Genomic DNA, 83,865 nt, shown 5'->3' on the forward strand with positions numbered 1-83,865 from the left:
TTTGGTTCAATTGGCTAGTGTGATTAGGGTGGTTAATTTGGGTTTGGTGGTGTTTGCAGCCACTTAGCTTAGCGTTAAATTTCAAAGATACTTCCGAGTATCCAGTAATTCAAAACAGCTGTTTTACTTATAGTCATTTGGTTTAGTATGATCATTTTGTTTTAAACGAATGAGGTTGATAATGGATAATAAAAAGCAATCTGCTAGGTCTTTAGGGGTACAATCTCTTTACAAGTACAGGGCATTCGACCCTGACAATACTAAATACATAGAACCAATTTTCAAAAATAGCGAAATTTACTTTCCTTTTCCCAGTGAGTTAAATGATCCTTTCGAGTGTCAATTCCAACTTTCCGTTGGGGACTTGAACGATTTAGAGTATAAAGCTCGTCATCGACACTGGGCATACGAAGTTCAAAAGAATCTAAGCCCTAAGGTTACGGCGGAAGAATATTTTAAATACTACAATACAATATCACTTGATGGACATTTAGCTCGTACGAAAGCTATTAGAGATGAGACTTATAAAATTATCGATTCAAAATGGGGAATTTACAGTTTATCCAGTAAACCTCTGAGTGTGTTGATGTGGGCTCATTACGCTAATAACCATCGAGGTTTCTGTTTAGAGTTTTCTACAAATAATGACTATTTTGGAAGGGCATGGGAAGTGGATTATGTATCACAAATCAAGTATTTAGATATTTTAGATGGTATTGATGAGTCCTCAGCTTTTAATGCACTTCTTACTAAAACTGACGATTGGAGCTACGAAAGTGAATATAGGCTATTGTCCAATGCAAAAGGAGAGGTTGTAGGTTTACCAGCTCAAAGTAGTCATAAAGTATCAAATTTCCCTGTTAAGGCTCTTAAAAGCATAATTTTTGGCGCCCGTATGTCTGCCGACGACATTGATACCGTTTGCGGTTGGTTAAGGGACGATCACAAACATATTAAACTAAAACAAGTATTCCTAATTGGGGATGGTCGATTGGCAATAAAAGAAATTTAACAAACAGTTCAAGAGGGATTCAGCACGCATGGCATTTTTACTATGCGTTGACTTCGGTGTTGAAGTGCAATGCAGACGCTTAGTTATAGCGTGCTTCACCCCTTAACTGGGCGTTATGTCGCTATTTGTCTCAAGCTACTACGAGGTCATATGAGTAAAAATCAGGGGATTATAGAGTTTCTTGCGATGTCAGGCATTTTACCACTAGCTATATTCCTAATAATTATTTTGGGTGGTATAGGTTTCTTATTGCTAGCTGTGTTCTCTATGTCAAAAGATAAGTCTGCAAGTTGTGCTCAGCAAGATGGTAGTGAGTGCAAGAGGCTTGATACTTACTATGATCCTAGTTTGCCCGAACGATCGTGCCCTAATTGCTCAGGGAATATTAGCAAGGGTAAAGTCGTGTGCAGTACGTGTGGCGAATTAGATAGTAATGTGATCTCAACATAACAAACGGCTCAAGAGGGATTCCCAACGCGTGGTATTATTACTATGCGTTGGTTTTAGTGGTTAAGGTTGTATGCATATGCTTACTTATTGAGTGCATAACACCTTAACAAGGTTTTATGTTACTTGAAGAAGGATTGTACTATGTTACATACAGGAAGTTGTCATTGTGGAGCAGTATCGTTTGAATTTGATGCTCCAGCAATAACTAAAGGGTTACGTTGTAATTGCTCTATTTGCATTCGAAAAGGAGCAACTATGACAGGTTTTGCGATCTCTTCAGAACAAATACGTATTAAGGCAAAAGATGGAGCATTATCAACATATACATTTGGTAGCGGAGTAGCTAAACATCACTTTTGCAACAAATGTGGCATCTATACGTTTCATCAAACACTTCGCCAACCAGGTTACTACCGTATAAATATCGGTTGCATTGATGGTGTTGATGCTTCATCAATACCGTTTGAGGTGTTTAATGGGGCAGCGATTAAGTCGTAATATAACAAGTCCCTTAGCTTAACGTTATGTGTAAGAGATGTTCCCACTAAAATGGAGTGTAATGCCATGCGATTTATATATGTTATGGATCCTATGTGTGCTTGGTGTTTTGCTTTTCAACCTGAGTTGGAACAGTTCTTGGAACAGCATCCTACGGCAGAGGTTGACTGGATAATGGGTGGCCTAGCTCCTGATAATGATGAGCCTATGGATGGTAATCTGAAGCAAACAATTTCTTCTTATTGGTATCAAATCGAGAAGGTATCTTACGTAACTTTTAATCATAGTTACTGGGAGCTGAATATACCTTATCGTTCTACATATCAAGCTTGTAGGGCAGTAATATCCGCTGAGAACATGGTAGAAAGTAGCTCTGAGAAAATGGTAAAAGCTATCCAATCAGCTTATTACTTTGAAGCTAAAAACCCGTCGTTGAATCAAACATTGATTGACTGCGCTAAGTCGCTCAATTTGAGTGAAAGCCAGTTCGCACTCAAATTGAAATCGAAAGAAATAGAACAACAGTTTCAGGAGCATTTACATATAGCAGGTCGTTTGCAAGTAAGTGGGTTCCCATCTCTTTTCTATGTTTCTGAAAGTAACCAGGCTTATCCTTTAGCACTTGGATATTGCAAGTCAGAGGAGCTTTCTAAGCGGTTTACCCAAGTAAATATATAACAAACGCTTTAAGACGTATTCGCTACGTTTTAAACGGAATTATAAAGAGCTTAAGCACAGCACTTTTTGTACTTTTTGCCGCTTCCGCAAATACATGGTTCATTGCGGTTTGGTGTTTTGTCAAAGGTAACCGTTTTAGGTTTATTCAATAGCGTATCTAATTCAACCGTGTTCTCCGGTTGCTCCGAGTCCACGACAATATGAGCCACAATAGAGTGCTCAGACAGCAATGTTTCGATCTCTGCTTTACGAGCTAGTGTTGGGACGACTACATTGATTGGAGACTCCTCAGTACCTGCTTTTACATCACGCTTTACGTTGTAGCCTGAAATAACGTGGTTTTGTCTAGCATCGATTCGACCTTTGAAAAATAGTTTGGACATTTGCAACTCACTGATAGGTTGGTGTGGCTTAATTGGGTCGGGATTATACGGAACTATTAAATTTGATAAAGAAGTTCCTACCATATGTATTGGATTACGCTATCATGCGCAATTGCCCAAATTGTAGTGATTCATGATTATACCAACAAAAAATCCTTCTTCTTCAGATGTATCTTGCTCAAATTGCAAAGCATGTTGCTGTCGTCTCGAAGTTATGATTATTTCAGATACTGGCGTGCCAGAAGAATTTATCCAACGTGACCAGTATGGGGGGGAGACAATGATGCGACTAGAAGACGGTTGGTGTTCTGCTTTGGACAGAGATACCTTAATGTGTTCAATTTATGAAAATCGTCCTTGGATATGTCGAGAATTCGAAATGGGCTCTAACGAATGCTTGGATGAGCGGGTTAAATTCCTATAAAACAGTAATTTAATTAAACAAGTTTGTTGCTGGGTTGTTTCCTCGTTACTGAGGAGGTTTAAGAGAATGAACCGTGCAAACTATTTTAAGAAAGGAGTAGACTGCTCCCAACACTTAAAATTTTTAGATTACGGTTGAATGTTGTATTTACGACGTAAGTGGGTAGGGTATGTGGCTACGTAGTCCGATACTCTAAAAATCAAAACACTTTAAGTTGCTACGTTGTTTGTTAAGCCAAGTCGTGTCGATATACCAGTGACACAATACTACGCCTATGAAATGACAAATGACGATTTACTTGTTGGGTATGGTTTACCTCGGTAAGACGAATTAAGGAATATTCCTTACATATCGAAATTAGTGAAATAGTCTTCCTATAGAGTAACTAGATAGTTAGCTCGGTGCCTTAACGCACTGCTGTTATGGCTCGCGTCAAATGCGCGCTGAACTATCGCATAAAAGGAACAAATATGGTTGTGCTTAGACAAATGCAGCAAGAAGAGTTTCCGGCTTATTGTCAGTATTTTATCGATGATTATAGTCAGGAAATAGCAGCGAATTATGGCCATTCTATAGTTCTAGCAAAAGAGCTGGCTCAAAAGGAACTGCATCGTTGCTTTCCTGATGGTCTCAAAGGTAGTGAACATTCATTGTTATGCATTGATGCTGAGGTTGATGGACAGTTGAATCTTGTAGGTTATTTGTGGCATTCAATTAATGCTACAGAACAGTCTACCTTTATATATGACTTTTTTGTTTCCTCTGAATACCGTGGCTTGGGATATGGAACTGAAGCTATGTCAGTTTTGGAAAAACAGTTACAAGAAGTCGGAGTTAATCAAATAAAGCTAAGAGTGGCCTATCAAAATGATCGAGCCCTCCAACTGTATAAAGAAATCGGCTTTGTTATTACTGGCTTTAATATGGCAAAGAACATCGATACGTTGTAACTGCTACATCTTTTGAATCAGTTTGCTTATCATTTTTCCGCAGTTTTGGTTCGACAAACTGAGTAAGTTTTTACCCTTTAGTGTGTTTTTTAAAAGGAGTATTAAATGAGTTCTGTTGAGATTAAAAACGTCGTTTTCGACATCGGTAATGTTGTTGTTCGTTGGGCCCCTTTGGAGATTATCAGGCTCACGTTTGGAGACAACAACGCTGTTGAAGAGAAAGCGAAATCAATATTTCAGTCTGAAACTTGGTTTCGTTTGAATAAAGGTCAAATAACAGAAAATGATGCGAAAGCTCAATATAAGGAAGCTCTAGGGCTAACTGAGTTAGAGTGTGAGCGCCTGTTTTATTACGTGAAACAAACTCAAATACTCATCCATGGCTCTGTTGACCTAATTAAACGCTGTAAGTCTGCGGGCTTAAATGTTCTAGCGTTAACCGATAATGTTCACGAAATTGTCTCCCACTTAAAAAACACCTACACATTCTGGGATTTGTTCGATGGTGCAATAGTTTCTGCAGATGTGGGATTATTGAAGCCTCAGCCAGAAATCTACCAGACTCTGCTTTCTCAATATGAACTAAAAGCGTCGCAAACAGTGTTCATAGATGATATGCCATATAACGTGAAAGGAGCAGAATCAATTGGGATGGCTGCTATCCAGTTTGAAAATGTTTCCCAGTGTGATCAAGCTTTAAGGTCATTAGGTGTACAGATTTAATGGCATAACAACGTTTGCTATTAGCTTATGGTGGTTAATTTCCGTTTTGTTATTTTTAGGTTTTTTCTTGGCTGGGCACCTTCGTTACTTCTGTTGTACTTACACATTTAAGTACTGTTGATTTATACAGTTTCATAATCTACTGTTTGTAGCGTTAAGTCTTTAAACTGCGTCTTAAAAGAGGAGAAAATGATAATGATTAAAGGAAGCTGCTGCTGTGGAACCGTTCAGTTTGAGCTGAGTGAAAAACCAAGCATGATGGGCACTTGCCATTGTTCCCGCTGTCGTAAAGTTGGAGCCAGTACATTAGTTTTTGTAAATTCTAATTCTTTCAAAATCACTAATGGTAGGGATAAAATCGCGACCTACAAGGCTGTTGAACCATATAAATACAATAGATGTTTTTGTTCTGTTTGTGGGACGTCACTTGGTGAGGTGTTATCTGACGGTAAGTCATTTCCAGTTTCAGCAAATTGTTTCGATGGTGAACTGGATATCGAAAATCAGTTTCATGAATTTACGTCTGAAAAGCCCAAATGGTTAAAAATTGGCGATGATGCGAAACAGTTCTGTGAGCATCCAGAATTCTAGGCTCTTTAGTTCAAAAACTTTGCGCTATACAAGGATTCAACGCTTGGTGTTTAGCGTTGAATTAAATACATTTTGCATAAGCAGCGTCATGCCTGAACTTGACTAAAAATAAGGAATTTCATGTGTTTATCAATGAGGCATCTAAACAGACGGGAGCGACTCAAAGAGCAATAAGATTATATGAGTCTCTCGGGCTGTTGAGGGTTTCAAGATCAGGAAAGTATCGGGTTTATACTCAAGAAAATATCAATCTCATAAAGATAATTAAAGAGGCTCAAAGTCTTGGTATATCACTTGCCGAATTGGCTAAATTGAAAGGCAAGCAAGATGATTTTGACTGGAAATCGGTGAGTGATTTTCTGATTCAAAAACAACAAGTGGTAGAACAGAATGTAAAAGAGTTAGAGCTTCAAATTCAACGTATTAAAAGTTATCGAATTTCGATTGATAAGTGTGTTCAAGAGCTTGACTCTGACCTATAGGTAAGAGTTTAAACTGCATTTTTCTATCTATATCGAATGTGCAAGTTTATGAAAAAAGTATTGGTTATTAATGCCAACCCCAAGTCTACTAGCTTATGCAAATCGTTGGCAGAACGATATATCTCTGTTGCGAAAGAGCACCACACCGTTGAACAAATTAATATCGGTGATTTGAATTTTGAAATAAGTTTAGACGAGGGATATGACAGAGTTACTGCCTTGGAACCCGATCTATTGAAATTTCAGCAGAAGATCCAGTGGTCAGAACATGTTGTTATCATCAGCCCCGTATGGTGGGGAACGATCCCTGCAAAATTTAAAGGTGTAATTGATAGAACCTTTTTACCGGGTTTCTCATTCAAATATGTAGAAGGGAAATCATATCCGGAAAAGTTGCTGAAAGGACGTACTTCAGAACTCATTATTACACTCGATAGTCCACCTCTTTGGTACAGGTACGTAAAAGGGAATGCAATATATAAACAGCTAAAACACTCTATTTTGGACTTCTCTGGTATTAAAAATATATCTGCAACTTACTTTGGACCCGTTATCCATTCTAAGAGCGATCATAGGAAAGATTGGTTGAATAAAGTTGCCAAGTTAGCGCGCAATATAAGTTGAATGATGTACTAGCTTAGTTTCCTTTTAATCGGGAATGTTTAGCCAGCCATAAAGTGAATGAAATAGCGACAATAAACGTTTCTGTAAAACGAGGGTTCCTAATTTAGATTTTGGCTAATACCATGGTGTTTGTGAATAATCACCATTATGCAGAAATTTTACATTGTTCTTGAGTTGTGTGTGTTTGATTATCAGTATGGCACTAACAATAATTGGTTTGGCTAAGGAGTGTGCATGCTTAACAAGGAAAATACGGGTCTTATTATCGTAGATGTTCAGGGTAAACTGGCCAGATTAGTGTCCAACAGTGACGTGGTGATATCAAACTGCGCAAAATTAATTAAAGGATCTCAAGCTCTTCGTTTGCCGATCTTTTGGTTAGAACAAAACCCAGACAAGCTGGGTCAGACAGTTGAAGAGTTGCAAACTCTACTGAATGATCGCAACCCCATAACTAAATTTACTTTTGATGCCTGTCGAGAGCCCAATTTTGTAGAAGCTATTAAAACATCCGGTAAAACCTCGTGGTTGATTTGTGGGATTGAGGCGCACATATGTGTCTATCAAACGGCTATCCATCTCAAAAATATGGGGTTTGACGTTCATCTAGTCTCTGATTGTGTTTCTTCTCGTGACCAATCGAATAAAGATCTTGCTATACAAAAATTAGCTGGTTCAGGTGTCGATATTACTGGGTTAGAAATGTGTCTTTACGAGTTAGTTGAAGATTGCCGCGCACCAGAGTTTAGAGATATCCTTAGCTTAATTAAGTAGTTAGTGGCTTACTATCAATTGATTGTAAGTAACCTTAACCCCCGTGCTGAATTGGTGTTTGTAGTTGATACCTAGATTTTGGAGACTCCAATGAAAAAAATTTTGCTCATCATTAGCTCGTTAATTTTAGGTGGCTGTTTGGGAATGCCGCAAACAGTAAAGCCTGTTACTGACTTTGAACTTCAAAACTACCTTGGCAAATGGTATGAAATAGCACGTTTAGATCACTCGTTCGAAGAAGGATTAAGTCAAGTAACTGCTGAGTATTCTCTTCGTGATGATGGCGGAGTGTCTGTGCTAAACAGAGGCTATTCGGCAAGCGATGATGAATGGAAAGAAGCAGAAGGGAAAGCTTACTTTGTAAATAGCGAATCAGAAGGCTACCTCAAAGTTTCTTTCTTCGGCCCTTTTTACGGCTCTTATGTAGTCTTTGCTTTGGAGCGTGACAACTATAACTATGCATTTATTTCAGGTCCTAATACTGACTACCTTTGGCTATTGGCGAGAACGCCAACTGTAGAACCTGAAGTGATAACTCAATTTGTCCAAATGGCAAAAGAGCGTGGTTTTGATACAGATAAGCTAATTTTTGTTGAGCAGGAATAAAGCCTGTTTGACTGAAAAGCCCTGCCAAGAGCGTTCTCAATATGTCGATGAAATAGAGTTTAAAAATGATTAGAAAATGCAGTGGTAACGACCTAAATTCCGTCATTGAAATTTGGCTCTCTGCTTCGATTAAAGCTCATAGCTTTGTACCGGAAGATTTTTGGCGCTCGCAAATAGGCAATATGCGTGACATCTACATTCCAGCTTCGGAAACTTACGTTTATGAACTTGACTCTGAAGTTGTGGGTTTTTATGCATTGTATGAGAACAACCTAGCTGCAATCTTTGTCAAACCTGAACTGCAAGGTAAAGGTATTGGTAAGCAACTCATCAATCACGCTAAAACTTTACGTCAAACAATAGACCTCAATGCGTACAAAGAAAACCAAGCGAGCTATGACTTTTATCGATCGCAAGGTTTCAAAGTGGTGAGCGAACAAACCGATCCTCATACTGGGCATCAAGAATTCACCATGAGTTTTAATGTGTAAGCGGTAAATGACTTTAAGCTGTGAATGATCCACTCTCTTCAGAGCAAGATTTGATGTGTTATTAAACGGACTACAGCTGTAAAAAGGGTGGTAAACCTAACGCTAACGATTAGAATACGCGCTCAGAATAACTATCCGCCAGAAGACCACTATGATTCGTGACTACACCTTTGACTGCCTTGTAACTATGCCTCGCCATGAATTGGAAGAATTCAGCGTGAGAATGATCAGCAAAATGGTTCCTGAAGACGCAATGAATGAAATCTTTACGTTTGAACAAGAAGAAGTTGATAGTGAAGAACGCATGATGTCTGCGCGTTTAGATGCAATGCTGCGTATGACAGCCATTGCGCTAAGTGAAATTCAGCAAGCTTTTGATGATTCAGAAAATGCTAAACAGAACAGTGAAAGAATGACTCGCTTAGTTCTTTGGCACTTCTACGCGATATCGTTCAATCTGGAGCAAGCGATAACGCTTGAAACACATTGTGAACTGGTTGAACAGCTACTCGCTAAAGCGCCCGTCGATGCATTTGGTTGGGTCAATGCGCTTACAGAGCTGTTACACACTTATGCGGATATCAACGCAAAGCAAAATCCTCAAGATTAGATCAACGATCAACCATTGGAAAATAAGGAAATATCCGTGGAGCTATACGTATATCAGGTTGACTCATTAACTTCTGAAGTTTTCAAAGGAAATCCTGCTGGTGTGTGTATTACCGATACTTCGCTAGAAGAATCGACAATGTTCGCTATTGCGGCTGAAATGGCGGTCTCAGAGACCGCATTTTTGGCGACAGACACAATGCAGTTGCGCTGGTTTACTCCTGAGGTTGAAGTAAAGCTATGTGGTCACGGCACCCTAGCGGTTGCCCATGTTTTGCAAGAGCAGGGGCTGTATCAAGTTGGCGATTGTATTGAGTTTAACACTCTATCTGGTGTGTTAACTGCTGAGTTGGGAACTGAATATATTCATCTCTCTTTTCCTGCCCCTGAATTAGAGATGGACGTGGAAATTGACCAGCAACTCATTGAACGTTTAGGTATATCAACGTCGCAGATTGTTGATTACGGTAGCTTCGATTCTAAACAGTTGATCGTTGTTAATGACGAAGCAATCTTACATCAACTTAATCCCGATTTTAGTGGTTTGGTTAAACTCAAAGGCCGAGGTATTGTAGTTACCGCTAGATCTAAAGATGATTTGGATTTTGTGTCCCGATATTTTGCACCTTGGGTCGGTGTTAACGAAGATCCCGTCACTGGTTCGGCACACTGTGCATTGAGTGTCTATTGGTCAAAAGTTCTCAATAAAACAAAGCTGAAAGCTTACCAAGCATCACGCAGAGGTGGTTTTGTTGACGTAGAACAGATCGACGCCAAAACAGTAAAGCTTTCAGGAAAGGCGGTGACGGTATTACAAGGTCAGATGCGGGTTAGATAAAGCTCGTTTAGCGAACACCGCCGTCAACCATCTTGCAGTGATGAAAATGGGGATAAGAATGTCGTATTCCCAGATTTTCCATATCGAAAATAGCGTGTTCAATATCGTGCATTTTCCCGTCAAAAAGTAGTCCAACCACACTGCCACTGTGTGCAACATTTAACCCGTACAGGTCGTGTTTTTCTACAATGTCGAGTAGTTGTTCAAAGCGAGGTTTAGGCAAAATGATCTGACTTTCAATGGCGCTTGCGGTTGCTGCTCTGCCAAGTTGACTCGGGTTGCGCAATTTAATGGCATATGCCAGATCAGTGTTCGCCGTATCTAATCTCAATGAAGAACTCATCAATGAATGGCGGTGAACCACCTTGTGGTATGCCTCTGTATCTAGCTGTATAGGGCTTTCCAAGACCAACACATCAAGATTTGTCATCGAACCGTATTGAGCAGCCACAATCCCTTGGTTGTGATCAAATAAGGTTAGGGCCTTGAACATGGTACTATCGGTGGGTTCGAGTTGAGCGCAAAGGGAAGCAAGGTGTTCTGCTGTGTAGTCACACTGAAAGTAGCGATAGGTTGCAGCAACTGTGGCAGCGATATCGGCGGTGCTGCTTGCCATACCTTTTGCTACGGGAATCGTAGAGTGAAAGTCGATCTTTAATTGCTGAGATTCTGCGCTTGGTATATTGAGTTGCTTTAGGGTTAACTCCAGCGCTTTGCGCATCATCGATCTTTGATTACTTAGCGAAGCCAAACCTGAGCTGACTTCGACGGTACTGAACCAATCAATAGGGCAAGACACAAGCTTTTCACCGCCGGAAATCCATCCTTGAATTAGCTCTCCGCACGAAGCTGGGCAGCTCGCTTCAGCCATAATTAAACACCTTCTTAAGGGCTGACACTAATCGTTCATTGTCTGCTCTTGATTTAATTGCCACACGGTAAAAGCTCTTATCTAAACCAATGTAGTTAGCGCAGCTACGAATCAAAATGCTGTGTTTCATTAGCTGTGCTTGCAGCGTCGACTGACTATCTGAGTGTTTAAAAAAGATGTAATTCGCCGAAGGTTTATAGAGTTTGATTTGCTCAAACTGTTGCAATTCACCCAATAGATAACTTTGCTCTTTGGCAAGCCAGTCGTAGGTTGTTTGGTGATAGGTGATGAAATCAAATAGTACCTCTCCTGCCAATGCAGCAAGAGCATTTATTGTCCACGGTTCTCTTTGTTCTCGAATCTGTTGTAAAAGCTTTGCATCGGAAGAGAGCATGTATCCCAAACGTAAACCGGGCAAGGCATAAAACTTGGTCAGTGAGCGCAAAATGTAAAGATTGGAGTGACAGGGTAGATGTCTACAAAGACTCTTAGTCTCGGGCATAAAGTCGAGAAACGATTCATCGACAAAGAGCTTGATGCCCATGACGTCACAGCGATTTAAGATTTCAATCAGCAAATCCGGATTGGGTTGCAGCCCTGTCGGATTATTAGGTGTACACAAGAACAGGCAATCAAGATCCGGTGAAAGAGCGGTGAGAATACGTTTGGTAACGCGAAATTCTTCCTCTTCACGCAGCAAGTAATTTGTGATTTTGCAGCCAACGCGTGTGAGCGCACGGCGATATTCGCCAAAACTCGGCTCAACGAGCAGTGCTTTTTGGGGCTTTACATATTGCGCCCAAAGAAATATCAGCTCAGTTGCGCCATTGCCAGCAATCACATGGCTTTGTGAACACTGATGGTGACGAGCCAACTGGCGGTGCAGCAGGTGGTAATCAATATCGGGATATTGCTCTAAGCGCGATAAGTTTTCTACAAGTAGATGCTTTAATCCTCCGGGCATACCCAGAGGATTGATGTTTGCACTGAAATCAATGACATCGCTTGGAGCGAGACCAAATTGATTTGCCATTTGCAGGACATTACCGCCGTGTTGTCCACTTATCGCCATATTAGTTGCCTTAAAGCTATATCGAGTTGAATTTGTGTTAGCTCGTTAATTTAACGACATGGGCTTAAACAAAAGTGTTGCGTGTTTCTGTACAACGCCGCCAATCTCAATTAATGCTGGCGCAAATTAACATATTTGAAAATTCCGCAATAGCAATAAATTACCATTTGTATGTTTTCATCGACTCTGTAAGATGCTGTTTTAAATACTTGTTCAGGTTAGCCTCACAAGTTTTTATCTTGGAGATTACAGTTTTGTAAACATTCATTGTCATGGTTTGAAACAAGCCTATAGTGAGATTTAGCAACAAGATATGTAGTAGTTTTAGTTATCGAAACAAAACATTTCAATTTGGTTATGCCCTAGAACGGGTATATATCCCTCAAGGGATTACGGAAGTGAGGTGAGAATCCTCCGCAGCCCCCGCTGCTGTAATGCTGACGATTTGGTTATACCACTGTTTTATCGTTTAAAACGGGAAGGGACCAATAAGGTTGACGCTAAGCCAGAAGACGAATCAAGTTGAACTCAATCAATAACTCCTTCGGTGGGAAGAGAGTGAGAGAAGCAGGTTCCTGACACCAAGATCCTACGACTTTTCAAGCGCCTACCGTCCATTCAGAAAAGTAATTGAAAGTGGACTATGAAAGCATTACTTATAGCGGGTACAAACAGCGGAAGCGGTAAAACAACATTCACATTAGGTTTATTAAGAGCCTTATGTCGTCGTGATCTTAAGGTTCAGCCTTTTAAAGTGGGCCCAGATTACATTGATACCGCGTGGCACAGCAAAGTTGCCAAAGTTCCATCGCATAATTTAGATTCCTTCATGCTCGATGAGGAGACTGTAAACGCTTTATTCCATCAACAAACACAAAATGCGGATATCGCTGTGATTGAAGGTGTCATGGGATTATTCGATGGCTATGGTACAGATCCATACTATTGTAGTAGCGCGGGTACAGCTCGAGCTCTATCTTGCCCTGTTATTTTGGTTGTTGACGGCAAAGCTATGTCGACATCGGCCGCAGCCATTGTTATGGGGTTCCAACAGTTTGGTAAAGAGATCAGCATTGCAGGGGTTGTCTTCAACAACGTTAACTCCGATGGTCACTACCAACTTCTAAAACAGGCTGTAGAAACCTATTGTCATATCCCTGCGTTTGGTCGGTTACCTAAGCTACCCGATGTTGAACTTCCTTCTCGTCACTTAGGTTTGATGACTGCGCAAGAATCACAAAATATGGATTCTCAATGGGATGAGCTGGCCGATGCTATTGAGCAGTATGTCGATGTTGATGGATTGCTTAGTGTTGCTCGTTCTGAACTTCATCAAGGTTCTTCTCACACGGTTTATCAAACGATTGAAGGTAAGGGAAAAGGTCTGACCGTCGCAGTGGCAATGGACAAAGCATTTAACTTCTATTACCAAGCTAACCTCGATTTGTTGGTCAGCAGTGGAGCTGAAATCCTATTTTTTAGCCCTCTGGCTGACTCTAAACTACCTGAATGTGATTTAGTGTATATCGGCGGTGGCTATCCAGAGTTATACGCTGAGGAGTTGTCGAAAAATACCTCGATGCTGCAATCGATTTTTGCAGCTCATCAAGCCAATTTGCCAATTTATGCTGAATGTGGTGGTTTGATGTATCTGGGTAGTTCGCTGTCTGACAGTGAAGAAAAAATCTACCCCATGGTCGGGATTTTATCTGGTCAAAGCATCATGACGAACAAACTGAGTCGCTTCGGATATTGCAATGCTAAAGCAGACATAGACACTTTGTTATGTGTTTCTGGTAATGAGTTACGCGGTCACGAGTTTCATTATTCTGATTTTTATACGGATATGGAACCGGCATTTACGCTTACCAAAGTTCATGAAGGTGAAGTGGTTGCAACGTGGCGGGGAGGCTATCAAGTTGGCAATACTTTGGCTATGTACTTGCATGTTCACTTTGCACAGTCACCAGAAATGTTACTTGAGTGGTTTGCAAGAGCGCGGAGCTTGTGATGGCGTTGAGCATTTATATCACCGCGTTCTTTATCGACCTGCTAATCGGTGACCCCCAAAGTTGGCCACATCCTGTTCGGTTAATTGGTATGGCCATTTCCAATGTCGAGAAACGACTTCGCCACATATTCAAAAGTAAAGTGTGGCTTTACTTTGCCGGCGGGATTTTATGGATATCAATTGTGGTTACTGCTGGATTGGTTACCTGGGCGATAATTCATTTTTGTTATGGCATCCATTGGCTACTCGGCACGGGAGTAGAGGTATGGCTTGCATTCACAATACTCGCGACAGGCTGCTTAAAAGATGCAGCTCAAGATGTGCTTGCCCCACTACGTACTCATGATCTTTCACAAGCTAGACTCAAACTTTCCTACATAGTAGGGCGTGATACCAGTCAACTGGACGAAAAACAGATCACCAGAGCAACAGTTGAGACCGTGGCTGAAAACACCGTAGATGGAGTCATTGCGCCACTATTTTATCTATTTATCGGTGGCGTTCCACTTGCGATGGCCTATAAAGCGATCAATACGCTCGATTCTATGGTTGGTTACAAAAACGAACGATACAGAGAGTTGGGCTTCGTATCGGCTCGAATGGACGATTTAGCGAACTTCATTCCCGCTCGACTCTCATGGCTGTTGTTTTCCTTATCAGCTTGTTTGTTAGGGGGCAATGGCAAATCTGCGTTCACAATTGGTTGGCGTGACAGATACCAACATAAAAGTCCAAACAGTGCATGGTCTGAAGCAACTGTTGCAGGAGCGCTTGGCGTGCAACTTGGTGGCCCAAGTAGCTACTTTGGACGGTTAGTCGAAAAACCTTGGATTGGAGATAGCATTAGGGAGATAGAGCCTGAGGATATTGTTCAATCTATTCGTTTAATGTACTTAACGTCGACCTTAGCTCTGGCTCTATTTTCTGTTGCTTATTCCATTCTAATTTAGGGATAACCGTTTGAACTTGTAAAATCGATTGATTCGCTGAACAAGACATATTAGTCTGCAGACGTCTATACATCTAAAAATAATATAAGGGAGTTTGTATGTCAGGTCAGCTGTTGGTTACCATATTAGATGGCGGTATGGGCAGAGAATTGAAGCGCCGTGGTGCGCCGTTTCGTCAACCAGAATGGTCAGCGTTGGCGATGATGGAAGCGCCAGAAGTTGTCGGCGAAGTTCACCGTTCATTCATTCAAAATGGCGCACAAGTTATTACTACCAACAGTTATGCACTTGTGCCTTTCCACATCGGACAAGAGTGTTTCGATTCTCAAGCTGAGGTACTAGCAGACAGAGCAGGCAAGGTAGCCAGAGGCGCGGTCATTGCTGAAGGTAAGCAGACGTTAGTTGCGGGTTCTATTCCTCCACTGTTTGGCTCTTATCGTGCAGATCTCTATCAACCTGAAAATGCTGAAAAAATTGCGTCGCCACTTATCAAAGGGCTCGATGCTCATATTGATGTATGGCTAGCGGAAACTCAGAGTCTGATAGCAGAATCCACTACGATTTATCAGCAGGTAAGGGCGCTGGGCATTGGAAATAAACCGTTTTGGGTTTCTTTTACTCTAGATGACAGTGAGAAAACGGAAGTACCTAAGCTTCGTTCTGGTGAGACGGTTAAGCAAGCGGTTGAAGCGATGGCTGCACTGAATGTGAACGCGATTTTGTTCAATTGCAGCCAACCTGAAATTATGGAAGACGCTTTGATTGTTGCAAGAACGACGTTGGAATCGCTTGATGCCGAAGGGATTCAACTTGGCGTTTATGCCAACGCATTTCCCCCAACAACAAAAGATGCAACAGCAAATGATGGTTTAGATGAACTCCGTGATGATCTCAATCTAACCGTGTACGCAGAAATTGCAGACAAATGGCACAAACAGGGAGCGAGTTTAATTGGCGGCTGCTGCGGCATAGGTCCGGAACACATCAACGAATTGAGCAAACATTTTTCCGATTATCTGCGCCCATAAAAGCAGATTGGACAAACGAAGCCTTAAGTCAACATTAATAAGTTAGTTAAACTGATTATTCGTTATTAATGTCAGCTGTTTATAGGGGAGAGTTAACCTGTGTAGCTCTTCCTTGTTTGCGCCCAATCATGAAGCCCTCTCTAAAGGGTTTCAATTAGTGAGGTCGAATGACCACATATACATGCCATATCAACTACTTGGTATGTAATCCTTGTTCAATCGGTAATGAATACAAATTGTGCTCTTTGCTAAACGAACATCTAATAGGTTTTGCTTAAATGTCTTCTAGCAGCTAACTTCAATATAAATAACGTCTTAAAACTAAAAGATATGATGGATAAAACAGTTGAACCTGCGGACCACAACAAAATGTCATGCAAACAATGTTTAGAGAATAAAGATCTTGGTTTTGATTTTACGATGGCGTTTCAGCCATTAATTCAATACTCGACCAAAACGGTATTTGGTTATGAAGCTCTAGTTAGGGGAACACAAAATGAATCGGCCTTCTCTGTCATTGAGAAGGTGAATGATGAAAACAGATACCGGTTTGATCAACTTTGTCGAGTTAAAGCAATTGCTTTAGCGTCAAAGCTTAATATTGATTCTGTGTTGAGTATTAACTTCCTGCCTAATGCTGTGTATCGACCTGAACTTTGTATTCGTACTACGTTAGAAGCCGCGAAGGAGTATAACTTCCCAATCGAAAACATCATGTTTGAATTTACGGAAGTAGAGAAAATTACAGATAATGAACACATAAAACACATTGTTGAGTGTTACAAAAACTTGGGTTTCAGAACGGCGATAGATGATTTTGGATCGGGTTACTCAGGGTTAAATCTTATGGCGGGCTTTCAAACAGACATCGCTAAATTGGATATGGAGTTAATCCGAAACATCGATAAAGACCCTGTTAAACAAGTGATAATAAAACACTGTTTAGCTATGTTTGCAGAATTGAATATTACGCCACTTGCAGAGGGTATCGAGACCAAAGAAGAGATGATTTTCTTGAGAGATGCCGGTATCAATTTAATGCAAGGGTACTATTTTGCGAAACCTGGATTCGAATCCCTTCCTAGTGTCGACTTTACTCTTCTTTGATTTTGTTCGTTATCAAGCCTTGTTCTCATATCAAAGGTCTGTTCACTGATTTATTGTCGACACATTTAGTTTTCTATTGGTAGTGTCGACAATTAAGTTTCTCCCCATAAAAGTAAATACTTTACTTAATCATTTAAATACAGTTGCTTATGGTGTTTTTCTGTCTTTTATAAACAATCGCTAATGTTATACCTTAGTCTAAGTTGTCGACAATTGGCTTGATTGTCGACAATCTGATCGGCTAAAGTAACTTCATTCCTTGATGAGCGTGTAAGTAGTAGAGCGCTGAACAAGCAAGATGAAGAGATAACATGAATAGTGAATTAAAAAAGCCAGCCAACAACGACAAAGAAAATACCAAATCAGAAAACCTGACTGAGTATTTGATTGAAGCGATTGTAGAAGGTCAGATTGCTCCCGGTAGCAAAATCTCTGAACCTGAGCTCGCTAAGCGTTTTGAAGTAAGCCGTGGGCCTTTGCGTGAAGCCCTAATGCGCATCGAAGGTTTAGGGTTAATCGAGCGTATTCCACATGTTGGTGCGCGCGTTATTCAATTCTCATCTGAAAAACTCGTCGAATTATATGCAGTGCGTGAGGCATTAGAGGGTATGGCGGCTCGCCTTGCTGCTCGCAATATCACCGAAATCGAAATTGCAGGCTTAGAAACACTATTGTCGACACATTCGGCACATATTGATCAAGTTGATGGTGCGTCTTACTTCCACCAGCAAGGTGATTTTGACTTTCACTATCGCATTATAAAGGCAAGCCGTAACAGTCAATTGATTTCATTGCTGTGTGATGAGCTGTATCACTTGCTGCGTATGTATCGATACCAGTCACCACGTGCGCAGTCTCGTCCTGTTGAAGCGTTGGACGAACACAAATTTATCCTGCAAGCGATTCGAAATAGAGATGAAGAGCTGGCAGAAATGCTGATGCGTCGCCACATATCAAGAAGCCGACGTTTAATAGAACAACAGATTCTAAGCGAAGCTAAAGATCTAGATTAAGGAGAATCACATGTTGAGCCCAGGAGCAAAGTTTCGACTTGCAGTTAAAACCAGTAACCCATTGCAGATTGTCGGTACTATAAACCCATATTGCGCCATGATGGCGAAAAAATTAGGTCACCAAGCGATATACCTTTCTGGTGGCGGTATCGCTAATGCGTCATACGGATTACCGGATCTTGGCATCACCACACTCAATGACGTGTTGGTCGATGTTGACCGCATTACCAACGCGTGTGATTTGCCACTTCTCGTGGATATTGATACCGGTTTTGGTGGTGCTTTCAATATTGGTCGCACTATTAAAGCAATGGAAAAAGCGGGAGCAGCGGCGGTGCATATGGAAGACCAAGTAGCGCAAAAGCGTTGTGGTCACCGCCCGAATAAAGCCATTGTTAGTTTGGAAGAGATGGCAGATCGAGTTAAAGCCGCGGTTGATGCTCGCTATAACCCAGAGTTTGTGATTATGGCTCGTACTGATGCGCTTGCCGTGGAAGGTATGGACAGTGCCATTGAACGTGCGATTGCTTGTGTTGAAGCGGGTGCAGATATGATCTTCCCAGAAGCTATGACGGAACTTCAACAATATGAACGTTTTTCAACGGCTCTGCATTCAGCAACAGGTAAACACGTCCCAATTCTTGCCAACATTACTGAATTTGGTCAAACGCCTCTGTACAACTGCGAAGAGCTAGGGAAATCAAAAGTCGATATGGTGCTTTACCCGCTCAGTGCATTCCGTGCAATGAACAAAGCGGCTGAAATGGTTTACAGCCATATTTTGGAAAACGGTAATCAGGAAGCTCTGCTCGATAGTATGCAAACGCGAAAAGAGTTGTATGAGTATCTGAATTACCACAGTTACGAAGACAAGCTAGACCAACTGTTTAGCAAGTAGAAGTAATTAAAAATTAAATCCCTATTGATTGTCTTGCAGTGAGTAGGGAAGCCCAAGAAAACTGAAAATAGTGTTTAGACAAGGCTTTTAAAAAAGCAAAGAAACATAGAAAACGTACAGCTTACGTTTTCGCTAATTATCCAATAACGTGAAACTGCTGAGCTAAAGCACCCAAGAGGTGGATCCAAAGAGGTCGGCTTTTACAGCCCAAAGCAAAGCGAAAAAAGGAGTTCAACATGCCTCATTCCCCTAAAGGAGAGCTAGGCGGAGCTGGCCTACGTGGTCAAAGTGCTGGAAGCACCGCTTTATGTACGGTTGGTAAAACAGGCACAGGTCTAACTTACCGTGGTTACGACATCACAGATTTAGCCAACAATGCGCAGTTTGAAGAAGTCGCTCACTTACTGTTAGTAGGGCATCTGCCGAACCAAACTGAATTAGATCAATACAAAACGCGTCTGATTGGCCTACGTGGTTTACCTCAACCTCTAAAAGATGCACTTGAATTAATTCCAGCAGACGCTCACCCAATGGATGTGATGCGTACTGGTTGTTCAATGCTCGGTAACTTAGAAACTGAACAAGATTTTTCACAACAAGTTGCCGCTACAGAACGTATGTTAGCTTTGTTCCCAGCTATAATCTGCTATTGGTACAGATTCAGCCACGACGGTGTGCGCATTGATACCGAAGATCGCAGCGAAGATTCAATTGGTGGTTATTTCTTAAAAATGCTCACAGATAAAGCGCCAAGTGAGTTGTTCAAACAGGTAATGCATACCTCGCTTATCGTTTACGCAGAGCACGAATTTAATGCTTCAACTTTTGCTGCACGTGTTTGTGCTTCTACTTTATCTGATATGCATTCGTGTGTGACTGCCGCAATCGGCACGCTACGTGGACCACTGCATGGAGGTGCAAACGAAGCTGCGATGGAAATGATTGAGAACTGGCAGACTCCGGATGAAGCAGAACAAAACATTCTGAGAATGCTGGCGAACAAAGACAAAATTATGGGCTTTGGTCATGCTATCTATCGAGAAAGCGATCCGCGTAACGCGCTGATCAAACGTTGGTCAAAAGAGCTTTCTGAATTCGTTGGTGATAAGCAACTTTACGCCGTTTCAGAGCGTGTTGAAGCCGTGATGAAACGTGAAAAAGACCTGTTCTGTAACGCTGATTTCTTCCACGCCTCTGCTTATCACTTTATGGGTATTCCAACTAAGCTATTCACGCCAATATTTGTGATGAGTCGTTTAACTGGTTGGGCAGCACATGTGTACGAGCAACGTGCGAATAACCGAATTATTCGCCCAAGCGCCGATTACACCGGCCCAGAGCATCAAGAATGGGTTCCAATCGAAAAACGCAGTTAACCGTCTAAAAGGCGCTGTACTTATAAAGTGCAGCGTCTTGTTTAATACACATTAAAGCCACTCTTACAAAATCAAATAGGACAGAGTGAGAAGGAAGAAGCGATGAACAATACCTATAAAAAAACGCTTCCGGGAAGCCAGATTAGTTATTTTGACACTCGTGAAGCCGTTAATCAGATATCTCCAAATGCTTACGAAAAGCTGCCTTATACTTCGCGCGTGCTTGCGGAAAACTTAGTACGCCGATGCGATCCTGAAACATTAGTCGATTCACTGAAACAGATTATTGAACGCAAACGCGATATGGACTTCCCTTGGTATCCAGCACGCGTTGTGTGCCACGATATCTTAGGACAAACAGCTTTAGTTGACCTTGCTGGACTGCGTGATGCGATTGCAGAGCAGGGCGGTGACCCAGCCAAAGTAAATCCAGTGGTTGAAACTCAACTGATCGTTGATCACTCTCTTGCTGTTGAACACGCAGGGTTCGATCCTGAAGCGTTTGATAAAAACCGAGCAATAGAAGAGCGTCGTAACGAAGACAGATTCCACTTTATCGAATGGTGTAAAACCGCATTTGAGAATGTCAGTGTTATCCCTGCGGGTAACGGCATCATGCACCAGATTAACCTAGAAAAAATGTCGCCAGTGATTCAAGTCAAAGATGGCGTAGCATTTCCAGATACCTGTGTAGGTACTGACAGTCATACACCACACGTGGATTCACTAGGCGTGATTGCAATTGGTGTTGGTGGTTTAGAAGCTGAAACCGTGATGCTCGGTCGTCCTTCAATGATGCGTTTACCGGACATCGTTGGTGTGAAACTGACAGGTAAGCGTAAACCGGGTATTACCGCTACGGACATCGTACTGGCTATTACCGAATTTCTGCGTAATGAAAAAGTGGTCTCGTGCTACTTAGAATTCTTCGGTGAAGGTGCCAAAGATCTCACCATCGGTGACCGTGCAACTATCTCTAACATGACACCAGAATACGGTGCGAGTGCGGGTATGTTCTATATTGATCAGCAGACAATCAACTATCTAAAACTGACTGGTCGTGATGCAGAGCAAGTTGCATTGGTAGAGCAATACGCAAAAGAGACCGGTTTATGGGCTGATAGCCTTGAAAACGCAGAATATGAGCGTGTTTTGGAGTTCGATTTATCAAGCGTAGAGCGCAACTTGGCTGGTCCTTCCAACCCGCATCGTCGTTTACCTACTTCTCAACTAGCCGATCGCGGTATTGCTGGTAAGTGGGAAGAAAAAGAAGGTGAAATGCCGGACGGCGCAGTGATCATCGCAGCAATTACCTCTTGTACCAATACAAGCAATCCTCGCAACGTGGTTGCTGCTGGTTTGCTGGCGAAAAAAGCCAATCAGCTTGGGCTGGTTCGCAAACCTTGGGTGAAAACTTCGTTTGCACCAGGTTCAAAAGTAGCAAAGCTTTACTTAGAAGATGCGGGGTTGCTCCCTGAATTGGAACAGCTTGGGTTTGGTATCGTTGGTTACGCCTGTACCACATGTAACGGTATGAGCGGCGCGTTAGATCCAGTGATTCAACAGGAGATCATTGACCGGGATCTATACGCTACAGCGGTATTGTCTGGTAACCGTAACTTCGATGGCCGTATTCATCCTTATGCAAAACAAGCATTTCTGGCGTCTCCGCCGCTTGTGGTTGCGTATGCATTAGCGGGCACCATTCGTTTTGATATTGAACGTGATGCGTTAGGCCATGACGCAAATGGCAATCCGATTTATCTCAATGACGTTTGGCCAAGTGATGAAGAGATCGACCAAGTCGTCGGTCAACACGTTAAACCAGAGCAGTTTAACCAAGTCTACATTCAGATGTTTAAGTTGGATGATGCAGAAAAGAGCAGCAGCCCACTGTATGACTGGCGTCCGATGAGTACTTATATCCGCCGACCTCCATATTGGGAAGGCGCGCTAGCAGGTGAGAGAACTCTAAAAGGTATGCGTCCATTAGCGGTATTGGGTGACAACATTACTACTGACCATTTATCGCCTTCGAATGCGATTATGGCATCCAGTGCGGCAGGGGAATACCTGACGAAGATGAATGTACCGGAAGAAGATTTTAATTCTTACGCGACACACCGTGGCGATCACTTAACCGCGCAACGTGCAACCTTTGCCAACCCGAAACTGTTTAACGAAATGGTGAAGGAAAATGGCGAAGTGGTGCAGGGCTCACTGGCTCGAATTGAACCAGAAGGCAAAGTGACTCGCATGTGGGAAGCGATAGAAACCTACATGGAGCGTAAACAACCGCTAATTATTGTCGCGGGTGCTGACTATGGGCAAGGGTCATCACGAGATTGGGCTGCCAAAGGCGTTCGTCTTGCGGGTGTTGAAGCAATTGTCGCAGAGGGCTTTGAACGTATTCACCGTACTAACTTAGTCGGCATGGGCGTATTACCATTGCAGTTTAAAGGCGGCGTGAATCGCAACACTTTGGCCTTGGATGGTACTGAACTTTACGATGTGGTAGGTGGAATTAAACCGGGTGTGGATTTGGCATTGGTCATTACTCGTAGCAACGGTGAAAAACTGGATGTGGCGGTAACGTGTCGATTGGATACCGCTGATGAAGTGAACGTGTATAACGCAGGCGGTGTATTGCAACGCTTTGCTCAAGATTTCTTAGCGCAGTAGGAGATAGAGAATGGCTTCTCAAATCAAAGTTCCTGCTACCTACATGCGTGGGGGAACCAGCAAAGGCGTATTTTTTAAGCTTGATGACTTGCCAAAAGCCGCGCAAGTCGCAGGTGAAGCGCGCGACAAACTGCTGATGCGCGTTATCGGTAGTCCAGATCCTTATGGTAAACAAATTGATGGCATGGGCGGCGCTACTTCAAGCACAAGTAAGACGGTAATTGTTTCGAAAAGCGAAAGTCCTAAACATGATGTCGATTATCTGTTCGGTCAGGTATCTATCGATAGTCCGTTTGTCGATTGGAGTGGTAATTGCGGCAACTTATCTGCAGCTATTGGGCCGTTTGCGATTCATGCCGATCTCATTCCTGAATCACGGATTCCTGACAACGGCATTGTCGAAGTGCGCGTGTGGCAGGTGAATATCAGCAAAACTATCGTCGTTCATGTACCTATCGTTAATGGAATGGTTCAGGAAACGGGGGATTTTGAACTGGACGGCGTGACTTTCCCCGCCGCTGAAATTCAGGTCGATTTTATGGACCCTGCGGACGGTGAAGGTTCGATGTTCCCAACAGGTAACTTGGTGGATGATTTAGTTGTGCCTGACATCGGTACGATCAATGTCACCATGATCAATGCTGGAATACCGACGATTTTTGTTGATGCTTCTGCCATTGGTTATCAGGGTACTGAGCTGCAAGATGATATCAATAACGACGTTAACGCGTTGGCGATGTTTGAAAAAATACGTGCACATGGCGCGTTAAAAATGGGTTTAATCCAAAATTTAGAAGAGGCGAAAACTCGCCAGCATACGCCCAAAGTGGCGTTTGTAGCGAAGCCGAAAACGTATCAATCGTCGAGTGGTAAAACCGTTCTAGAGTCAGATGTTGATGTACTGGTTAGAGCGCTCTCTATGGGTAAATTGCACCACGCAATGATGGGGACAGCTGCCGTCTCCATCGCTGCGGCGGCTTGCGTGCCCGGCACCTTAGTCAATTTGGCTGCGGGTGGTGGAGAAAAACAATCTGTTACTTTTGGTCACCCGTCCGGAACATTAAAGGTAGGGGCAAAAGCCAGTGCGACTGAACAAAACGGCTGGAAAGTAGAAAAAGCTGTAATGAGTCGCAGCGCACGAGTGTTAATGGAAGGTTGGGTGAGAGTGCCTGCTGAAACCATCGAAACTTGTTAAGCCAGAACATTATTCCAAGTTGCCTTTGGCGATAAAACTTGGGGTATAAAAAGGAGAAGCACAATGTCTGCGTATTTGAAGGAATATCTATGGGCAAAAGAGCAACCGGAATCGTTCTGGCATGCGCAAGCCCAGAAAATCGATTGGTTTGAATTTCCGCAAACTATTTTAAAGAAAGACGAAAACGGCATCGAACGCTGGTATCCCGATGGTTTGCTCAATACATCTTGGCTTGCATTGGATTATCATTGCGAGCAAGGTAGAGGCGACCAAACCGCACTCATTTATGATTCACCTGTTGCAGGCAAGAAACAACGTTATAGCTATTTTGCATTACGTGACACTGTAGCGCGTATCGCTGGCATGTTGGCTGACCAAGGTGTCACCAAAGGCGATCGGGTGATTATCTATATGCCGATGATCCCTGAAGCGGCAATGGCGATGTTAGCTTGTGCGCGTCTTGGTGCAATTCACTCTGTGGTATTCGGTGGTTTTGCACCGAACGAGCTTGCTGTTCGTATTGAAGATGCAGAACCTAAAGTGATCATGACCGCTTCATGCGGTATTGAAATCAATAAGGTCATTCCATACAAGCCTATGGTAGATAAAGCGATCATGGATAGTCGCTGGAAACCAGAGAAAGTGGTGGTATTCCAACGTCCTGAATGCTTAGCCGATCTCGACAACGAACGTGATTTAGATTGGAGTGCACAGTACGAGAAAGCATTGCCTCATGCCTGTGTACCAGTGTTGGCAACAGATCCTCTCTACATTCTTTATACCTCAGGTACTACGGGCAAGCCTAAAGGTGTGGTTCGTGATAACGGTGGACACGCCGTTGCCATGAAGTACTCAATGAGCTGTATTTACGATATGCCGCAAGACGGCGTATTTTGGGCTGCATCAGATGTGGGCTGGGTGGTAGGGCATTCCTACATTGTGTATGCGCCGCTTATACATGGTTGCACGACGATTTTATACGAAGGCAAACCAGTAAGAACACCGGATCCGGGCGCTTTCTGGCGTGTTTGTCAGGAATACAAGGTGACGGCTTTGTTCTCTGCGCCAACCGCTTTTCGTGCCATTAAAAAAGAAGATCCGAATGGTGAACTCTTAGAGAAGTACAATCTGAATCACCTGAAAACCATTTTTATGGCTGGTGAGCGTTTAGATCCTCCAACGCTAGAATGGGTACAAGAAAAAACCGATAAGCCCGTCATTGATCACTGGTGGCAAACCGAAACAGGCTGGGCAATTGCGGGTAACCCGACAGGTATTGAATTAATGCCGGTAAAAGCTGGCTCTGCGACTAAGCCAATTCCTGGCTATCAAGTTGAAATCTTGAACGAAGTGGGTGAGGCTCTTCCTCCCAATCAACAGGGTTTTGTGGCACTGAAAAGACCGTTACCACCAAGTTGTTTGACCACAGTTTGGCGTAACCATGATCGATTCGAAACAGGTTATCTAGCTCAGTTCCCTGATTACTATGTTTCTGGCGATGGTGGTTATCTGGATGAAGACGGATATCTGTTCATCATGGGACGAATCGATGATGTGATTAACGTTGCCGGACATCGACTCTCGACTGGCGAGATGGAAGAGATTGTTGGCGCTCACCCAGCGGTGGCTGAATGTGCGGTTGTCGGTGTGCATGATGAACTCAAAGGCCAGCTTCCACTAGGGTTAGTTGTGTTGAAAGATGGTGTGAAAGTTGATCTAGAATCGCTGGAATCTGAACTGATCAATAGTGTTCGTAGCCATATTGGTGCCGTTGCATGCTTTAAACATGCCTTGGTAGTGGAGCGTCTACCAAAAACTCGTTCAGGAAAGATATTACGCCGTATTATCCGTCAGATTGCAGATGGAGAAAGTTACACTGTCCCTTCTACCATTGATGACCCAACCAGTTTGAACGAACTGGAGAAGGTTCTTCATGTGTAAACATTAAACCGAAATAGGTTTATCTATTTCCACTTCTAAGTTCATGACGAACATTTGTGCTCCGATATCGGGGCACTTTTTTTTGTCCTTCGTTTTCCATCTTTCTTTCCATCTGCTCGATCTTAAAAAAATTTACACTTTGAAATATTTTTAAAAACAGATAGTTAGTGTTGAATGCATAAATTCTATGAATTTATAGACTTTACATATAATAAGCAATGCTTACTATATGTAATAACTTGTTACATATACCATCCTGTAAAGCTCAAAAACATCCAACATAGGTAATGTTATGACAACTCCATCGATAGGGTATTTGCTTTGGGACGTGACGCGCATCGTACGAAAACGCTACGAATCTGCGTCGAGTTCTACATGCTTAACGCTCGCTCAAGCAAAAGCTTTGTCGCATATCGCTTGTCGCCAAGGTGTTAAACAGGTCGATTTGGCGGAAGTGTTAGATATCAAGCCTATGACGTTAGTCAGAGTGATCGACTCACTGGTCGAGGAAGGTTTTGTTGAAAGACGTCCTGACCCAACAGACAGACGTGCTCATCTCATTTATTTGCTGCCAGCAGCGGATGAGCAACTTAAGAAAGTGAAAAGTGTCGCCAATGGTATCTGGGCAGAGGCGCTGGACGGTCTTTCAGAACAGGAAATCGAGCAGTTTGTTAAAACGCTCAATCATATACATAGCAATCTTTCTTTAGAAAACAAACCAAAGTCTTAATTTTCAGGAACACCTCGTATGTCTAATTCCAAACCAGAGCATGAAAAACCGGTTTCAACATTAGTGCCTAAATCGCGTCGAAAAACCAAGCGTGCCGTTATGCTCTTTCTTGTCCCTTTACTCGCTGTGGCAGGCGGTGTTGCCATTTACCTGCATGGCGGTAGATATGTTGAAACAGAAAACGCTTATGTGAAAGCGGATAAAACGTCCATCACTTCTGAAGTATCTGGCCGTATTATTGATGTGCCAGTGGAAGAGAACCAGTTAGTGAAAGCAGGGGACTTGCTGCTTCAAATTGACCCGACGTCATACAAAATCGCTGTCGAACAAGCTCGTGCTAATTTGAATGATGTAAAGACCACGCTAACGACATTAAAAGCAGAATACCAAAGCAAACTGGCTAACATTGAAGTATCAAAAAGCCAGCACGAATACCTGAAGAAAGAAGAAAAACGTCAACTTGATCTGCTCAAGAAAAAGTACACCTCTCAATCTCAATATGATTCAGCTCGTCAAAATACGCTTCTGGTTGAACTTGAAGTGAACGCGCTTAAAAAAGGATTAAAGCAGGTTGAAGAGAGTCTTGGTGGTGATGTAAACGCACCAATCGAACTTCACCCTAAATATCGTGCAGCGGTAGCGGCGTTAGATAAAGCGGAAAACGATCTTGCGCACGTAAACCTTTATGCGCCTGCTGACGGTGTGGTGACAAAAGTTGTGGAGAAAGGTCAGTACATTTCACCGGGAAGCTTAGCAATGATGTTGGTGTCGGATTCAGATATCTGGATTGAAGCAAACTTTACCGAAACTGAATTAACATACGTGAAAACCGGTCAAGATGTTGAAGTGAAAGTGGACTATGCACCGGGCTTTACTTGGAAAGGTAAAGTGGAAAGCTTAAGCCCTGCTACGGGTGCTGAGTTCTCGGTTATTCCTGCACAAAACGCTACGGGTAACTGGGTGAAGATCGCGCAACGTTTACCAATCCGCATTCGGCTAGAGCAAGAAGAAGGCGCGCCTAAATTGCGTGCTGGTTTAAGTGCCGTAGTCACTGTCGACACTCACCATCAACGTCATCTGTCACTGTAAGTGGAGTTAGACGATGAATAGTCACGTCGAAGAAGTGCAGGAAGAAGAGCCATCCAGTAAACGGGCATTTATTACGCTATCTGTGATGCTTGCGACCATTATGCAGGCGCTTGATACCACGATTGCAAACGTTGCACTGCCTCATATGAAAGGCACCATGAGTGCAACGCAGGATCAGATCTCATGGGTTCTGACCTCTTACATTGTCGCTTCAGCTATTGCTATGCCGTTAACCGGTTTTGTGGCTGCACGTATTGGTCGTAAGCGCTTGTTTTTGTTCTCAGTGGTGGGCTTTACCTTTGCTTCTGTGCTTTGTGGTGCTGCGCAATCGCTGGAACAAATCATTTTGTTCCGTCTGTTACAGGGCATTTTCGGCGCTAGTTTAGTTCCGCTATCACAGTCAGTATTGCTTGATACCTACCCAACAGAACAGCACGGTTCCGCTATGGCGATGTGGGGTGTCGGGGTTATGGTTGGTCCGATCCTAGGTCCATCATTAGGCGGTTGGTTAACGGAGTATTACAACTGGCGTTGGGTATTCTACATCAACGTACCGTTTGGCATTATGGCGTGGTTGGGTATCGCGGCTTATGTCAAAGAGACCAAACTCGATCCTGACCGCCGTTTTGATCTGTTTGGTTTTGCACTTTTAGGTATTGCGATAGGCAGCTTGCAGATGTTCTTGGACAGAGGAGAATCACTCAACTGGTTCTCGAGTCTGGAAGTGATCATCGAGGCTTCTTTGGCGGTTCTGACCTTCTACATGTTTGCCGTACATATGTTTACCCATAAAGCGCCGTTCCTTGACCCTATGATGTTCAAAGATCGAAACTACGTGGTTGGTTTGCTGTTCGGTTTTATGATTGGGGTTATTTTGCTGGCGACGATGGCTCTGCTGCCGCCGTTTTTACAAAACTTGATGGGTTATCCAGTATTGGATGTCGGTCTGCTACTGACGCCTCGTGGTTTTGGTACGATGACAGGGATGATGATTGTCGGGCGCTTATCCGGAAAAGTGGATCTGCGATATCTCGTGACCATTGGTTTGTTACTGATGATTGTTTCACTGTGGCAGATGACCAAGTTCTCGGTAGACGTAACGCGCTGGGAAATTATCTGGACAGGTACCGTTCAGGGGCTGGGTTTGGGTTTGGTGTTTGTGCCGCTGTCGACATTAACCTTTTCGACTTTAGCACCTCGTTACCGAAATGAAGGTACTGCGTTATACAGCTTAGTTCGAAACATCGGCAGTAGTATCGGTATATCTTTGGTGACAACCTACTTGTCGCATCGAGTGCAAATTAACCATGCGGTTTACGCCGAACACATCAACAACTTCAACCCAGCGTTACAGGATGCGGTTCAGAAGGGTGTTTATGATCTTTCAACCACCGCAGGGTTGGTGAACTTGAACAACATGGTGACCAAGCAAGCGTCTATCTTTGGTTATCTGCAAGATTTTCGCTTTATGATGTACGTGTGTATCATCATGCTGCCTTTGTTGGTGTTGTTGCGCAGGCCGGGAGCTAGTAAATAACGTCTAGTAACAGAAACGTCCTTTATTGGACGTTTTTCTTTTTTAGTTTCAAATAACCGCAGTTAGCAGTGCTCTTTTGAACGTTATCTTATAAAATCCGAATAAGCTTATTTTTTAACGGCATACAAACATGTCCAACCTTTCGATTGTTGCTGCTCGCGCAGATGATTTAGAAATGCTCAATGATTTGATGTATGAGTTGCATCATGAGCACCATTCCGCTTGTCCTGAGCATTTTAAAACTGCTGAAGACATCGAACAGGAAAAAAGCATTGCGCGCTATCTCGATTCACCGGAATGTCTGGTTTATGTCGCCAAGCAGAATGATTCGATCATCGGGTTTATCACTGGCCATTTTTGCGAACTAATCTCTACAGTTAGCAAGCCAGTGCCAATGGGCAGTATCGATGAATTGTATGTTTTACCTGAATTTCGCAAGCAGGGAGTCGCAACCTTGCTCTATAAGAAGCTTGAAACAACCTTGATAGATTATGGTGTTGAACAAGTATTCGTAGAGGTTTGGGCATTTAATCAAAATGCTCATCGATTCTATGAAGATTCGGGGTTTGAGCCTCATATCGCATGGCTGAGAAAATCGGTTAAGCACCGCTAATATAACGAATAAATAACGTAGAGTGAGTTTAGTGTTTCAACGTCGGTTGCTAGAAGTTATTGCCGCTTTTTGGCTTTTATACCTATTACCTGCTTACGCTCAAGAGCAGGGAGATATTGCTGCGCCAAATACTGCTGCGTCAAATATGGCGAATCCGTATAAAGGAGCTTTGTGTCTGATTAAAGCGGATGACAAGATTGTTCTGGTCAAAGAAATCATCACCAAACAGCTGTCGATTCCCGGTGGCACCATTAAACCCGGTGAGCCACCACAACTCGCTGCCCAAAGAGAAACTTGGGAAGAAACCGGCATTGTTGTTACGGTTGGTGAAGAGCTAGGCCATACCGATAAAGCCATTTTCTTTGATTGTGTCAGCTCATCAGAAATCATTGCCTATCAACACCAAAACTCAATGGGAGGGTATGAATTACCTGTCTGGTTTGCTCCCGACTATGGCGTTGAAGTGTCGAGTGCAATGCTAATAGATTCGCTCTATGTGGATGCAGAGCAATATCGATATCCCAAAGAATGGGATTCAACCATAGAGATGTTTCAACGGGCTACCGATCAGCCAATGAGAATTGTCGCCGATTTGATTCAGGCTGCGCCAAGTTTCCATCAAACTGAATTGAAATGGATTCAAGCGTTTCAGCTATGGGTAAGTAAGTTGCCACAACAGTGGGTTAGCGTTATCCATAACCTGTTGTTTAGCGGAAATCTATTCGCTTCACCTATTTGCGGCATTATTATCTTTCCGTTGCTCTACTGGCGTTGCGGCAAATCGGTTTGCTACAAGGTAAGTTTCGCAATCAGCATTACTTCCTTGATGTGTCTGTTTGCTCAGCAAGGCTTTACGCTTCCTCGACCACATGTTTATCTCCCATCGCTACAGCTTGTATCAAGTTACGGAAACGGTTTTCCAAGCTTACCCGTTGCAGTGTGGAGCAGTATTGGTATCTTACTGATGACTGAAAAAGAGAGGCTAGGCGGTCATTGGTTTGGCGTAGCTTACTGGCTTTCTGCCGTTTGGTTGATACTGTCAAAGTTCTATTCAGGAAGTGCATTTCTAACGGACATGGCTGTAGGTGTGTTTCTCGGTCTGTTAATTACTTGGAATATCATTCGTTTCGACATCAAGAGAACTGTGAAAGCTCGCACCATTATGAGCTCTCGCCGTGTTTGGTGGGGGATCAGTTTAGTTGCCGCAATTTTTACTTACTACTGGCAACTGCCTGTTTTCTCCGCTTGGTTAGTGGTATTGATCGTTATGGCGCTTATTACGACTACTTTAAAGAATCAAAGAGAGTATCTAACTTTGTTTCAAGGTTTATTGTTTACGCTGATATTGGCCGCTGTGTATATGCTGATCTCCTACCTTGCGGATCAGGTCTCTTCGAGTGGTATTTTGTCTTTGGTGGTCGAAATTTCGCGATATCCGACCATGATTATCGTATTTGTTGCGATGATTAAACTTACCTCATCGGCCACAGCAGAGACTAAAAAGCCCAGTTAAACTGGGCTCTTGCTTATCATTGGCAATTATTATTAACGCGTCAGATAGGTTTTGATGAATTCACTGATCTTGATGAGATCCGCAACCGCGATGAACTCTTCGGTGGTGTGTACTTTTGACATGCCCGTTGACAGGTTAACCGTAGTTAAACCTTTTTCATTGAAGTTATTCGCATCACTACCGCCGCCTGTACTCTTGGTTCTAGGCTCAATATCCATAGACTCGAACACTTGCTTGATAGTCGCGATGTGTGGGTGACTATCATCCATAACAAAGGCGTTGTAAGAGCGATGAGAATCAATCTCTACCGTTGCTCCGTGTTTCTCCGCAACAGCCTCAAAGGTATCAACCATATGTTTTACCTGAGCTGCCAGTTTTTCGTTATTGAGAGAACGTGCTTCAGCAACGATGGTGAGTTCAGGCATTACGATGTTTGTTGCCAAACCGCCGTTTACCATACCGATGTTAGCTGTGGTTTCTTCATCAATACGCAATAAGTTCATTTGCGTAATGGCATCCGCAGCAACGGAAATCGCACTGATACCTTCTTCTGGCGCTAATCCTGCGTGTGCAGGTTTACCGTGAACAGTTACTTTTAGTTTTTGTTGACCAGGTGCCGCTGTAATAATGGTGCCAATTGGGCCACCAGTATCAAGGACAATCGCTTTGTCTGACTGAATGTAGTTCATATCAAAGTGTTTTGAACCCATTAAGCCGCCTTCTTCATGAACGGTAAAAGCGATTTCAAGAGTTTGATGCGCAGTATTTTCTTCTTTCAGAGTTTTAACAGCTTCAAGAATTGCAGCGATACCAGATTTGTCGTCACCACCCAAAATAGTGTTACCCGCAGAGCGGATAATGCCATCTTCAATGACAGGTTGAATTCCATTTCCCGGACTTACCGTATCCATATGGCATGAGAAAACTGTGCTGCCAGCAAGCGAACCTTCTAGACGAGCATAGATGTTGTAGCCGTTTGAAACACTCTCAGGAACAGGAAGTTTGTGCACTTCAAATCCAAGGTCTTCAAGTTGAGCTGAAAGGATATCGGCGAATACCTTCTCTTTTCCTGACTCACTGTCGATTTGGATGATTTCTAGAAAGTGTTCAATAAGACGCTGATCGTTAATAACAGGCATAACATAATCTCTAAGGAAAACAGGAGATGTACCATGCCTCTCGACGCTTCGCTTAGCCCTGAGTTAAATCAAGAAATGTTCGAAAAGTAATGCTGCTATCGATAGCGGTGCAAAAATGAGAGCCTAATTCAATAGGATATTCCTATTGAATTAATGGATTTATACGATTTCTATTTAACATCACCGGCGCTTATTATTCTCTCAACGAAGCAAAGAATATCAACATAAGAGGTGATGTTATGAAAAAGAATCTTATTGGTCTCGATAAAGAACAGAGCCTAGAACTCGCGGAAGCATTGAATAATTTATTGGCTAACTATCAGGTGTTTTACATGAACACTCGTGGTTATCATTGGAATATTAAAGGTAAAAAGTTCTTTGAATTACATGCAAAATTTGAAGAAATCTATACTGATCTACAACTGAAGATTGATGAAATCGCAGAACGTATCCTGACACTTGAAGTTCAGCCACTACATAGCTTTAGCCAGTATGTAGAGCGTTCAAAAATTAGCGAACACATCAATGCTACAGATGGCGACAGCACCATGAAAGGGCTAGTGGAAGGCTTCAGCCTACTGATTGGACAGCAACGCAAGGTATTGAGTTACGCGTCAGAAGTGGGTGATGAAGGTACTGCTGCATTAATGAGTGACTATATCCGCGAGCAAGAAAAGCTGATCTGGATGTTAAGCGCATGGCTTGATTAATATTTGTTTGCTCTGCCGATAATCTTTCGAGCGCCAATCATTTGTTGATTGGCGTTTTTGCGTTTGCCCCTAAGTTATATCGTGTAATGCGTTGTAGATTGACCTTGTGATTGACCTACATCAGAATAGCAGAAAACAATCGTTAGCTTTTAATTTAAATTAAAACAATGTTTCAATTATCACGTTTTGTTTTGGTGGATAGCGGTAAACTGCGTGCAGTTGTAACACTTATATAGGATTATTGTCGTGTTTGTAGGTAAAACGTCACACCTTGAGTTTGCTGGCTTTCTAGCGCCAGAACTTAAAAAAATTATTACATCAGTATTAGATCGTTTAGAAACTCCGATTGAAAATGGTCGTCACGAAATTGATGGCTCCAATGTATTCTTCATGCTGGTGGATGACCACACTCAGCTTTTAGAACAAAGAAAATCTGAATGCCATAGTCGTTATTTAGATGTGCAGATCCTGCTTGAAGGCAGAGAATCGTTTGGCTACAGCCTAACGCCATTTAAAGGTTTGGATGAAGATTTCCTTGCTGAAAAAGATCTCGCATTCAGTGAGCAATTAGAGGAAGAACACTTTGCATCACTTACTGCCGGTGAGTTTATTGTTTTCTACCCAGGTCAGCCTCATCGTCCGTTGGTAGCAACGGATAACAAACCGATGCCAGTGCGTAAAGCGATCATCAAAGTAGATAAGTCGCTGTTCTCGTAATTATTCAGCAACTTTAAATTAATAGAACGCCCGCAATCGCGGGCGTTTTTGCAAGCTAATAATCAGTTAACGATTTCAGTTAAATGAAGCGACTTGGCCAGTCAGAGAATATAGCATCGACTTTGTCGAGATGTGGAAAGCGTTCTGCTTCATTGACCGTATAACACCAAATTTGGTATTGGTGTTGTTTCAAATACTGAATGTGTTTTTCAGTGATCCACTTGTAGTTCAGGTTACAGCTAAAGGCACTCACTTCATCAAGCAGCGTTTTGTCTTTTGCAGATAAACGTTCACTCAATACACCCAATTTATAGCCAGAGCAGTGCTGGTGTAGTTCTCGGATGATATCGTGGCTAAAGCTCGACAACACAATCTGCTCTTTAGCGATAGGGTGCTGATCCAATTGCAGTTTGAGTTGAGAAACCACACTGGTGACATCGTGTTTATCCACTTTCACTTCGAGATTCAAACCTAACTGGTTCTGCTGCGCCAGTTCAAGTAACTCATCCAGCGTCATTATGCTTTCACCTGCAAATTGCTCAGAGAACCACCCGCCAAAATCGAAACTCTTGAGCTCTGTAAGGGTATAAGCATCCACGCGACCTTTACCATTGCTACAACGATTAATGGTGTGGTCATGACAAACGATAAGTATGTTGTCCTTAGTGGGTTGAATATCAACTTCGACCCACGATAAACCCATATCGATAGCGGCTTGAACACTCACACGAGTATTTTCCGGATAGGTGCCTGCAACACCTCTGTGACCGACAACGATCAGAGACATACAAATTCCTTTATTGAAAACGAGAGCTGAAGAGTTTTACGCAACCACCAGTTCGACTTGGTGGGAGTGGCATAACGTCATAAATTCATTGGTGGCTTCATCGGCAAACAGTCGCTTCATTTCTGATAGTTCACCACTAACAACGGGAGCATAGCGCCCAAATTTCGTTTTGTCTGCAACTAACCAACATTGTTGACTTTGTTCGATAATTGCACGCGTAAGCCCTGACTCTTCTGGCGTAAAATCCAGTAATTGTCCTTTATCGTTGAAGCCTCCAACACCGAAAATTCCAATTTTAATATTGAATTGTCGGTAAAAGCGGGTAGTGGTTTCACCCACAGTATCTTCATCGGAAGGGCGAACAGCGCCGCCCGCCAGATAGACAGCAATATTCGGATTGCGGCTTAAGGTTAACGCCGCATTGATGTTGTTGGTTACGACCGTTAGCCCCGGATGATCAAGCAGAGCCTGTGCAACGTATTTGGGCGTCGTTCCAATACCGAGAAAAATACTTGTGCCCTCGGGCAACTCTTTTACTACTCGTTGTGCGATTTTTTGCTTAGCAGAGAGGTTGATCAACTCGCGATTGGTAAATGATAGATTGTCATTTGGACTGGGTAGCGAAATGCCACCGTGAACTCGTCGAACCATACCTTTGTCGCTCAAGTCATTCATATCTTTACGAATCGTCTGAACGGACACATCAAAGCGCTGTGACAGTAGGTCGCTAGACAACACGCCGTGAGCGTGTTGCAAGTACTCCAAAATCTGTTTTTGTCTGGTAGATAAACTCACATCAATCCTTACGCAATAGCTCGTTTAGCAAGAGAGACAGGGCAGAGACGTTTGCCTTGCTCATCAAACAGATGAAAATTGGTGCGAGAGACCGAAATACTCAGCGGAGAGTTGTTGTCCAGACCCATTTCAGGTGTCACGGCAATAAAACTGTCGTCGCTGTCTATGCTGCCATGAACCAGTTGGTTTGGCCCGAGAGGCTCCACGACATGAATGGATAGCGTCAGTGTAATTGCATCACTGCTGGAGTTTGAATGAGTGATCTCCGCGTGTTCAGGGCGAACGCCCAGCGTGAGATTCTCCATACTGAGACCTTCATATTCAGGTAGGAAGAACTGTTTACCAGCGACATGCAGCTGACCATGAACTAAGGATGCGGGCATAAAGTTCATGGCTGGGCTACCAATAAAGCTCGCAACAAAAGTACTCGCAGGCTTGTGATACACCTCGGCGGGGGTTCCAACTTGTTCAATTTCACCCAGTTTAAGAACCACAATGCGATCTGCCAGCGTCATTGCTTCCACTTGGTCATGGGTAACATACACGCTGGTTACCCCCAGCTCTCGTTGCAGCTTTTTGATCTCCAGTCGCATGTGCGCACGAAGAGCAGCATCAAGGTTCGATAAAGGCTCATCAAATAAAAATAGTTGAGGATCACGAACGATCGCGCGTCCCATTGCAACACGCTGACGCTGCCCGCCAGACAGTTTTGCTGGTTTGCGGTCTAGGTATTCTTCTATTTTCAGTGTCTTAGCAACTTTTTGAATTTTCTCATCTATGGTGCTTTTATCAACGCCGCGATTCTTCAAACCATAGGCTAAGTTGTTGTATACACTCATGTGCGGATAAAGCGCGTAGTTCTGGAAGACCATCGCAATATCGCGTTTTGCTGGTTTTTCTGTATCCACGCGGCGCCCAGCCAAATGTATTTCACCGCTGCTAATGCTTTCTAAACCGGCAATTGAACGCAAGATCGAAGACTTACCACAGCCAGATGGCCCCACGAGTACCAAAAACTCGCCTTCGTTAATAGAAAGGTCTACGCCTTTCACTGCTTGATGGCCATTTTCATATGTTTTTACTAATTGTTTGATATCTAACATTACGTTGTCCTGCTTAATGCTCGCAGAGCTATGTACGAGATGCATTGAGTTATTATTTTTCACTTTCAATTAATCCTTTAACGAACCAACGTTGGAATATCACCACAACCAATACAGGCGGCAGCATAGCGAGAATGACCATGGCAAAGGCATAGTCGTATCTTGGGCTATTGGTTTCATTGATGTTATTAAGAATCTGTTTGATGCCCATAACGATGGTGTTGTACTGCTCATCAGTGGTCATCATGATTGGCCACAAGTACTGGTTCCAACCCACAACAAACATGATGATAAAGATGGCGGTCATCATGGTTTTCGATAACGGAAACAAGATATCGATAAAAAATCGAATTGGGCCTGCGTTATCTAATTGCGCCGCTTCCAATAGCTCATCCGGAATGGTTTTAAAAAACTGACGAAAGAAGAAAGTGGCCGTGGCCGAAGCAATTAGAGGCAGGATTAATCCTGAATAACTGTTGAGCATGCCTAAACTCGATACCACCTCATAAGAGGGAATGATTCGAACTTCAAGCGGCAGAAGCAGGGTGACAAAGATCAGCCAAAACCATGCACTTGCATAAGGCAGGCGGAAATAGACCAGAGCATAAGCCGCCATCATTGAAATGATGATTTTACCGATAGCAAAGCCAAGCCCCATGATGACTGAGTTGAAGATCATGGTTTTTGCAGTGATATCACCAGTAAAACCAAGGCTTTTATTCCACGCTTCGCTATAGACAGCTGACAAGTTGTTGCCTATATCCCATTGCAGTCCTTGGCTGACCAGCACGTTAGGCTCATGGGTCGAACTGGCAAAAATCAACCATAACGGCACCAGCATAAACAGAGCGCCAAGAATCAATATCAAATGATCGGAGAGAGAATTACTTTTCATTGGATTCCCTTAGTAATGCACGCGCTTTTCAACAAAACGGAACTGTATAAAGGTCAATGCCAATACCAGTAGTAACAACACCACAGACTGTGCTGAGCTGCCGCCTAAATCTGCGCCAACAAAGCCGTCACGGTAGACTTTGTAAACCAGAGAAGTGGTTGAGCCTCCGGGCCCGCCATTTGTCAAAGTGTCAATAACGCCAAAGGTGTCGAAGAATGCGTAGGTAAGGTTAATCACCAGCAGGAAAAATCCGGTTGGCGCGAGAAGCGGGAAGGTAATGGTCCAGAATCGTTTGCTGTCACTGACGCAATCCAGTGTTGCTGCTTCTTTTACGGCGTACGAAATCGACTGAAGACCTGCGAGAAAGTAAACAAAGTTCACCGCAACCTGTTTCCACACCGAAACCAAAATGAGCGCAATGGTGGCATCAAGCGGATCGGTTTGTACGCTGAATGTCCAACCCAGATGTTCTAAGAAATCAGTAAGAACGCCAATGTGTGGGTTAAATAAGAAACCACCTATGATACCTGCGATGGCGGGCGCAACCGCATACACCCACGTGAGTGTGACTTTATAAGCGCTTTGTCCGTGAATAATATTGTCGGCTTTAACAGCTAATAGGAGTGCAATCGCTAGTGACAAAAACGAGACTAGGATTGAAAAAATGAGAGTGAATCCGAGAGATTCTAAATAGTCTGAAGATTGAAAAAGAATTTGGTAATTTTCAAACCAGACAAACGTTGAAGACATGCCCCAAGGGTCTTCAAGCATGAAAGAGAGATAAACGGCTTTTGCTGCTGGATAAACGAAAAAAATAGCAATAATTGCGATTTGCGGAGCAAGCAAAAAGTAGGGCATTGGAGAGTGAAAAAATTGTTGTCGACGTTCCACAAGCTTTGTCCAATAAATAAAAAGAAATGCCCACTGAACTTAATGTCCAGTGGGCTGGTTCAGAGTTATTTCACTGTGCGCGAAAAACGATCCAGCAGTTTGTCACTTTCGTCTTCCACTTTGTCCAGACTCGCCTGAACGGTTGAACGACCCGCGAAAATGTTGTCGAATTCACGGTGCATTACTTCACGAATCTGTGGGTAGAAACCTAGACGATAACCTTTGTTCCATTCGCCTGAAGCTAAGCTCAGCTGTTTAACGCCCACTTCCGCATCTGGTTGCTCGTTGTAGTAACCAGATTGCTTAGTCAGTTCGTAAGCGGCATTGGTAACAGGCACATATCCTGTTGTTTTATGCCAGTACATTTGTACTTCTGGCTTGGTCAGGTAAGCAAAGAAGTTCGCAACAGCTTTGTCTTGTTCTTTACTGTGACCACTCATGGCAAATAGCGCTGCGCCGCCAATAAAGGTATGAACGCCTTTGTCATTGAGTTTTTCCCAGTAAGGAAGATAAGTGGTGCCCAGCTCAAACTTGACGCGACTACGTAGGCCGCCGAATGAACCTGAAGAACCCATCCACATAGCTACTTCTTGACGTTCGAATGGTGTTTGGTTTGCGTCCCAGTCACTGCCGTAATACTTGAAGTAACCTTTGTCCGACCACTCTTTAAGTTTGCTGAAATGCATCACCATGTCTTTGGTGTTGAACATGATTTTTGAGGACAGATCTTTATAGCCATTTTCTTTATCAGCTAGAGGTAGGTTATGACGAGATTTGAAGTTCTCGAACATGATCCAAGGCGTGTGTGATTCCGAAAATGCGACATAGCCTTTTGTTTTTAGCTTTTCAGCTAATGCTTCTAGCTGTTCATAAGTCTTAGGTGCTTCGGCACCGACTTTCGCTAAGATATCTTTGTTGTAATAAAGAACAGGCGTAGAGCTATTAAATGGCATGCCGACCATTTTGCCGTTTTGGTCCGCATAGAAATTTCGAACACCCGCTAAGTAGTCTTGTGCAGAAAATGGGAAACCGGCATCAATCATGATGTCCTGAACAGGTTTAGCTACGCCCGGAGCATTCATAATCGTTGCTGCGCCAGCATCAAACACTTGAAGAATGTTTGGCGATTGGCCTGCACGAAACGAAGCAATACCCGCGGTTAATGTTTCTGTGTAAGAACCTTTAAATACAGGCGTGATTTTGTATTCGGTTTGTGAAGCGTTAAAGTCCGAAGCGATTTTGTTTACTGTTTCGCCCAGTTGTCCGCCCATTGCGTGCCACCACGTAATTTCAGTCGCTGCAAATGAAGTTCCTGAAACTGTTGCCGAAAGCAACCCTGCTACCCATAGCTTATTCATTGACTTTATTCCTTGTTAAGTTTCGAACGATACTGTTTGTGTTTCGTTTGATGCTATGGTGGCGAAGAAATGTTTCACGTAGGTGGACGAAAAATGTCACTAAGGTTAAAGATTTATGGATCAGGTGACTTAAATCACACTTATAAAGGACAGAACCGTTGCACCAATCTGGATCGTAGTGGTTGATTAATGAACTATAAAAGAGCGATATTGCAGCCAATAAAGCCATAATATGGCTATATTGCAAAATATAATTGGAATGAATGTTGCTAATACTAGTAAAATCTACAATCCTAAATTTGATCTTGTTAAGTTGTTCAAGGAACGAATATGAAAATTGGTGTTATTGGTGCTGGAGCTGTTGGAGTAGGTATCTGTAACTACTTATTAACCTTAGGTAGTGTTAGTGAGCTGACTATTCTTGACCGCGATGTGAAACGAGCAGAAGGCGAAGCTTTCGATTTCAGACACACAGCGGCGCTAACTTTCTCCAAAAATACCCGTATTACACCAACCGATGATTACATGGAGTTGATTGGTGCTGATATCGTGGTCATTACCGCAGGTGCGCAAATTCAACAGGGCCAGACACGTATGGACTTGGCTGAAATCAACGCAAAGATTGGTGTCGATATTGCGAAGAGAATAGAGCGTGTTGCACCTAAAGCAATACTTATTGTGGTGACTAACCCTTGTGACATTGTCACTCATAGTATTGTGGCTAATACGGGTTACAGTCCTTCGCGCGTAATTTCTGCAGGTTGTGTTATTGATACAGCTCGTTTGATGGCGATTGTGGCTCACCGTGTCAATTTAGATCCTAAAAACGTGTTTGGTTACGTGCTAGGCGAACATGGCAGTGAGTGTTTTACACCTAAGAGTTTGATCAGCATTGCTGGGCAACCTGCTGACTACTACTGTGATTCAAACAATATTCCTCGCATTGACGCTGATGAACTGTTGGAATCGGTAAAGCAAGCGGGGTTTGAAATCTTCAAACGCAAAAATAATACGGTTCATGGTATCGCTGCGAGTGTATTCCGTATTATTCAGGCAATCATGATCAACGAACATTCGGTGCTGCCCGTAGGTACACTATTACGTGGTGAATACGGCTACAAAGATGTTGTTTTGAGCTTGCCTGCTGTCATCGGTAAGAATGGGGTAGAGAAGATTCTCATTCATCCATTTACGGAAGAAGAAAAGCAGCGTTTGGACGAAATCACTGCAAACCTACGTAATCAAATGATTCATGTAGCTAAGCTTACCGGATTAAGCTACTAAAGTTTGAGGATATAAAAAGGTGGTTCATGCCACCTTTTTTCATTCTTAACGCCATAACTTATCTCTATTGTCTTTAAACGCTTTCCATCGCTGCGAATTCAGCACATATTGTCTATAGCCATAAATTTTGTAAGTAAAAAGAACGGATATCTCAAATTACAGTTGATAATGAGAGTTTTTATCATTAACATCCCAACACAACAACGCGCTATCTGATTAACATGATGAATTTTCTAAAATCCAGTTTTATCCTTATTTCTGCATCAATAGCTTTGCCCATTCACGCCAATACGCTGGATGACGCAAAAGCGATTCAAAATAAAACCAACGAAGCTTCTGCTGCGAGTCAAAAGAAAATCGATAAAAGTTCAAATTCTGCAATCGAACTGCAGGCTGAAATTGAACAGCTAAGTGAGCAAGTAAAAAACTTAGAAGTGTATCGAAATCACTTGCAGGCTTTGGTGAATAACCAGAGACAAGAAATGGTGAGTCTGGATAAACAAATTGAAGAGATCAAAGATACTCGTCAGGGCATTGTGCCTCTTATGTACCAGATGATTGATGGTTTGCAGACCATTCTTGAGCAAGACAAACCTATCCGATTACAAGCGCGTACTGATCGTCTTGAGCAGTTAAAGTCTCTTATGCCAAGAGCAGATGTCAGCGATGCTGAAAAATTCAGAAGAATTCTCGAAGCCTACCAAATCGAAATGGATTACGGCCGTAAGCTTGGTTCTTATAAAGGACAAATTAGCTTAACTGACAATGAGTCAGTCGATGCTGATATTCTCTATCTTGGTCGAGTGGCTTTAATTGCCCGTAATCCAAATGCAACCCAATACTGGACTTGGAATCAAGCGCAGAAGCAATGGCAACCGCTTGAAAGCAGTTATAAATCAGACCTTGATACAACTTATAGTTTAGCGGCGAAACAAATCGCGCCAACGCTAATTACTCTGCCTGTATCACTTGTTAATGCGGAGGCAAACTAATATGAACAACAAATTTGCCCCGTTACTCTGCGCTGCGTTATTGATTGGTGCTAATGCATCTGCAGTTGCTGCGACGGATATTGTTAGCCAAGCGAAAACAGAAAATACAGTTCAACGTAATCACGATGCTAAACGTGAAGCGGAGTTCAAGCTTACTGAACAACAACTGAAGGATAAAAAAGCTCAGTTGTTGGCGAAGCGAAACAATCTACAAAGCCAAGCGGACAAACTTTCTGCCGAATTTTCTAAAAATGAAGATTCGCTGGCTCGTTTAGAAGAAAAACTGCGTCTGGAGACGGGGAGTCTCGGCGAAATTTTTGGTGTTGTTCGTCAAAACGCGAAAGAAATCCAAGGGGATCTTTCGCAATCAGTGACAGGTGTTGATCGCCAAATCAATGCTGGCGTAATTGAAGATATCGTTGCCGCTAAATCTTTGCCTTCGATGAAACAGCTGACGGGTTTGTGGCAAGCGATGCAAGAGCAGATTACAGCAAGTGGTGAAACTTCTACCACAAACGTAACCTTGATTGATGGTGAAGGTCGCAAACAAACGGTTCAAGCTACCCGTCTCGGATCTTTTGGACTGGTTTCAGAGCAAGGTTATTTGCAGTGGAATAATGGTCGCAAAGATGCTGTCGCGTATTCGATTCAGCCTGAAAATGCACCAACACTGAACTCGCTAAAAGCTTTAGAAAACGGCAATGTTTCATTTGTTGTTATGGATCCGTCACACGGCATTCTGCTAGAACAGTTAGCCTTGACGCCTACGCTTGAACAGCGTCTTGAAGCGGGTGGTGTAGTCGGAAAAATCATACTTGTGCTATTGGCTATCGGTTTAGTGATTGCTCTATATCGTGGTGCTTCACTGGCTATTGCTCGTCAAAAGATTTCCGCACAGCTTAAAAATCCACAGCAACCCGGAAACAATCCGCTGGGTCGAGTTCTTTCTGTTCACGACAAAGAAAAGCATCGCAGCGTTGAAGCTTTAGAACTGCGTCTTTTAGAAGCCGTTGTTGATGAACAAACAGGTTTAGAAAAAGGTTTGTCAATGCTCAAACTGCTGGCAGCACTTGCGCCAATGCTTGGTTTGCTTGGTACCGTAACCGGTATGATCGAAACTTTCCAAGTAATTACTCAGTTCGGTAATGGCGACCCTAAAGTGATGGCGGGCGGTATTTCGATGGCACTAGTAACAACTGTATTAGGCCTTGTTGCTGCTATGCCGCTGTTACTTGCACACAATATTTTAAGTACTCAGGCAGAGAACATACGCAATATTTTGGAAAAACAGGGTATTGGTTTAGTGGCAGAGCAAGCTGAACGTGAAAGCAGCGAAACCGGTTCTGCGAAAATGGTCAATGCGGCGTAAGGGTTGAAAATGCAAGCTGACTGGTTAATGCCACTCAATGATCTGTTTTTACCACTGACTGAGTTTATGGATCAGGGTGGCGCAGTATTGTGGTGGTTGGCTGCGGTTGTTGCGGTGTATTGGTTGTTGGTTATCGAGCGTATTCTTTTTCTGGTGTTTACTTTTCCTAAGCAGCGTAAACAGTGGATTGAGCAATGGCATCAACGCAGTGAGCATCACTCGTGGCATGCTCACGCCATTAAGCAAGGGTGGATTGGGCAAGCACACATCGCATTAACTCAGAATCTTAATGTTATTAAAGTGATGGTTTCTATCTGTCCAATGCTGGGTTTACTAGGCACAGTGACGGGGATGATCTCAGTCTTTGATGTGATGGCAACTCAAGGCAGCAGCGATCCAAAATTAATGGCGTCAGGTATTTCACTGGCCACACTGCCGACTATGGCTGGTATGGTTGCTGCGTTAGCAGGTATGTTTGTTCACGCTCGTTTAGTGAAAACCTGTCGTCTGTTAGAAATGAAATTAGAAAAATCTTTAAGGAGTCAACGATGAGACTCGGTCGACGTCAATCCCAGCAAGAAGAGGCTCAAATAGACCTCACTTCAATGTTGGATATCGTATTTATCATGTTGATTTTCTTCATCGTGACGAGTTCATTTGTTCGTGAATCAGGCGTGGAAGTTAACCGTCCTACGGCTTCGAATGTGGTCAGTCAAAAAGATGCTGGTATTTTCGTAGCAATTACCTCCGCGAACGACATCTTTATTGATAAACGACAAGTGGATGTAGAAAGAGTGCAGGCAACACTAGAGCACCTGTTGCTGGAGCAACCTGAAGCTTCATTGGTGATTCAGGCTGACGAGCATGCCTATAACGGAACCGTCGTACAAGTAATGGATGCAGCCAAAGGTGCAGGGGTTAAAAGTATTGCACTTGCCGCGGAGAAGCGTTGATGCTGCGTTTATTGTTCGCGACGCCGATAGCTGCACTTATCTCTCTCAGCTTGTTCGCATTTATGGCTTGGATGGTTGATAACGGTAATCAAGGCGCACCTAAAGCGAGCCAACCTCTTAGCTTCAACATGGTGATGTTAGAGCAAGAAAATCAAGTGCAACGAAGACAACGAAGTGTTCCAGAACTACCAGAATTACCAGATCCGCCTCCTGAATCACCGGTTTCGCAAAAGCAGACTGCTGTAGCAAACAGTTCTCAGCTTTCGAGTGTTCCATCATTAGGTTTAGATACAGCGATCAATGGTATTGCTATCAACGCACCAACCTTTGGTGATATTGGTGCGAATCAACAAGCGATGCCGCTGCATCGTGTCGAGCCAACATACCCAGCCCGCGCTTTACTTAGGGGGATTGAAGGCTATGTGGTGATGAGTTTTACCATTGACGAAACAGGGCAACCAACAGATATCGAAGTTCTGGAAGCTGAACCTAAGCGAGTGTTTGAGCGTGAAGCGATACGTGCGCTAAGAAACTGGAAGTATCAGCCTAAACTAGTAGATGGCAAAGCGGTTACTCAACCCGGACAATCTGTGAAATTGGAGTTTAAGTTAGCCAAATGATGAAACGAATGATCATCTGTCTATTACTGATAAGTTCCGCATCTTGGAGTGTTGCTGCGGAATTGAGTCAGTATGCAGCCAATAAAGCGCTGAAAGCCAATCAGTTGGCGCAAGAGAACAAACTGTCTCAGGCGATTGAAACGCTTAGAACAGCCGATGTTTCCCGAGCTTATGACAAGGCTTACTTTTCTCGAATGCTTGGTGTTTTCTATTGGCAGAATGAACAGCTCAAACCGGCTATCACGGCTTTGGAACAAGCAGTTGCAAGTGGCGAACTCAAAGATGATCAAGGTTGGCTAACAGAGCGTATGTTAGCAGACCTGCTTCTGATGAATCAGCAGTATAAGCAAGCGTTGCCTCATTACTATCAGTTAAGCAAAAACATACCAACGACCCAGAACGCCAGCGAACTATGGTTGCGAATTGCGCAAGTTCATTACCAGATGGAGCAGTGGCAAAAAACACTGGCTGCAATCTCTAAATATGACAAATTCAAACAGCCGGATAGCGTGACTCCACTTTCGGTTAAGCTGGGAGCGCAGCTTCAGCTTGAGCGCTGGGAGCAAGCTATTCCAACCCTTAAGAAGCTGATTAATCTGGAGCCACAACGTAGTAACTGGTGGTTGCAACTGGTTAACTTGGAGCTGCGAACCGGCAAGAAAAAAGATGCATTAAGCAGTTTAGGTTTAGCTCAATTGCAAAAAATCGAATTGAGTGATGCGGATTTACGTTTATTAGCTCAGCTTTATGCGCATAACGGTATTCCTGAGCGTGCAGGGCTTGTATTAGAGCACTTGAAAGAAGCGCAGACGAATGTGGATTTAATCACTGAGCGTGCTTATTACTGGCAACAAGCAAAAGAGTGGGATAAAGCAATCGATGCTTGGGCATTAGCTTCTAAATTCGATGCGAAATACCACTGGAATATTGCTCAGATACTCATGCAACAAGCCCGCTATGATGATGCATTATCTGAGTTGGATAATGTCAAAGAGAAGGGCAAACAAGCTCAAGTTGCTTTAGCCCGAACCAAGGCTCTGTATAAACTTAACCAGCTCGAACCAGCATTGATTGAAGCGAAGAAAGCCAACAATCTTGAGCCATCAGAAGAAGCAAAAAGCTGGATAAAGTATTTAACGCAGCTACGCAAAGTAAAAGACAACCAAACTTCTTAAGAGATGGCCTATTTATAGGCCATTTTATTGTAATGATAATAGTTCGCACATGGTAATGATAATGGATACTATTTGATGAATTCTTAATGGTACAGGTATTGTCAATGGGTTTATCCACTCTACATTTCGAAAAATTATTCCTTCATGCCAGACAGATAACTCCATACTTGGATGGCTGTCTTGAAGAGACAACTACATTCAAAGAGCCGGCCCATTCTTTAAGTCCTGAGTCGATTGAGCGGCTTTACAATGAACTCGCCGAACGGAATCCAGAAGCTGGCCCATCGTATTGGTTAACTCGCACATGGGATTTGCTTTGCTGGCAGCCAGTTTTTGTTTCCTTTGTCGCGATTTATACACAGCGAGCACTACCAGACGTTTCAACCATTTCTCAAAACAAACAGAGCTGTTTTATCGCAGGGTTTAACTTTAGAGATCATGAATGGACACATGCTTGTCGCGCAACACTGATTAAAAAAGCGGGGCAGCAATTATCTCATCTGTTTGAAACTTATAGGGATGCTATCAATCAGTGGGGAAGAATTCGTCCGGGTTTCACGCATCATCTACTTGCTGATCATCTGTTAAATTGTTTAGTACGTTTACAAGAAATCAGACCAAGCTACTCAAACACCACCATCCTTAGACATGCGCAACTTTGGTTAGAGGCCTTTGATTTGCCACAAAAGCATATCAGTAACCTCAAAATTGATAGCACCACCAACAAATTAAAATTGGTCAGAACCAGTTGTTGTCTGGTCTATAAATGTGAAGGACGGTCACTATGCGCAAACTGCCCACGTCTCGAAGCAAACAAGTCGACGAAACTGATTACAGCTAAAGAAGTTACTGCTTAATCGGTAATATCTATCCAATTGATAAATCAAACCCATTTGCGAGCTTAACCACTAAGATTTATCTTTATACGGTTAGAACAATAATAAGGGTTTAATAATGCCAGGACAGAAAGCGTTAGTAGTAGAAGGTGGGGCGATGCGTGGCATATTTGCTAGCGGCGTACTTGATTCGTTTATGGAACTAAGCCACCGCCCATATAATTTTGTAATGGGTGTTTCTGCTGGTGCTTCTAATCTTGTCAGCTATTTGTCTAATCAACCGTTACGCAGTTACCAAGTGATTACGCAACTTGCTACCAGTAGCGAATTCTATAATCCGCGCCGCTTTTTAAAAGGTGGTGATTTGGTCGATGTTCGCTGGTTGCTTGATGAAGCGAATAAACGTTATCCCATTAATGAAGAGGCTCTTTTTTCTTCAGTACCGTTTTATGCTGCCGCGACAAATATCCAAACAGGTAAGCCGGACTACTATCAAGTAACACCAGAAAATTTTGTTACGGCAATAGAGGCGACTTCAGCGTTGCCACTCGTATATAAAAAAACACCTTGTTTTGATGGGCAATGCTATACCGATGGTGGTGTCTCAGATTCCATTCCAGTTAAAGAAGCTTATCGTCGAGGAGCCAGAGATATTACCGTCGTACTTTCACACCCAGAAAGTTACGAAATGCCGAAAGTGAAAAGCAAATGGATGATGAAAAAACTCTTTGCTCGCTATCCGGAAGTGGCGAAAGCCGTCACCGCGCGAGCTGAAAAATATAATGGTTCGCTTGAGTTTATTCGTAATCCACCGAAAGACGCTCACATACGGGTGATTGCACCACCAGAGCATTTTGCAGTTAAACGCCTAACCATGAACAAGGCATTGTTGGATCATGGATACAGCATGGGATTGATTGCAGGTCGTATGCATGTTCACGGCTTGAAAGAGTAGGAGCACATTATGAGCTTTATAGAGAAAATCGTCGTGTTTGTGTGTGAAATCGACACGTATCAGAGCGTAATCGCAGGGTTAGAAGATACCTATTTAGAAAGTGAAAACGACTAAACCGCATATGAAAAAGGTCAGCAATTGCTGACCTTTAATCTATTGTTGTAAAGCAAATTACTTAGACGCAAAATCCAGTTGAATTTGCTCATCCTGTTTTTGTATCCACAATAATCTGAAACTCAGCATTATGGCTGCAGAGCTTAAACCCACAATAAAACCTATCCAGAAACCTTTAGCTCCCATCGGCTCGACAATCCAGTCTGTCATTGCCAGCGCATATCCGGTCGGTAAACCAAGCAGCCAATAGGCAATAAAGGTTCGGACAAATATGGCATTCATGTCTTTATATCCACGCAGTGAGCCTGCAGCGATCACCTGAATCGCATCGGTACATTGATAAATAGACGCAAAGATCAGCAATTGCATCGTCAAGTTAATTACTTCTCTGTTATCAGTATATAGATACGCGATTTGTTCGCGGAATATCAATGTAAAAGCTGCGGTCATTAATGCCGTTGCAACACCAAAAAATAGCCCCACGTGCGACGCGACAGCTGCACCCTTAACATCTTCTTCACCCAGAGTATGTCCGACTCGAATTGATACGGCTGCACCGATACTCATAGGTAACATAAAAATCAACGAAGAGAAGTTGATGGCAACTTGATGAGAAGCAACAACCAATGAACCCAGAGGCGCTAAGGCAACAGCTACAACAGCGAAGAGTGTAACCTCAAAAAAGATAGATGCTGCAACAGGTAATCCCAGCTTGAACAAGCGCCATTGAGGTTTGAATTCAGGCTTATGGAAGCGTTCAAACAATTTAATGTGTGCAAGGCGGTTCGATGTCGCTACATAGAACAACAACATCAAAAACATTAGCCAGTACACAATCAGAGTCGCTACGCCACAACCAACACCGCCAAGCGCAGGCGCGCCTAACTTACCATATACGAATATCCAGTTAAGCGGGATGTTGATCAATAGGCCAAAGAAACCAATCACCATCGCAGGTTTAGTAAGAGACATACCTTCGGCGAAACTACGTAATACCTGAAACAGCAAGAATGCAGGTACGGCAAAGATCATCGCAGTGATATAACCGATGGTTTTTTGCGCCATTAAAATTTCAACTTCCATTACTTCCAAAATAGCACCAGCCTGTAGAAGCACTATGATGGTTGGAATCGAAACAATTAAAGCTAAAAATCCACCCTGATGTATAGTCGATGCGATTTTATGCTGTCTTCCAGAGCCATTTAGCTGAGCGACGACAGGCACTAATGCCATCAAAAGCCCAATACCAAATAGAATGGTCGGCATCCAAATGCTCGAAGCAACGGACACCGCCGCTAAGTCGGTAGCGCTTACGCCACCAGCCATAACGGTATCGACGAAACTCATACCGGTTTGAGCAATGGAAGCAATGAGAACTGGCGTTGATAACTTTACTAATTTTTTTATTTCATTTTTATAATGTTGCACAAACTTCTCCGAACGGAATATTTACTGCTTAATTAATCGGCGGGTCGTACTGGTGGGAATGATAAAGAAATGTCACACTGATCACCACGAAAAACTATCGGAAATACTAAATGTTTACTGGGATTGTGCAAGGCATGGCGAAAGTCGTGGCTATTGATAAAAAAGACAAATTTCAAACCCATGTTATTGAGCTAGAACCCTTATTAAATCAAGGGGTATCGATTGGTGCTTCCATCGCTCACAACGGTTGCTGTTTAACCGTCACACATATCGATGAAAATCGTGTTTCATTCGATTTAATGCAAGAAACGCTTAAGCTAACCAATTTAGGAGAGCTGGAAGTTGGCTCGTTGGTCAACGTAGAAAGAGCAGCAAAATTTGGTGATGAAATTGGTGGCCATACGATGTCTGGTCACATTATGGATACCGCTACTATTAAAGACGTGATTGAAACACCAAACAATAAGACGATTTGGTTCGAGTTATCACCTCGATATATGAAGTATGTTTTGCCGAAAGGATTTATTGGCTTAGATGGTTGCTCGCTGACAATTGGGGAAGTCAGGGAGAATCGTTTTAACGTTCACCTCATTCCTGAAACGTTACAGAGAACGCTCTTTGTGGGTGACAAAGTGAATGTTGAACTTGATCCACAAACTCAAGCGATTGTAGATACCGTTGAACGAGTGCTGGCTGCCAAACAATAGTTTTTGATCAGTTCAAAAATCAAAAGCGGTTAGAAAATTTGTTCGTCATCCGCATCGACTTGAAGTTCTACTGTGTCTAATTGTTCGTTGACCATCAAATTCATGTGAATCGGATTGCAACAAGCAGGGCAGTCATCATAAAACTCTTGGCTGCCATTTGATGAATCTAACGTCACAGGAACATGGTGCCCGCAATGGGGGCATAGAATTGATTTTTGTATAAAGTTTTTCATTTTAATTCTCGCTCTTTTTCTTTTGTTCTTATTTTAATAGTAAGACGAGAAGTTGATTCTGAACGAGAAATAAGTGCAAATTTAAACTTTGTCACAAAGAAAAAAGAGCTAAAGATTATTAGCTCTTTTTTTGTTTATTTTTAACAACATAGATAACTAATCAATAAGTTTAGAATGACAGAATTTTCTTAACTAGATACTCAGCTTCATCTAAGTAATGACCACCAAAATGATTGTAGTGATTCAGTATGTGGTAGAGGTTATAGATGTCTTTTCGTTCGACATAGCCAAAGTCTAAAGGCAGTACTTCTTCATAGGCTTGATAGAACTCTGGTTGAAAGCCATTAAACAGTTCAGTCATGGCGATGTCACACTCTCTGTCCCCCCAATAAGTTGCAGGGTCATAACAAATTGGGCCTATTGGCGAATTTGCGACATTTTCGTTCCACAAATTGCCATGTAGCAACGCCGGTCGGGGAGTGTGGTTCGCAAGTCTTTGCTTAATCACTTCTACGAATTCATCGATGTTGACCAAATGCACGCCTTTTTCATGCATCAGTTGAAGTTGCCAGCCAATTCTTTGTTCCGCGAAGAACTGACACCATTTCTTGGTCCAATTGTTTGGTTGAACAATGCAGCCCAAGTAATTATCAATGTCGAAACCGTATTCCTTCTGGTCACCCCATTGGTGTAACTTAGCCAGTTCAAGCCCGAATTTAAAGCTGTTCGTCGCGTCATCAAGAGGTTTGGTAACGAGGTAGTTAAGGATAATAAAAGAGTGATCTTTGGTACTGCCGGTAAGAACATGTTCAGGAACATGAATACTGCTGCTTTCTCTTAGGACTCGGAGGTTTTCAGCTTCAGCTTCAAAGTTAGGTAAAAAATTGCGGTCATTAAGCTTCACAAAATACCGCTCTTTACCGTCGGTAATCATATAACTTTCACTAATGTCACCACCTTGTAGTTTTGTTTTCTCTACAAGATCGAATTGAAACATTAAAGTATCTGAGAGTTGCTGGGTGATAGCTTGCCACATAGTATGAACTCCATGACCGTTTTTTAGTCCATATTAGTTTAGAACAATCAATGTGACTTTACTGGACCGTAAAGCAAATAATTTCATTAACTTAGTTTTGCTAGACAGTTAATCCGCATATTTGTGAACTTACTCATAAAACGTTTCACGAACGATATTGCCTTTTGATTGAATAGAAAGTCACAATGAGTTCAACAAATGATTTAGTCCCTAACTGAGAGCATAAAGTCTATAGCTTTCTTGCACTAAGTTAGACTTTTATCAATGAATCGTTTGAAATTTCATCAAGCAAACATATCAAATGTGTGAAATTTTCCTCACATGGCTTAGTATTATTGAAGGTACAGTGAGTTACTGGTGACGAAGCAGTAAAGCGGAGAATTAAAGTGGTTGTAGAAACCGATGGTTATTTAGCGCTAATAGAACATCTTGCATTCAACATGGATGTATTCACCCGTGGCGGTGACACCGGTAAAGAAAGCGTAGAAGATGTCGTTACTGATATGGTAGCGAGTAACATCATGGCTGTTTTCGAACAGAACCCTGAACTTCATTCAAGTGTACGTTTTCAACTTCTTAAAGAAGCGGATTCTGTAGTGGAGGATTTAGGAGAGGTGTTAGCTGGCGTATGGGCAAAACCCGCAACGAACGATCAAATCATTTTTCTGGATGAATACATTGCACTGGTTAAAAATTTATTTGATAGCGCGGTAGCGACTTACGATTAAATCAATCAGACAAGCTATCCACTCTTCTGAATTGCCAAAATTTGGATGCCCAATAGGGGTTATCAATACGAGATATGATTACCCCTTGTGATGTGGAAGCATGCATAAATCTAAGATTCCCCAAATAAACACCAACATGATTCGTTGTTTTTGACGTTTTGAAGAAGACTAAATCACCATATTTAGCTGCGTCATATTTAACGCTCTCACCAACTTTACTTTGAGACTTAGTCGTTCTTGGCAATGGAAGCTGCCAAGCGTCACGATAGGCTATCTGCACAAATGCAGAGCAATCAATTCCGTTTTTATTATTCCCACCTAAACGGTACGGCACGCCTTGCCACTGGTTATAGACGCTAAAAAAAGACGCTTCGCGCTCGGTCACTTTTTCTATGCCAGTATTTGAACCCAAGAGGTCTTTATCTTGAGTAATTGAATATTTCGAAGTCTGATTCTGAGCACATCCAGTGACTAAAGAAACCATAAAAACCCAATACATTGAGCGTCTAATTATTGGTTTATGAAATAAATGTGTCATAAAAATTACCTAATATACCCATCGTTATATTTGAACTGGTACTGGACTACCTTTGAAATGAATAATTCTGCCAAGCACCGAATAACGTTTTCACTTATTCAAACACTTTCCGTTATTTTTATCACCATAACCATACTTGTCATAGCGCTTTCTGTCACCAGTGTTCGTGGTATCGACAAAATTGGTTATCAATTTAGCCACTTATCAGAACGAGCATTACCGTTATCAAACAATAATGCAGCGCTAACTCAGAACATTCTTGAGCAAGCAAAATATATTGGTTACAGCACCAGAGCAAAAACAGTCGATGAACTGAATAATATTCGCGCTGAATTATTAACTTTGGATCAAAATGCCGATCTTCGTTTGGAAGAGATGAAAGGAATTACTCAGGAGTTCGGTACGCTTATTGAACCAACCGTTCAACAGCAGTTAACAAATAATATTGATAAGTTCTCTAAATTCTCCGCTGCAATTATACAGTCACAACAAACTCAGCTTGAGCAAACGGCGAAGATTGCCGAACAAGCAACAGGGTTCCGATATGGTTTAAGTTCAATTGGGCCTGAAATGAACCGTATCGCGTCTTTCTTAGCTATAGATAATCCAGAGTCAATGGATGCCGCGAACCGCTTTGTTGCTGCTTCAGGAGTAATGGAAAGTACCTTCCTGCTCTTTATGGTTCAAGAAGACATGGAACTGGCACAAAAAGAGTTTAAAGAACTGAAAACTCGTATTTCTGGTTTAGAGCTGGCGTTTGATGACTTCAAAGAGTGGCACCCTGATATTAATGAATTTGCTAGCCTGACAGCACCTTACCAAATGGTTCTAGAAGGATTCAAAGCAGGCGGCATTCTGGATCAAATCATGGTTCGTTTGGAAACCGCACAAACACAAAACGCGGATTTTACTCAAGCAGCCTTGATGGCAGATACCATTGCGGCACAGCTATCGGAACTGTCAGATATTACAACCAGCATCATTCAAACCAAAGAAACTGAAGTGCAAAATACCATCAGTGAAATAACTTTGGCGTTACTCATCGGCGGTGGTGTATTGGTTGCTATTGTTGTGCTCTCTTGGCTTGGCTTACGTGTTTGGATAAATAAAGGGATGAATAACATAACGAACCATCTTACGTATATGACAGAGCATGATTTCAGCCACACAGCTCAGTTAGTGGGGCCTATGGAATTTCATGATATTTCAGGTAAGCTCAATCAAGTCATTCAATCTACTAACGAGTCACTGACAACAGTCACCTCCAACTGTGAATCTCTCTATCAGACAGCGCAGTTTAGCCATGACGCTGCGGAACATTCGAATCAAGGGTTATCTATTCAGAACGAAGCTTTGTTAAGTATGGTAACCACCATCAACCAGTTAGAAGCGTCTATTCGCGAAATCGCAGGGGTTACCAATGATTCGTATACAGATTCTGTCACAGCGGCAGAGCATTCTTCCCAAGGAGTTAAAGCTGTAGAGCAGAATCGCTACAGATTGGAAGCGCTAGAAGTTTCTCTGAATACCAATGAATCAGCGATGTCTGAACTAGATACCAGCGTTTCGCGTATCAGCGAGTTAGTGGATCTCATTACTGGTATTGCAGAAAGCACAAACTTGCTGGCGTTAAACGCGGCCATCGAAGCTGCTCGGGCAGGTGACCACGGCCGAGGCTTTGCTGTCGTTGCAGATGAAGTCCGTAAACTTGCAAAAGACACAACACAGCAAACAGGTAGTATTCGCGACATGATGAGTCAGCTTGAAGCTTCTGCTGCTAAATCACGTCAAGCAGTGACCGATTCGAGAAATGAAATGACATCTGCGCTTCAATCAAGCGAAGAAGTAAAACTGACCTTTGCGGATATCGAAAGTGCTGTAAACCATATCAGAGCGAGAATAGAACAGATCTCAGTCGCAACTGAAGAGCAAGAGCGTGCGACAGCGGAGGTCAGTCGTTCAATCGTACAGATTTCTGATCAGGCAACACAAACAAAGCAGCAGATAGAGTCTATGGTTGATAGCTCACAACAAGTCGCAAACATCGCCGGACAACAAAAAACGATGCTTGATAAATATGCTCTGAGCTAGCGACTCGTCACTATCTTTACTTCTCTCTAAATGGTTGGGTAAGCATTTTATCCAACCATTGTTCTCTAGAACGCTTGAACATCGGTAAGCCAATTCTCATTTCATCATGACCCAAATAAGGCTGAGCGATGTAAGTACCAAACAAGCGATCCCAAATAGATAAGAAAAAGCCAAAATTGGAGTGGGTTTCTCGCTCAATAACTGAGTGGTGAACTCTGTGCATATCCGGTGTCACAATCAGTTTGCGTAGCAAAGCATCGATTTTTAAAGGCAGTCTCGCGTTACTGTGATTGAACATCGCGCTGGCGTTTAGCACAATTTCAAACGTAACCACAGCCCAAACCGGCGCGCCGATTAAGGTTACGGCTCCGATTTTTATCCACATGGAAATCAATATTTCGATAGGGTGGAATCGTGCTCCAGTCGTCACATCAATGTCCTGATCAGCATGATGCATTCGATGCAAACGCCAAAGAAAAGGAATACTGTGGAACATGATGTGCTGCCAATAAATCACACCATCAAGTAATACAACAGAAAAGACAAGTGCCCAGAACGGAGAAACATTTAGCCAGTTCATAAGACCAAACGAGTGAGCTTCTGCCCAACTTGCTGCTGAAATCGCGACAATCGGCATTAACAGAGCGATCAACACACTGTTTAACCCGACTAGACCTAAGTTATTTATCCAACGGATCGACTTGTTCTGAGAGAGGTGTTTACGAGGTGCATTTGACTCCCAAAATGCACAAATCAATAGCACAAGAACAAAAAACGCTAGCCTGATGGTTTCTGGTTGGTAGGACATATCCACCTCCGTGTGATACCCATTTACGGTTTTACAATGCTTATGTAATCCAATCATCGTCCCCAGTTCAAATTGCGCTGGAGAACTCAAGTAACAGCAGTTAAACTCTGCGCCACTTTTAGTCACTCTAAGTATTAAGTACTTCGAACGTTTCAGTACTTCGACAAAATATGAGAATCCATGCTTTCCATCGTTTGTACCAATATCGGCTCGAACGATCAACAAAACCTTTTCTTGCTCGCGGTTGTAAAATTCAACGTTGCGCTTATTGTAATGTCGGTTTGACGCATTGTTTGTGTCAACACCAGCCTGACATTGAAACGCAAGTTGCGGTTTTACTTATTGTTTCTCAGCAAGAAGTCTTTAAGCCAAGTAACACGGGCAGACTTATTGCCGATACAGTGAAAGAAACTTATGTCTATCAGTGGAGTCGCACAGATCCTGATTCTCAGATGTTAGATCTTTTACAGAATCCAGCTTATTTTCCGGTGCTCGTTTTTCCTGCTGAAACAGAAGAAGAACATTCAAGAGTCATGCATCAGGTTAAGAATATTGCTTTTGGCAAAAAGCCATTGCTTATTTTTGTCGATGGCAGTTGGCGCGAAGCAAAGCGAATCGTTCGAAAATCTCCTTATCTCGCTGACTTGCCATTGATCGCCATCGAGCCACAGGTACTTTCACAATATGTGATGAGAAAGTCGGACAATGAACAGCATCTTGCCACCGCTGAAGTGGCCAGTCTCGTACTAGACAAGTTTGGTGAGCGTCTTGGCGCAGAAACGTTGCGTTTGTGGTTTGAAACGTTCAAAGAAAGCTATCTGTTAGGTAAAACAAGAATTAAACCGAAAGAAGAAAAAACCGCACTGAGAGATTATTTGCTGTTTAAGCAAAATTTAGATTGAGACTCAGCACCCAATACTGCTTCACATTTGCGCAATCAGCACTTGTAGCCGGATAAATAAGTGTTTGGTCACGGATTGCATAGGGTCGGTTATGGATAATAAGCCAATATTTTTTAATCGCGAATTAATTGTGCAGATATCAGATAGATACCTTGAATTGAAATCGGATAACAGATGGTGCAATTGGTGAGTGAGTCGATTTTAATGATTTCCCTATTACCGGGATAGAGTAGGAGAGGTTTGCATGTATTACGGCTTTGATGTCGGTGGCACTAAGATTGAATTTGGTGCGTTCAACGAGAAACTTGAACGTGTGGCAACTGAACGTGTTCCGACACCAACTGAAGATTACCAACAGCTTGTTGAAACCATCGCTGGTCTTGTCGCTAAGTATGATGCTGAATTTGGTGTAGAAGGCACGATTGGTTTAGGTTTACCGGGTATGGAAGATGCTGACGATGCAACAGTGCTGACAGTAAACGTTCCATCAGCAAAAGGTAAACCACTACGTGCCGATTTAGAAGCTAAGATTGGTCGCAGTGTAAAAATTGAAAACGATGCGAACTGTTTTGCTCTTTCTGAAGCATGGGATGATGAGCTAAAAGACGAACCGTCAGTGCTAGGTTTGATCCTAGGTACTGGATTCGGCGGCGGTCTTATCTATAACGGTAAGGTGTTTTCTGGCCGTAACCACGTAGCGGGTGAAATCGGTCATATGCGTCTTCCTATTGATGCATGGTTCCATCTAGGCGGTGATAAAGCACCACTTCTAGAATGTGGCTGTGGTAATAAAGGCTGTATGGATAACTATCTTTCAGGACGCGGTTTTGAGCTGATTTATGCTCACAACAATGGCGAGAAAAAGAAAGCTATCGACATCATCAATGCTTATAACGAAGGTGAAGAGAAAGCAGTAAAACATGTTGACCTGTTCATGGAACTGTTAGCAATCTGCTTTGGTAACATCTTCACTGCACATGATCCACATGTTGTGGTTCTTGGTGGTGGTCTGTCAAACTTTGAGTTGATTTACCAAGAAGTGCCTAAGCGAATTTCAAAGCACCTACTTTCTGTTGCTAAATGTCCGAAAATCATCAAAGCAAAACACGGTGATTCAGGCGGCGTACGCGGTGCCGCATTCTTGAACATCAAGTAATGCAGTAGAGAATAAAAACGAAGAAGGGCTTGATTATTCAAGCCCTTCTTTTTTACTTCTAATTACTTAACTTGAGGTTTTGGTTTTTTACCCACACCTAAGTTTTCTTTTGGTTTCAACGTGATGATACCAAAACCTAGCTTTTTGAAATGGTTGTCGCGATAGTTGCGAACTGCTTTAGAGTCAGAAATAAGTTCTAGCTGCTGCTCCATTTTCAGAAAGTCTGTAATGTCTATGCCTTCTGCTTCTGCAACAGCTTCGTGGATATTTCTGTGCTGTTGGTAAGAGAAAGTCAGCGTCTTCTCTTCATCTTTGTAGGTATAAATAATTGTGCGAGCCATAGCTTCTCTCGTTTGCAGCAAATTCTAAGCGCTAGATTCTGCCTTGAAGTGGGATAATTGTCACGCTTTCGCCGACTTTAACTGTGTCTACTGCCGGAGATATTTCAATTAAGCAGTTGGCTTCACTCATAGAGCGTAAAATCCCTGAACCTTGTTTTCCTGTCGATTTCACTGTCAGCTGTCCTAGTTCATTAAAGCTGTAAATGCCACGAGTAAACTCTGTTCGCCCTTGGCGAGAACGGAGATCTTCTGTTGCGACCGCAGGAACTTTCAATGGATTCCAGTTTACTTCACCTTGCATTTTACGCAGTGCGGGCTCTACAAAATTAATGAACGAGACCATAACGGCAACCGGATTACCCGGCAAACCAAAGATAGGTGTGTTGTTAATTTTGCCAAACGCGAGAGGGCGGCCGGGACGCATGTTGATGCGCCAGAATTCTATTGTGCCTAAAGATTCTAGGGCAGACTTAATGAAATCGGCATCACCAACCGATACACCACCAGAGGTCAAAACAACGTCTGCCGATTGAGAAGCGTTGTTCAAAGCATTCACCATGGATTGCTCATCATCTTCGATGATTCCAAGGTCAATGGTCTCACAGCCTAAATGGGCTAACAGCCCCATGAGTGTGTATCGATTAGAATCAAAGATATGTGACTCACTGGCAGGTGTACCAGGAGCCTGAACCTCGTTGCCTGTAGAAAAAATAGCAACTTTTAATTTTCGATAAACCGGAGCATGATTCATCCCTAATGACGCCAACATGCCTATTTCAGGTGAAGATAAACGCTGACCAATGGAAAAAACATTCTGGCCAATGGCTAAATCTTCGCCCGCTTGGCGGACATTCTGACCTGCTTTGATTGTTGCACTGCCAAAAGTCACGGTTTCACCAGATACGCTTGCTTGTTCACGCATGATGACAGTGTCAGCGCCTTTCGGAACCGCAGCTCCGGTCATGATTTTCACTGCCTGACCATGTTCAACAACGTTAGCGTAGCTGTCACCAGCCATTATCTCTGCGACCACTTGATAGTGTTCGCGATTCAAGTCATCGCCGCGTATAGCAAAACCATCCATAGCAGAGTTTCTGTAGCTCGGCACATTCACTGGCGATGTAATGTCTTTCGCCAATACTCGGTTATATGCGTTTGGCAACTCAGTAGTCTCAACATCTGTCAGCGTTTGAACGCGTTCGAGTATCGCTTGACGTCCTTGTTCTACCGATAAAAAAGCAGGAGACAAGGTATCACAGCTACCCGAGGTCGGCTTTTCTGTGCCAAAACCTTTTGCGTAATCCACAACAAACTGCGCGATAGCATCTAAATCGTTGATGTTGAGCTGCGGGAGTTCGCTTTCAACTGCTTCGTCTGCAGCAATCGCAATGATGTTTTTATCGTTTGGATACAACCACGGTTTATTGAGTTCGTTTCTGTGTAACTCAACTTTAGGGAAAGCAATATTTTTGCAGCCTTCGACCAAGATAATATCTAGTTTTTCGCAGTCAAAACGACTAAGCAGATAATTGAACTCAGCTTCTGCATCTGGAGTTTCTGTCATCATTACATGACGATTACGCGATGCGATGAGCATTTGGCTTGCACCAGCTTTGCGTAATCGATAGCTGTCTTTGCCGGGAATATCGACATCAAAGTCATGATGAGCATGTTTTAAAACGCCTAAGCGTAGCCCTGCATTCGTTAATTTTGGAATGAGTGCTTCAAGCAATGTCGTTTTGCCTGTTCCTGAGTATGCGGCGAAACCTAATAGAGGCAGTGAAGGGCGTTGAGGACTCATATTTGTAACGCTCCGAATTGCGCCAGTTCATCTGGCGTATTTAAATTGACAAAACACTGTGGTGAATCACTGAAGTCGACGTAGTCAGTGTGGCAGTCGTTATAAAGCAAGATTATCTTTCTGTCGCCACGCTCTAAGAATGCAGTGAGTTTTGGCAAAACATGTTTGTGGTAGAGCGTAAATACGGGCTGAGAATGCTCTCCATCGTGGGCAACAATAATATCGCTTTCGTCGTTGACTGCGTGACAGAAGCGCTCAACAAGATCATCGGAAATTAACGGACTATCACAAGGGACAAAACCGACCCAATCCGTCTGCGCGTTAACTAAACCACTGTGAATACCCCCCAAAGGTCCGGGGAAACCAGTGAAGCTATCGCTAATGACCGTACCATAGTGACTATATTTATCTAGATTACGATTGGCGTTGATCAGAATTTGCGAAGCCTGTGGCTGCAAGCGTTCAATGACATGTTCAATTAGCGGTTTGTTATTAAGCTTAATAAGCCCTTTATCATTTCCACCCATTCGAGTCGCTTGCCCACCGGCAAGAATGACCCAACTAGTTTGAGAGGGAAGTAACATTGGTTCTCTCTTTTTCTGGTTTTATTATGTGTAGCAATGGTGTTTCGATAAGTGTGCAATCATTAATCCACCATTGTTTTTTACATATTGCGGTTAGTGCATTGGCTTGATGGCTCGTGATAACAAGGCTGGAACCTCTGGCCAACAAATCTTTTGCCATTATAACCAGTCTGTCGATAGATTCCTGATCAAGTGACGCACTCGGTTCGTCCATGAGCAAAATAGAAGGATTAAGAATCCATGCGCGTGCCATTGCCACACGCTGTTTCTCCCCACCAGACAAAACCGAGATATGTTCGTCTGCCAGAGTCTCTAAACCCACCATCCGCAATGCATTTATTACGGTTGAACGTTTTTCTTTTGTACTCAGTGCCGAAAATTTAATTCCGTACAGCACGTTTTGATACACGGTCGCATCAAACAGGTAAGGGGTTTGATGAAGATAGATAACTTGATGACGAGCGGACGAATGAACAACTCGTTGCCACCAAGGCAGTGAGTTTGAAACACTTCCAGTGGAAGGTTTCTGCAATCCCGCCAAAATTTTAAGTAAGGTTGTTTTTCCGACACCATTATCGCCTTTTAGGTAAATAGCGTCGTTTGGCCCAATAGACAAATGATCAATGTGGAACAGCACTCGATCTTTAAAACGCATTGATAACTTTTGAGCGTTAAGTGTTATTGTCATTCTTATCCTTACGTTCTCAAAAAGCCTTTTCCACGCATTGCGGAAAGTGCAAAGTTCAAGGCCAGTGCCAAGCATAGTAGCACCATTCCTAATGCAACTCCTTGAGCAAAAGCGCCTTTATGGCTCTCCATAGCAATGGCGGTAGGGATGTTTCGCGTTAAGCCCATAATGTTTCCGCCAACCATCATAGAACAGCCCACCTCGGTCACGATTCTTGAAAAGCTTGCGATCACGGCAGCTAATAACGGAAAACGAGTTTCCCAGATAATGGTCGCTGCAATCCGTGGTGTCGAAGCGCCAAGAGTCATAGCGGTTTCGACCGAGCGTCGATCACTGGATTGAAGAGTGCCGTGCATCATAGAAACCAGGATAGGGAAGCAAATCAACATCTGACCCAAGATCATCGCCTTTTGTGTGAATAGCAACGACCAGTTTCCCAATGGCCCAGAGCGTGAAAGTAACATGTATAAAAGCAAGCCAATCACGACAGTTGGAACCGCTTGAAGTGTGTTTATCACTGACAGCAAAAGCCATTTACCGCGAAAGTTGCTGTAGGCAAGCAAAAACGAAAAAAGCATTGCAGGAATTAACACCACACAAATAGCTGATAATGAAACGCTAAAGGAGACCGCAACGATCTCCCAGAGTTCAGCGTCAAAATTAATCAGTAATGTCAGTGCGTCTTGGGTAGTTTGCCAAAGGCTCATACACGACCGTTATTTGTCTGCGTTCGCAACAAAAAGTTGTTGTCCGTTAAGGGTAAAACTGTTGATTTTCTGTTGTCCTTCTTCAGAAACCAGCCAATCACTAAACGCTTTTGCTGCTTGATAATTGGTAGCAGGGTAACGCTCTGGATTGATAAGAATCACTTGGTATGGATTGAACAGTTTGTCATCGCCTTCAAACACAATTTTAAGGTCAAGTTTGTTCTGATAGGCCAACCACGTACCACGGTCAGTCAGTGTATAGGCTTGCAGCTCAGAAGCCATGTTGAGCGTTGGTCCCATGCCTTGTCCTACAGACTTATAACCACCAAAGTTTGGTTCAATCTTAGCCTGAGCCCAAATACCCAATTCTTTCTTGTGTGTGCCGGAATCGTCACCTCGAGAAATGAATGTCACACCGTCTTTGGCAATATGGCTGAAAGCATCAAGGACATTTTTCTGTTGCGCGATTCTAGCGGGATCGCTGTTTGGGCCAACTAAAACAAAATCGTTGTACATCAGTTTACGAGGCAGTACACCGAATCCTTTATCAACAAAGTCTGCTTCTGCTTTAGGTGCGTGTGTCATTACCAAATCAACATCACCGTTTTCACCCATTTTTAATGCTTTACCGGTTCCTGTCGCGATGACATCCACTTTATAACCGGCTTCTTTTTCAAAAGTAGGCAGTAAGTAGTCTAACAAACCTGAGTGGTAGGTACTGGTCGTGGTGGCTAAACGAATGCGTTGTGTATCATCCGCACTGGATGCTGAATAGCTGACTAAAACCAATGACGTTGTTGCAAGAGCAAGAGAAATCTTATTATTCATTATGAAATCCATTTTAATTTTAATTGTGGGCCGAACTAGAACTATCGCCAATTTACGTCTTAACGATAATTGAATCTGACTTATCGCAGAACAGACATAGCAAACTGGATGCCACATTTAAAGCTAGGCTTTTTGTATGGGAAACAGACAATATCATGATTAATCTTACAAAATTAGGCGATGGCGCACATTTGTAGGGACAAAATGTCTCAGTATGGGCACATCAGTAGTATGGTTATGTGAGTCGTTATGTCCTAGTGAATTATCGTTGAGAAACTCATGAGCAATACTATAGATTCAAAACAAGTTCCTTTATATCAGGCGTTTTCTGTTCTTGTTGTCGATGACGAAATGGGTATGCAAGCTATTTTGAAGAAAGCCTTAAGCAAATGGTTTTCAAAAGTGGATTGTGCAAGCTCTATTGAAGACGCTGAATCACTGCGAACGGCCAATCATTACGATTTAATCATTCTCGATATCAACTTACCCGGTCGGTCTGGTATTGAATGGGAAGAAGCTTTTAACGACGAATACCATAAAGCCGAAGTTATCTTTATGACGGGCTATGCCGACTTAGAGACAGCAATCAGAGCGCTAAAACTTGGTGCGTCAGACTTCATTCTTAAACCATTTAACCTAGAACAGATGATGCAGGCTGTTAAACGCTGTATGGATAAATGCTTAAGTGCCCGCATGCAATATGCGTTAAAGCATGACTTTGAGCGGCATACTACAAGTCAAATTATTGGTCAGTCTGAAAAAACGAAACAGCTCAAGCAGCTAATCTTACAGTTTGCCCCTTCAAGAGCTTCGGTGTTAATTGAAGGTGAATCGGGAACAGGTAAAGAGTTGGTAGCGCGTGGAATTCACGAGGCCAGTGGCCGAAAAGGGCCATTTGTTCCTGTTAACTGCGGAGCAATTGCTCCTGAGTTATTGGAAAGCGAATTGTTTGGACATACTTCAGGCGCATTTACTGGGGCGAAGAAAAGCCGTGAAGGTCTGTTCCGAGTGGCTAATGGTGGCACTTTGTTTCTCGATGAAATTGGAGAGATGCCACTTACCATGCAATCTTCTTTGTTGCGAGTATTAGAGCAACGAGCCATTCGCCCTGTAGGTTCTGAAAGAGAGATAAACGTCGATGTTCGAATCGTTGCCGCGACAAACCGAAATCTGCAAAAAGAAGTCGAACATGGTCGTTTCCGAAGCGATCTCTATTACCGTCTAAACGTACTCAAAATTGATGTCACGCCTTTACGTGATCGCAAAAGCGACTTAAGAGAGTTGGTACCATTTTTTACGCAAAAACTGTGTAAAGAACTTGCAGTGCCTGTTCCGAAGTGGGCGCATGAAGATGTCAGTGCGATGAACGATTATGATTGGCCGGGAAATATCCGAGAACTGAAGAATCTTATAGAACGCTGCATCTTGTTGGGTAAGCCGCCCGCACATTATTGGCGTGAGATGAATGGCATAGCACATCCAACCAATGTTTCAGTGACAGTGTCATATGTGGCAGGCGTGCCTGAGTACATTGAAAACAAAAAGCGTGATAAGGCAACGGGTTATCCTAATGCTTGGACACTTAAAGATGTAGAGCGTGCGCATATTGAACAACTGGTTGATTTCCACGAAGGAAATAAATCGGCCGCTGCGAGAGATCTGGGCGTCGCAAGAAAAACGTTAGAACGTAAGTACAAAGAGTGGGAAAGCGAAGGTACTGAAAATGTGGAATGATTTTCCGCTGTGGCGTAAATGGAAACATCGCTTTCAGACCATGGTTCGCTATCGTCTTTTGATTCTGACGTCCGTTCCCATAGGCTTTACCTTACTCGCGTTGATTGCAATTTCAGTCTATTGGTCTCTTCATTACACATGGCAGAGTACACTTGTTGATGTTGCCGAAAGACTGGGCGTTGCCAATAAATCAATTTCAATCCAACAACAGAATCAGGTGAATCGGATTCAGGCGCTAGCGGATTCTTATGAGTTTCGAGTGCGTTTGAACGGTCAGTCCATAAGCTCTGTAGACGTTTGGGTGAAAAACCAAAAACAGCACTATCAAGTCGATTTCCTGACTTTCCACCCCATTAACTCAACAGAAAATGAGGCTCACTATACTGAGCTGAGCCAGAATAAAACGTTTTTTGATGTGCTTAGTGGTGAAGAACTGCAAAAGCTAGAACCGAGCCTAGCGCAACGCGCAAAGGTTCAAGAATTGAGCGGAGACGTTGTCGAGAGTAGAGGTTTAGTCAGCCGTACAGTAGTGACGGTATATGACAGTAACAATAAGGCGATTGGCTTTCTTGATGGAGGTGAGTTACTGAACAACAGTAGCGGGTTAATCGACGAAATCCGCGATATTGTTTATCCCTATACACACGATAAGTTAAGACCAGTGGGCACCGTCACTTTATTCTTAGATGACTTACGCGTTAGTACCAATGTGCCGCTCAATAGCGATGAAAGAGAAGGGCGAGCAATAGGTACCCGAGTCTCTAACGAAGTGAAACAAGCCGTCCTAGTTCGTGGTGAAGACTGGATTGATCGAGCGTATGTATACGATGCTTGGTATATCACGGCTTATCAACCAATTCGCAATCAAAACAATCAAGTGATTGGTATGCTTTATACCGGCTATCTGATGTGGCCGTTTGTTAAAACTTACCTTACCAACATCTTTGAAATCGCAGTGACTACCTTAGTACTATTGGCGATATCAAGTCTGTTTGTCTATCGCGGGTCACGTGATCTTTTCCGACCGATTGAGCGTATACATCGCGTAGTTAAGCTTGTTCAATTGGGTAAGAACCAGCGCATTGGTCCGCTTGGCTTAGATGAAAAGCACGAGCTAGCACAACTGGCGAAGCAGTTTGACAACATGCTTGATCTACTTCAGCTGCGAAATGATGAAATTCAGAATGCGGCTAACGAACTGGAAGAAAAGGTTCACTCTAGAACGGCTAAGCTGAGAGAGAAAACAGAACAACTCGAACACCATATTGAATTGCTTCATACCACGCGGGATAAACTGATTGTGCACGAAAAGCTGGCAGCTCTCGGTGAACTGACAGCGGGGATAGCCCACGAGATCAATAACCCAACCGCGGTGATCTTGGGTAACACGGAGCTTATTCAATTTGAATTAGGTGAAGAAGGCGCCCGCATTGAAGAAGAGATTCAAGCGATTTTGGAGCAGGTGGACAGAATCCGAAATATTACTCGCAGTTTGCTTCAATACAGCCGACAAGGCGGCGTACAGGATGAAATTACCTGGCAGCACGTCAACCCAATCATTGAAGAAAGCATTACCTTGGTTAAAACCGGTGCCAAAAAGCGAGATATTGAGTTTGTTGTCGATCTTAGCGCTCGTAAATCCGTTGAAGTCAATCGCCATCTGCTGTTGCAGATTCTGGTTAACTTACAGATGAATGCTATCCATGCCATGAATGGTAAAGGCAAACTGACAATCCAGAGCAAAGACTGGTTTGAAGAAGATCGCTGTTGCGGCGCCATTATTACGATTGAAGACGAAGGATGCGGTATTAAGCCAGAAAATCTCAAACGTATCTTTGATCCTTTCTATACCACTAAGCGTGATGGTACGGGGTTAGGATTATCGGTATCTCAAAGTATGCTCAGCCAAACTGGTGGTGAGATCAGAGTGCAGTCGGAAGTCGGTAAGGGCAGTGTGTTCAGTGTTTTCCTGCCAGTGAAGGCAGAAACAGATCTGATTATCGCTAAATCAGTCTCTTAATTTCTATAACCCAGAAAAGCAAAATGCCTCGATTCCGAGGCATTTTGTTCTCAGTCTAAAACTGGCGTTTCAAATAGTAGCGAAGGTTTATTGTGCGTGAATCGCAATCTTCGGTGGTTTAATTCCGTGTTGTTTGAATTCATCCATTACCCGCAAAGTAATATCTGTCTCAAACAGTTTCTCATACGCCGTATCCACCACATAAGCTTTACAGGTTAACTGAACCGCCAAATAGTTGTCCGTTATGGTTTGCTTCACCAATACAGTGACAGGCTTGGGTAAATGAATGTAGCGACTGGAAGAGGCTGCTTCTTGGATAAGATTGCGCGCTAGAACGATGTCCTCATCCATACCGACATAAAAGGGAATCACCACCTGCATATCAAGTGCACCATAGTTACCACTGACGGCCACTTCGTTTAAGAACTTGTTATTTGGGATGGTAATAATGTCGTCTGAAAGAGTACGCATACGAACCGAACGCAAACCAATGGTGATGATGTCGCCATAATGCCCCTCAAATGTGACACGGTCACCAACTTGGAACGGGCGGTCAATCATAACCGTCATGCCTGCGATAAACGATGCTGCCAAGTCTTTTAGAGCAAAGCCCACAGACACTGCTAACGTACCGCCGATTAAAGCTAAAATATGGTCGTTAATCCTGAAACTGAGGACAAACACCACCACACCAGCCCCCATGTAAATAAAGAATTGGAGAAACGACTGAAGCTTTTGTAGCAACATTCGATATTGCGCGAACTGACTACCAATCGTCTCAACGAGTGAACTCATAAACTTAAGCAGCAACCAAGTAGCCGCAATGATCAGAATAGAGAAGAACACGCCGCTCCATCGAACTAAGCTGGCGATCTGTTGAAAGCTCTCCGCGCTGACAGACTCTTCGGTCGCATAACTGGGTAATGCAAGACCGAGTAAGACCAAAGCAATAAAACGTGAATACATGTGAGTCATACTTTTCTTCATTGTTTATTTCACCAGTAGATGTTGGCGATCAAGAACGTTGGTAATCGTCCGATACCAGTGGTCAGAAACGCGGGCTTTATCTTCTGCCCATTCCAAGTATCCGCGACTTTGGAAATAACGCACGATACCAATGACTTCAGCAATACTTAGCTGAGTACACTTAGACAACTCTTCACTAGAAGCCACCTCAAGCTGAACGATAGAACGCAGCACTGCCAGCATAGGCTTAGGCATCTGTTCGAGATCTTGCGAGTCAGGAACATGGAACAAATTGACATTAACCACTCCCGTTTCTTTATTGCGGTTCAAAGAACGGCGGAAGAAACGCAACGCAACCGTAGGGTTCCCGTCGGAATAGTGCCAAAGAATACGGTAAAAACCTTGTTTCGCACGTTCGTCATCGCTGGAATCATCCTGATCCCACTGACGGGGTACGACAAGCCCTTCAAAACTGACAGGAGATTCAATCTCTCGGTTAATCCGGCTATCAAGCAGTTTTACCATCTGCTTCTCATTCCAGCGAGGAAGAACCGTAACCCAGTCAAACAACAGACGTTCACCACGCGCTCTATCAACGAAGCGCCAGTTCGATTTCTCGATGGCCATAATCACACGGTGATTTTTCTTAGAGCGACGAAGTAGGTTGGTGAGCTTCATTAAACTGTTTAGTCCACCGACCATAGGTTTTACCAAACGTTGAGCGTTATCTATTGCAATCAGATAGGTTTGTTCACTCTTACGCAAATGGGAGAGGATTTGAATCTCGGATGACTCCGCTTCTAAACCTAAGCTTAACGCCAGCAGTTCAAGCAGTTCTGCGTAGCCTGAATAAGGGCAGTTCAGATACAAAGGTTCAGCATTCTTTACCTTATGCAGCAAGGTATAAAGTAAAGTCGTGGTGCCGATACCACGTTCACCCGTAACAACGCAGATTGCCGGACTGTCGGACAGCAAGTAGCGTGATAACATCTTTATTTCGTCAGCGGCATAATCAATCAGTTCGCTATCCATAGAGCCGGGCAAAATATACTCAAAAGCTTCGTCACCTTTTATTCGAACGTGGTTGTGGTCCGAAGCAATACTTTCATTCTGCTTGGCCACTTCAATTCTGAATAGATAGGCGAGGGCCTGACTGAAGAAAGTGTAGTTTGAAAGCGCTGCAATAAGCCGGTATTGCAACGTATGCATTAACAGCCACGCCAGAGTTAAGGTCGTAGCGAATACTCGAACAGCGAACGCATCTTTCTTACTGATGGTCCAATTGACCCAAAGTGGCCTGTCTGATGCTTTTTCCGCATAAGCGAAAATACGTTCACGCCAAAGGTTTAACACCGATACAATCATGACAAAGAACCATGCATACATGGTATTGAGAATCCAATAGTAAATGGTTCCTTTGCCCAATGTGCGCATAGAAAGCTGGAGAATCACACCTGTAATGATCACTGTCCAAACAATACGGCGAATAGTACTTAGCCTTAACGCCATTAACGCTTTATTCGAGGTATGGCTGGTTCTGTAGGTAAACTCCAGAATCAAGCTGACTGCGATAGAACCGCCCCAGATCCACCAAATGAATATTTCGAGAAAAACAAGGTGCTGCAAACTCTTAATTTCAGCGAGCACTTGCAGCGAGAAAGTTATCGCAATCAACCACGCAATTGCTTTATTTGCCTTACTGGCATACCAAACAATACGAGCCCAAAGCGAAGGTTCTGATTTGTCTTTTAAATAGGTGTTGCGAAACAGCTCAATGAGTCGCTTACTGTGTCTTAGCCACCACACCAATAAAAAGTAGATAAACAGCACCTTACACACCGACCAGATAAAAGGTACAGGGGAGATGAGCAAATCATCGATGAGAGATTGAAAACTGCGTATCTGGAAATAAAACAGGTATTCGGCGCTCAGTTGAGCCACCTTCCATTCTTGTTTGAATTGCAGAACACCAGTCGGGCCAAATCCGGTAACTTCAGCACTCGTCTGCTCATCGGCCAAACGAAGTAATTGCTGCTTTGAATGGGTTAAACTTACCTGAGTGAGATAGCTTTGTTCCAAGTTAAACCAATTGAAGTCATCATCTTGATTACGGTAGGCAACTAAAGCCTGTGAGAAATCATTAATGTTATTCGATTGAAGAGAGAGTGTTGCGTGCAACAGTCTAGAGACCTCAAGATATTCATTTTTGGTCATGAACAGAGAGTCTGGCAGTTTTTTTATCTGCTGCTCGATTTCTACAGCGCTGCTGTTCGCTGTTGGCGTTGTGTTGATATTATCAACATCCCATTCGGCATGGGCTGCTTGTCCACTTACTAGCCAAAACATCAAAAAAAGACGTAACAAATTTTGCATATGCGTGATCGTTAAAGTAAGCCATTGATTTCATAAAACAGTGTAGATCGTATATCCGGTTTTAGATACAGATATCCAGACTAAAAAATGCAATCAAAATAACGCAGTATCAAATCTGATACGTCCTTGTATGCAAGGTTGTATAAAGAGTTTTTACTTTTTTGGAATAGTCATTTGTTGAGCAATTGAATCTGTTATTCAGATTCATCTGCCAAATGACCTTTAACATCAAATTCTAATTTCTCAACGCCACTGTAGACCTGAAAGCGATGTCCTTTTGCTCGGGCAATGGTGGTAATGCCAAACTGATGAGCAAGTTCCAACCCCATTTGTGTCACGCCAGATCGAGATAACAAAACAGGTATGCCCATTTGAGCAACTTTGATGACCATTTCTGAGGTTAATCTTCCGGTGGTGTAGAAGATTTTGTCATCACCAGTTTCACCTTGAAGCCACATTTCACCCGCCAAAGTATCAACAGCGTTATGACGACCAACATCTTCGACAAAAGAGAGTACAGAGTTGCCTTGGCAAACAGCACAGCCATGAACAGCTCCGGCTGCCTTGTATGTATCATTGTGATGAGTGAGCGCTTCGAGCGCGTCGTAAATTTCAGACTGCTTAATTTCAGTTTGCGGAACTTTGTAACCTTCTAACTGCTTAATGACGTTGCCGTACATAGTTCCCTGACCACAACCAGAAGTAACGGTCTTTTTCTTTAATGCGGGTTCTAAATGTTCTAGCGATTCTTTGGTGACAATGGCAGCGGTATTGGTTTCCCAGTCAATAATAACCGACTCAAGTGCTTCAGGATCGTTAAGGAAACTTTGGTTCTTCAGATAGCCTAAGACAAGGGCTTCAGGACGGGATCCTAATGTCATTAAGGTGACTATCTCTTTCCAGTTAAGCATTACCGTTAACGGGCGCTCACAGGCGATAGATTTAGTTAAGCGCTCACCATATTCGTCAAAAACTTCAACTTCGATAGTTTGAAACGGGTTTTCACTGGTTTTTATGATTTTAGGTTGTGCCACGTGAGATTCCTGATGGAGTGATCGGAAAACAACGAAACAGCAAGTTTCATTCCATTGCTTTGTTTATTGCGTCGATTAGGACATTTTCATCATTTAACCGCAAATTAATGCGACATTTAACCCATGACATTCGCAAATTTCCAACTAGGCTTGAGTCAATGGCTCAATATTTGCTTTGTGTCACCTTAAACAACACTAACAAAATATACCAAAACAAGAATTGATTAGGTTTCTTATGTCAGAAAAACAAATACAAGCTCAACCTCTTGTAGCAAAACAAACGATGGCAAAAACCGAAAACAGTTGGCCGATAAGCTGTCGTTTAAAAGAACATGAGATCACTGCCGGAATGTGGGTAACAACCCAATGGCAGTTAGTTGGCTTTGATCTAGCTGTAGACGAGAACTCACCGAATGTTGCAACTTTAGAGCTATATAGAGATGAGCGCACAGATTATCGCTTTAACCTCAGCTCCCATAGTCCAAAATTGTTTTTGATTTTAGAACAGCCAGAAGATGGAGAAACACCAAAAATCATTCGCTTGATCGCCTCGCAAAGTGTCGCTGGTCAGTATATGGATGGAGAGTATTTGGTGTTGTCGAATGACATGCCATTGCCTGTGCAAGCTTGGATGGAAGCCTTTATTGGCCGACACGGTGAACTGTTAGAAGTGCGTGGTAAGAAGCGTAAAGGCGCGGGGAGGTCTAGTGGTCAATGATTCATTCTTAACGCGCTGGTCAAAACGCAAGCTTGAGGGAGCGAAAGACGCTCAGGTAGAAGATCCGCAAGCAGGATTGGAAGCTGATTCAGTTAATTCTGATGTTGTTATTGACCCTACAAGCATTGGCCTTACAAACAAAGAAAGATCAGACGAAAACTTATCTGCAGATGTTGAAGCATTACAAGAGAGTAGCGAGCCTCAATCACTTGCCTCATTACTGACTTCGGAAGCCGATAAAGACATTAAAAAAGCCGCACTACGTAAGCTATTTTTCGGCGGCGAGTTTAGTGAAGTGTGCAGAATGAACGACTACGCTCAGGACTTCAGTGCTCTCAAACCTCTTTCACCGGAAATTGCGAAAACATTGAGAGGATGGTTGAAAGAGTCGACCGAAAACCCTGAGCAACAGGAAGAGTTTGAGTCAGAACAACCAGAACTGCTTGCGCAGCATGGTGAAGAGGGTGAGCAAACTGAAGAAACAGCATTAGAGACCCACACTGAACTCTCTGATTTAGAAGGTGAGACAAAAAATACCATATAAATCATAGGTACATTTTGACTAAACGGTAAGTTAGCAGCTGGGACAAATTGTCCCACAAGATAATAATGCCCATAATTAGCTTAGTGTTATCCTTGTATCTTGTTGTAAATATTAAAAAGTCTTCTTGGAACGCTATTTGCTAATGTAGGTTCATATCCAGATAAAAAGTGTGTGGATAAACACTGGAAGCGAGCAAATGCTAAAACAATACTTACAACAATCGACTTCGCAAAATGGAATCGCGCGGTACTCTGCCATTGAAAATACCGTCGAATTATCTAACCTCATTCCTCCTACGGTGAGTTATGAGTCCTCTGGCGATACTCTGATTATTGGGCCTACCAGTCTGATTGAACGTATCGCAGAACAATTACCTCAAGTTCAATCTGTCTCTTTGCTCTCCATTGATGGAGAAAAGGGCAAAGAAGCCAATATCTACTTTGCAGATAGCGTTCAAATTAGTGGATACCTCGGCAGTTTTGATGTGCTGGTTCAAAACCATGGTGTCACAACCAGCCTTTCAAAAGTCGCTATAGGAAAAGATTCGTTCGATATCATCCTTGATATGTCTCTGAATGGCGTCATGACGGAAGAAGTTCCTGTTCCGGGGTATTTCCCTGTAGGGCGAGGCTATCCAAAACTGGCTGATGCACTTGAACAAATCCCAAATTTGGTCGGCACTTTTGATAAACCAAAATATTTCCGACTAGATACAGATTTATGCGCGCACAGTTCACGCGGTGTAAAAGGTTGTGAACGTTGTGTGGATGCCTGTCCTGCGGGTGCGTTATCAAGCGAAGGTTCAGACAAAACAGGTCATAGAATTGAGATTAACCCTTATCTGTGTCAAGGCGTCGGAACTTGTGCCACCGCTTGTCCTACCGAAGCTATTCATTACGCATTACCTACACCTAAAGAGACACAAAAGTTTATCGAACGTTTGCTTAAAAACTATTTTCAAGCGGGCGGTGAAAAACCTGTCGTTCTGATTTGTAGCTCAGAACATGAGACGTATAACCTGATGGCGTTAAAGGCTATGCCCGAAAACGTTATTCCAGTGACGGTCGATGAATTGCCATCCATTGGTATTGATACTTGGTTTGCCGCATTAACCAATGGAGCGACTCAAGTCCTTTTTGCTGCCAGTCGTCGAATGCCGAAAACCATTCAACGTATTCTGGAACAAGAAGTCGCAACCGCTCAGACATTGCTTTGTCAGTTAGGCCTAGCAAAAGAGACAATAAACATCCTCTATTTAGAGTCGCTTCGCGAAGGCGCTCCGAGCCTAATCACCGACGATCTTCAATTACGTTTAGGTGAATTAGAAGGGAACAAGCGTGCCCGTCTATTTACCTCGCTTGATGCACTTGCCGAACAATTCAACATCGAGAAAGTGGCGCAGCCATTAGAAGCCTCTTCCGTTTACGGGGCGATAGAGTGTTCAACCAAAGACTGTACTTTATGTATGGGATGCGTTGCTGTGTGTCCAACAAGAGCGCTTCATCATGAAGGTGATATTCCGGGGATTAAGTTTGTTGAACAAGACTGCGTTCAATGTGGCTTGTGTATCAAAGCTTGTCCTGAAAATGCTCTAACAAGTGTTAAGCAAATGAACTGGGATAAAGCAGCTCGTCAATCGGCGATCACGCTCCATCAGGAAGAACCAGCGAAATGTCTACGCTGCCATAAGCCATTCGCACCTCAATCTATGATCACTATGTTGCAAAACAAGTTACAAGGTCACTCACACTTTGCTACTGCTGAAGCTTTGAACCGTATTGCTATGTGTGAAGACTGCCGTGTGATTGATGTATTTGAGTCTATGGCTAACGACCCAGAACAACAGCTGAGATATTAGGAGAAGGAAATGGAACAGGCACAATCAATGCGTTCAGATATTTATCTGTTATTGGCGACGCTATTTCGCCAAGCGCCTAGCAAAGAACTGCTCGATTTTCTCTCTGAGTTAGAGTTTGAAGATAACGGTACGCCTATGGCGCAGGCTTGGTCTGAAATCGTTCATGCGTCTAAGAATACTAATGTTGAGCAACTGGATGATGAATACCAAGAACTGTTTATCGGTATTGGTCGCGGTGAAGTCGTACCTTTTGCATCTTGGCATTTAACTGGTTCGCTAATGGAAAAACCGCTGGCGGAAATTCGCACACATTTAAGTCAGTTAGGTTTAGAGCGAAGTGAAAATGTGAAAGAGCCTGAAGATCATATTTCAGCGCTTTGCGAAACCATGGCGTATTTGTGCGAACAGCCGGAATCCGTTCAACAATCATTTTTCAATCGTCATTTAGCGCCTTGGTATGAACGTCTTGCTGTTCAAATTACCGAAGCGCAACACACCCGTTATTACCATGCAGTTGCCACGTTAATGCGTGCATTTTTGTCGTTAGAAAATGTGTCATTTACCGAGGCGAAGGTAAGTAAACGTAATACTCACAAAATAGAAGTAAAGAACCTGACTGAATAAGCGCGTAAAGCGCTTTCAGACTTACCTTGTTGGCAACAATAGGGACGAGATAAGGAAGCAATGATGAAAAAACAACAACAAGACATCGATAAAAGCAGACGTGACCTGCTCAAAGGACTTGGAACTGCCGCGGTTGCTGGCGCTGTAGGCGTTTCTCAAAGTGTCAGTGCGCAAGAACCGTCTTTGAATGTACCTACAACTAAAAAAGAAGGTTATCACGAGACACAACACATTCGTGATTACTACGACACGCTATAGGAGCTCGCAGATGAGACTAACTAAACGTTCTGATAACGTAACAAAAGAAAAGAATCAGCTCGGGATTAGCCGTCGTGCCTTCATGAAAAACAGCTCTTTAGCTGCTGGTGGTGCGGTTGTCGGTGCAAGTCTGTTTGCTCCGGGAATGATCAAAAAGGCGCAAGCGGAAGAAGTTGATCGCAATTCCAAAACTGAAGTGAAGCGCACCATCTGTTCTCACTGTTCAGTGGGTTGTGGTATCTACGCTGAAGTTCAAAATGGCGTTTGGACAGGTCAGGAACCCGCATTTGACCACCCATTTAACGCTGGTGGACACTGTGCAAAAGGTGCGGCTCTTCGTGAACACGGCCATGGTGAGCGTCGTCTGAAATACCCGATGAAACTCGAAAACGGCAAATGGAAAAAGATCTCATGGGATCAAGCCATTAACGAAATTGGCGACAATGTTCTAAAAATCCGTGAAGAGTCAGGCCCTGATTCTGTTTACTGGCTTGGCAGTGCGAAACACAGTAACGAACAAGCGTATCTGTTCAGAAAAATGGCATCGCTATGGGGCACTAATAACGTTGACCACCAAGCGCGTATTTGTCACTCGACAACAGTAGCCGGTGTAGCAAACACTTGGGGCTACGGGGCAATGACCAACTCTTTTAACGATATGCACAACAGCAAATCGATTCTATTCATTGGTTCGAACCCTGCTGAAGCGCACCCAGTTGCGATGCAACACATCTTAATCGCCAAAGAGAAGAACAACTGTAAGATTGTTGTTGCTGACCCAAGACGTACCCGTACTGCGGCAAAAGCGGATCATTTCGTCGCTTTGCGCCCAGGTACTGACGTGGCATTTATCTGGGGTTTGCTATGGCACATATTTAATAACCAGTGGGAAGATAAAGAATTCATTCGTCAGCGTGTTTTCGGTATGGATGAAATTCGCGCTGAAGTGGCGAAATGGAACCCTAAAGAGGTTGAGCGCGTTACAGGTGTCAGCGAAGAAGACGTTTATCACACGGCGAAATTGTTGTCTGAAAACCGTCCCGGTTGTGTGGTCTGGTGTATGGGTGGTACTCAGCACACAACAGGTAACAACAATACTCGCGCATACTGTGTACTTGAATTGGCTCTTGGAAACCTAGGCAAATCGGGCGGTGGTGCAAATATCTTCCGTGGTCACGATAACGTTCAAGGTGCAACGGACTTAGGCGTACTTTCTCATACTCTTCCGGGTTACTACGGCTTACTTGATGGTTCTTGGAAACATTGGGCTCGCGTGTGGGATGTCGATTTCGAGTGGATTAAAAATCGATTCGACCAGAAAGAGTATCGTGGTCACAAGCCAATGAACAACATGGGTATTCCCGTATCGCGTTGGATTGATGGTGTGCTTGAAGACAAATCTAACATCGAGCAGAACGACAACATTCGCGCCATGTTCTACTGGGGACATGCTGTAAACTCGCAAACTCGTGGCGTTGAGATGAGAAAAGCGATGCAGAAATTGGACATGATGGTCATCGTCGATCCCTATCCAACGGTCGCAGCGGTGATGAACGATCGTACAGATGGCGTTTATCTACTTCCAGCAACCACTCAGTTCGAAACTTACGGCAGTGTGACGGCATCTAACCGATCTATTCAGTGGCGTGACCAAGTCATTGAACCATTGTTTGATTCGAAACCAGATCACGAAATCATGTATTTGCTTTCAAGCAAACTGGGTTTCGCAGATCAGCTGTTTAAGCACATTAAAGTCGAAAATAACCAACCCGTCATCGAAGACATCACTCGCGAATTTAATAAGGGGATGTGGACGGTTGGATATACAGGACAAAGTCCGGAACGCTTGAAAGCGCATCAACAAAACTGGCACACATTCCACAAAACAACACTTTCAGCAGAGGGTGGACCAGTAAACGGTGAAACCTACGGCTTGCCTTGGCCATGCTGGGGCACGCCTGAGATGAAACACCCGGGCACTCATATTCTTTATGACACGTCCAAAACTGTTGCAGAAGGTGGCGGTAATTTCCGTGCTCGTTACGGTGTCGAGTTCGAAGGTAAGAACCTACTTGCTGAAGATAGCTTCTCAAAAGGAAGTGAGATCGAAGACGGATACCCAGAGTTTAGCGCTAAGCTACTGCAACATCTTGGTTGGTGGGATGATCTTACCCCTGAAGAGAAAGCAGAAGCAGAAGGTAAAAACTGGAAAACCGACTTGTCTGGCGGTATTCAGCGTGTGGCGATCAAGCATGGCTGTATTCCGTTTGGTAACGCGAAAGCGCGTACCATTGTATGGGAGTTCCCAGACCGTGTGCCGCTGCACCGCGAGCCTTTATACACACCACGCCGAGATTTGATTGCGGATTATCCGACTTGGGATGATGCAGAGTCTATCTATCGTCTGCCAACCCTTTATAAATCCATTCAGGATCAGGATAAGTCGAAAGAATACCCAATCATTCTGACTTCTGGTCGTTTGGTTGAATATGAAGGTGGCGGTGATGAGACACGTTCAAACCCATGGCTAGCTGAGCTTCAACAAGAGATGTTTGTTGAGGTCAACCCTAAAGATGCTAACGATTTAGGCTTCAAAGATGGCGATATGGTTTGGGTTGAAGGCGCGGAGAAAGGGCGCATTCACGTTAAAGCTATGGTTACTCGTCGTGTACGTCCGGGAATGGCATTCATTCCGTTCCACTTCGGTGGGAAGTTCCAAGGTGAAGACCTAAGAGGCCGGTACCCAGAAGGTACTCAGCCATATGTTGTTGGCGAGTCAGCGAACATCGCAACCACTTACGGTTACGATCCAACGACTCAGATGCAAGAAACTAAAGTCACACTATGTAACATCCGTAAAGCGTAAGGAGCACCGCGATGGCTAGAATGAAATTCCTATGTGACACCAAGCGCTGCATCGAATGCAACGGCTGTGTGACAGCATGTAAAAACGAAAACGACGACGCATTAGAGTGGGGTATTCAACGTCGACGCGTTGTAACACTCAATGATGGTGAGCCGGGTGAGAACTCGATCTCGGTTGCGTGTATGCACTGTACTGATGCTCCGTGTATGGCAGTTTGCCCAGCAGACTGTTTCGTACACACGGAAGACGGCATTGTTCTGCACAACAAAGATCTTTGTATCGGTTGTGGCTACTGTCTGTTCGCTTGCCCATTTGGTGCACCACAATTTCCTAAGCAAACTGCATTTGGTGAGCGTGGAAAAATGGACAAATGTACTTTCTGTGCAGGTGGTCCAGAAACGGAAGTGGGTTCTGAAGAAGAGCGTAAAAAATACGGTGCGAACCGTATTGCGGAAGGCAAACTTCCAATGTGTGCTTCACTGTGTTCAACCAAAGCGCTTATGGCGGGTGATGCTGAGACAGTGTCAGATATCTTCCGTCAACGTGTTGTTGAACGTGGCGCAAAAGGTGCTGGCTGGACCAATGGTGAAGATCTTTCTTATGACGCAACAAGGAGCTAGTAGCCTATGCGAAATTTAATTGTTCGCGCTGCTGGTCGAGTGCTGCCTTTACTGGCAGCATTGCTGTGCTTGGCTTTTGCGCCTGCGTTTGCAGAAGAAGGTGGCAAAGCCGTAAATGGCAAGGCAGATGTTGCGCAGAGTGAAATGAGCCAACTTGCTGGTGCTGATTACTGGCGACAAGTTCGTCAAGGTGTGTCTGGATATACCACCTCTCAGTCTCCTGAGCATGGTGTTCTGATCAGTAAACCGGGCGAAACGTGGTTTATTTTGAAAGAGAAATGGATGTCTCCAGCGGGTGCTGTCGCGATTTTCGGTAGTATTGCTTTGGTTATTCTGGCGTACGTGATTGTTGGCCCAATCATGTTGAGCAAACCAAGAACAGGGAGAAAATTAAATCGCTGGTCGCGACTAGATAGGGCGCTGCATTGGTCTATGGCGTTTACTTTCTTAACGCTGGCGTTCAGTGGTTTGATGCTGGTTTACGGAAAGCATTTTTTGAAACCTTACATCCCAACTGACTTATGGGGTTATATCGTTTTCGCTGCAAAACAGTATCACAACTATGTCGGGCCTCTGTTCTTTGTACTGCTAGTGTTTATCCTGCTCAAATGGTGGCGTAAATCACTGTTCACTAAAGTGGATGTTCAATGGGCAATGAAACTGGGTGGAATGGTCGGTAAGCATAAAGGTACACATCCATCAGCTGGGTTCTCTAATGCTGGTGAAAAAGCGGTTTACTGGTTGTTGATTGTGTTTGGTGCCTTCGCTGCTGTGAGTGGTTTGTTCCTTGATTTCCCTATCTTTGGTCAAACTCGTCGCGATATGGAGATGTCTAACCTTGTCCACATGTTCTCGGCACTGATTTTAATCTGTGGTTTCGTGTTCCATATCTATATTGGTTTGTTTGGCATGGAAGGCGCATTAGAAGGCATGGTCACGGGTAAAGTTGATGAGACTTGGGCGAAAGAGCATCACGATTTATGGTATGAGGAAATGAAAGCCAAAGGAGAAATTGAAGAAGCGGATGCCGTTTCCAACAAGACTCAATCTCCGCCAATGGGGGAGCCAATGCATGACAAGCGCTAATACTATGCAAGCTTCGGATAACAAGTCAGTGTGGTTCGTTTACATCGCTAATTTGTTAACTCCGTTTACCTGTCTAATCTCTGGCGTTATCGGCATTATTTATGCCGGATATCGTCTGGATAAAAACGAGGATGGGGAAGTCGCAAATTCTCACTACTATGGTTTGATCCGCAGCTTCTTCCTCTTTTTGACTTTCTTTGTGGTATTGATTGTCACTGTCGCCACTACCAACGGGCTTATCATGGGCGTTAATCGTTACTGGTATGCACATTCATGGTTAACGACCGTTGGTGGCGCTATTCCCTATGTCGGAGCATTAATCGCTTTGTTTGCTATTTCACTTTGGTTTGTGCGAATGATTAAAGGGATGCAGCAGTTGAGAAACAATATTCCTCATGCGCCCTCTAAAGGGCCAAACCTATAAAACTGATTGGAAATTCTCACTGAGAGTCAGAATGACATGAATGAATTATCAAACGGTTAATTAGGTAAATCAGAATGGGCGAAAATAGTTTTTCTCACACAAATAGAATGAACATTTTCGCACCATTCATACTGTGTACTAAGGACATGTTACTTCTGGTAAATACTTAGGGGATACCCTTCGTGATTTCATGTATACAAAGCATTGCCAGTATCAATCACCGTAAACATGGTATTGCCCCAAAGTTGCTTAGCTCTACAATCTTGACTCGTTACGCTTGTCATTTATTGACCTACATTCTGTAATGGTAAACTATGTACATAGTTTACCATGGTGTGTTAGACCGACAGATTCCTCTAAGCGAATTAGGTTTGGATAGCCGGCAGATTTCTACAGTTCTAATTAGTAAGTTACTAAATGATAGAGCAAAAGAGGCAAATCAACATGATAGAGAAAAAAAACAAGAAAAATAATTTCTCCAATGAAATGTATTTCAGAGCAAAGGCATGCGGGCTAGGTTTTTTTTCCATATTAATGTTGATGTTTTCTATGATTGAACCTAATTTTTATTTACTCGTGTTATCTGCTCCATTAACTTTTTTTTATATATTAGATAGAAAAGTTAGGTACTTGTTACATAGTTCTAGCACCTTTCGATATGTAACTACACTAGTGTTAATGTTGTCTTTAATAGTCATTTTTATAAGGTGGTATAAAGACCTTAATATATATTATGTTGTTGTGTTTTTAGGGGGGGAGTGCTTTTTATACTCGGTTTTTTTAGCTAGGAAGTTTGTTTATATTGAGTAAAGCTAAAGAAATATTATGGATGAATTATCTCATGTTGGAGATATATTTTTACAGGAAACAAATGAAGTTAGGCCTAACCTTTTTCTTGGCGAATTTTCCTATATTATAAGTAATTCATTGATTGCTAATTTAGCAAGGTCACTGACACACTTTTGTCCAAAACCTTGCTACGTAGCAACGAAAAGGTGATATCTAATCTATAGATGTGAAAGCTCTTTTAATTCATCTATCGCCATAAATTGTCCATGTAATATTTGTTCCACATACCATATGTAAAAACCCGAATGTACCGTCAGATTCATAGCCAATAGAGGCTAGCTATAAAATTCTCACTGAACCACCCGTGCCAGTTTCGGGTGATTTTTGTACAACAATAGTGCGCACTAAATTGGTTCACACGTACCAATGTGGTGCTATTTATTGGCAAAAATCCTATTTTTTATCACTCAAACATTCCTACCTTTAAAATTAATATTGTTAACAATCAGTTGGTTAACGTGTTTGTTATTCCTGTAGTCCCAAACTGGAATACATCTTGCTCGTGCAGGGCACAAACATAATAAATTCACCAATGTTGTGAATTGCAAAACATTTGGCACCTAGTTGGTGCGCTTTTTTATTCTGCATGGAGTGTAACGAGAATGACTCAAACCGAAAGTCAGGTTTATGGAGCTGTACAAGCCCTGACCCAAAGTTCAGATACTTTATTTTTGCTGCTTGGCGCCATAATGGTGTTTTTAATGCATTCAGGGTTCGCATTTTTGGAAGTAGGGACGGTTCGTAAGAAAAACCAAGTTAACGCATTAGTAAAAATTCTAGCGGACTTTGGTGTATCAACTATCGCTTATTTCTTTATTGGTTACTGGATTGCCTATGGCGCGAACTTCTTTGCTGACGCTGAAACATTGGCTCAAGGCAATGGTTATGAGTTAGTTAAGTTCTTCTTCCTACTGACGTTTGCCGCCGCTATCCCAGCAATTGTTTCGGGTGGTATTGCGGAACGTGCGCGATTTTATCCGGTTCTCATTGCTACGTTTTTCACTGTTGGTCTGGTTTATCCTTTCTTTGAAGGGATCATCTGGAACGGAAATTATGGAATTCAAGAAGCATTCGAAAATCGTTTTGGCGCAGGTTTCCACGATTTTGCCGGTTCAGTTGTTGTACACAGCGTCGGCGGTTGGATTGCACTGGTTGCTGTGTACTTCCTAGGAATGCGTAAAGGTCGTATTCGCGCCGGTAAACATACCAACTTTGCACCTTCAAACATTCCATTTTTGGCGCTAGGCGCATGGATTTTGTGTGTTGGCTGGTTTGGTTTCAACGTCATGTCAGCACAAGCGATAGCGGGCATTAGCGGCCTTGTGGCGATGAACTCGTTGATGGCGATGGTTGGCGGTATCCTAGCTTCGCTTGTAGTTGGCAAAAACGACCCAGGCTTCATTCATAACGGACCTTTGGCTGGACTCGTCGCCGTGTGTGCGGGCTCTGATATCATGCACCCGCTTGGTGCATTAGTGACAGGCGTTATTGCTGGTGCGCTATTCGTATGGCTATTCACACAACTGCAAAACAAAACCAAGCTTGATGACGTACTAGGTGTTTGGCCGTTACATGGTGTGTGTGGTGCTTGGGGTGGCATTGCAGCAGGTATCTTCGGTCAAACGGCTCTAGGTGGCTTAGGCGGCGTTAGTATTGCTGTTCAAGTATTGGGTACTGTGTTAGGTATCCTTGTTGCTCTTGTTGGTGCATTCGTGGTTTATGGGGCGCTGAACGCTCTAACAGGGCTACGCCTATCCGAAGAAGACGAGTTTATCGGCGCTGACTTGGCTGTACACAAAATTTCTTCAGTCAACGAAGAATAACTTCTCGCTTTATTTTAGTATTCGAGCTTTAAACAAGAGCAGGCCAATGGTCTGCTCTTTGCTTTTCTGAATCACATAACAAGTAATAAGTACTAAAATTAAGACTATTGTCTAACGGCAAAAACTACAGATGAGTTTGCTTCAGTGCTAATCTAGCCAAAAGCTATTCAGAATAAGGATGTTGTATGAAATTTCCGTATCGCAATGTTGTTGTGCTAACAGGCGCTGGAATCTCTGCAGAATCGGGTATTCAGACCTTTCGGGCTCAAGATGGACTTTGGGAAAATCATCGAATCGAAGATGTTGCCACGCCAGAAGGTTTTGCTAAAGACCCAGATTTGGTTCAGGACTTTTATAATCAGCGTCGCCGCAAACTTCAGTCTGATGCCATTCAACCTAATGCGGCGCATATTGCTTTAGGTCAGCTGGAAAAAGAGCTCGATGGCAAAGTCACCATCATTACTCAGAACATCGACAACCTGCATGAGCGCGGTGGAAGCCAAAACATTATTCATATGCACGGTGAGTTGCTTAAAGCGCGTTGCAGCGTCTCTAATCAAACCATAGAACAAAAGGGTGATTTGTTGACTGGTGACCTCTGCCATTGTTGTCAAATACCTGCGCAGATGCGTCCACACATTGTTTGGTTTGGTGAAATGCCGTTGAGAATGGGAGATATCTACTCAGCATTGGAAGAAGCTGACTTGTTCATTTCAATTGGTACCTCTGGCGTGGTTTACCCCGCGGCAGGTTTTGTACACGATGCAAAAATGCACGGAGCACACACAATTGAGATAAATTTAGAGCCCAGTGCGGTGGAAAGTGAATTTGCTGAAAAACGTTATGGAAAAGCCAGTATTGAAGTCCCGCGTTTAGTTGAAGAAATTCTTGAACTTCAACAACCAGATTTCAAAGTCGGTAATCACTAGTGAGTAATACCACCAAGTTTTTTGTTCCTAAAAGAATGACCCGTCCTGATATGGGTTGACACATTTTAGTTAAAACGCTCGGTGTACTTCATCGGGCGTTTTGTATTTTAA

At 43.1% G+C, this 83,865-nt stretch carries 82 protein-coding genes, 1 pseudogene and 1 riboswitch; of the genes and pseudogenes, 59 read left to right on the plus strand and 24 right to left on the minus strand.

Annotated elements, in window-relative coordinates; all coding sequences use genetic code 11:
• Nucleotides 1–181: 181 nt before the first annotated feature.
• The 3 genes from ACRQQK_RS05620 (at nucleotide 182) to ACRQQK_RS05630 (ending at nucleotide 2,638) form a co-directional block, all read left to right on the plus strand.
• On the plus strand, nucleotides 182–1,012 hold the full coding sequence (locus ACRQQK_RS05620) for a DUF2971 domain-containing protein (RefSeq protein WP_343352726.1): 831 nt from the start codon (nucleotides 182–184) through the stop codon (nucleotides 1,010–1,012).
• 591 nt (nucleotides 1,013–1,603) lie between these two features.
• Nucleotides 1,604–1,960, plus strand: a complete 357-nt coding sequence (locus ACRQQK_RS05625) for a GFA family protein (RefSeq protein ID WP_457510380.1) — start codon at nucleotides 1,604–1,606, stop codon at nucleotides 1,958–1,960.
• 66 nt (nucleotides 1,961–2,026) lie between these two features.
• Entirely contained in the window at nucleotides 2,027–2,638 is a 612-nt protein-coding gene (locus ACRQQK_RS05630) for a DsbA family protein (protein ID WP_457510381.1), read from the plus strand.
• Between the two features lie 50 nt (nucleotides 2,639–2,688).
• Here ACRQQK_RS05630 and ACRQQK_RS05635 read toward each other — a convergent pair whose 3' ends face one another.
• The gene (locus tag ACRQQK_RS05635; RefSeq protein ID WP_042482227.1) at nucleotides 2,689–3,021 is read right to left on the minus strand and encodes a PBPRA1643 family SWIM/SEC-C metal-binding motif protein; all 333 of its coding nucleotides are present in this window, start codon (nucleotides 3,019–3,021) and stop codon (nucleotides 2,689–2,691) included.
• A 133-nt stretch (nucleotides 3,022–3,154) separates the two neighbouring features.
• On the opposite strand from ACRQQK_RS05635, the gene ACRQQK_RS05640 reads away from it, so the two are divergent.
• The 12 genes and pseudogenes from ACRQQK_RS05640 (at nucleotide 3,155) to ACRQQK_RS05695 (ending at nucleotide 10,133) form a co-directional block, all read left to right on the plus strand.
• The gene (locus tag ACRQQK_RS05640) at nucleotides 3,155–3,445 is read left to right on the plus strand and encodes a YkgJ family cysteine cluster protein (protein WP_457510382.1); all 291 of its coding nucleotides are present in this window, start codon (nucleotides 3,155–3,157) and stop codon (nucleotides 3,443–3,445) included.
• A gap of 213 nt (nucleotides 3,446–3,658) precedes the next feature.
• Nucleotides 3,659–3,769: pseudogene (locus ACRQQK_RS05645) on the plus strand (hypoxanthine phosphoribosyltransferase); the annotation flags it as partial.
• Between the two features lie 146 nt (nucleotides 3,770–3,915).
• The gene (locus ACRQQK_RS05650; RefSeq protein WP_457510383.1) at nucleotides 3,916–4,395 is read left to right on the plus strand and encodes a GNAT family N-acetyltransferase; all 480 of its coding nucleotides are present in this window, start codon (nucleotides 3,916–3,918) and stop codon (nucleotides 4,393–4,395) included.
• A 105-nt stretch (nucleotides 4,396–4,500) separates the two neighbouring features.
• Nucleotides 4,501–5,118 (plus strand): HAD family hydrolase, encoded by a 618-nt coding sequence (locus ACRQQK_RS05655; protein ID WP_457510384.1) that lies wholly within the window; start codon nucleotides 4,501–4,503, stop codon nucleotides 5,116–5,118.
• A gap of 195 nt (nucleotides 5,119–5,313) precedes the next feature.
• Nucleotides 5,314–5,709, plus strand: a complete 396-nt coding sequence (locus ACRQQK_RS05660) for a GFA family protein (RefSeq protein ID WP_042482233.1) — start codon at nucleotides 5,314–5,316, stop codon at nucleotides 5,707–5,709.
• Between the two features lie 122 nt (nucleotides 5,710–5,831).
• Entirely contained in the window at nucleotides 5,832–6,191 is a 360-nt protein-coding gene (locus ACRQQK_RS05665) for a MerR family transcriptional regulator (protein ID WP_457510385.1), read from the plus strand.
• A 48-nt stretch (nucleotides 6,192–6,239) separates the two neighbouring features.
• Nucleotides 6,240–6,815, plus strand: a complete 576-nt coding sequence (locus ACRQQK_RS05670; protein ID WP_457510386.1) for an NAD(P)H-dependent oxidoreductase — start codon at nucleotides 6,240–6,242, stop codon at nucleotides 6,813–6,815.
• Nucleotides 6,816–7,049: 234 nt separating this feature from the next.
• Nucleotides 7,050–7,589, plus strand: coding sequence for a hydrolase (locus ACRQQK_RS05675; RefSeq protein WP_457510387.1), 540 nt, complete (start codon nucleotides 7,050–7,052; stop codon nucleotides 7,587–7,589).
• Between the two features lie 90 nt (nucleotides 7,590–7,679).
• Nucleotides 7,680–8,195, plus strand: a complete 516-nt coding sequence (locus tag ACRQQK_RS05680; RefSeq protein WP_457510388.1) for a lipocalin family protein — start codon at nucleotides 7,680–7,682, stop codon at nucleotides 8,193–8,195.
• Between the two features lie 65 nt (nucleotides 8,196–8,260).
• Nucleotides 8,261–8,686, plus strand: a complete 426-nt coding sequence (locus ACRQQK_RS05685) for an N-acetyltransferase (RefSeq protein ID WP_457510389.1) — start codon at nucleotides 8,261–8,263, stop codon at nucleotides 8,684–8,686.
• 151 nt (nucleotides 8,687–8,837) lie between these two features.
• Nucleotides 8,838–9,296 carry an exoribonuclease R gene (locus ACRQQK_RS05690; RefSeq protein WP_457510390.1) on the plus strand — a complete coding sequence of 153 codons (459 nt, stop codon included), beginning with the start codon at nucleotides 8,838–8,840 and terminating at the stop codon, nucleotides 9,294–9,296.
• A 36-nt stretch (nucleotides 9,297–9,332) separates the two neighbouring features.
• The gene (locus ACRQQK_RS05695; RefSeq protein WP_457510391.1) at nucleotides 9,333–10,133 is read left to right on the plus strand and encodes a PhzF family phenazine biosynthesis protein; all 801 of its coding nucleotides are present in this window, start codon (nucleotides 9,333–9,335) and stop codon (nucleotides 10,131–10,133) included.
• 7 nt (nucleotides 10,134–10,140) lie between these two features.
• Here the strand turns inward: ACRQQK_RS05695 and ACRQQK_RS05700 are convergent, their stop codons facing one another.
• Together ACRQQK_RS05700 and cobD are read right to left on the minus strand one after the other, a co-directional pair.
• A complete protein-coding gene (locus tag ACRQQK_RS05700) occupies nucleotides 10,141–11,004 on the minus strand; it encodes a GHMP family kinase ATP-binding protein (protein ID WP_457510392.1) in 864 nt (287 codons plus the stop codon).
• Nucleotides 10,997–12,076: a threonine-phosphate decarboxylase CobD gene (cobD, locus tag ACRQQK_RS05705; RefSeq protein WP_457510393.1), complete on the minus strand. Its 1,080-nt coding sequence runs from the start codon at nucleotides 12,074–12,076 to the stop codon at nucleotides 10,997–10,999. The genes ACRQQK_RS05700 and cobD overlap by 8 nt, the downstream gene beginning before the upstream one ends.
• 335 nt (nucleotides 12,077–12,411) lie before the next feature.
• Nucleotides 12,412–12,612, plus strand: a riboswitch (cobalamin riboswitch).
• Between the two features lie 107 nt (nucleotides 12,613–12,719).
• Between cobD and ACRQQK_RS05710 the strand changes: the two genes are divergently transcribed.
• The 15 genes from ACRQQK_RS05710 to ACRQQK_RS05780 all read left to right on the plus strand — a co-directional run bounded on the left by ACRQQK_RS05710 (nucleotide 12,720) and on the right by ACRQQK_RS05780 (nucleotide 31,759).
• Nucleotides 12,720–14,087, plus strand: coding sequence for a cobyrinate a,c-diamide synthase (locus tag ACRQQK_RS05710; RefSeq protein ID WP_457510394.1), 1,368 nt, complete (start codon nucleotides 12,720–12,722; stop codon nucleotides 14,085–14,087).
• A complete protein-coding gene (gene cbiB, locus ACRQQK_RS05715) occupies nucleotides 14,087–15,037 on the plus strand; it encodes an adenosylcobinamide-phosphate synthase CbiB (RefSeq protein WP_457510395.1) in 951 nt (316 codons plus the stop codon). The genes ACRQQK_RS05710 and cbiB overlap by 1 nt, the downstream gene beginning before the upstream one ends.
• A gap of 98 nt (nucleotides 15,038–15,135) precedes the next feature.
• Nucleotides 15,136–16,065, plus strand: a complete 930-nt coding sequence (locus ACRQQK_RS05720; RefSeq protein WP_457510396.1) for a homocysteine S-methyltransferase family protein — start codon at nucleotides 15,136–15,138, stop codon at nucleotides 16,063–16,065.
• A 369-nt stretch (nucleotides 16,066–16,434) separates the two neighbouring features.
• Nucleotides 16,435–17,172, plus strand: coding sequence for an EAL domain-containing protein (locus tag ACRQQK_RS05725; protein ID WP_457510441.1), 738 nt, complete (start codon nucleotides 16,435–16,437; stop codon nucleotides 17,170–17,172).
• Between the two features lie 311 nt (nucleotides 17,173–17,483).
• Nucleotides 17,484–18,185 (plus strand): GntR family transcriptional regulator, encoded by a 702-nt coding sequence (locus ACRQQK_RS05730; protein ID WP_457510397.1) that lies wholly within the window; start codon nucleotides 17,484–17,486, stop codon nucleotides 18,183–18,185.
• A 10-nt stretch (nucleotides 18,186–18,195) separates the two neighbouring features.
• On the plus strand, nucleotides 18,196–19,083 hold the full coding sequence (gene prpB, locus ACRQQK_RS05735; protein WP_457510398.1) for a methylisocitrate lyase: 888 nt from the start codon (nucleotides 18,196–18,198) through the stop codon (nucleotides 19,081–19,083).
• Between the two features lie 236 nt (nucleotides 19,084–19,319).
• Nucleotides 19,320–20,459, plus strand: a complete 1,140-nt coding sequence (gene prpC / locus ACRQQK_RS05740) for a bifunctional 2-methylcitrate synthase/citrate synthase (protein WP_457510399.1) — start codon at nucleotides 19,320–19,322, stop codon at nucleotides 20,457–20,459.
• A gap of 102 nt (nucleotides 20,460–20,561) precedes the next feature.
• Nucleotides 20,562–23,141: a Fe/S-dependent 2-methylisocitrate dehydratase AcnD gene (gene acnD / locus ACRQQK_RS05745; protein WP_457510400.1), complete on the plus strand. Its 2,580-nt coding sequence runs from the start codon at nucleotides 20,562–20,564 to the stop codon at nucleotides 23,139–23,141.
• A 10-nt stretch (nucleotides 23,142–23,151) separates the two neighbouring features.
• Nucleotides 23,152–24,336, plus strand: a complete 1,185-nt coding sequence (gene prpF / locus ACRQQK_RS05750; protein WP_457510401.1) for a 2-methylaconitate cis-trans isomerase PrpF — start codon at nucleotides 23,152–23,154, stop codon at nucleotides 24,334–24,336.
• A gap of 63 nt (nucleotides 24,337–24,399) precedes the next feature.
• Nucleotides 24,400–26,277, plus strand: coding sequence for a propionyl-CoA synthetase (locus tag ACRQQK_RS05755; RefSeq protein WP_457510402.1), 1,878 nt, complete (start codon nucleotides 24,400–24,402; stop codon nucleotides 26,275–26,277).
• Nucleotides 26,278–26,569: 292 nt separating this feature from the next.
• A complete protein-coding gene (locus ACRQQK_RS05760) occupies nucleotides 26,570–27,007 on the plus strand; it encodes a MarR family winged helix-turn-helix transcriptional regulator (protein ID WP_102954912.1) in 438 nt (145 codons plus the stop codon).
• Between the two features lie 18 nt (nucleotides 27,008–27,025).
• Nucleotides 27,026–28,096 carry an HlyD family secretion protein gene (locus tag ACRQQK_RS05765; protein WP_457510403.1) on the plus strand — a complete coding sequence of 357 codons (1,071 nt, stop codon included), beginning with the start codon at nucleotides 27,026–27,028 and terminating at the stop codon, nucleotides 28,094–28,096.
• A 13-nt stretch (nucleotides 28,097–28,109) separates the two neighbouring features.
• Nucleotides 28,110–29,633 (plus strand): DHA2 family efflux MFS transporter permease subunit, encoded by a 1,524-nt coding sequence (locus ACRQQK_RS05770; protein ID WP_457510404.1) that lies wholly within the window; start codon nucleotides 28,110–28,112, stop codon nucleotides 29,631–29,633.
• Between the two features lie 130 nt (nucleotides 29,634–29,763).
• Nucleotides 29,764–30,246, plus strand: a complete 483-nt coding sequence (locus ACRQQK_RS05775; RefSeq protein WP_102964206.1) for a GNAT family N-acetyltransferase — start codon at nucleotides 29,764–29,766, stop codon at nucleotides 30,244–30,246.
• 31 nt (nucleotides 30,247–30,277) lie between these two features.
• A complete protein-coding gene (locus ACRQQK_RS05780; protein ID WP_457510405.1) occupies nucleotides 30,278–31,759 on the plus strand; it encodes an NUDIX domain-containing protein in 1,482 nt (493 codons plus the stop codon).
• 32 nt (nucleotides 31,760–31,791) lie between these two features.
• Here the strand turns inward: ACRQQK_RS05780 and ACRQQK_RS05785 are convergent, their stop codons facing one another.
• Nucleotides 31,792–32,898: a M20/M25/M40 family metallo-hydrolase gene (locus ACRQQK_RS05785; RefSeq protein WP_457510406.1), complete on the minus strand. Its 1,107-nt coding sequence runs from the start codon at nucleotides 32,896–32,898 to the stop codon at nucleotides 31,792–31,794.
• Between the two features lie 239 nt (nucleotides 32,899–33,137).
• On the opposite strand from ACRQQK_RS05785, the gene ACRQQK_RS05790 reads away from it, so the two are divergent.
• Together ACRQQK_RS05790 and ACRQQK_RS05795 are read left to right on the plus strand one after the other, a co-directional pair.
• Nucleotides 33,138–33,608, plus strand: a complete 471-nt coding sequence (locus ACRQQK_RS05790; protein WP_457510407.1) for a Dps family protein — start codon at nucleotides 33,138–33,140, stop codon at nucleotides 33,606–33,608.
• A 246-nt stretch (nucleotides 33,609–33,854) separates the two neighbouring features.
• Nucleotides 33,855–34,325 (plus strand): YhcH/YjgK/YiaL family protein, encoded by a 471-nt coding sequence (locus ACRQQK_RS05795; RefSeq protein ID WP_457510408.1) that lies wholly within the window; start codon nucleotides 33,855–33,857, stop codon nucleotides 34,323–34,325.
• A gap of 79 nt (nucleotides 34,326–34,404) precedes the next feature.
• On the opposite strand, the gene ACRQQK_RS05800 is transcribed toward ACRQQK_RS05795, so the two are convergent.
• The 6 genes from ACRQQK_RS05800 to ACRQQK_RS05825 all read right to left on the minus strand — a co-directional run bounded on the left by ACRQQK_RS05800 (nucleotide 34,405) and on the right by ACRQQK_RS05825 (nucleotide 40,154).
• The gene (locus ACRQQK_RS05800; protein ID WP_457510409.1) at nucleotides 34,405–35,112 is read right to left on the minus strand and encodes a glycerophosphodiester phosphodiesterase family protein; all 708 of its coding nucleotides are present in this window, start codon (nucleotides 35,110–35,112) and stop codon (nucleotides 34,405–34,407) included.
• A gap of 36 nt (nucleotides 35,113–35,148) precedes the next feature.
• Nucleotides 35,149–35,907 (minus strand): DeoR/GlpR family DNA-binding transcription regulator, encoded by a 759-nt coding sequence (locus ACRQQK_RS05805; protein ID WP_042482260.1) that lies wholly within the window; start codon nucleotides 35,905–35,907, stop codon nucleotides 35,149–35,151.
• Between the two features lie 8 nt (nucleotides 35,908–35,915).
• Nucleotides 35,916–37,055: a sn-glycerol-3-phosphate ABC transporter ATP-binding protein UgpC gene (gene ugpC / locus ACRQQK_RS05810; RefSeq protein ID WP_457510442.1), complete on the minus strand. Its 1,140-nt coding sequence runs from the start codon at nucleotides 37,053–37,055 to the stop codon at nucleotides 35,916–35,918.
• Nucleotides 37,056–37,062: 7 nt separating this feature from the next.
• Entirely contained in the window at nucleotides 37,063–37,905 is an 843-nt protein-coding gene (gene ugpE, locus ACRQQK_RS05815) for a sn-glycerol-3-phosphate ABC transporter permease UgpE (protein WP_457510410.1), read from the minus strand.
• 9 nt (nucleotides 37,906–37,914) lie between these two features.
• On the minus strand, nucleotides 37,915–38,796 hold the full coding sequence (locus tag ACRQQK_RS05820; RefSeq protein WP_457510411.1) for an ABC transporter permease subunit: 882 nt from the start codon (nucleotides 38,794–38,796) through the stop codon (nucleotides 37,915–37,917).
• 65 nt (nucleotides 38,797–38,861) lie between these two features.
• Complete coding sequence (locus ACRQQK_RS05825; protein WP_457510412.1) at nucleotides 38,862–40,154, minus strand: extracellular solute-binding protein; 1,293 nt, start codon at nucleotides 40,152–40,154, stop codon at nucleotides 38,862–38,864.
• 330 nt (nucleotides 40,155–40,484) lie between these two features.
• Here ACRQQK_RS05825 and ACRQQK_RS05830 point away from each other — a divergent pair, with 330 nt between their 5' ends.
• The 9 genes from ACRQQK_RS05830 (at nucleotide 40,485) to ACRQQK_RS05870 (ending at nucleotide 48,338) form a co-directional block, all read left to right on the plus strand.
• Nucleotides 40,485–41,438 (plus strand): lactate/malate family dehydrogenase, encoded by a 954-nt coding sequence (locus tag ACRQQK_RS05830; RefSeq protein WP_457510413.1) that lies wholly within the window; start codon nucleotides 40,485–40,487, stop codon nucleotides 41,436–41,438.
• Nucleotides 41,439–41,662: 224 nt separating this feature from the next.
• The gene (locus ACRQQK_RS05835) at nucleotides 41,663–42,430 is read left to right on the plus strand and encodes a DUF3450 domain-containing protein (protein WP_457510443.1); all 768 of its coding nucleotides are present in this window, start codon (nucleotides 41,663–41,665) and stop codon (nucleotides 42,428–42,430) included.
• A 1-nt stretch (nucleotide 42,431) separates the two neighbouring features.
• Nucleotides 42,432–43,799, plus strand: a complete 1,368-nt coding sequence (locus tag ACRQQK_RS05840; protein WP_457510414.1) for a MotA/TolQ/ExbB proton channel family protein — start codon at nucleotides 42,432–42,434, stop codon at nucleotides 43,797–43,799.
• A 9-nt stretch (nucleotides 43,800–43,808) separates the two neighbouring features.
• A complete protein-coding gene (locus ACRQQK_RS05845) occupies nucleotides 43,809–44,351 on the plus strand; it encodes a MotA/TolQ/ExbB proton channel family protein (RefSeq protein WP_102942005.1) in 543 nt (180 codons plus the stop codon).
• Nucleotides 44,348–44,752, plus strand: a complete 405-nt coding sequence (locus ACRQQK_RS05850; RefSeq protein WP_042482271.1) for an ExbD/TolR family protein — start codon at nucleotides 44,348–44,350, stop codon at nucleotides 44,750–44,752. The genes ACRQQK_RS05845 and ACRQQK_RS05850 overlap by 4 nt, the downstream gene beginning before the upstream one ends.
• Nucleotides 44,752–45,372, plus strand: a complete 621-nt coding sequence (locus tag ACRQQK_RS05855; RefSeq protein WP_457510415.1) for an energy transducer TonB — start codon at nucleotides 44,752–44,754, stop codon at nucleotides 45,370–45,372. Before ACRQQK_RS05850 ends, ACRQQK_RS05855 begins: the two co-directional genes overlap by 1 nt.
• Nucleotides 45,372–46,547: a BTAD domain-containing putative transcriptional regulator gene (locus ACRQQK_RS05860; RefSeq protein ID WP_457510444.1), complete on the plus strand. Its 1,176-nt coding sequence runs from the start codon at nucleotides 45,372–45,374 to the stop codon at nucleotides 46,545–46,547. The genes ACRQQK_RS05855 and ACRQQK_RS05860 overlap by 1 nt, the downstream gene beginning before the upstream one ends.
• Nucleotides 46,548–46,633: 86 nt before the next feature.
• The gene (locus tag ACRQQK_RS05865) at nucleotides 46,634–47,404 is read left to right on the plus strand and encodes a siderophore ferric iron reductase (RefSeq protein ID WP_457510416.1); all 771 of its coding nucleotides are present in this window, start codon (nucleotides 46,634–46,636) and stop codon (nucleotides 47,402–47,404) included.
• A gap of 97 nt (nucleotides 47,405–47,501) precedes the next feature.
• On the plus strand, nucleotides 47,502–48,338 hold the full coding sequence (locus ACRQQK_RS05870; protein WP_457510417.1) for a patatin-like phospholipase family protein: 837 nt from the start codon (nucleotides 47,502–47,504) through the stop codon (nucleotides 48,336–48,338).
• A gap of 171 nt (nucleotides 48,339–48,509) precedes the next feature.
• Here ACRQQK_RS05870 and ACRQQK_RS05875 read toward each other — a convergent pair whose 3' ends face one another.
• Nucleotides 48,510–49,880: an MATE family efflux transporter gene (locus ACRQQK_RS05875; RefSeq protein WP_457510418.1), complete on the minus strand. Its 1,371-nt coding sequence runs from the start codon at nucleotides 49,878–49,880 to the stop codon at nucleotides 48,510–48,512.
• Nucleotides 49,881–49,990: 110 nt separating this feature from the next.
• Here ACRQQK_RS05875 and ACRQQK_RS05880 point away from each other — a divergent pair, with 110 nt between their 5' ends.
• Nucleotides 49,991–50,587 (plus strand): riboflavin synthase subunit alpha, encoded by a 597-nt coding sequence (locus tag ACRQQK_RS05880; RefSeq protein WP_457510419.1) that lies wholly within the window; start codon nucleotides 49,991–49,993, stop codon nucleotides 50,585–50,587.
• 29 nt (nucleotides 50,588–50,616) lie between these two features.
• Here the strand turns inward: ACRQQK_RS05880 and ACRQQK_RS05885 are convergent, their stop codons facing one another.
• Nucleotides 50,617–50,820 (minus strand): CPXCG motif-containing cysteine-rich protein, encoded by a 204-nt coding sequence (locus ACRQQK_RS05885; RefSeq protein ID WP_102942012.1) that lies wholly within the window; start codon nucleotides 50,818–50,820, stop codon nucleotides 50,617–50,619.
• 169 nt (nucleotides 50,821–50,989) lie between these two features.
• Nucleotides 50,990–51,856 carry a fructosamine kinase family protein gene (locus ACRQQK_RS05890; protein WP_102964191.1) on the minus strand — a complete coding sequence of 289 codons (867 nt, stop codon included), beginning with the start codon at nucleotides 51,854–51,856 and terminating at the stop codon, nucleotides 50,990–50,992.
• Nucleotides 51,857–52,242: 386 nt separating this feature from the next.
• On the opposite strand from ACRQQK_RS05890, the gene ACRQQK_RS05895 reads away from it, so the two are divergent.
• Nucleotides 52,243–52,584: a DUF3802 family protein gene (locus tag ACRQQK_RS05895; RefSeq protein WP_457510420.1), complete on the plus strand. Its 342-nt coding sequence runs from the start codon at nucleotides 52,243–52,245 to the stop codon at nucleotides 52,582–52,584.
• 1 nt (nucleotide 52,585) lies between these two features.
• Here ACRQQK_RS05895 and ACRQQK_RS05900 read toward each other — a convergent pair whose 3' ends face one another.
• Complete coding sequence (locus tag ACRQQK_RS05900) at nucleotides 52,586–53,122, minus strand: NlpC/P60 family protein (protein ID WP_457510421.1); 537 nt, start codon at nucleotides 53,120–53,122, stop codon at nucleotides 52,586–52,588.
• Between the two features lie 57 nt (nucleotides 53,123–53,179).
• Between ACRQQK_RS05900 and ACRQQK_RS05905 the strand changes: the two genes are divergently transcribed.
• A complete protein-coding gene (locus tag ACRQQK_RS05905) occupies nucleotides 53,180–55,213 on the plus strand; it encodes a methyl-accepting chemotaxis protein (protein WP_457510422.1) in 2,034 nt (677 codons plus the stop codon).
• 16 nt (nucleotides 55,214–55,229) lie between these two features.
• On the opposite strand, the gene ACRQQK_RS05910 is transcribed toward ACRQQK_RS05905, so the two are convergent.
• Nucleotides 55,230–56,021 (minus strand): sterol desaturase family protein, encoded by a 792-nt coding sequence (locus ACRQQK_RS05910; protein ID WP_457510423.1) that lies wholly within the window; start codon nucleotides 56,019–56,021, stop codon nucleotides 55,230–55,232.
• 170 nt (nucleotides 56,022–56,191) lie between these two features.
• Here ACRQQK_RS05910 and ACRQQK_RS05915 point away from each other — a divergent pair, with 170 nt between their 5' ends.
• Together ACRQQK_RS05915 and nagK are read left to right on the plus strand one after the other, a co-directional pair.
• Nucleotides 56,192–56,923 (plus strand): tRNA-uridine aminocarboxypropyltransferase, encoded by a 732-nt coding sequence (locus ACRQQK_RS05915; protein ID WP_457510424.1) that lies wholly within the window; start codon nucleotides 56,192–56,194, stop codon nucleotides 56,921–56,923.
• Between the two features lie 244 nt (nucleotides 56,924–57,167).
• Nucleotides 57,168–58,079, plus strand: a complete 912-nt coding sequence (gene nagK / locus ACRQQK_RS05920) for an N-acetylglucosamine kinase (RefSeq protein ID WP_042482296.1) — start codon at nucleotides 57,168–57,170, stop codon at nucleotides 58,077–58,079.
• A gap of 62 nt (nucleotides 58,080–58,141) precedes the next feature.
• Here nagK and ACRQQK_RS05925 read toward each other — a convergent pair whose 3' ends face one another.
• The 6 genes from ACRQQK_RS05925 to ACRQQK_RS05950 are packed head-to-tail and all read right to left on the minus strand — an operon-like array spanning nucleotide 58,142 to nucleotide 63,028.
• A complete protein-coding gene (locus ACRQQK_RS05925) occupies nucleotides 58,142–58,420 on the minus strand; it encodes a DUF2960 domain-containing protein (protein ID WP_102942016.1) in 279 nt (92 codons plus the stop codon).
• 31 nt (nucleotides 58,421–58,451) lie between these two features.
• Nucleotides 58,452–60,221: a bifunctional molybdopterin-guanine dinucleotide biosynthesis adaptor protein MobB/molybdopterin molybdotransferase MoeA gene (locus ACRQQK_RS05930; RefSeq protein WP_457510425.1), complete on the minus strand. Its 1,770-nt coding sequence runs from the start codon at nucleotides 60,219–60,221 to the stop codon at nucleotides 58,452–58,454.
• Nucleotides 60,218–60,805, minus strand: a complete 588-nt coding sequence (gene mobA, locus ACRQQK_RS05935) for a molybdenum cofactor guanylyltransferase MobA (RefSeq protein WP_457510426.1) — start codon at nucleotides 60,803–60,805, stop codon at nucleotides 60,218–60,220. Before mobA ends, ACRQQK_RS05930 begins: the two co-directional genes overlap by 4 nt.
• The gene (locus ACRQQK_RS05940) at nucleotides 60,783–61,493 is read right to left on the minus strand and encodes an energy-coupling factor ABC transporter ATP-binding protein (RefSeq protein ID WP_457510427.1); all 711 of its coding nucleotides are present in this window, start codon (nucleotides 61,491–61,493) and stop codon (nucleotides 60,783–60,785) included. Before ACRQQK_RS05940 ends, mobA begins: the two co-directional genes overlap by 23 nt.
• A gap of 8 nt (nucleotides 61,494–61,501) precedes the next feature.
• Complete coding sequence (locus ACRQQK_RS05945; RefSeq protein WP_042482306.1) at nucleotides 61,502–62,200, minus strand: ABC transporter permease; 699 nt, start codon at nucleotides 62,198–62,200, stop codon at nucleotides 61,502–61,504.
• A gap of 9 nt (nucleotides 62,201–62,209) precedes the next feature.
• Complete coding sequence (locus ACRQQK_RS05950; RefSeq protein WP_457510428.1) at nucleotides 62,210–63,028, minus strand: substrate-binding domain-containing protein; 819 nt, start codon at nucleotides 63,026–63,028, stop codon at nucleotides 62,210–62,212.
• A 279-nt stretch (nucleotides 63,029–63,307) separates the two neighbouring features.
• On the opposite strand from ACRQQK_RS05950, the gene ACRQQK_RS05955 reads away from it, so the two are divergent.
• The gene (locus ACRQQK_RS05955; RefSeq protein WP_457510429.1) at nucleotides 63,308–64,762 is read left to right on the plus strand and encodes a sigma-54-dependent transcriptional regulator; all 1,455 of its coding nucleotides are present in this window, start codon (nucleotides 63,308–63,310) and stop codon (nucleotides 64,760–64,762) included.
• The gene (locus ACRQQK_RS05960) at nucleotides 64,752–66,782 is read left to right on the plus strand and encodes a sensor histidine kinase (protein ID WP_457510430.1); all 2,031 of its coding nucleotides are present in this window, start codon (nucleotides 64,752–64,754) and stop codon (nucleotides 66,780–66,782) included. Before ACRQQK_RS05955 ends, ACRQQK_RS05960 begins: the two co-directional genes overlap by 11 nt.
• An 87-nt stretch (nucleotides 66,783–66,869) precedes the next feature.
• On the opposite strand, the gene ACRQQK_RS05965 is transcribed toward ACRQQK_RS05960, so the two are convergent.
• The 3 genes from ACRQQK_RS05965 to ACRQQK_RS05975 all read right to left on the minus strand — a co-directional run bounded on the left by ACRQQK_RS05965 (nucleotide 66,870) and on the right by ACRQQK_RS05975 (nucleotide 71,155).
• On the minus strand, nucleotides 66,870–67,748 hold the full coding sequence (locus tag ACRQQK_RS05965; protein ID WP_457510445.1) for a mechanosensitive ion channel family protein: 879 nt from the start codon (nucleotides 67,746–67,748) through the stop codon (nucleotides 66,870–66,872).
• A gap of 24 nt (nucleotides 67,749–67,772) precedes the next feature.
• A complete protein-coding gene (locus ACRQQK_RS05970; RefSeq protein ID WP_457510431.1) occupies nucleotides 67,773–70,121 on the minus strand; it encodes an AAA family ATPase in 2,349 nt (782 codons plus the stop codon).
• Nucleotides 70,122–70,315: 194 nt separating this feature from the next.
• Nucleotides 70,316–71,155, minus strand: a complete 840-nt coding sequence (locus ACRQQK_RS05975) for a formate dehydrogenase accessory sulfurtransferase FdhD (RefSeq protein WP_457510432.1) — start codon at nucleotides 71,153–71,155, stop codon at nucleotides 70,316–70,318.
• 283 nt (nucleotides 71,156–71,438) lie between these two features.
• Here ACRQQK_RS05975 and ACRQQK_RS05980 point away from each other — a divergent pair, with 283 nt between their 5' ends.
• From ACRQQK_RS05980 to cobB, 11 genes are all read left to right on the plus strand, one after another.
• Nucleotides 71,439–71,873, plus strand: a complete 435-nt coding sequence (locus tag ACRQQK_RS05980; protein ID WP_457510446.1) for a DUF3305 domain-containing protein — start codon at nucleotides 71,439–71,441, stop codon at nucleotides 71,871–71,873.
• Nucleotides 71,863–72,417 (plus strand): DUF3306 domain-containing protein, encoded by a 555-nt coding sequence (locus tag ACRQQK_RS05985; protein ID WP_457510433.1) that lies wholly within the window; start codon nucleotides 71,863–71,865, stop codon nucleotides 72,415–72,417. Before ACRQQK_RS05980 ends, ACRQQK_RS05985 begins: the two co-directional genes overlap by 11 nt.
• Nucleotides 72,418–72,613: 196 nt before the next feature.
• Entirely contained in the window at nucleotides 72,614–74,275 is a 1,662-nt protein-coding gene (locus ACRQQK_RS05990) for a 4Fe-4S dicluster domain-containing protein (RefSeq protein ID WP_457510434.1), read from the plus strand.
• A 9-nt stretch (nucleotides 74,276–74,284) separates the two neighbouring features.
• Nucleotides 74,285–74,899 (plus strand): TorD/DmsD family molecular chaperone, encoded by a 615-nt coding sequence (locus tag ACRQQK_RS05995; protein WP_457510435.1) that lies wholly within the window; start codon nucleotides 74,285–74,287, stop codon nucleotides 74,897–74,899.
• Between the two features lie 63 nt (nucleotides 74,900–74,962).
• Entirely contained in the window at nucleotides 74,963–75,157 is a 195-nt protein-coding gene (locus ACRQQK_RS06000) for a twin-arginine translocation signal domain-containing protein (protein WP_457510436.1), read from the plus strand.
• 10 nt (nucleotides 75,158–75,167) lie between these two features.
• Complete coding sequence (locus ACRQQK_RS06005) at nucleotides 75,168–78,023, plus strand: formate dehydrogenase subunit alpha (RefSeq protein ID WP_457510437.1); 2,856 nt, start codon at nucleotides 75,168–75,170, stop codon at nucleotides 78,021–78,023.
• An 11-nt stretch (nucleotides 78,024–78,034) separates the two neighbouring features.
• The gene (fdh3B, locus tag ACRQQK_RS06010) at nucleotides 78,035–78,643 is read left to right on the plus strand and encodes a formate dehydrogenase FDH3 subunit beta (RefSeq protein WP_042482336.1); all 609 of its coding nucleotides are present in this window, start codon (nucleotides 78,035–78,037) and stop codon (nucleotides 78,641–78,643) included.
• A 6-nt stretch (nucleotides 78,644–78,649) separates the two neighbouring features.
• Nucleotides 78,650–79,729: a formate dehydrogenase subunit gamma gene (locus tag ACRQQK_RS06015; RefSeq protein ID WP_457510438.1), complete on the plus strand. Its 1,080-nt coding sequence runs from the start codon at nucleotides 78,650–78,652 to the stop codon at nucleotides 79,727–79,729.
• Between the two features lie 4 nt (nucleotides 79,730–79,733).
• Complete coding sequence (locus ACRQQK_RS06020; protein ID WP_337164528.1) at nucleotides 79,734–80,153, plus strand: hypothetical protein; 420 nt, start codon at nucleotides 79,734–79,736, stop codon at nucleotides 80,151–80,153.
• A gap of 1,451 nt (nucleotides 80,154–81,604) precedes the next feature.
• Nucleotides 81,605–82,825: an ammonium transporter gene (locus tag ACRQQK_RS06025; RefSeq protein WP_457510439.1), complete on the plus strand. Its 1,221-nt coding sequence runs from the start codon at nucleotides 81,605–81,607 to the stop codon at nucleotides 82,823–82,825.
• Nucleotides 82,826–83,010: 185 nt separating this feature from the next.
• Nucleotides 83,011–83,754, plus strand: coding sequence for a Sir2 family NAD+-dependent deacetylase (cobB, locus tag ACRQQK_RS06030; RefSeq protein ID WP_457510440.1), 744 nt, complete (start codon nucleotides 83,011–83,013; stop codon nucleotides 83,752–83,754).
• Nucleotides 83,755–83,865: the final 111 nt, after the last annotated feature.

Source organism: Vibrio sp. C8, from assembly GCF_054051265.1.

Coding starts and splice junctions, on each gene's coding strand:
- ACRQQK_RS05960 (WP_457510430.1), top strand. CDS start 64,752: ATGTGGAATGATTTTCCGCTGTGGCGTAAATGGAAACATCGCTTTCAG.
- ACRQQK_RS05640 (WP_457510382.1), top strand. CDS start 3,155: ATGATTATACCAACAAAAAATCCTTCTTCTTCAGATGTATCTTGCTCA.
- ACRQQK_RS05725 (WP_457510441.1), top strand. CDS start 16,435: ATGTCATGCAAACAATGTTTAGAGAATAAAGATCTTGGTTTTGATTTT.
- ACRQQK_RS05830 (WP_457510413.1), top strand. CDS start 40,485: ATGAAAATTGGTGTTATTGGTGCTGGAGCTGTTGGAGTAGGTATCTGT.
- ACRQQK_RS05660 (WP_042482233.1), top strand. CDS start 5,314: ATGATTAAAGGAAGCTGCTGCTGTGGAACCGTTCAGTTTGAGCTGAGT.
- ACRQQK_RS05765 (WP_457510403.1), top strand. CDS start 27,026: ATGTCTAATTCCAAACCAGAGCATGAAAAACCGGTTTCAACATTAGTG.
- ACRQQK_RS05945 (WP_042482306.1), bottom strand. CDS start 62,200: ATGAGCCTTTGGCAAACTACCCAAGACGCACTGACATTACTGATTAAT.
- ACRQQK_RS05955 (WP_457510429.1), top strand. CDS start 63,308: ATGAGCAATACTATAGATTCAAAACAAGTTCCTTTATATCAGGCGTTT.
- ACRQQK_RS05635 (WP_042482227.1), bottom strand. CDS start 3,021: ATGTCCAAACTATTTTTCAAAGGTCGAATCGATGCTAGACAAAACCAC.
- ACRQQK_RS05925 (WP_102942016.1), bottom strand. CDS start 58,420: ATGGCTCGCACAATTATTTATACCTACAAAGATGAAGAGAAGACGCTG.
- ACRQQK_RS05885 (WP_102942012.1), bottom strand. CDS start 50,820: ATGAAAAACTTTATACAAAAATCAATTCTATGCCCCCATTGCGGGCAC.
- ACRQQK_RS05900 (WP_457510421.1), bottom strand. CDS start 53,122: ATGACACATTTATTTCATAAACCAATAATTAGACGCTCAATGTATTGG.
- ACRQQK_RS05825 (WP_457510412.1), bottom strand. CDS start 40,154: ATGAATAAGCTATGGGTAGCAGGGTTGCTTTCGGCAACAGTTTCAGGA.
- ACRQQK_RS05770 (WP_457510404.1), top strand. CDS start 28,110: ATGAATAGTCACGTCGAAGAAGTGCAGGAAGAAGAGCCATCCAGTAAA.
- ACRQQK_RS05685 (WP_457510389.1), top strand. CDS start 8,261: ATGATTAGAAAATGCAGTGGTAACGACCTAAATTCCGTCATTGAAATT.
- ACRQQK_RS05980 (WP_457510446.1), top strand. CDS start 71,439: ATGGCAAAAACCGAAAACAGTTGGCCGATAAGCTGTCGTTTAAAAGAA.
- ACRQQK_RS05995 (WP_457510435.1), top strand. CDS start 74,285: ATGGAACAGGCACAATCAATGCGTTCAGATATTTATCTGTTATTGGCG.
- prpC (WP_457510399.1), top strand. CDS start 19,320: ATGCCTCATTCCCCTAAAGGAGAGCTAGGCGGAGCTGGCCTACGTGGT.
- ACRQQK_RS05990 (WP_457510434.1), top strand. CDS start 72,614: ATGCTAAAACAATACTTACAACAATCGACTTCGCAAAATGGAATCGCG.
- ACRQQK_RS05850 (WP_042482271.1), top strand. CDS start 44,348: ATGAGACTCGGTCGACGTCAATCCCAGCAAGAAGAGGCTCAAATAGAC.
- cobB (WP_457510440.1), top strand. CDS start 83,011: ATGAAATTTCCGTATCGCAATGTTGTTGTGCTAACAGGCGCTGGAATC.
- ugpC (WP_457510442.1), bottom strand. CDS start 37,055: ATGCATCTCGTACATAGCTCTGCGAGCATTAAGCAGGACAACGTAATG.
- prpB (WP_457510398.1), top strand. CDS start 18,196: ATGTTGAGCCCAGGAGCAAAGTTTCGACTTGCAGTTAAAACCAGTAAC.
- ACRQQK_RS05620 (WP_343352726.1), top strand. CDS start 182: ATGGATAATAAAAAGCAATCTGCTAGGTCTTTAGGGGTACAATCTCTT.
- ACRQQK_RS05800 (WP_457510409.1), bottom strand. CDS start 35,112: ATGTCTCTGATCGTTGTCGGTCACAGAGGTGTTGCAGGCACCTATCCG.
- ACRQQK_RS05720 (WP_457510396.1), top strand. CDS start 15,136: ATGTCAGGTCAGCTGTTGGTTACCATATTAGATGGCGGTATGGGCAGA.
- ACRQQK_RS06025 (WP_457510439.1), top strand. CDS start 81,605: ATGACTCAAACCGAAAGTCAGGTTTATGGAGCTGTACAAGCCCTGACC.
- ACRQQK_RS05865 (WP_457510416.1), top strand. CDS start 46,634: ATGGTACAGGTATTGTCAATGGGTTTATCCACTCTACATTTCGAAAAA.
- ACRQQK_RS05880 (WP_457510419.1), top strand. CDS start 49,991: ATGTTTACTGGGATTGTGCAAGGCATGGCGAAAGTCGTGGCTATTGAT.
- ACRQQK_RS05655 (WP_457510384.1), top strand. CDS start 4,501: ATGAGTTCTGTTGAGATTAAAAACGTCGTTTTCGACATCGGTAATGTT.
- ACRQQK_RS05670 (WP_457510386.1), top strand. CDS start 6,240: ATGAAAAAAGTATTGGTTATTAATGCCAACCCCAAGTCTACTAGCTTA.
- ACRQQK_RS05675 (WP_457510387.1), top strand. CDS start 7,050: ATGCTTAACAAGGAAAATACGGGTCTTATTATCGTAGATGTTCAGGGT.
- ACRQQK_RS05690 (WP_457510390.1), top strand. CDS start 8,838: ATGATTCGTGACTACACCTTTGACTGCCTTGTAACTATGCCTCGCCAT.
- cobD (WP_457510393.1), bottom strand. CDS start 12,076: ATGGCGATAAGTGGACAACACGGCGGTAATGTCCTGCAAATGGCAAAT.
- ACRQQK_RS05930 (WP_457510425.1), bottom strand. CDS start 60,221: ATGAGTCCTCAACGCCCTTCACTGCCTCTATTAGGTTTCGCCGCATAC.
- ACRQQK_RS05730 (WP_457510397.1), top strand. CDS start 17,484: ATGAATAGTGAATTAAAAAAGCCAGCCAACAACGACAAAGAAAATACC.
- ACRQQK_RS05845 (WP_102942005.1), top strand. CDS start 43,809: ATGCAAGCTGACTGGTTAATGCCACTCAATGATCTGTTTTTACCACTG.
- ACRQQK_RS05630 (WP_457510381.1), top strand. CDS start 2,027: ATGCGATTTATATATGTTATGGATCCTATGTGTGCTTGGTGTTTTGCT.
- ACRQQK_RS06020 (WP_337164528.1), top strand. CDS start 79,734: ATGCAAGCTTCGGATAACAAGTCAGTGTGGTTCGTTTACATCGCTAAT.
- ACRQQK_RS05700 (WP_457510392.1), bottom strand. CDS start 11,004: ATGGCTGAAGCGAGCTGCCCAGCTTCGTGCGGAGAGCTAATTCAAGGA.
- ACRQQK_RS05965 (WP_457510445.1), bottom strand. CDS start 67,748: ATGTATTCACGTTTTATTGCTTTGGTCTTACTCGGTCTTGCATTACCC.
- fdh3B (WP_042482336.1), top strand. CDS start 78,035: ATGGCTAGAATGAAATTCCTATGTGACACCAAGCGCTGCATCGAATGC.
- ACRQQK_RS05625 (WP_457510380.1), top strand. CDS start 1,604: ATGTTACATACAGGAAGTTGTCATTGTGGAGCAGTATCGTTTGAATTT.
- ACRQQK_RS05835 (WP_457510443.1), top strand. CDS start 41,663: ATGAATTTTCTAAAATCCAGTTTTATCCTTATTTCTGCATCAATAGCT.
- ACRQQK_RS05890 (WP_102964191.1), bottom strand. CDS start 51,856: ATGTGGCAAGCTATCACCCAGCAACTCTCAGATACTTTAATGTTTCAA.
- ugpE (WP_457510410.1), bottom strand. CDS start 37,905: ATGAAAAGTAATTCTCTCTCCGATCATTTGATATTGATTCTTGGCGCT.
- ACRQQK_RS06015 (WP_457510438.1), top strand. CDS start 78,650: ATGCGAAATTTAATTGTTCGCGCTGCTGGTCGAGTGCTGCCTTTACTG.
- acnD (WP_457510400.1), top strand. CDS start 20,562: ATGAACAATACCTATAAAAAAACGCTTCCGGGAAGCCAGATTAGTTAT.
- ACRQQK_RS05775 (WP_102964206.1), top strand. CDS start 29,764: ATGTCCAACCTTTCGATTGTTGCTGCTCGCGCAGATGATTTAGAAATG.
- ACRQQK_RS05870 (WP_457510417.1), top strand. CDS start 47,502: ATGCCAGGACAGAAAGCGTTAGTAGTAGAAGGTGGGGCGATGCGTGGC.
- cbiB (WP_457510395.1), top strand. CDS start 14,087: ATGGCGTTGAGCATTTATATCACCGCGTTCTTTATCGACCTGCTAATC.
- ACRQQK_RS05970 (WP_457510431.1), bottom strand. CDS start 70,121: ATGCAAAATTTGTTACGTCTTTTTTTGATGTTTTGGCTAGTAAGTGGA.
- ACRQQK_RS06005 (WP_457510437.1), top strand. CDS start 75,168: ATGAGACTAACTAAACGTTCTGATAACGTAACAAAAGAAAAGAATCAG.
- ACRQQK_RS05710 (WP_457510394.1), top strand. CDS start 12,720: ATGAAAGCATTACTTATAGCGGGTACAAACAGCGGAAGCGGTAAAACA.
- ACRQQK_RS05680 (WP_457510388.1), top strand. CDS start 7,680: ATGAAAAAAATTTTGCTCATCATTAGCTCGTTAATTTTAGGTGGCTGT.
- mobA (WP_457510426.1), bottom strand. CDS start 60,805: ATGTTACTTCCCTCTCAAACTAGTTGGGTCATTCTTGCCGGTGGGCAA.
- ACRQQK_RS05790 (WP_457510407.1), top strand. CDS start 33,138: ATGAAAAAGAATCTTATTGGTCTCGATAAAGAACAGAGCCTAGAACTC.
- ACRQQK_RS05915 (WP_457510424.1), top strand. CDS start 56,192: ATGAGAATCCATGCTTTCCATCGTTTGTACCAATATCGGCTCGAACGA.
- ACRQQK_RS05940 (WP_457510427.1), bottom strand. CDS start 61,493: ATGACAATAACACTTAACGCTCAAAAGTTATCAATGCGTTTTAAAGAT.
- ACRQQK_RS05905 (WP_457510422.1), top strand. CDS start 53,180: ATGAATAATTCTGCCAAGCACCGAATAACGTTTTCACTTATTCAAACA.
- ACRQQK_RS05840 (WP_457510414.1), top strand. CDS start 42,432: ATGAACAACAAATTTGCCCCGTTACTCTGCGCTGCGTTATTGATTGGT.
- ACRQQK_RS06000 (WP_457510436.1), top strand. CDS start 74,963: ATGAAAAAACAACAACAAGACATCGATAAAAGCAGACGTGACCTGCTC.
- ACRQQK_RS05650 (WP_457510383.1), top strand. CDS start 3,916: ATGGTTGTGCTTAGACAAATGCAGCAAGAAGAGTTTCCGGCTTATTGT.
- ACRQQK_RS05760 (WP_102954912.1), top strand. CDS start 26,570: ATGACAACTCCATCGATAGGGTATTTGCTTTGGGACGTGACGCGCATC.
- prpF (WP_457510401.1), top strand. CDS start 23,152: ATGGCTTCTCAAATCAAAGTTCCTGCTACCTACATGCGTGGGGGAACC.
- nagK (WP_042482296.1), top strand. CDS start 57,168: ATGTATTACGGCTTTGATGTCGGTGGCACTAAGATTGAATTTGGTGCG.
- ACRQQK_RS05950 (WP_457510428.1), bottom strand. CDS start 63,028: ATGAATAATAAGATTTCTCTTGCTCTTGCAACAACGTCATTGGTTTTA.
- ACRQQK_RS05855 (WP_457510415.1), top strand. CDS start 44,752: ATGCTGCGTTTATTGTTCGCGACGCCGATAGCTGCACTTATCTCTCTC.
- ACRQQK_RS05910 (WP_457510423.1), bottom strand. CDS start 56,021: ATGTCCTACCAACCAGAAACCATCAGGCTAGCGTTTTTTGTTCTTGTG.
- ACRQQK_RS05755 (WP_457510402.1), top strand. CDS start 24,400: ATGTCTGCGTATTTGAAGGAATATCTATGGGCAAAAGAGCAACCGGAA.
- ACRQQK_RS05860 (WP_457510444.1), top strand. CDS start 45,372: ATGAAACGAATGATCATCTGTCTATTACTGATAAGTTCCGCATCTTGG.
- ACRQQK_RS05785 (WP_457510406.1), bottom strand. CDS start 32,898: ATGCCTGTTATTAACGATCAGCGTCTTATTGAACACTTTCTAGAAATC.